This window comes from Citrobacter sp. Cu096, from assembly GCF_030332285.1.
Lineage (GTDB): Bacteria > Pseudomonadota > Gammaproteobacteria > Enterobacterales > Enterobacteriaceae > Citrobacter > Citrobacter meridianamericanus.
This window is the reverse complement of sequence record NZ_JAOWID010000023.1, coordinates 57,672-173,014: the sequence shown is the minus strand read 5'-3', so window position 1 is coordinate 173,014 and position 115,343 is coordinate 57,672. Positions and strand designations below refer to the sequence as shown.

General features: G+C 51.9%; 113 protein-coding genes, 2 tRNA genes and 1 other RNA gene (2 of these 116 cut by a window edge). 59 read left to right on the top strand and 57 right to left on the bottom strand.

The annotated features are described in order from the left end of the window. The 11 genes from OGX99_RS09775 to OGX99_RS09725 all read left to right on the top strand — a co-directional run. On the top strand, window positions 1-452 hold the end of the coding sequence (locus OGX99_RS09775) for an MFS transporter (protein WP_151217815.1). The gene continues 850 nt to the left of window position 1, outside the view; the window shows 452 of its 1,302 coding nt (coding positions 851-1,302); its start codon lies off the left edge, out of view; its stop codon occupies window positions 450-452. Window positions 453-586: 134 nt separating this feature from the next. Continuing rightward, on the top strand, window positions 587-1,363 hold the full coding sequence (gene exuR, locus OGX99_RS09770; RefSeq protein ID WP_003024817.1) for a transcriptional regulator ExuR: 777 nt from the start codon (window positions 587-589) through the stop codon (window positions 1,361-1,363). A 348-nt stretch (window positions 1,364-1,711) separates the two neighbouring features. Then, window positions 1,712-2,374 (top strand): DedA family general envelope maintenance protein YqjA, encoded by a 663-nt coding sequence (yqjA, locus tag OGX99_RS09765; protein ID WP_151217816.1) that lies wholly within the window; start codon window positions 1,712-1,714, stop codon window positions 2,372-2,374. Between the two features lie 18 nt (window positions 2,375-2,392). Further along, the gene (gene mzrA, locus OGX99_RS09760; protein WP_187253354.1) at window positions 2,393-2,761 is read left to right on the top strand and encodes an EnvZ/OmpR regulon moderator MzrA; all 369 of its coding nucleotides are present in this window, start codon (window positions 2,393-2,395) and stop codon (window positions 2,759-2,761) included. 148 nt (window positions 2,762-2,909) lie between these two features. Beyond that, window positions 2,910-3,278 (top strand): DUF1090 domain-containing protein, encoded by a 369-nt coding sequence (locus tag OGX99_RS09755; protein WP_187253301.1) that lies wholly within the window; start codon window positions 2,910-2,912, stop codon window positions 3,276-3,278. 33 nt (window positions 3,279-3,311) lie between these two features. Continuing rightward, window positions 3,312-3,617, top strand: a complete 306-nt coding sequence (locus OGX99_RS09750) for an ElaB/YgaM/YqjD family protein (protein ID WP_151217818.1) — start codon at window positions 3,312-3,314, stop codon at window positions 3,615-3,617. 2 nt (window positions 3,618-3,619) lie between these two features. Beyond that, entirely contained in the window at window positions 3,620-4,015 is a 396-nt protein-coding gene (locus tag OGX99_RS09745; RefSeq protein WP_151217819.1) for a phage holin family protein, read from the top strand. After that, window positions 4,015-4,314 carry a YqjK-like family protein gene (locus tag OGX99_RS09740; RefSeq protein WP_151217820.1) on the top strand — a complete coding sequence of 100 codons (300 nt, stop codon included), beginning with the start codon at window positions 4,015-4,017 and terminating at the stop codon, window positions 4,312-4,314. The genes OGX99_RS09745 and OGX99_RS09740 overlap by 1 nt, the downstream gene beginning before the upstream one ends. Before the next feature lie 175 nt (window positions 4,315-4,489). Continuing rightward, a complete protein-coding gene (locus OGX99_RS09735; RefSeq protein WP_005131473.1) occupies window positions 4,490-4,882 on the top strand; it encodes a DoxX family protein in 393 nt (130 codons plus the stop codon). A gap of 72 nt (window positions 4,883-4,954) precedes the next feature. After that, on the top strand, window positions 4,955-5,941 hold the full coding sequence (gene yqjG / locus OGX99_RS09730; RefSeq protein WP_187259057.1) for a glutathionyl-hydroquinone reductase YqjG: 987 nt from the start codon (window positions 4,955-4,957) through the stop codon (window positions 5,939-5,941). Window positions 5,942-6,065: 124 nt separating this feature from the next. Further along, window positions 6,066-6,431, top strand: coding sequence for a DUF805 domain-containing protein (locus OGX99_RS09725; protein ID WP_003024853.1), 366 nt, complete (start codon window positions 6,066-6,068; stop codon window positions 6,429-6,431). Between the two features lie 37 nt (window positions 6,432-6,468). Here the strand turns inward: OGX99_RS09725 and yhaJ are convergent, their stop codons facing one another. Continuing rightward, window positions 6,469-7,365: a DNA-binding transcriptional regulator YhaJ gene (yhaJ, locus tag OGX99_RS09720; protein WP_003024855.1), complete on the bottom strand. Its 897-nt coding sequence runs from the start codon at window positions 7,363-7,365 to the stop codon at window positions 6,469-6,471. Between the two features lie 104 nt (window positions 7,366-7,469). On the opposite strand from yhaJ, the gene OGX99_RS09715 reads away from it, so the two are divergent. Both OGX99_RS09715 and OGX99_RS09710 read left to right on the top strand, forming a co-directional pair. After that, window positions 7,470-8,171 (top strand): pirin family protein, encoded by a 702-nt coding sequence (locus OGX99_RS09715; protein WP_151224390.1) that lies wholly within the window; start codon window positions 7,470-7,472, stop codon window positions 8,169-8,171. 26 nt (window positions 8,172-8,197) lie between these two features. Further along, window positions 8,198-8,347, top strand: coding sequence for a protein YhaL (locus OGX99_RS09710; RefSeq protein WP_286543340.1), 150 nt, complete (start codon window positions 8,198-8,200; stop codon window positions 8,345-8,347). Window positions 8,348-8,401: 54 nt separating this feature from the next. Here the strand turns inward: OGX99_RS09710 and OGX99_RS09705 are convergent, their stop codons facing one another. The 14 genes from OGX99_RS09705 to garP all read right to left on the bottom strand — a co-directional run bounded on the left by OGX99_RS09705 (window position 8,402) and on the right by garP (window position 25,775). Next, on the bottom strand, window positions 8,402-9,712 hold the full coding sequence (locus OGX99_RS09705) for an L-cysteine desulfidase family protein (RefSeq protein ID WP_151224391.1): 1,311 nt from the start codon (window positions 9,710-9,712) through the stop codon (window positions 8,402-8,404). A gap of 24 nt (window positions 9,713-9,736) precedes the next feature. Further along, window positions 9,737-11,068 carry an SLC5/6 family protein gene (locus OGX99_RS09700; RefSeq protein ID WP_003841510.1) on the bottom strand — a complete coding sequence of 444 codons (1,332 nt, stop codon included), beginning with the start codon at window positions 11,066-11,068 and terminating at the stop codon, window positions 9,737-9,739. A gap of 283 nt (window positions 11,069-11,351) precedes the next feature. After that, the gene (tdcG, locus tag OGX99_RS09695; RefSeq protein ID WP_151217827.1) at window positions 11,352-12,716 is read right to left on the bottom strand and encodes an L-serine ammonia-lyase; all 1,365 of its coding nucleotides are present in this window, start codon (window positions 12,714-12,716) and stop codon (window positions 11,352-11,354) included. 87 nt (window positions 12,717-12,803) lie between these two features. Beyond that, a complete protein-coding gene (locus OGX99_RS09690; protein WP_003828585.1) occupies window positions 12,804-13,199 on the bottom strand; it encodes an enamine/imine deaminase in 396 nt (131 codons plus the stop codon). A 13-nt stretch (window positions 13,200-13,212) separates the two neighbouring features. Further along, a complete protein-coding gene (pflB, locus tag OGX99_RS09685; protein ID WP_286538654.1) occupies window positions 13,213-15,507 on the bottom strand; it encodes a formate C-acetyltransferase in 2,295 nt (764 codons plus the stop codon). A gap of 28 nt (window positions 15,508-15,535) precedes the next feature. Next, window positions 15,536-16,744, bottom strand: a complete 1,209-nt coding sequence (gene tdcD, locus OGX99_RS09680) for a propionate kinase (RefSeq protein WP_187253308.1) — start codon at window positions 16,742-16,744, stop codon at window positions 15,536-15,538. 31 nt (window positions 16,745-16,775) lie between these two features. Next, window positions 16,776-18,107, bottom strand: a complete 1,332-nt coding sequence (gene tdcC, locus OGX99_RS09675) for a threonine/serine transporter TdcC (protein ID WP_005131699.1) — start codon at window positions 18,105-18,107, stop codon at window positions 16,776-16,778. A gap of 22 nt (window positions 18,108-18,129) precedes the next feature. Continuing rightward, a complete protein-coding gene (gene tdcB / locus OGX99_RS09670; RefSeq protein ID WP_187253309.1) occupies window positions 18,130-19,119 on the bottom strand; it encodes a bifunctional threonine ammonia-lyase/L-serine ammonia-lyase TdcB in 990 nt (329 codons plus the stop codon). A gap of 98 nt (window positions 19,120-19,217) precedes the next feature. After that, window positions 19,218-20,156 (bottom strand): transcriptional regulator TdcA, encoded by a 939-nt coding sequence (gene tdcA, locus OGX99_RS09665; RefSeq protein WP_151224393.1) that lies wholly within the window; start codon window positions 20,154-20,156, stop codon window positions 19,218-19,220. Window positions 20,157-21,113: 957 nt separating this feature from the next. After that, an RNA gene (gene rnpB / locus OGX99_RS09660) (RNase P RNA component class A) lies at window positions 21,114-21,490 on the bottom strand. Between the two features lie 32 nt (window positions 21,491-21,522). Continuing rightward, entirely contained in the window at window positions 21,523-22,668 is a 1,146-nt protein-coding gene (gene garK / locus OGX99_RS09655) for a glycerate 2-kinase (RefSeq protein ID WP_151217828.1), read from the bottom strand. 65 nt (window positions 22,669-22,733) lie between these two features. Next, window positions 22,734-23,624 (bottom strand): 2-hydroxy-3-oxopropionate reductase, encoded by an 891-nt coding sequence (gene garR / locus OGX99_RS09650; protein WP_003024889.1) that lies wholly within the window; start codon window positions 23,622-23,624, stop codon window positions 22,734-22,736. A 30-nt stretch (window positions 23,625-23,654) separates the two neighbouring features. Next, window positions 23,655-24,425 (bottom strand): 2-dehydro-3-deoxyglucarate aldolase, encoded by a 771-nt coding sequence (gene garL, locus OGX99_RS09645; protein ID WP_151217829.1) that lies wholly within the window; start codon window positions 24,423-24,425, stop codon window positions 23,655-23,657. Between the two features lie 15 nt (window positions 24,426-24,440). Next, window positions 24,441-25,775 (bottom strand): galactarate/glucarate/glycerate transporter GarP, encoded by a 1,335-nt coding sequence (garP, locus tag OGX99_RS09640; RefSeq protein WP_003024898.1) that lies wholly within the window; start codon window positions 25,773-25,775, stop codon window positions 24,441-24,443. Between the two features lie 402 nt (window positions 25,776-26,177). On the opposite strand from garP, the gene garD reads away from it, so the two are divergent. The 7 genes from garD to OGX99_RS09605 all read left to right on the top strand — a co-directional run bounded on the left by garD (window position 26,178) and on the right by OGX99_RS09605 (window position 34,572). After that, a complete protein-coding gene (gene garD, locus OGX99_RS09635) occupies window positions 26,178-27,749 on the top strand; it encodes a galactarate dehydratase (protein WP_278238579.1) in 1,572 nt (523 codons plus the stop codon). Between the two features lie 355 nt (window positions 27,750-28,104). Next, a complete protein-coding gene (locus OGX99_RS09630; protein ID WP_286543333.1) occupies window positions 28,105-29,364 on the top strand; it encodes an ABC transporter substrate-binding protein in 1,260 nt (419 codons plus the stop codon). Between the two features lie 78 nt (window positions 29,365-29,442). Next, the gene (locus OGX99_RS09625) at window positions 29,443-30,387 is read left to right on the top strand and encodes a carbohydrate ABC transporter permease (RefSeq protein WP_187253311.1); all 945 of its coding nucleotides are present in this window, start codon (window positions 29,443-29,445) and stop codon (window positions 30,385-30,387) included. Window positions 30,388-30,397: 10 nt separating this feature from the next. Further along, window positions 30,398-31,222 carry a carbohydrate ABC transporter permease gene (locus OGX99_RS09620; protein WP_003024907.1) on the top strand — a complete coding sequence of 275 codons (825 nt, stop codon included), beginning with the start codon at window positions 30,398-30,400 and terminating at the stop codon, window positions 31,220-31,222. An 11-nt stretch (window positions 31,223-31,233) separates the two neighbouring features. Next, window positions 31,234-32,340 carry an ABC transporter ATP-binding protein gene (locus tag OGX99_RS09615; protein WP_187253312.1) on the top strand — a complete coding sequence of 369 codons (1,107 nt, stop codon included), beginning with the start codon at window positions 31,234-31,236 and terminating at the stop codon, window positions 32,338-32,340. Between the two features lie 36 nt (window positions 32,341-32,376). Next, a complete protein-coding gene (locus tag OGX99_RS09610; protein WP_286543332.1) occupies window positions 32,377-33,633 on the top strand; it encodes a Gfo/Idh/MocA family protein in 1,257 nt (418 codons plus the stop codon). An 18-nt stretch (window positions 33,634-33,651) separates the two neighbouring features. Beyond that, on the top strand, window positions 33,652-34,572 hold the full coding sequence (locus tag OGX99_RS09605) for an ROK family protein (protein WP_187253314.1): 921 nt from the start codon (window positions 33,652-33,654) through the stop codon (window positions 34,570-34,572). Window positions 34,573-34,609: 37 nt separating this feature from the next. Here the strand turns inward: OGX99_RS09605 and agaR are convergent, their stop codons facing one another. Then, entirely contained in the window at window positions 34,610-35,380 is a 771-nt protein-coding gene (gene agaR / locus OGX99_RS09600) for a transcriptional repressor AgaR (protein WP_151217835.1), read from the bottom strand. Window positions 35,381-35,703: 323 nt separating this feature from the next. Further along, complete coding sequence (locus OGX99_RS09595; RefSeq protein ID WP_187253315.1) at window positions 35,704-36,510, bottom strand: DeoR family transcriptional regulator; 807 nt, start codon at window positions 36,508-36,510, stop codon at window positions 35,704-35,706. A gap of 219 nt (window positions 36,511-36,729) precedes the next feature. Here OGX99_RS09595 and kbaZ point away from each other — a divergent pair, with 219 nt between their 5' ends. The 10 genes from kbaZ to OGX99_RS09545 all read left to right on the top strand — a co-directional run bounded on the left by kbaZ (window position 36,730) and on the right by OGX99_RS09545 (window position 47,009). Beyond that, window positions 36,730-38,055 carry a tagatose-bisphosphate aldolase subunit KbaZ gene (gene kbaZ / locus OGX99_RS09590; protein WP_151217836.1) on the top strand — a complete coding sequence of 442 codons (1,326 nt, stop codon included), beginning with the start codon at window positions 36,730-36,732 and terminating at the stop codon, window positions 38,053-38,055. A gap of 20 nt (window positions 38,056-38,075) precedes the next feature. Then, window positions 38,076-38,549, top strand: a complete 474-nt coding sequence (agaV, locus tag OGX99_RS09585) for a PTS N-acetylgalactosamine transporter subunit IIB (RefSeq protein WP_003024925.1) — start codon at window positions 38,076-38,078, stop codon at window positions 38,547-38,549. A gap of 10 nt (window positions 38,550-38,559) precedes the next feature. Then, window positions 38,560-39,339, top strand: coding sequence for a PTS N-acetylgalactosamine transporter subunit IIC (gene agaW / locus OGX99_RS09580; RefSeq protein ID WP_151217837.1), 780 nt, complete (start codon window positions 38,560-38,562; stop codon window positions 39,337-39,339). Continuing rightward, window positions 39,329-40,207, top strand: coding sequence for a PTS N-acetylgalactosamine transporter subunit IID (agaE, locus tag OGX99_RS09575; RefSeq protein WP_149692148.1), 879 nt, complete (start codon window positions 39,329-39,331; stop codon window positions 40,205-40,207). The genes agaW and agaE overlap by 11 nt, the downstream gene beginning before the upstream one ends. Before the next feature lie 16 nt (window positions 40,208-40,223). Beyond that, on the top strand, window positions 40,224-40,658 hold the full coding sequence (gene agaF / locus OGX99_RS09570; RefSeq protein WP_151217838.1) for a PTS galactosamine/N-acetylgalactosamine transporter subunit IIA: 435 nt from the start codon (window positions 40,224-40,226) through the stop codon (window positions 40,656-40,658). Continuing rightward, a complete protein-coding gene (nagA, locus tag OGX99_RS09565) occupies window positions 40,655-41,788 on the top strand; it encodes an N-acetylglucosamine-6-phosphate deacetylase (RefSeq protein ID WP_187260116.1) in 1,134 nt (377 codons plus the stop codon). Before agaF ends, nagA begins: the two co-directional genes overlap by 4 nt. Window positions 41,789-42,089: 301 nt before the next feature. Further along, a complete protein-coding gene (locus OGX99_RS09560) occupies window positions 42,090-43,244 on the top strand; it encodes an AgaS family sugar isomerase (protein WP_151217840.1) in 1,155 nt (384 codons plus the stop codon). 12 nt (window positions 43,245-43,256) lie between these two features. Next, the gene (gene kbaY / locus OGX99_RS09555) at window positions 43,257-44,129 is read left to right on the top strand and encodes a tagatose-bisphosphate aldolase subunit KbaY (protein WP_252838719.1); all 873 of its coding nucleotides are present in this window, start codon (window positions 43,257-43,259) and stop codon (window positions 44,127-44,129) included. A 122-nt stretch (window positions 44,130-44,251) separates the two neighbouring features. Next, window positions 44,252-45,823 (top strand): maltose/glucose-specific PTS transporter subunit IIBC, encoded by a 1,572-nt coding sequence (malX, locus tag OGX99_RS09550; RefSeq protein ID WP_151217841.1) that lies wholly within the window; start codon window positions 44,252-44,254, stop codon window positions 45,821-45,823. Between the two features lie 13 nt (window positions 45,824-45,836). Beyond that, window positions 45,837-47,009: a MalY/PatB family protein gene (locus OGX99_RS09545; protein ID WP_278238581.1), complete on the top strand. Its 1,173-nt coding sequence runs from the start codon at window positions 45,837-45,839 to the stop codon at window positions 47,007-47,009. 183 nt (window positions 47,010-47,192) lie between these two features. Here OGX99_RS09545 and rsmI read toward each other — a convergent pair whose 3' ends face one another. Next, entirely contained in the window at window positions 47,193-48,056 is an 864-nt protein-coding gene (rsmI, locus tag OGX99_RS09540) for a 16S rRNA (cytidine(1402)-2'-O)-methyltransferase (protein WP_151217843.1), read from the bottom strand. 63 nt (window positions 48,057-48,119) lie between these two features. Here rsmI and OGX99_RS09535 point away from each other — a divergent pair, with 63 nt between their 5' ends. The 4 genes from OGX99_RS09535 to dolP are packed head-to-tail and all read left to right on the top strand — an operon-like array spanning window position 48,120 to window position 51,734. Beyond that, a complete protein-coding gene (locus OGX99_RS09535) occupies window positions 48,120-50,171 on the top strand; it encodes a penicillin-binding protein activator (protein ID WP_286543322.1) in 2,052 nt (683 codons plus the stop codon). Then, window positions 50,129-50,524: a YraN family protein gene (locus OGX99_RS09530; protein WP_016157561.1), complete on the top strand. Its 396-nt coding sequence runs from the start codon at window positions 50,129-50,131 to the stop codon at window positions 50,522-50,524. The genes OGX99_RS09535 and OGX99_RS09530 overlap by 43 nt, the downstream gene beginning before the upstream one ends. Window positions 50,525-50,558: 34 nt before the next feature. Continuing rightward, the gene (diaA, locus tag OGX99_RS09525) at window positions 50,559-51,149 is read left to right on the top strand and encodes a DnaA initiator-associating protein DiaA (protein ID WP_003024948.1); all 591 of its coding nucleotides are present in this window, start codon (window positions 50,559-50,561) and stop codon (window positions 51,147-51,149) included. 9 nt (window positions 51,150-51,158) lie between these two features. Next, window positions 51,159-51,734, top strand: a complete 576-nt coding sequence (gene dolP, locus OGX99_RS09520) for a division/outer membrane stress-associated lipid-binding lipoprotein (RefSeq protein WP_151224405.1) — start codon at window positions 51,159-51,161, stop codon at window positions 51,732-51,734. Window positions 51,735-51,783: 49 nt separating this feature from the next. On the opposite strand, the gene OGX99_RS09515 is transcribed toward dolP, so the two are convergent. Together OGX99_RS09515 and OGX99_RS09510 are read right to left on the bottom strand one after the other, a co-directional pair. Beyond that, a complete protein-coding gene (locus tag OGX99_RS09515; RefSeq protein WP_210905437.1) occupies window positions 51,784-52,419 on the bottom strand; it encodes an NAD(P)H-binding protein in 636 nt (211 codons plus the stop codon). A 37-nt stretch (window positions 52,420-52,456) separates the two neighbouring features. Then, entirely contained in the window at window positions 52,457-52,885 is a 429-nt protein-coding gene (locus OGX99_RS09510) for a YhbP family protein (RefSeq protein ID WP_151224406.1), read from the bottom strand. Window positions 52,886-52,928: 43 nt separating this feature from the next. On the opposite strand from OGX99_RS09510, the gene OGX99_RS09505 reads away from it, so the two are divergent. Further along, window positions 52,929-53,237, top strand: coding sequence for a GIY-YIG nuclease family protein (locus OGX99_RS09505; RefSeq protein ID WP_276577183.1), 309 nt, complete (start codon window positions 52,929-52,931; stop codon window positions 53,235-53,237). On the opposite strand, the gene OGX99_RS09500 is transcribed toward OGX99_RS09505, so the two are convergent. Further along, on the bottom strand, window positions 53,224-53,727 hold the full coding sequence (locus tag OGX99_RS09500; RefSeq protein ID WP_003844854.1) for a GNAT family N-acetyltransferase: 504 nt from the start codon (window positions 53,725-53,727) through the stop codon (window positions 53,224-53,226). The genes OGX99_RS09505 and OGX99_RS09500 overlap by 14 nt on opposite strands. Then, entirely contained in the window at window positions 53,721-54,245 is a 525-nt protein-coding gene (ubiT, locus tag OGX99_RS09495) for a ubiquinone anaerobic biosynthesis accessory factor UbiT (RefSeq protein ID WP_286543316.1), read from the bottom strand. Before ubiT ends, OGX99_RS09500 begins: the two co-directional genes overlap by 7 nt. 220 nt (window positions 54,246-54,465) lie before the next feature. On the opposite strand from ubiT, the gene ubiU reads away from it, so the two are divergent. From ubiU to OGX99_RS09480, 3 genes are all read left to right on the top strand, one after another. Further along, window positions 54,466-55,461: a ubiquinone anaerobic biosynthesis protein UbiU gene (gene ubiU / locus OGX99_RS09490; protein ID WP_187260111.1), complete on the top strand. Its 996-nt coding sequence runs from the start codon at window positions 54,466-54,468 to the stop codon at window positions 55,459-55,461. 8 nt (window positions 55,462-55,469) lie between these two features. Beyond that, entirely contained in the window at window positions 55,470-56,348 is an 879-nt protein-coding gene (locus tag OGX99_RS09485; protein ID WP_414237122.1) for a U32 family peptidase, read from the top strand. 78 nt (window positions 56,349-56,426) lie between these two features. After that, entirely contained in the window at window positions 56,427-57,434 is a 1,008-nt protein-coding gene (locus OGX99_RS09480; protein ID WP_187253324.1) for a luciferase-like monooxygenase, read from the top strand. Between the two features lie 42 nt (window positions 57,435-57,476). Here the strand turns inward: OGX99_RS09480 and mtr are convergent, their stop codons facing one another. The 12 genes from mtr to OGX99_RS09420 all read right to left on the bottom strand — a co-directional run bounded on the left by mtr (window position 57,477) and on the right by OGX99_RS09420 (window position 71,342). Beyond that, window positions 57,477-58,721, bottom strand: coding sequence for a tryptophan permease (mtr, locus tag OGX99_RS09475; RefSeq protein ID WP_151217852.1), 1,245 nt, complete (start codon window positions 58,719-58,721; stop codon window positions 57,477-57,479). A 137-nt stretch (window positions 58,722-58,858) separates the two neighbouring features. Further along, on the bottom strand, window positions 58,859-60,781 hold the full coding sequence (gene deaD / locus OGX99_RS09470; protein ID WP_061068683.1) for an ATP-dependent RNA helicase DeaD: 1,923 nt from the start codon (window positions 60,779-60,781) through the stop codon (window positions 58,859-58,861). Then, entirely contained in the window at window positions 60,774-60,854 is an 81-nt protein-coding gene (gene yrbN, locus OGX99_RS09465) for a protein YrbN (RefSeq protein WP_010723222.1), read from the bottom strand. Before yrbN ends, deaD begins: the two co-directional genes overlap by 8 nt. Before the next feature lie 106 nt (window positions 60,855-60,960). Further along, window positions 60,961-61,845, bottom strand: coding sequence for a lipoprotein NlpI (gene nlpI / locus OGX99_RS09460; protein ID WP_003024982.1), 885 nt, complete (start codon window positions 61,843-61,845; stop codon window positions 60,961-60,963). Between the two features lie 109 nt (window positions 61,846-61,954). Then, window positions 61,955-64,090 carry a polyribonucleotide nucleotidyltransferase gene (pnp, locus tag OGX99_RS09455; RefSeq protein WP_005131812.1) on the bottom strand — a complete coding sequence of 712 codons (2,136 nt, stop codon included), beginning with the start codon at window positions 64,088-64,090 and terminating at the stop codon, window positions 61,955-61,957. A gap of 246 nt (window positions 64,091-64,336) precedes the next feature. Then, window positions 64,337-64,606: a 30S ribosomal protein S15 gene (gene rpsO, locus OGX99_RS09450; protein WP_000059465.1), complete on the bottom strand. Its 270-nt coding sequence runs from the start codon at window positions 64,604-64,606 to the stop codon at window positions 64,337-64,339. A 273-nt stretch (window positions 64,607-64,879) separates the two neighbouring features. Next, on the bottom strand, window positions 64,880-65,824 hold the full coding sequence (gene truB, locus OGX99_RS09445) for a tRNA pseudouridine(55) synthase TruB (RefSeq protein WP_151217853.1): 945 nt from the start codon (window positions 65,822-65,824) through the stop codon (window positions 64,880-64,882). Next, the gene (gene rbfA, locus OGX99_RS09440) at window positions 65,824-66,228 is read right to left on the bottom strand and encodes a 30S ribosome-binding factor RbfA (protein ID WP_003024988.1); all 405 of its coding nucleotides are present in this window, start codon (window positions 66,226-66,228) and stop codon (window positions 65,824-65,826) included. Before rbfA ends, truB begins: the two co-directional genes overlap by 1 nt. 146 nt (window positions 66,229-66,374) lie before the next feature. Continuing rightward, a complete protein-coding gene (gene infB, locus OGX99_RS09435) occupies window positions 66,375-69,065 on the bottom strand; it encodes a translation initiation factor IF-2 (RefSeq protein WP_151217854.1) in 2,691 nt (896 codons plus the stop codon). 24 nt (window positions 69,066-69,089) lie between these two features. After that, entirely contained in the window at window positions 69,090-70,577 is a 1,488-nt protein-coding gene (gene nusA, locus OGX99_RS09430; RefSeq protein WP_043017784.1) for a transcription termination factor NusA, read from the bottom strand. A gap of 28 nt (window positions 70,578-70,605) precedes the next feature. After that, window positions 70,606-71,058: a ribosome maturation factor RimP gene (rimP, locus tag OGX99_RS09425; RefSeq protein ID WP_061068860.1), complete on the bottom strand. Its 453-nt coding sequence runs from the start codon at window positions 71,056-71,058 to the stop codon at window positions 70,606-70,608. Window positions 71,059-71,265: 207 nt separating this feature from the next. Next, window positions 71,266-71,342, bottom strand: a tRNA-Met gene (locus OGX99_RS09420). 334 nt (window positions 71,343-71,676) lie between these two features. Between OGX99_RS09420 and argG the strand changes: the two genes are divergently transcribed. After that, window positions 71,677-73,020: an argininosuccinate synthase gene (argG, locus tag OGX99_RS09415; RefSeq protein WP_005131837.1), complete on the top strand. Its 1,344-nt coding sequence runs from the start codon at window positions 71,677-71,679 to the stop codon at window positions 73,018-73,020. A 169-nt stretch (window positions 73,021-73,189) separates the two neighbouring features. On the opposite strand, the gene OGX99_RS09410 is transcribed toward argG, so the two are convergent. The 3 genes from OGX99_RS09410 to OGX99_RS09400 form a co-directional block, all read right to left on the bottom strand. After that, window positions 73,190-73,276: transfer RNA gene (locus OGX99_RS09410), tRNA-Leu, on the bottom strand. Between the two features lie 9 nt (window positions 73,277-73,285). Continuing rightward, complete coding sequence (gene secG / locus OGX99_RS09405; protein WP_151217855.1) at window positions 73,286-73,618, bottom strand: preprotein translocase subunit SecG; 333 nt, start codon at window positions 73,616-73,618, stop codon at window positions 73,286-73,288. 167 nt (window positions 73,619-73,785) lie between these two features. Beyond that, a complete protein-coding gene (locus tag OGX99_RS09400; protein ID WP_151217856.1) occupies window positions 73,786-74,679 on the bottom strand; it encodes a LysR family transcriptional regulator in 894 nt (297 codons plus the stop codon). A 148-nt stretch (window positions 74,680-74,827) separates the two neighbouring features. On the opposite strand from OGX99_RS09400, the gene iadA reads away from it, so the two are divergent. Then, a complete protein-coding gene (gene iadA, locus OGX99_RS09395; protein ID WP_286543308.1) occupies window positions 74,828-75,961 on the top strand; it encodes a beta-aspartyl-peptidase in 1,134 nt (377 codons plus the stop codon). A 10-nt stretch (window positions 75,962-75,971) separates the two neighbouring features. Beyond that, window positions 75,972-77,438 carry a C4-dicarboxylate transporter DcuC gene (gene dcuC, locus OGX99_RS09390; RefSeq protein ID WP_151217858.1) on the top strand — a complete coding sequence of 489 codons (1,467 nt, stop codon included), beginning with the start codon at window positions 75,972-75,974 and terminating at the stop codon, window positions 77,436-77,438. Window positions 77,439-77,483: 45 nt separating this feature from the next. Here the strand turns inward: dcuC and glmM are convergent, their stop codons facing one another. The 4 genes from glmM to rlmE all read right to left on the bottom strand — a co-directional run bounded on the left by glmM (window position 77,484) and on the right by rlmE (window position 82,424). Further along, complete coding sequence (glmM, locus tag OGX99_RS09385; protein WP_151217859.1) at window positions 77,484-78,821, bottom strand: phosphoglucosamine mutase; 1,338 nt, start codon at window positions 78,819-78,821, stop codon at window positions 77,484-77,486. Further along, window positions 78,814-79,662, bottom strand: coding sequence for a dihydropteroate synthase (gene folP, locus OGX99_RS09380; RefSeq protein WP_187260107.1), 849 nt, complete (start codon window positions 79,660-79,662; stop codon window positions 78,814-78,816). The genes glmM and folP overlap by 8 nt, the downstream gene beginning before the upstream one ends. 98 nt (window positions 79,663-79,760) lie before the next feature. Continuing rightward, window positions 79,761-81,695 (bottom strand): ATP-dependent zinc metalloprotease FtsH, encoded by a 1,935-nt coding sequence (gene ftsH / locus OGX99_RS09375; RefSeq protein WP_043017790.1) that lies wholly within the window; start codon window positions 81,693-81,695, stop codon window positions 79,761-79,763. Window positions 81,696-81,794: 99 nt separating this feature from the next. Next, the gene (gene rlmE / locus OGX99_RS09370) at window positions 81,795-82,424 is read right to left on the bottom strand and encodes a 23S rRNA (uridine(2552)-2'-O)-methyltransferase RlmE (protein ID WP_003025015.1); all 630 of its coding nucleotides are present in this window, start codon (window positions 82,422-82,424) and stop codon (window positions 81,795-81,797) included. 125 nt (window positions 82,425-82,549) lie between these two features. Here rlmE and yhbY point away from each other — a divergent pair, with 125 nt between their 5' ends. Further along, complete coding sequence (gene yhbY / locus OGX99_RS09365; RefSeq protein ID WP_003025016.1) at window positions 82,550-82,843, top strand: ribosome assembly RNA-binding protein YhbY; 294 nt, start codon at window positions 82,550-82,552, stop codon at window positions 82,841-82,843. 155 nt (window positions 82,844-82,998) lie between these two features. On the opposite strand, the gene greA is transcribed toward yhbY, so the two are convergent. Continuing rightward, window positions 82,999-83,475 (bottom strand): transcription elongation factor GreA, encoded by a 477-nt coding sequence (gene greA, locus OGX99_RS09360; RefSeq protein ID WP_016154674.1) that lies wholly within the window; start codon window positions 83,473-83,475, stop codon window positions 82,999-83,001. 248 nt (window positions 83,476-83,723) lie between these two features. On the opposite strand from greA, the gene dacB reads away from it, so the two are divergent. After that, on the top strand, window positions 83,724-85,157 hold the full coding sequence (gene dacB / locus OGX99_RS09355; RefSeq protein ID WP_151217861.1) for a serine-type D-Ala-D-Ala carboxypeptidase: 1,434 nt from the start codon (window positions 83,724-83,726) through the stop codon (window positions 85,155-85,157). Window positions 85,158-85,249: 92 nt separating this feature from the next. Here dacB and cgtA read toward each other — a convergent pair whose 3' ends face one another. From cgtA to rplU, 4 genes are all read right to left on the bottom strand, one after another. After that, complete coding sequence (cgtA, locus tag OGX99_RS09350; RefSeq protein WP_151224426.1) at window positions 85,250-86,422, bottom strand: Obg family GTPase CgtA; 1,173 nt, start codon at window positions 86,420-86,422, stop codon at window positions 85,250-85,252. A gap of 15 nt (window positions 86,423-86,437) precedes the next feature. Then, window positions 86,438-87,403, bottom strand: coding sequence for a DMT family transporter (locus OGX99_RS09345; RefSeq protein ID WP_003025028.1), 966 nt, complete (start codon window positions 87,401-87,403; stop codon window positions 86,438-86,440). Window positions 87,404-87,530: 127 nt separating this feature from the next. Further along, window positions 87,531-87,788, bottom strand: a complete 258-nt coding sequence (gene rpmA, locus OGX99_RS09340; RefSeq protein ID WP_003025030.1) for a 50S ribosomal protein L27 — start codon at window positions 87,786-87,788, stop codon at window positions 87,531-87,533. Between the two features lie 19 nt (window positions 87,789-87,807). Next, window positions 87,808-88,119: a 50S ribosomal protein L21 gene (gene rplU, locus OGX99_RS09335; protein WP_003025032.1), complete on the bottom strand. Its 312-nt coding sequence runs from the start codon at window positions 88,117-88,119 to the stop codon at window positions 87,808-87,810. Between the two features lie 258 nt (window positions 88,120-88,377). Here rplU and ispB point away from each other — a divergent pair, with 258 nt between their 5' ends. Beyond that, complete coding sequence (gene ispB / locus OGX99_RS09330) at window positions 88,378-89,349, top strand: octaprenyl diphosphate synthase (RefSeq protein ID WP_003025033.1); 972 nt, start codon at window positions 88,378-88,380, stop codon at window positions 89,347-89,349. A 223-nt stretch (window positions 89,350-89,572) separates the two neighbouring features. Then, complete coding sequence (gene sfsB / locus OGX99_RS09325; RefSeq protein ID WP_151217863.1) at window positions 89,573-89,857, top strand: DNA-binding transcriptional regulator SfsB; 285 nt, start codon at window positions 89,573-89,575, stop codon at window positions 89,855-89,857. Between the two features lie 56 nt (window positions 89,858-89,913). Here the strand turns inward: sfsB and murA are convergent, their stop codons facing one another. The 7 genes from murA to mlaF all read right to left on the bottom strand — a co-directional run bounded on the left by murA (window position 89,914) and on the right by mlaF (window position 94,762). Further along, window positions 89,914-91,173 carry a UDP-N-acetylglucosamine 1-carboxyvinyltransferase gene (murA, locus tag OGX99_RS09320; protein ID WP_003839949.1) on the bottom strand — a complete coding sequence of 420 codons (1,260 nt, stop codon included), beginning with the start codon at window positions 91,171-91,173 and terminating at the stop codon, window positions 89,914-89,916. Window positions 91,174-91,226: 53 nt separating this feature from the next. Continuing rightward, entirely contained in the window at window positions 91,227-91,481 is a 255-nt protein-coding gene (gene ibaG / locus OGX99_RS09315) for a BolA family iron metabolism protein IbaG (RefSeq protein WP_151217864.1), read from the bottom strand. 169 nt (window positions 91,482-91,650) lie between these two features. Then, a complete protein-coding gene (gene mlaB / locus OGX99_RS09310; protein ID WP_210905439.1) occupies window positions 91,651-91,944 on the bottom strand; it encodes a lipid asymmetry maintenance protein MlaB in 294 nt (97 codons plus the stop codon). Further along, a complete protein-coding gene (mlaC, locus tag OGX99_RS09305; protein WP_043017796.1) occupies window positions 91,944-92,579 on the bottom strand; it encodes a phospholipid-binding protein MlaC in 636 nt (211 codons plus the stop codon). The genes mlaB and mlaC overlap by 1 nt, the downstream gene beginning before the upstream one ends. 18 nt (window positions 92,580-92,597) lie before the next feature. Continuing rightward, a complete protein-coding gene (gene mlaD, locus OGX99_RS09300) occupies window positions 92,598-93,155 on the bottom strand; it encodes an outer membrane lipid asymmetry maintenance protein MlaD (protein WP_151217865.1) in 558 nt (185 codons plus the stop codon). A gap of 4 nt (window positions 93,156-93,159) precedes the next feature. After that, entirely contained in the window at window positions 93,160-93,942 is a 783-nt protein-coding gene (mlaE, locus tag OGX99_RS09295) for a lipid asymmetry maintenance ABC transporter permease subunit MlaE (RefSeq protein ID WP_003025053.1), read from the bottom strand. Between the two features lie 19 nt (window positions 93,943-93,961). Then, on the bottom strand, window positions 93,962-94,762 hold the full coding sequence (gene mlaF, locus OGX99_RS09290; protein WP_286543302.1) for a phospholipid ABC transporter ATP-binding protein MlaF: 801 nt from the start codon (window positions 94,760-94,762) through the stop codon (window positions 93,962-93,964). A gap of 214 nt (window positions 94,763-94,976) precedes the next feature. Between mlaF and OGX99_RS09285 the strand changes: the two genes are divergently transcribed. From OGX99_RS09285 to npr, 11 genes are all read left to right on the top strand, one after another. Then, window positions 94,977-95,954, top strand: coding sequence for a calcium/sodium antiporter (locus tag OGX99_RS09285; RefSeq protein ID WP_187253328.1), 978 nt, complete (start codon window positions 94,977-94,979; stop codon window positions 95,952-95,954). 13 nt (window positions 95,955-95,967) lie between these two features. Next, window positions 95,968-96,954 (top strand): arabinose-5-phosphate isomerase KdsD, encoded by a 987-nt coding sequence (gene kdsD / locus OGX99_RS09280; protein WP_151224428.1) that lies wholly within the window; start codon window positions 95,968-95,970, stop codon window positions 96,952-96,954. Window positions 96,955-96,974: 20 nt separating this feature from the next. Further along, complete coding sequence (kdsC, locus tag OGX99_RS09275) at window positions 96,975-97,541, top strand: 3-deoxy-manno-octulosonate-8-phosphatase KdsC (protein ID WP_151217867.1); 567 nt, start codon at window positions 96,975-96,977, stop codon at window positions 97,539-97,541. After that, window positions 97,538-98,113 (top strand): LPS export ABC transporter periplasmic protein LptC, encoded by a 576-nt coding sequence (gene lptC, locus OGX99_RS09270; protein WP_151217868.1) that lies wholly within the window; start codon window positions 97,538-97,540, stop codon window positions 98,111-98,113. Before kdsC ends, lptC begins: the two co-directional genes overlap by 4 nt. Beyond that, the gene (lptA, locus tag OGX99_RS09265; protein ID WP_151217869.1) at window positions 98,082-98,636 is read left to right on the top strand and encodes a lipopolysaccharide ABC transporter substrate-binding protein LptA; all 555 of its coding nucleotides are present in this window, start codon (window positions 98,082-98,084) and stop codon (window positions 98,634-98,636) included. Before lptC ends, lptA begins: the two co-directional genes overlap by 32 nt. Before the next feature lie 6 nt (window positions 98,637-98,642). Further along, window positions 98,643-99,368, top strand: a complete 726-nt coding sequence (gene lptB / locus OGX99_RS09260; protein WP_003025073.1) for an LPS export ABC transporter ATP-binding protein — start codon at window positions 98,643-98,645, stop codon at window positions 99,366-99,368. Window positions 99,369-99,414: 46 nt separating this feature from the next. Then, entirely contained in the window at window positions 99,415-100,848 is a 1,434-nt protein-coding gene (rpoN, locus tag OGX99_RS09255) for an RNA polymerase factor sigma-54 (protein WP_286538721.1), read from the top strand. 22 nt (window positions 100,849-100,870) lie between these two features. Beyond that, a complete protein-coding gene (gene hpf / locus OGX99_RS09250; RefSeq protein WP_003025078.1) occupies window positions 100,871-101,158 on the top strand; it encodes a ribosome hibernation promoting factor in 288 nt (95 codons plus the stop codon). 83 nt (window positions 101,159-101,241) lie between these two features. Continuing rightward, a complete protein-coding gene (gene ptsN / locus OGX99_RS09245) occupies window positions 101,242-101,733 on the top strand; it encodes a PTS IIA-like nitrogen regulatory protein PtsN (RefSeq protein ID WP_151217871.1) in 492 nt (163 codons plus the stop codon). A 45-nt stretch (window positions 101,734-101,778) separates the two neighbouring features. Next, complete coding sequence (rapZ, locus tag OGX99_RS09240) at window positions 101,779-102,633, top strand: RNase adapter RapZ (RefSeq protein ID WP_003025085.1); 855 nt, start codon at window positions 101,779-101,781, stop codon at window positions 102,631-102,633. After that, window positions 102,630-102,902: a PTS phosphocarrier protein NPr gene (gene npr, locus OGX99_RS09235; RefSeq protein ID WP_003828770.1), complete on the top strand. Its 273-nt coding sequence runs from the start codon at window positions 102,630-102,632 to the stop codon at window positions 102,900-102,902. Before rapZ ends, npr begins: the two co-directional genes overlap by 4 nt. A 79-nt stretch (window positions 102,903-102,981) precedes the next feature. Here the strand turns inward: npr and mtgA are convergent, their stop codons facing one another. The 4 genes from mtgA to mnmL form a co-directional block, all read right to left on the bottom strand. After that, entirely contained in the window at window positions 102,982-103,701 is a 720-nt protein-coding gene (gene mtgA / locus OGX99_RS09230; protein ID WP_151217872.1) for a monofunctional biosynthetic peptidoglycan transglycosylase, read from the bottom strand. Then, the gene (gene elbB / locus OGX99_RS09225; protein ID WP_151217873.1) at window positions 103,698-104,351 is read right to left on the bottom strand and encodes an isoprenoid biosynthesis glyoxalase ElbB; all 654 of its coding nucleotides are present in this window, start codon (window positions 104,349-104,351) and stop codon (window positions 103,698-103,700) included. Before elbB ends, mtgA begins: the two co-directional genes overlap by 4 nt. A 229-nt stretch (window positions 104,352-104,580) precedes the next feature. Beyond that, window positions 104,581-106,917, bottom strand: coding sequence for an aerobic respiration two-component sensor histidine kinase ArcB (gene arcB, locus OGX99_RS09220; protein ID WP_187253330.1), 2,337 nt, complete (start codon window positions 106,915-106,917; stop codon window positions 104,581-104,583). Between the two features lie 94 nt (window positions 106,918-107,011). Continuing rightward, window positions 107,012-107,941, bottom strand: a complete 930-nt coding sequence (gene mnmL / locus OGX99_RS09215) for a tRNA modification radical SAM protein MnmL/YtqA (protein ID WP_286543488.1) — start codon at window positions 107,939-107,941, stop codon at window positions 107,012-107,014. Between the two features lie 684 nt (window positions 107,942-108,625). Between mnmL and gltB the strand changes: the two genes are divergently transcribed. The 3 genes from gltB to codB all read left to right on the top strand — a co-directional run. After that, entirely contained in the window at window positions 108,626-113,086 is a 4,461-nt protein-coding gene (gene gltB, locus OGX99_RS09210) for a glutamate synthase large subunit (protein WP_187253331.1), read from the top strand. Between the two features lie 12 nt (window positions 113,087-113,098). Continuing rightward, entirely contained in the window at window positions 113,099-114,517 is a 1,419-nt protein-coding gene (locus OGX99_RS09205; protein WP_003025096.1) for a glutamate synthase small subunit, read from the top strand. A 350-nt stretch (window positions 114,518-114,867) separates the two neighbouring features. Further along, window positions 114,868-115,343: the 5' portion of a cytosine permease gene (codB, locus tag OGX99_RS09200; protein WP_187253332.1), read on the top strand. It continues 775 nt past the right edge of the window; 476 of the gene's 1,251 nt are visible here — the first part of the coding sequence; it begins with the start codon at window positions 114,868-114,870; its stop codon lies off the right edge, out of view.

Genomic DNA, 115,343 nt, shown 5'->3' with positions numbered 1-115,343 from the left:
GTTACTTACCGCCGCTGTTCCAGCGCTGGTTCGGTGTTAACCTGATCGTTTCGCGTAAAATGGTCGTGACGATGGGCGCATTACTGATGATTGGCCCGGGGATGATTGGTCTGTTCACCAGCCCATACATTGCTATTGCCCTGCTGTGCGTCGGTGGTTTTGCTCACCAGGCGCTGTCCGGTGCGCTGATTACACTCTCTTCTGACGTGTTTGGCCGTAATGAAGTGGCAACTGCGAACGGCCTGACCGGTATGTCCGCCTGGCTCGCAAGTACGCTGTTTGCGCTGGTCGTCGGTGCACTGGCTGACACCATCGGCTTTAGCCCGCTGTTTGCCGTACTGGCGGTATTCGACCTGCTCGGCGCGTTAGTCATCTGGACGGTATTGCAGAACAAATCGGCCAGCGAGGTAGAGTCAGCGTCGCAAACTGGCGATCCCGCCGCGCAAAGTTAACCAGACAAGATTTAATAAGGTTATGTAATGCTAAGCCGCCAGTTATCTGGCGGCTTTTTTAACAGCGCGAGTGGAGCCGTAATCGCAAAAGTGGTATAACAAATAGAGTCTGCCGTATCATGCCTGGAGCGCATATGGAAATCACTGAACCACGACGTTTGTACCAACAACTTGCCGCTGATCTGAAAGAACGCATTGAGCAGGGCGTCTATCTGGTGGGTGAAAAGCTCCCCGCCGAGCGCTTTATCGCCGATGAAAAAAATGTCAGCCGTACCGTGGTTCGTGAAGCGATTATCATGCTCGAAGTTGAGGGCTATGTAGAAGTGCGCAAAGGTTCCGGCATTCATGTCATTTCAAATCAGGCGCGTCACCAGCAGGCCACCGACGAATCACTTGAATTCGCCAATTATGGTCCTTTCGAGCTGCTTCAGGCTCGTCAGTTGATTGAAAGCAATATCGCTGAATTTGCTGCTACACAGGTTACCAAGCAAGACATCATGAAACTGATGGACATTCAGGAACATGCACGGAATGAAAAATGCTTTCGCGATTCCGAGTGGGATCTGCAGTTTCATATTCAGGTCGCGCTAGCCACGCAGAACTCTGCGCTGGCCGCCATCGTAGAAAAAATGTGGACCCAGCGTAGCCACAACCCGTACTGGAAAAAACTGCACGAGCATATCGACGCACGTACCGTCGATAACTGGTGCGATGATCATGACCAAATTCTCAAAGCGCTGATCCGTAAAGATCCGAACGCGGCAAAACTGGCCATGTGGCAACACCTGGAGAATACCAAAATCATGTTGTTCAACGAGACCAGCGATGACTTTGAGTTCAACGCTGACCGTTATCTTTTTGCGGAAAATCCTGTCGTTCACCTTGATACTGCAGTTAACAGCGCTAAATAAGCAATCTTTTCGATCCAGGCGCAACAAAGCGCCTGTTTCTCATGCTTGGTAAGCATTAGGTATAAAGTGTCAGCCTGTGTAAATCCTCTCGCCTCCCTCCATTGCGATAAGCAAAATCACAGTTCAACAACCGTAATTTCTATAACGGACAACGTTGACCTTTGTTACAATTAGTTGTTATTTGAATTTTTGTGTTTGAGAGCTTGCTTACTTCACAACTTTACAGGGAATAGTTCAGGCCGTGAATTTGTGTCAGACCGCGATCCATGTAAAAAACACCAATAAAATTGCGGCGTTACAAACTCCAGAAAACCGGCATGACGACAACCGATTCTCCAGGAATATTGAATGGAACTACTGACTCAATTACTGAATGCTTTATGGGCTCAGGATTTTGAAACGCTGGCCAATCCTTCCATGATTGGCTTGCTCTATTTCGTACTATTTACCATTTTGTTTCTGGAAAACGGACTGCTGCCAGCGGCCTTTTTACCTGGCGACAGTCTACTGGTGCTGGTCGGCGTACTTATCGCCAAAGGCGCGATGGGTTTCCCGCAAACGATATTGCTACTTACCACCGCGGCCAGCCTGGGTTGTTGGCTCAGCTATATCCAGGGGCGATGGCTGGGGAATACCCGCACCGTACAAAACTGGCTATCTCATCTGCCTGCGCATTACCATCAGCGCGCGCATCATCTGTTCCATAAGCATGGCTTGTCTGCGCTGCTGGTCGGTCGCTTCATTGCGTTTGTCAGAACATTACTACCGACCATCGCAGGATTGTCCGGCCTGAACAATGCGCGCTTTCAGTTCTTTAACTGGATGAGCGGACTGCTTTGGGTTCTGATTCTTACAACGCTTGGCTATTTGCTGGGCAAAACACCGGTATTTCTCAAGTATGAAGATCAGCTGATGTCTTGCCTGATGCTGCTTCCCGTTGTGCTACTGGTGTTTGGTCTGGCAGGTTCACTGGTTGTTCTTTGGAAGAAGAAATACGGGAACCGAGGGTAAATTATGCTGAAATCACGCATAACGCTCCGACGACTTGCCTGGTCCACCACCTTTATGCTGTTTATCGGCGCGCTGCTCCTGACCTTGTCGGTCATCCGCCAGCAGGAGTCAACGCTTGCCATTCGTGCTGTAAACCAGGGAGCCAGCATGCCTGATGGCTTCTCTATCTGGCATCACCTGGACGCCAACGGCATTCGCTTTAAAAGTATAACTCCGCAAAATGACGCGCTGCTGATCACCTTTGATTCCAGCGCACAGAGCGCAGCAGCAAAAGTCGTGCTGGACCGAACGTTACCGCACGGTTTCGTTATTGCTCAGCAGGATGATGATAATCAGGCGGTGCAGTGGTTATCTCGCTTACGTGATACCCCACACCGCTTTGGTTAATCTCCAGGAATCTGAATTAGATCACTCACTTTGGTGATTTCATCGTTTAGCGCCTATGATTAATAAACTGGGTTAATGACTCAACGCTTTATTATTCTGGAGCACCGACCATAAGCCACAAGGTCGAATCACAATGGAAGGTTCAAGAATGAAATACCGCATCGCTTTAGCAATTAGCCTTTTCGCTCTAAGTGCCGGCAGTTACGCATCCACCCTCTGTCAGGAAAAAGAACAGGATATCCAGCGGGAGATTAGCTATGCCGAAAAGCACAATAATCAGAGCCGCATCAATGGGCTGAACAAAGCGCTGAGCGAAGTTAGGGCCAACTGTACTGACAGTAAACTGCGCGCCGACCATCAGAAAAAAATCGCAGAACAGAAAAATGAGATAACCGAGCGCCAACGTGATTTGGCCGAGGCGAAGCAAAAAGGCGATGCGGATAAAATCGCAAAGCGCGAGCATAAGCTTGCTGAAGCTCAGAAAGAGCTGAAAGAACTCGAGACCCGCGATTACTAAGTACGGTAAATAGCCACTCAACTGGAGAAAACTATGTCGAAAGATAATGCTACGGAAAACCTGCGCGCTGAGCTGAAATCTCTTGCGGATACGCTTGAAGAAGTACTTAGCTCCTCTGGCGATAAGTCGAAGGAAGAGATAAGTAAAATTCGCAGCAAAGCCGAACACGCGCTGCGCGAGAGCCGCCATCGCCTGAGCGAAACCAGCGATGTGATTGCCAAACAGACCCGTGAGGCTGCGGCAAAAGCCGATAACTATGTGCGCGAAAACCCATGGACAGGCGTCGGCATTGGCGCTGCAGTCGGTGTGGTCCTTGGTGTACTGCTGTCGCGCCGCTAACAATGGCAGACTCTCAACACGCACAAGGTCCAGGCAAAGGCGTACTGGGTATTGGACAGCGGATCCTGACGATTCTCGTTGAGATCGTAGAGACGCGGCTGCGGCTGGCCGTCGTTGAGCTGGAAGAGGAAAAAGCCAATCTCATCCAGATCCTGCTGATGCTTGGGCTGACCATGCTGTTCGCGGCGTTTGGCCTGATGAGTCTGATGGTGCTTATCATCTGGGCCATCGATCCTCAATATCGCCTGAACGCCATGATTGCCACTACCGTTGTGCTGTTGCTTTTAGCGTTTATCGGCGGGCTATGGACGTTGCGAAAAGCGCGTAAAACAACGCTGCTACGCCATACGCGTAATGAACTCGCTAACGACAGGAAGGCCCTGGAGGATGAGGCATAATGAGCAGTAAAGTCGAACGTCTACAACGTAAGGCGCAACTGCTTGGACAGATCCAGCAGCAACGGCTGGATCTGTCTGCCGCTCGTCGCGACTGGCTGGAGGCAACCGAAGTCTACGATCGCGGCTGGAAAACGCTGTTGAACCTGCGCGGATGGGTGATAGTCGGGAGCAGTATTATGGCGGTTCGCACCATCCGTAATCCTAACCTGCTGGTACGCTGGGCTAAACGCGGCTTTAGCGTCTGGAGCATCTGGCGTCTGGTGAAATCGACCATCAGACAGCAGCAGTTGCGCGGCTGACCCTCTCTTCTCCCACCTAACCTCAAATTTTTTGAAGATTTCTGACAGTTTTCCTTGCTAACAATTGTCATTAGCCGCGTTTATGATTCTCTCCATCGACAGCAACGACGCACTCTGCGGCGTCGTTGCACAAAAAAACACAATAAGCCGCCTGAGTGGTTTCCTGGAGAGTATGATGAAGAAATTAGAAGATGTTGGTGTACTGGTAGCGCGCATTCTGATGCCTATCCTGTTTATTACCGCAGGTTGGGGAAAAATCACCGGATATGCGGGTACCCAACAGTACATGGAAGCCATGGGCGTCCCAGGATTTATGCTGCCGCTGGTTATTCTGCTTGAGTTTGGCGGCGGTCTGGCAATTCTGTTCGGTTTCCTGACTCGTACTACCGCGCTGTTCACCGCAGGCTTCACGCTGCTAACGGCGTTCCTTTTCCACAGCAACTTTGCTGAAGGTATGAACTCTCTGATGTTTATGAAAAACCTGACCATCGCAGGCGGCTTCCTGCTGCTGGCTATCACCGGTCCGGGCGCATTCAGTATTGACCGTGTACTGAATAAAAAGTGGTAAGCGAGCTATACTGAACACATCAAAAAGCGAGGAGATATCTCCTCGCTTTTGCTATCTGAGGAGACGTAAATCATGGGACAACTGATTGACGGCGTCTGGCACGACACCTGGTATGACACCAAATCAACTGGGGGGAAATTTCAACGCTCTGCATCGGCTTTCCGTAACTGGCTCACCGCGGATGGCGCTCCGGGTCCAACTGGTGAAGGTGGCTTCGCCGCCGAAAAAGACCGCTATCATCTGTACGTTTCTTTGGCCTGCCCGTGGGCGCATCGCACGCTGATTTTGCGTAAACTTAAAGGGCTGGAACCGTTTATTTCCGTTTCCGTTGTGCATCCGTTAATGCTGGAAAACGGCTGGACCTTTGACGACAACTTCCCGGCGGCAACTGGCGATACCCTGTATCAGCACGAATTTCTTTATCAGCTGTATTTACACGCCGATCCACACTACAGCGGTCGGGTGACCGTTCCGGTATTGTGGGACAAAAAGAACCACACCATTGTCAGTAACGAATCCGCAGAAATCATCCGCATGTTTAACACTGCGTTTGATGCGCAGGGTGCGAAAGCCGGGGATTACTATCCACCAACTCTGCAAAGTAAAATCGACGAGCTGAACGGCTGGATCTATGACAACGTCAATAACGGTGTATATAAAGCCGGATTTGCCACCAGCCAGGAAGCCTACGATGAGGCTGTGGAAAAAGTCTTTCAATCGCTTGCACGACTGGAGCAGATCCTGGGTCAGCATCGCTACCTGACCGGCGACCAGTTAACTGAGGCCGATATTCGCCTGTGGACCACGCTGGTACGCTTTGATCCGGTCTATGTGACCCACTTCAAGTGCGACAAACACCGTATCAGTGACTACCTGAATCTGTACGGTTTTCTGCGCGATATCTACCAGATGCCGGGTATTGCAGATACCGTCAACTTTGACCACATCCGTCATCACTACTTCCGTAGCCACAAAACAATCAACCCGACCGGTATTATTTCAATCGGCCCGTGGCAGGACCTCGACGAACCTCATGGGCGTGACGAGCGTTTCGCCTGATTTACACTGGCCTCCGTTTGGGGCCAAATAATTAATACTACAAACATTTACCAGCATTCCATTCGCAGCTATTCTTAATTTGATTGCTTTAAAAACAAGTAATTGAACGCAGAACGAGGCAAAAATGGATTGGTATTTAAACGTATTAAAGAACTACTTTGGGTTTGGTGGCCGCGCGCGTCGTAAAGAATACTGGATGTTTGTGCTGGTCAACATCATCTTCACGTTCGTGCTGGGCATTCTGGACAGAATGCTTGGCTGGGAACGCGCCGGAGGAGAAGGCATATTAACAACGATTTATGGGGTTCTGGTCTTTATTCCGTGGTGGGCGGTACAGTTCCGGCGTTTACATGACACCGATCGTTCAGCCTGGTGGCTACTGGTGCTATTGATCCCGATCGTCGGCTGGTTGGTCATCATTATTTTCAACTGTCAAAACGGCACTCCGGGGAGCAACCGCTTCGGCGCTGACCCCAAACAGCTGTCCTGAATTCAAATACGCCCCTTCCGTTGAAGGGGTGTATTTCTTATTTACCCGCGAACAGTTTCGGGATTTCCCGCAGACACCAGGATTTCGCCTCGCCCATGCTGTCCCGACGCCAGGCCATAATAATATCAATTTCACTTGTCGATTCCGGGCTTACTACCCGCAGCCGACCTGCCGCAATATCCTCTTCCACCAGCGGATACGGCATTGTCGCCACGCCCAGGCCGGCCAATAACGCCTGGCGTTTATCTTCTATCGTACTCACCGTCAGACGCGGCTGTTTATCCAGCAGTTGGACCGTGAGTACCGGGCGTTCACGGGCGGTGTCCGCCACCGCGATCCCGCGGTACTTCACACGGGTGACTTCCGATAACGGTTCTGGCTCCTGATGGATGGGATGATCCGGAGCCGCCACATAGACGTTCATCAGCGAGTATAGCTTGCGCGAATTGATTTCTGAGGATGAGCGAAAATGCATATCCGGCGCAATCACGATATCCGCCCGTCCCTGCTCCAAACGCTCCCATGCTCCGGCCAAGACTTCGGTAATAACGGAAAGCTGGGTATTGGCCTTCCCGGCAAGTCGGTCAATCAGCGGGAAAAACGCCGCTGTCGGCACCAGCGCTTCGGTAACGATGGTCAGATGCGTTTCCCAACCGCGAGCCAGTGCTTCGGCATCGGTGGTCAGTTTATCCGCGGCTTCCAGCAGTACGCGTCCACGCTCCAGCAGCATACGCCCGACGTTAGTGAACTTTGTGCGATGGCCTGAACGGTCAAACAGCACCACGTCCAGCTCTTCCTCCAGTTTCTGCATGGTATAGCTGAGCGCGGAAGGCACGCGCCCTAGTTCGTCTGCCGCTGCGGCAAAGCTGCCGCGCCTGTCTATTGCGTCCATGACGCGTAACGCTTCAAGCGTTAAAGCCCTTTCTTTGGCCATCTCGTTCTCATTCAGGAAATTTGAACATACCGGGCAGAATATCTGGCTAACAATGCAGCGTCTAGCCATTTAACATAAAAGGAAGTAAAGAGAGGTCAAGAACTATGATTACTACCCGTACAGCCAAACAATGCGGGCAAGCAGACTACGGCTGGCTGCAGGCTCGTTATACCTTCTCCTTTGGACACTATTTTGATCCTAAACTGCTGGGTTATGCCTCGCTGCGTGTTCTGAACCAGGAAGTTCTGGCACCGGGGGCCTCTTTCCAGCCACGTACCTATCCGAAGGTGGATATCGTCAATCTGATTCTCGAAGGGGAAGCGGAGTATCGCGATAGCGAAGGCAACCATATCCAGGCCAAAGCGGGAGAGGTTTTACTTCTCGCTACACAGCCGGGGATCAGCTACAGCGAACACAATATCAGCAAGGATAAATCGTTAACCCGAATGCAGCTGTGGCTGGACGCCTGCCCACAGCGCGAAAATGCCTGCGTACAAAAAGCCACGCTGAGTGCCGGTAAGCATCAATTGCTGGCCTCGCCGGACGGTGAACAAGGCAGCCTGCACCTGCGCCAACAGGTATGGGTACACCACGTTGAACTGCAACAAGGTGAATCGCTGAGTTTTCAGTTACATGGGCCACGGGCTTACTTACAGTCGATCCACGGCAGATTCCATGCGGTGACCGCTGGCGCAGAAAAGGAAGCACTTACCTGCGGCGATGGCGCATTTATTCGTGACGAAACTAACATAACGTTAGTCGCCGATACCTCGCTGCGCGCTTTGCTGATAGATTTGCCCGTATAGTCAGAGAAAACAACGGAGTACGACTGTTGAGTAAGAAAACATCAAAAAAACGCCAGCCGCAGGTTGCGCCGGAAAAACGAGAAACAGTTGCCTTCGGCTATGAAGAAATGCTGACAGAGCTGGAAGCAATTGTGGCCGATGCTGAGCTACGGCTGGAAGACGAAGAAGCCGCCTGAAAAGGCGGCTTTGACTTATACCGGATGACGACTCCACGTTACCCGGCCTGGAGATTAATGTGCCTTACTGGCCATGATCTCAATGATCTGTTTGTCGGTTTCCTGCATCGAACGACATGCCAGCGCACACAAGTTAGTGATAGATTGCTCGACGTTATGCGCCACAATCCCCTCGTTGCCGGTTACTGCAGTATCATCCAACGCCATCAGCACCGCTTTCCACGCCGCAGATGCGCTGGTTGAAACTTTCATCGCGCAGCTGTTTGAAGCGCCATCGCAAATCATGCCGCTCACGTCACCAATCATGCTGCTGATCGCCATCGCGATGGTGTTGTAGCGGCCATCCACGATCCATGCCATCCCTGCCGCAGCGCCCATCGCCGCCGTGGTTGCCGCGCACAGCGCAGACAAACGCGGAAGCTGATGATGGATGTAAATAGCGCTCAGGTGAGACAGCATCAGCGCACGCGCCAGTTTCTCCTCATCCGCGCCAAAGTGTTCAGCTACCACCATCACCGGGACGGTGGCGGTAATCCCCTGATTACCGGAACCGGAGTTGCTCATGGCTGGCAGCGTCGCCCCGCCCATTCGCGCATCCGATGCCGCACTGGTGCGGATCAGAATAGAGGTAGAAAGATCGTTCGCCAACAGGCCACGCGCGCACTGCTTCTCAAGCGTGGTTCCGATGTGCAAGCCCCAGTTACCGCGCAGCCCTTCCTGAGACAGCGCACCATTCAGTTTTGCCGCATCAAGAATAAAGCGGATTGACTCAAACGGTACCGCATTTACGAACGCCAGAATCTCTTCCAGCGAGGTGTGAGAAAGTACCGCCAGCGGTGACTCCTGCTCTTCTTCCTGCGCGTTCTGTTCTGTGGTGAACACCACGCCTTTATTGGTCTCGATATGCACAATGTTGGTATGCCCACCAACAATCGTCACGCACGCCCATCCTTCAGCGCTGTAAACCTTCGCGCGGGAAAAGAGGATATCCTCGCAAGGCTCCTGCAGCATCACCGCAACCTTGCCATCGCTCAACATCGCTTTCGCATCAGCGATCGCTTGGGGCGACGCATCTTTCAGTACCTCTAAACCGGCACGGGCATTTCCCCCCAGTGCACCCAGCGCCGCCGCGACAGGTAACCCGACCATTCCGGTACCCGGCACGGTAACGCCCATGCCATTTTTCATCAGGTTCGGTGAGACCCACGCATCAATACGTTCAACCGCACCGTCCAGCTCAGAGGATGCGACCGCTGCCGCCAGCGCCAGAGAGATAGGTTCCGTACAACCCAGCGCAGGCTTAACCTCCTCCTGCACCGCGCGGATAAAACTATCCCATAATGGATTCAATGTAGTCTCAAACATAACAACAACCTTTGCTCAGATAACTCAGGAAAATGCCAGGAACGGAGAAACGCACAGCAGCAGGCCCGTGATAATAATCAGATACAGGGAAGCGCCTTTGTATTTGTGCAGTGAAGGAACTTTGTAGACCAGCCAGGCCGGGATCAGACAACCCACCATGCCGAAGATAGGACTACAAATAGAGGTGAAGCTCAGCACCGGCGCATTGAGCACAATTGCGCTCCAGGCCAGCAGGATGGCGAAAACCATAATGCCGCGCTGAACCAGGGTTTCGTTGATTTTCTCGGCTGGCATTTTGCGGCGCAGCACGTTCATTACGATCCCCTGAGTCGCTTCACGGAAACCTAAGTAGACGCCGAAGAAAGCGGTCATAACGGCAAAGATGTTCAGAACAACGCTGACGATTTTCACCCAACCAGCACCCGCACCGCTGATAAACTGCGCGGCAATCGCCAGAGCGGAAATGTTCTGCTCGTAGGCTTTAACCGCTTCGTCATGGCCCATCGCCAGCGTGAAGGAAACAGCGTAGAAAAAGACGGTAACAAACAGAATACCGAACGCGATATTCATGGCACGCAGGGCTTTATGGCGCGCCACTTCAATGGATTTGTTGCGCGAACGATACGAGATAACCATCGGGCTTAAGGTCTGAATAAACAGAATCGAGGTCAGCGTAAATGGCAACGTTATGATCGCGTTTTTGATCAGCAGCGCCATCGGCGGCAGTAAACCTACGTTATACAAATGCCACATCCCAACCATCGATACGCCAAGCGCTGCCACTACCAGCAGTTTGGTCAGCACCATGCCGGTGGAGATTTTAAACAGCAGTTTTTCCCCGCGTGACGAGATGGCCACCAGGATGCAAATCAGCACCAGGCCATAGAACGGGCTGTCGGACAGTAAACCTTCAGTAACGCCAAAAGTATGCAGGTAAGAGGCGCTATCGTTGGTGATGGCGGTGGAGTAGACGAACATCCAGATTACCAGCATCACAAAGTACAACGCACCTAACAGGATGCCCCAGTTTTTACCCAAGTAACCGCTGATCACGCTTGGGTAATCTTTACATTCCGGGGACTCAGCCAGCGTATTGATAAACAGACGCTGGAACAGATACATGGCTGGGTAGCCAATGATAGAGGACAGCAAGAACACCCACAGCCCCATTAACCCGACCTGGACAGGAAGAAAAACAATCCCTGCGCCAATCGCCATACCGATACTCATAATGACCCAGCCGGTGTCCATGCTGTCGAATTTAATGGCTTCACGCCATTCGCTTTCGGTCATCCCCGCCCGACGCGCCGGGGCAGATGCGTCGAGTATTACGCTGTTATTCGTTGCCGTTTCCATAAAAATCTCGCTCAAAATGTAGGGTAAGGTTTTATTATTTTTCCGTTCCGCATCAATGCGATACGCGGTACGAGTCGTGCAGGCGAGTTCGTTAGAATGGAGAAATCATACGCCGAGGGTCAGAGAAAAACTTCACAAACATACCCCTTTATTTCACAATGTTTAATAAAATTTTTCTTATTTATATTTATAAAATGGAACTATTTTCTCTTTTTGAGGCGGATCACAACAAAAAAAAGGGCGCACTCAAGTGCGCCCAAAGGAGAAATAAACACAAATTCAGTTAACTGCAAACCACCTTGATCGCCAGCCCACCGCGTGAAGTTTCACGGTATTTGTCATTCATATCTTTGCCCGTTTCATACATCGTCTCGATCACTTTATCGAGCGAAACGCGTGGTTCTGATGTCCGACGTAGCGCCATACGCGCGGCGTTGACGGCTTTAACCGCATTGATCGCATTACGTTCAATGCATGGGATCTGCACCTGCCCAGCCACCGGATCGCAGGTCAGCCCCAGGTTATGCTCCATAGCAATTTCCGCCGCAATACACACCTGGGACGGGCTACCGCCAAGCAACTCTGTCAGCCCGGCAGCCGCCATTGAACAAGCGACACCAATCTCACCCTGGCAACCGACTTCTGCACCCGAAATCGAGGCGTTCATCTTATACAGCGCACCTATCGCCCCCGCGGCCAGCAAGTAGCGGGCAATGGAATTTGCATTTACCGGACGGCGGAATTTGTCGTAATAGGCCAATACGGCGGGAATAATTCCACATGCACCGTTGGTCGGCGCCGTCACAACCCGGCACCCGGCGGCGTTTTCTTCGCTCACGGCCAGCGCGAACATGTTGATCCAGTCAATGACGTTCATCGGGTCGCTGGACAGGTTGTCGCTGGAAACCAGCAACCGACGTAATGCCACGGCGCGGCGCGGTACATTAAGCGGGCCCGGCAGAACGCCTTCGGTATTCATGCCGCGCTCAATCCCCGCATGCATGACGTCCCAAATGGCAGCAAAGCCAGCATCGATTTCTTCTTTGCTGCGCATCGCCAGTTCGTTTTGCATCATCAGGCCGGAAACAGACAGCCCGTTGCGCTCACACAGTTTCAGCAGTTCGCTGGCGGAATGAAAATTGTAGGGCACGTGTGCTTCAACATCATGCGCCTGACCAAATTGCTCCTCTTCAACGATAAAACCACCGCCGACGGAGTAATAGGTTTTCCTTAACAACGTCTCGGTGCCGTTCCACGCGGTGAGACGCATACCATTTTCATGGCGCGGCAGCGTTTCGGCATGAAAGAGAATATTTTCATCTGGAGAGAAATCGACAACATGCGCGCCCTCTGCCACCGGTAACCGTCCGGTACGGGCCACTTCCTGAGTAAAACCAGCGATTGAATCTATATTCACATTTTGCGGACTGTTACCGGCCAGCCCCATCATGATGGCGATATCTGTCGCATGACCTTTTCCGGTCAGAGAGAGTGATCCGTAAAGATCGACCACAATATGCGTAGCCTTAGGGAGTTCCCCGCTGCTGACCAACAGATCGATAAAACTTTTACCTGCATTCATTGGCCCCACGGTATGGGAGCTGGAAGGTCCAATGCCAATCTTGAAAATATCGAATGCGCTAATCATATCCACACCCTCGGATTGCCGTTCAGTGAAGACCAGGTTTCACACTCATTAAGGATCGGGGCGATCCTGAGATCGCCCCGCAAGGGATTACAGCGTGTCGCCACGTACAGCGATAGCTTCAATCTCCAGCTTCACATCCTTCGGTAAGCGAGCGACCTGCACGCAGCTGCGCGTGGGATAGATAGCCTTGTGCTCATCAAAGAACTGCTGGTACACCTGGTTAATGGTGGCGAAGTCATTCAGGTCGGAAACGAAAACGGTCGTCTTCACGATATCGCTCACTTTCAACCCTGCAGACTCGACGATCGCTTTCACGTTTTCCAGGCTTTGACGGGCCTGATCGGCCACGTTTTCTGCCACTTCACCGGTCTGGGGACACACCGGAATTTGACCTGACGTCAACACCATGCTGCCCAGATCCACACCCTGTACGTAAGGCCCGATGGCCCCTGGCGCACATTCGGTTGCAATAACTTTTCTCATAGTCCCTCCGGCGTCAAAGCGCCTGGGTGAAAGTACGTGAAATAACATCCTGCTGCTGTTCACGGGTCAGCGCGTTGAAGCGTACCGCATAGCCAGACACGCGGATCGTCAGGTTTGGATAGTTTTCCGGGTGCTCGATGGCATCCATCAACATTTCACGGTTCATGACGTTCACGTTCAGATGCTGTCCGCCTTCCACATGCGCTTCATGGTGGAAGTAACCGTCCAGCAGACCGACCAGGTTGGTTTTACGCACCCCGTCCTCTTTGCCCAGCGCGGCCGGCACAATCGAGAAGGTGTACGAGATACCGTCTTTGGCATAGGTAAACGGCAGTTTGGCAACAGACGTTAACGACGCAACCGCTCCTTTACGATCGCGGCCATGCATCGGGTTCGCCCCTGGCGCAAACGGCGTACCTGCGCGACGTCCGTCCGGCGTGTTACCGGTTTTCTGGCCGTACACCACGTTGGAGGTGATGGTCAGAATGGACTGCGTCGGCACCGCGTTACGGTAGGTTGGCAACACCTTAATTTTCTTCATAAAGCGCTCAACCAGGTCGCAGGCAATGCTGTCCACGCGCTCGTCGTTGTTACCGTATTGCGGATAGTCGCCTTCGATTTCAAAATCGATCGCCAGACCGTTTTCATCACGAATCGGTTTCACGCGGGCGTATTTGATAGCCGACAGCGAATCCGCCGCCACGGAAAGCCCCGCCATACCACAGGCCATCGTGCGATAGACATCACGATCGTGCAGCGCCATCAGCGATGCTTCGTAGCTGTACTTGTCGTGCATGTAGTGGATGATGTTCAGCGCACTGATGTACTGCACGGCCAGCCAGTCCATAAAGTGGTCCAGACTCTCCATCACCGTGTCGTAGTCCAGCACGTCATCCATCAGCGGTGCCGTTTTCGGCCCGACCTGGATTTTCAGTTTCTCATCCACACCGCCGTTGATTGCGTACAGCAACGTTTTAGCGAGGTTGGCACGCGCCCCGAAGAACTGCATTTGCTTGCCGATAACCATCGGGCTGACGCAGCAGGCAATGGCATAGTCATCGCTGTCAAAGTCGGCACGCATCAAATCGTCGTTTTCATACTGTAAAGACGAGGTGATGATAGACACCTGGGCGGCGTATTTTTTGAAGGCGATCGGCAGCGCTTCGGACCACAACACCGTCAGGTTCGGCTCAGGTGCCGGGCCCATGGTGTGCAGCGTATGCAGATAGCGGAACGAGTTTTTCGTCACCAGCGTACGACCATCCAGCCCCATACCGCCGATAACTTCGGTCGCCCAGATAGGGTCGCCTGAGAACAGGGTGTCGAATTCCGGCGTACGCAGGAAGCGCACCATACGGATCTTCATAATGAAGTGGTCGATCAGCTCCTGCGCCTGCTGCTCGTTTAAAATTCCCGCTTTGAAATCGCGCTCAATGTAGATGTCGAGGAACGATGCGGTACGACCCAGCGACATCGCGCCGCCGTTCTGAGATTTCACCGCAGCCAGATAAGCGAAGTACACCCACTGCACCGCTTCCTGCGCATTCCGCGCCGGGCGGGAGATATCGCAGCCATACTTCGCCGCCATTTCCTGCATTTGCAGCAGGGCGCGACGGTGTTCAGACAGCTCTTCACGCAGGCGAATCGTGGCTTCAAGATTCTGGCCCCACTCCAGGTTCGACTGAAGATCGGCAAACTGCAGTTCACGCTCGCGCACCAGGTAGCGGATACCGTACAGCGCCACGCGGCGATAGTCACCGATGATACGACCACGGCCATAGCCGTCCGGCAGACCTGTCAGCACGCCGGATTTACGACAACGCAGCATATCCGGAGAGTAGGCGTCGAATACGCCCTGATTATGGGTTTTACGCAGTTCAGTAAACTGGTATTCAAAATCAGCATCCATCTCACGGCCATAAGCATCAAAAGAGCTTTTGATCATGTTGATGCCGCCAAACGGATGCAGAGCACGCTTGAGCGGCTTATCCGTTTGCAAACCGACGATTTTTTCCAGTTCCTGTTCAATATAACCCGCATCATGTGCGGTAATCGTGGTGGCAATATTGGTATCGAAATCTACCGGCGCATGCGTCGAGTTTTCAATACGGATGCCCGCCATAACTTTTTCCCACAATGCCGTGGTTGCAGGCGTGGCTTCGGCGAGGAAAGATTCATCCCCTTCATAAGGTGTGTAGTTGTGCTGAATAAAATCACGGACATTAATTTCTTCTTTCCAGTCCGTACCTTTAAAGCCATTCCAGGCTTCGGCATACAGCATATCGCTGGTATCGATATTTACCTTCATGAAAAATAATCTCTCTGCTGAAAATTAATTATGCAAATGCTACTGAGGTATTAATTTTGCCTAACGCAATGGCATCACGTGCAATCATTTTCTCTTCATTTGTGGGAATAACCGCACAAATAACACGAGCATCTTTATTTGAGATAATTCTTTCGCCATGTGAATTTGGCAAACTATTCATTTCGCTGTCGATATTCACACCTAAAACAGCAAGGTGTTCAATAACCAAGCGACGAATTAATACCGAGTTTTCACCTATTCCACCGGTAAAAATAATCCCATCAAGACGATGCAGCGATGCGGCATGTCCGGCGATATGACGTGCGATACGATGCACAAACGTTTTAATTGCCAATTGCGCACGCTCATGTCCCTCGTGCCAGGCTTTTTCTAACGTACGTAAGTCAGAAGACAAACCAGAAATACCCAGTAAACCGGACTCTTTATTCACTACGCGCTCAAGGTCGCTCAGCGTCTGGTTGGTTTCGCTTGCAATCCACGCCATCGCGCCGAAATCGACGTCGCCGCTGCGTGTCCCCATCATCAGCCCTTCCAGCGGCGTCATGCCCATTGAGGTATCAACGCTCTGCCCATTACGCACCGCACAGATTGACGCACCGTTCCCCAGGTGAGCCACAACCAGCCCCGAGTCATCACTCTGCAGGTCGAGAAGGTCATGCGCTTGCTGAGAAACATAGCGATGCGACGTGCCGTGGAAGCCGTAACGACGAACGCCCAACTCTTCGAAATATTTCCACGGTAAACCGTACAAATAGGCCTCAGGAGCCATCGTCTGGTGGAAGCTGGTATCAAATACCGCAACCTGCTGCCGGCCAGGGAAAAGATGCTGAGCAGATTCAATCCCGCTCAGGTTCGCATAATTATGTAAAGGAGCTAAAGGCGATACCCGGCGGATATTTTCTATAACTTCATCAGTAATAATGGCTGATTCGGTAAAGATATTTCCGCCGTGGGCAATGCGGTGGCCAATTAAGGCCACGCTGTCCATTAAATTACGTTTCTCAAGTTCAACAGCAATGGCTTTTAATGCGTCTTCGTAGCTGTGGTGAGCCAGCTTAGCTGGCTCTCCTCCATTAATTGCTATGAACGCATTTTCAGAGTTAATACCGTCTGCAATTCCCGCCAGTAAAACTTCACAGTTTGCTGCATCCAGCACTGAGAATTTAATGGAGGATGAACCACAGTTAATAACCAGTACTACCGGAAACTCATTCATTTCACTACTCCGCTCATCCTGAGCTTATGGATTAAAACAGTTTGTAGACAATGTTCAGGATGGTCAGCAGACCAATCGCGGTAACAAACACGTTATCCAGACGGCCACGGTATTTCGCCAGTGACGGCGCTTTACGGATGGCATACATCGGCAGCAGGCAGAGCAGTGAGGCGATAATCGGCGCGCCCATTGCTTCAATCAGGTCCAGGATGTTCGGGTTGGCGTAAGCCACAACCCAGGTGGAGCCCATGATGAAGATCATGCTGATGGTGTTCAGTTTGCCGACGGAAACTTTCGTTTTATCGCCTTTATAACCAAACTTCAGCACCAGACCATTCAGACCTTCCAGCGTACCCAGGTAGTGCCCGAAGAACGATTTGAAGATAGCAACCAGGGCGATGATAGAAGCACCGTACTCCAGAACGGTCGCGAAGGTGGACTTCGTACCGGACAGTGACGCGAAGTGGTTCGCCAGGTAAGACAGTACCGGAATGTTCTGTGCTTTCGCATCCGCCATATTCGCCGGAGACAGCGTAAACAGGCAGCTAAAGGCGAAGAACATAACTACGGCAACCATCAGCATACTGGCGCGGGAGATGATTTTGGAACATTTCTGCTCGGTGAATTCACGACCGAAATCTTTCTCATACTCTTCACGTTTAGACACCACGAAGGAAGAAACGATAGGTGAGAAGTTGAAAGAGAACACCATGATGGAAATACCCAGCCACACGGTAACCAGAATGCCGTCGTGCCCGGTCAGTGCGATATTGCTGAGGTCAACCTGATCGATAACCGCAGAGTTCCAGTAAGGAATCAGTGACAGAGAGATAAGCACCAGGCTGGCGATAAACGGCCATACCAGGTAGCTCATCACTTTAACCATCAGATCCTTACCAAACCAGATGACGAATGCCATCAACAACAGCAGGAACAGAGCTACAAAGCCACGGTTTAACGCTGGCATCTGCAACTGGTTTTCCCAGAAGGTCATAAAGGTGTTGGTAATGGTGACGCCATAAATCCACAGCAGCGGACAAATCGCAAAGAAGTAGAGGAACGTGATAACCACCCCGCCCGTTTTACCAAAGTGCTCTTCAACCGTTTCTGTGATGTTGCCGGAAGGGTTAGAACCGGAAAGACACAGGCGCGCCAGCGCACGGTGGCAATAGAAGGCGATGGGGTATGCCAGCACCAGCATGATCAAAATGGGGATCAGTCCGCCAAAACCTGCGCGGATAGGGAAGAACAGCACCCCGGCGCCGATGGCTGTACCAAATAAACCCAGTGTCCAGGTGGTGTCCGATTTGCGCCAGGACGACTGTTTTGTCTGGCTGGATACAATGCTATCAGTAGTACTCATATCCTATCCTCAACGAAGTATATTAAGCGTCAACTAAACCAGTAATTTGAGATACACGAGAAAGGTCGATATTACCGCCAGAAATAATGCTGACTGTTTTTCTGTTCTGGATATAGCTATCTAATTTCCCGCTTAATAATGCTGCGCATGCCAGCGCGCCGGCACCTTCAGTCACAACTTTATTTCGCTGAATTAATGCCACCATGCTGTTGCGAATTTCATCTTCGCTGACCAGGACAATGTCATCCACCAACTCACGAACTATTTCATACGTTAAAGTACCCGGGCGGGAAACATCACAACCATCCGCCAGGGTGCCGGTCGTTCGGTGCGTGGTTATTTCTCCAGCGTGGAAGGAAGCCGCCATGCCGTGAACGTTTTCAGCCTGTACACCTATAATTTTAATGGTCGGGTTAATTGACTTAATTGCCACTGCAATACCCGCAATCAGTCCGCCGCCGCCAATTGGCACAATTACGTTATCGACATCGTACAAATCTTCCAGAATTTCCAGACCAATAGTGCCCTGACCGGCAATCACTTTCGGGTCATCATAGGGTGGAATAAAAATACGGCCTTCCGTTTCCACAATCTCGCTAACCTTCGCGATGGTGTCGTTGAAGTTGTCGCCATGCAGTACCACTTCTGCGGAATAATCGCAGGTTGCCGCCACTTTAGACTTCGGCGCGCCTTTTGGCATCACCACTTTGCCATCGATACCGAGCATAGCGCAGGAGAGAGAAACCCCTTGCGCATGGTTACCTGCAGAGCAAGCCACCACGCCCTTCATTCTTTCTGCTTCTGTTAATGAACTGAGCTTGTTAAAAGCGCCACGGATTTTAAATGAACCGGTACGCTGCATGTTTTCAAACTTGAGGAATATTTCCCCTTTGCAACGTTCACTAAAATAGTTAGAGCGAGGCATTCCCGTTTTATATATTTTCCCCGCCAGTCTTTTTTTCGCTTCGAGGATATCTTCAATTGCAACTGGGAGATCGTATGTAATGTGCATTAGAACCTCTTACTAGGGTATTAAAGTAAATAGATAGCCGTGACCATTGTCAGATATAGACAGATGGCGATTATTTCGTGTTAAAACAAATTCAATCTTTAATCAACTTCAATTAATTGCCTTCGTCTTCGACAATTATATGATGAATATTCTTTGGCTAATTCCACCAAAATAGATGCTGCTTTTTTAATTCGATAATTTTTCGACCACACGGCGGCATAACGCGCGACGGGTAACGTCTCTTCTACCGGGATAGTAATAAACTGGTTTGAGCCAAATGGTGTGGTCATATCACAGGGAATTACTGTTAAGAAATCAGCATTGAGAACAAGATTATAAATGGTGACGACGGAGTCGGTATTAACGATGTTTTCACTGCTGATGCCATTATTTTGTAACGTAGTTAGAAGTTCGCTGTAGTACCCCATATTCGTTTGTGGCAACACCCACTGTTCGTTTTTCAACGCGCTCAGCGAGGTGATGCCGGTGCATGTTCGGGACTTGCTGGCGACCAGGATGAAGTCTGACTCAAAGAGCGGCTCAACATGTAGATCGTGCAGTTTCATCTCATCACTTAGCGTACCGATGGCGAAGTCCAGACGCCCGTCACGAATCGCAGGTAAAAACGAGGAGAGCTGAGCTTCATACATGGAAACCTGCGCTTTCGGGAACACCTCTTTGAATTTTTTAATCATGCCGGACATGATGGTGAACGCAATCAGTGACGGAAAGCCAAACGACACATCAACGACTGCATTGCTCGTCATGCTGTTCATCTCATCAACCATGTTTTTCATTTCACGGGTAATGGATTCAGACCACGAGAGCATTACCTGACCAGCCTGAGTTAATGTCACGCCTGTATTTTTACGTACGACCAGCTCAATACCGAAATAAGCCTCTACATCATTTATGATTTTGCTAACAGCCGGTTGAGTTAAACCTAATTCTTTTGCAGCCGAGCCGATAGAACCGCTTCTGATGACTTCCTGAAAGACCACTAAGTGCTGTGTTTTAGGGAGCGTAATAGTATTCATATCGACCTGTGCTAATTACTTTGTTGACGGCAGGGAGTGTAGCAAATTAAGCATTCGAGGATATGTGCGACCACTCACAAATCCCCTTGACTTACATTTTGTAAGACTATTATAAAAAATTAAACCACTTATAAATCATATGGATATGAAATATCGATCTCACTTTATTCTGACTTTAATCAAAAAAAGATGGGGGGATAACGATTTTTTATGGCTATAACATCGCCATTTTATCCGTTATTTATAAAAACCAGGAAAGGCTATATTTCAATCAATTACAGAGTATTTATCGGGCAAAATGGCGCTTAAATTTAATAAGTAATTTATCAAATATAATTATATTTTATCGTTTGTGGTGATAAAATAACGCCATGCATCACATTTTCCAGCCTTATTTGTTTGCAAAGAAACATTGTGTTTATTAATTATTAATCAAAAACACACAATAAAACATCACATGCAACATTGTGTTAACAGTGGTTTTGTGCAATTTATTAGCAAGTAATTTTGTGATGGTGATCGATTGCGTTCGATTATTCTCGATAAAAACGTATCGCACAGCGTTTTGTGCTAACCATCACAAAAAATGAATTATCCCACGAAGCATTCCATAAAATAAAAGAATCCCGCCGAATAAATAAAGGTCAAATAAAAGATTAGATGAAGGAGAAATAAACGCCTGAACCATGGTGAACCAATCGCAACGCAAAAACCCCGCCGAAGCGGGGTTTTATAAAGAGTGAAGCTGACCGATAAGCCGCGTTCTTTTGAGCATTGCGTCGTGGACAGTCATTCATCTATTCTACCCCCAGAAAGCAAAAACCCCGCCGAAGCGGGGCTTTGGAAAGAGTGAAGCTGACCGATAAGCCGCGTTCTTTTGAGCATAGCGTCGTGGACAGTCATTCATCTATTCTACCCCCAGAAAGCAAAAACCCCGCCGAAGCGGGGTTTTATAAAGAGTGAAGCTGACCGATAAGCCGGGTTCTGTCGTGGACAGTCATTCATCTAGGCCAGCAATCGCTCACTGGCTCAAGCAGCCTACCCGGGTTCAGTACGGGCCGTACCTTGTGAACCCCTATTTGGCCTTGCTCCGGGTGGAGTTTACCGTGCCACGGACTGTTACCAGCCGCGCGGTGCGCTCTTACCGCACCCTTTCACCCTTACCTGATCCCACTTACGTGGGCCATCGGCGGTTTGCTCTCTGTTGCACTGGTCGTGGGTTTCCCCCCCAGGCGTTACCTGGCACCCTGCCCTATGGAGCCCGGACTTTCCTCCCCTCCGCCCGTCTCCCCCGAAGAGGACGACGACGAAGCGGCGACTGTCTGGTCAGCTTCGGCGCGCAGTATAGAGGGTTTGCGGGTCAATGTCACCCCGCACTGCGCATTCCTATCGCCAACGTGGCGGCGATGTTCCTTGAAGCGCGATAAATATTATCAAATGCCCCGCGGAAGGCCTCTTCCAGCGTGCTGATGCTGGTCAAGACGCTAAATACCGCATCGATACCATATTGATGCACTACCTCTACATCACGCGTCAGGCTGCCGCCAATACCAATTACCGGTTTGTGGTACTTCTTCGCGACGTTCGCCACACCTACCGGCACTTTGCCGTGAATACTCTGGCTGTCGATACGCCCCTCTCCAGTCACCACCAACGTACAGTCGTGAATATGCTCTTCCAGGTTGAGCGCCTGGGTCACAATCTCAATACCACTGCGCAGGTCCGCGCCTAAAAAAGCCATTAACGCGGCACCCATTCCACCAGCTGCACCGGCTCCGGGAACATCCTTCACATCGACCCGCAGCGATCTTTTAATGATGTCAGCATAGTGGGATAAATTACGGTCCAGTTCGAGAATGCGTTCTTCCGTCGCCCCTTTCTGCGGGCCGAAGATTCGCGAAGCGCCAGTATCACCGATGAGTGGATTGGTCACATCGCAGGCCACGCGAATGGAGCAGGTTTTTAATCGCGGATCCAGACCGGAAATGTCGATGCGGTTGAGGCTCATCAGACTGCCGCCCCCGTAGCCAATCTCTGTCCCATTGGCGTCGCAGAGCTTCGCGCCCAGCGCCTGCACCATACCCGCGCCGCCGTCGTTGGTCGCACTACCGCCAATGCCGATAATAATACTCTGCGCCCCGCTATCCAGCGCCTGCAAAATCAGTTCCCCGGTACCGCGTGACGTGGTGACTAACGGATTGCGCTTCTCAGGAGGAACCAACGCCAGACCGCTGGCAGCCGCCATTTCGATAAACGCAGTTTTCCCATCTCCGGACATACCCCAGCAGGCATTCACTTTTTCACCCAGCGGCCCCGTCACCCACGCGGAATATTCACTCCCTTGCGTGGCGGCGATCATGGCTTCGACCGTTCCTTCGCCGCCGTCGGCCACCGGAACTGAAACATATTGCGCATCGGGGAAAATTTCCCGAAATCCTTTTTCTATTGCCTGAGCTACCTCGGTGGCAGAAAGGCTTTCTTTATAAGAGTCTGGGGCAATTACGATTTTCATAGTTATGTAGCCTGACTGTGCCGCGCAAGGCAAGAAATACAGGGCGCGCATCCGCGCCCTTCTTGTTAGCGAGTGACTTCCACTTTCGCCAGTTTTTCGTAGTAGCATGCGAGCGCACTGTGATCGGCAGTGCCCAGCCCATCTGCGCGGAGCGCCTGCATCATCTCCATGACGGCAGCAGTCAGTGGCAACTGCGCACCGACCCCATGCGAGGTATCCAGCGCATTCGCCAGATCCTTAATATGCAGGTCAATACGGAAACCCGGCTTAAAGTTACGGTCCATAACCATTGGTGCTTTCGCGTCCAGTACGGTGCTTCCAGCCAGTCCGCCTCGGATCGCCTGATACACCAGATCCGGGTTCACACCCGCTTTGGTCGCCAGCGTCAGCGCTTCAGACATCGCCGCAATGTTCAGCGCCACAATCACCTGGTTCGCCAGCTTAGTAACGTTACCCGCGCCAATGTCACCGGTATGTACCACTGAACCAGCCATCGCTTTTAGCAGATCGTAATACTTGTCAAAAATCGCTTTATCACCGCCAACCATCACCGACAACGTGCCATCAATCGCTTTTGGTTCACCACCGCTGACCGGGGCATCCAGCATATCCACGCCTTTCGCTTTCAGCGCTTCGCTGATTTCGCGGCTGGCTAACGGCGCGATGGAACTCATGTCGATCAACACAGTGCCCGGCTTCGCCCCTTCAATAATACCGCCTTCCCCCAGCGCCACCTCTTTCACGTGCGGAGAGTTCGGCAGCATGGTGATGATCACATCGCACTGCTCGGCAATATCTTTCGCCGTGGCGGCGGTTTCTGCACCTGCGGCAATCACTTCCGCAATGGATTCCGGGTTACGGTCAGCAACCACCAGCGAGTAACCTGCCTTGAGGAGGTTTTTACTCATTGGTTTACCCATGATACCGAGGCCAATAAAACCAACTTTCATTGTCATGTCTTTATCTCTCTCTACTGTCGATGGTGGTTATTTCTTAAAAGAATCAGCCAGTTTCTGCGTGGCTGAACGGAACACGCCAAGGTCGCTGCCAACGGCAACAAACGTCGCGCCCCACTCCAGATAACGACGCGCATCTGCCTCTACCGGGGCCAGAATGCCGCTTGGTTTGCCATGTGCTTTCGCGCGGGCAAAAATGTGCTGAATAGCTTTCTGCACATCAGGATGTGATGCATTGCCGAGATGGCCTAACGCCGCAGCCAGATCGCTTGGACCGACAAAGACACCGTCAACGCCTTCGGTCGCCGCGATGGCGTCAACGTTATCGACGCCCTGTTGACTTTCAATCTGCACGATGATGGTGATGTTCTTATTCGACTGCGCAAAGTAGTCAGGTACGGTGCCAAACATATTGGCGCGATGGGAGACGGACACGCCGCGAATACCTTCCGGCGGATAGCGGGTCGACGCCACGGCGTTCACTGCCTCTTCTTCCGTCTCAACGAACGGGATCAGGAAGTTGTAAAACCCAATATCCAGCAAGCGCTTGATAATCACCGGCTCGTTGGTCGGTACGCGCACGACCGGCGCGCTGACGCTGCCTTTCAGCGCCATCAATTGCGGGATAAACGTCGAGATATCGTTCGGCGCGTGTTCGCCGTCCAGCACCAGCCAGTCAAAACCCGCCAGGCCTAAAACTTCGGTACTAATTGGGCTGGCTAATGCAGACCAGCAGCCAATCTGAATCTGTTGCGCCGCGAGGGCCGCTTTAAACTTATTCGGGAAAATCGTGTTATTCATCGCCTATACCTTTGTTTATTTCTGCAATTCCATACGTTTAATGTCACCGACAATAAACAGGTAGCAAACCATTGCCATCAGCGCCGAACACCCTACAAACATCAGCGCAGCATTAAATGAGTGCAGCTCGCTCACCAGATAACCAATCACCAGCGGGGTGACGATAGAGGCTACGTTGCCAAATACGTTAAATACCCCACCGCACAGACCGACGATTTCTTTCGGCGCGGTATCGGAAATCACCGGCCAACCCAGCGCGCCGAAGCCTTTGCCGAAGAACGCAAGCGCCATCAGCGCAACCACCAGAGTGGTGTTATCGGTGTAGTTACACAGAATAATGGTCGACGCGAGCAACATTCCGAGCACAATCGGCAGCTTACGTGCCAGAGTGATGCTGAAGCCACGTTTAATCAGATAATCAGAGAACACACCGCCGAGCACGCCCCCGGCAAATCCGCACAGCGCTGGAATCGACGCCACCAGCCCCACTTTCAGGATCGACATGCCTTTTTCCTGTACCAGGTAAATCGGGAACCAGGTGAGGAAAAACCAGGTAATGGTGTTAATAAAATACTGACCAAAGAACACGCCAAGCATCATACGATTTGTCAGCAACTGCTTGATATAATGCAGTTTAGGGCCACCTGATTTCACATCGCCGGGCTTTTTATGGTCCATATCCACGACCGCACCGTTTTCAGAGATAAACTTCAGCTCTTCTTGCGACATACGCGGGTGATCGGTTGGGTTATGGATAAACTTTACCCACAGGCCAGTGAGCACAAAACCGATAACGCCCATCACGGTAAAGACGTGCTCCCAGCCCCAGGCAAAGGTCAGCCAGCCCAGCAGCGGCGAAAACAGCGCCAGGGAGAAATATTGTGCGGAGTTAAAAATCGCGGATGCCGTACCGCGCTCTTTCGTCGGGAACCAGGCCGCCACAATACGGGCGTTCGCTGGGAAGGACGGCGCTTCTGAGAAGCCCAGCATAAAGCGCATGATGAACATTGAAATACCCGCCCAGGCCAGCGGGAACATGTCTACAAAACCCTGCAGAAAGGTAAACAGCGACCAGAAGAACAGACTGTAGGTGTAGACTTTCTTCGAACCGAACTTATCCAGCAGCCAACCGCCAGGGATTTGCATCAACAGGTAAGCCCAACCGAAGGCGGAGAAAATGTAACCCATTGAGATGGCACTGAGCTGCAACTCTTTCGCCACTTCCGTGCCGGCAATAGACAGCGTCGCACGGTCCGCATAGTTAACGGCGGTAACAATAAATATGATTAGTAATATTAAGTAACGGGTGTGCGTACCTTTCTTTTTCTCGACAACTGTATCCAGTATCATTCTAATTACCTCGGGTACATAAAGTTTTTATTATTATTTGGCAAATATCCCTGATGATAAATTACCGATAATAAAAACGTATAATTATTTATCAGACGCTATAAAACCGTGATTTAGTATAATCAGCAGCCCAACGTTAATCATTGTGCAAGCGCTCATTAAACACGAGTTATTAAAATAATGTTTTGGGCATATGCACACATGCATGGGCGCTAATCCACACATTTACGTATTGCTAACCCTGGTGGGTCGGCCTTGCTGAGTTTAAGTGATCATTGTCACATTCTTCGCGATAAACTCCTGGCATTCTTATTTCACGATACCGAATCTTTATTACTGACAATGAGATTCAAAATATAAATATCTACACTATTATCACCACTTGTTGGAGAATACTGGACAATGGCCGACATCGAAATTAGACAAGAATCGCCAACGGCGTTTTATATTAAAGTTCACGACACAGATAATGTGGCGATTATTGTCAATGACAATGGTCTGAAAGCCGGGACACGTTTTCCGGACGGACTGGAGCTAATTGAACATATTCCCCAGGGTCATAAAGTGGCGCTCGTGGATATTCCAGTTCACGGCGAAATCGTGCGTTATGGCGAAGTGATAGGCTATGCCGTTCGCGATATCCCCCGTGGCAGCTGGATTGATGAATCAATGGTTGAGCTGCCCAAGGCCCCGCCGCTGGAGACGCTGCCGCTGGCAACCAAAGTGCCTGAGCCTCTGCCGCCTCTCGAGGGTTATACCTTCGAAGGCTACCGCAATGCTGACGGTAGCGTTGGCACCAAGAATCTGCTCGGCATCTCCACCAGCGTGCACTGCGTAGCGGGCGTGGTGGACTATGTAGTGAAAATCATTGAGCGCGACCTGCTGCCCAAATATCCGAATGTCGACGGCGTAGTCGGGCTCAATCATCTGTACGGCTGCGGCGTGGCGATTAACGCTCCAGCCGCCATCGTGCCCATTCGAACTATTCACAATATTGCGCTAAACCCGAACTTTGGCGGTGAGGTAATGGTCATTGGCCTCGGCTGTGAAAAACTGCAGCCAGAGCGCCTGCTGGAAGGCACGCACGATGTAAAAAGCATTCCGGTCGACAGCGCCAGCATCGTCAGCCTGCAGGATGAAAAACACGTCGGCTTTCAATCGATGGTTGCCGATATTTTGCAGGTGGCCGAACGCCATCTGGCAAAGCTCAATCAGCGCCAGCGTGAAACCTGCCCGGCATCAGAACTGGTGGTCGGCATGCAGTGCGGCGGCAGCGATGCGTTTTCCGGCGTAACGGCCAACCCGGCTGTAGGCTATGCCTCCGACCTGTTAGTACGCTGTGGCGCCACCGTGATGTTCTCTGAAGTTACCGAAGTACGCGATGCCATCCACCTTCTGACTCCACGTGCGATTAACGAAGGTGTGGGTAAACGCCTGCTCGAGGAGATGGCCTGGTACGACAACTACCTGGACATGGGCAAAACGGACCGCAGCGCTAACCCTTCTCCAGGTAACAAGAAAGGTGGTCTGGCAAACGTGGTGGAAAAAGCGCTGGGTTCTATTGCGAAGTCGGGCAAGAGCGCGATTGTCGAAGTCTTGTCGCCGGGCCAGCGTCCAACCAAACGTGGCCTGATTTACGCTGCCACCCCCGCCAGCGATTTTGTCTGCGGTACGCAACAGGTTGCTTCCGGGATCACAGTACAAGTCTTTACCACCGGTCGCGGTACACCGTATGGCCTGATGGCCGTGCCGGTGATAAAAATGGCGACGCGTACCGAGTTGGCCAATCGTTGGTTTGACCTGATGGATATCAACGCAGGCACCATCGCCACCGGAGAAGAAACGATTGAAGATGTGGGTCTGAAACTGTTCGAGTTTATTCTCGACGTCGCCAGCGGACGTAAGAAAACATTCTCAGATCAGTGGGGGCTGCATAACCAGCTGGCGGTGTTTAACCCGGCGCCAGTGACCTGATTATCGAAACGAAAGCCAAAGAAAAAACGGGGATTTATCCCCGTTTTTTATGTCGATGCCTAAACAGATAAAGTGATAATGTTCGCATTTTTAGAGGTTTTTTTTAACGCCTGTTTTTTTCGTTTCAAACCTGAAAAATGAACCTAACAATATGAAATAAAAAGAAATAATATCAACCTTGTTTTACGTTATATTTTCGTTTTGATAAAAGAGAAACCCACCGAAAGACAATCTTGTTTTAATGCGATAAACCTCTCTTTTTTACTGCTTTGACTTTCTCCGATGTTAAACAGATTATTCATAGGCTCCTGTAATTTACCTCATTAGCATTCTGACCTGAATAAAGAGGGAAGTTATGTATACCCTGAATAAAAATAACGTCGCATTGGCCTGTCTTATTTCCTGTTTACTGGCAACACCTGTCGTCGCGAGTGCTGAAGGCCAGTCGGAAGCAAAGCCTGTTAAATTACGCTACACATTATGGGACCGCAATCAACTCCCTGGCGAACAACAGCTCGTTAAAGAATTTGAAAAAGATAACCCTGGTATTAAGATCGAAATTGAACTAACGCCTTATGACCAATATTTTATCAAACTCAGTTCGGCAGTCGGTGGAAATGTAGCACCGGATGTATTCTGGATGAACATGCCTAATTTCCAGCAATATGTGAAAAATGGCATGCTGGAACCACTGAGTAATTATCTGAAAGATAAATCAGTGCCGAAACTGGATGATTTTGTTAAAAGCTCAGTCGATGCCTACCAATATCAGTCGCAGCAATACGCTATCCCAAGAGATATTGATGCAATTGCCGTCTGGTACAACAAAAAAATGTTCGATCAGGCTGGTGTGAGTTATCCCGATAAAAACTGGACGTGGAACGATCTAAAACAAAAATCAGAGCAGTTACGTAAAGGGCTGGATAAACAGTCTTATCCACTGGCAATGGAATTCAGCAGCGGACAGGATAGTTACTTTAACCTGCTATTACAGGCCGGAGATAAGATTGTCCTACCGGGAGGCAAAACGGATGTTGCCAATGACAAAGCTATCGCCGTCTATCGCGATGTTCAAGGCATGCTGAACGCAGGACTGATCCAACCCCCAGGCGAGATGGAAGCCTCAGATGTCTTCCAGTCAAATCGAGTGGCCATGGTCTACGCTGGGTCATGGTGGGCACTACCTTTCTCTCAAAACGAACTGATTAAAGATCACGTCGGCGTAGTGCCAATGCCTAAAATGGCAGAGCAGGCAGGTGTATCCCATAGTCTGGCATTTGCTATGTCAGCCAAAAGTCAGCATAAAGATGCGGCGTGGAAGTTCATTGAATTCATGAGCTCTGAGCATGCGCAGCAGACGCTGGCTACGGGAAAAGTCGTGATCCCCGCCAATCAAAAAGTGGCCAAAGAGTGGGCTGAAGGCTTTAAGGATATTGATGTTTCAGCCTATATCGATTCGTTGGCTTTCTCACATAAATATCCAACCGCTGGCTCTAATACCGCCAAGTGGAATAGCATCCTGAATGATGGCTTGAAAAAAGTGTGGACGGGTACTGACCCAGAGAAAGTAATGCCTGGTGTTGCTAAACGCGTTGAACGAGAAATGCAGAAATAATCCTGAGGGAGCCATGCTCCCTCTCGCTTTCGCCCGCGCAATATATTTTGGTTGCACAGTGAGCATCCCGGAGTCTGTATGAGTTATTCAGATGAAGCCGCATCCCCACAATTACCGACCAGGGAGGCGCAAAAAAAGTCCCTGACCAAGCTGGAAAAAGAAGAACGCTTCTGGGGATGGATAATGATTCTGCCATTACTGGCGGGGTTAATTGTTTTCTACTTTACTCCGTTCTTCCAGAACGTTTTCTATAGCTTCACCGATCTTGGCGAGTTTCAGATCTGGACGACAATCAGCTTAGATAACTATATTAATTTATTCAGCGATGATGAGTTTCGTTCAGCAATATATAACACTCTGGCCTATGTATTTATTTGCGTACCAATAATCACCGTTTTGTCATTACTGCTCGCAATTGGCCTGAATCAGGCGATTCGCGGTCAGTGGTTGTTTCGCACGCTGTTATTTCTGCCCGCTGTCACTATGCCTGCGGCCATTGCTATGGTCTGGCAGTGGTTGATGAACCGAAACTTCGGCTTAATTAATCAGATCCTGGCCTTTTTCGATCTTCCGGCCATCGGGTGGTTATCCGATCCCGATGTCGTCCGGCTGAGCGCCTCACTGGTGATTATCTGGTCGGCTATCGCGCTGAAGATGATCATTCTGCTCGCCGGATTGCAGGGGATCCCCAAACAAATTTATGAAGCGATGTCGCTGGATGGCATCAGCAAATTGCGTGGATTCTGGTCTATTACCTTACCGCTAATGATCCCCACGCTGTTTTTCGTACTGGTGATCTCTTTTATCGAAACGCTGCAAATTTTCGATGTGGTTTATCTGCTGTTTGGCAGTTCATCCATGGTGGACGATCAGACGATGACTATCGCCTATCTCTTCTATAAATACGCCTTTATCTACCATGAAAAAGGGTATGCCTCAGCGATCGCGGTGGTGATTTTCGTTATCACGATGGTCCTGACGCTGCTGCAAATATGGATTGGTAAACGACTTAAAGCACAGTGAGGCAACCACGATGTTCATGACTAAACGTGAAAAATGGCTAATTTACGGCTTGATGATCCTCGCGACGCTGGTAACTGTGGTTCCCTTCATCTGGATGATCATCACCTCTTTTAAAACCCAGGCAGAAAGCATCGCCTTTCCGCCGATCCTGCTACCTGCCAACCCAGGGTTTCAGGCTTACGGTAAAATCTTGCATGAAATGCCTTTTGGCAGCTTTTACTTTAACTCGATCGTCTCCACGCTGGTCATCGTCATTTTGCAGACACTGATTGCGGCAATGGCAGCGTACGGTTTCTCCCGACTGCGTTTTAAAGGGCGAGATGTCCTGTTTATGCTGTGTATTTCAATTCTGATGGTGCCCGGTCAGATCTTTTTAATCCCACAGTTTTTAACCGTTGAAAAAATCGGTTTGCTGAACTCAATTCCTGGACTGGTGCTACCGGGTTTATTCAGCATATATAGCGCCTTTTTATTGCGTCAGTTTTTTCTGTCAGTACCTAAAGAACTGGAAGAGGCAGCCATTATGGATGGGTATAACCATCTGACTATTTTCTTCAAAATTATGCTGCCATTAATTAAACCAGGGCTGATTGCCTGCGTCATTATTAACGGATTGTGGAGCTGGAATAACTTAATGTGGCCGCTGATCGTTAATACCTCCATGGATAAAATGACATTACCGGTAGGGTTAGCCTCGCTTTCCGGACGCTCAGGCGTGGAATATCCGATGTTAATGGCGGGCGCATTGCTGGCGATTATCCCGATGTTGTTACTTTATATCTTCTTCCAGCGCTATTTTATTCGCGGCATCGCTGGTGCCGGAATTAAAGGATAAGGGGCAGTGTTATGTCAGGTATTCAATTACAGGCAGTAAGCAAAGTCTATCCCAATGGCTTTCAGGCGATCCATGGCGTTGATCTTGAAATCCACGACGGCGAATTCATGGTGTTTGTCGGGCCATCAGGCTGCGCCAAATCAACGCTGCTGCGCATGATTGCAGGTCTGGAAGATATCACTCATGGTCATATAGCAATCGGAGAGAAGTGCGTCAACGACCTGCTACCAAAGGAGCGAGGCGTTGCCATGGTCTTCCAGAATTATGCCCTCTATCCCCACATGACGATTTATAAAAATATGGCATTCAGTCTGTTAGGGAAAATGAGCAAAGAAGAGATTGATATCCGCGTACGGGAAGCTGCACACAAGCTGGAAATAGAGACATTACTCGATAAAAAGCCCGGCCAACTTTCGGGCGGTCAATGTCAGCGCGTTGCCGTTGGCAGGGCTATCGTGCGTAAGCCAGACGTTTTTTTATTTGATGAGCCGCTTTCCAACCTGGATGCAAAGCTGCGTGTTTCAATGCGCGTGCGGCTGACAGAACTGCATCGACAACTGCGTCACGAAGGCGTGAGCGCAACCATGGTGTACGTCACGCACGATCAGATTGAAGCGATGACGATGGGAGACAGAATTTGCGTTCTTAATGGCGGTCGTATTATGCAGGTGGATACCCCAGGAAATATCTACCATCATCCCAGGAATAAATTTGTTGCTGGTTTTATTGGCAATCCGGCAATGAATATCCTGCTGCTTGATATTGAACCCGGCGCTCGTGGCCTCCGCCTGGCTGATAATTTAATCCTGCCATTGAATACACGCTTGAGTAACCTACTGGAGCAATACCCGCACTCCAGCGTCTGGTTCGGCATCCGGTCAGAGGCCATTCAGTTAGCCTCGCAGCATGACGTCTCTGCGTTCGATGCGCACATTACCAACGTAGAAAGGATGGGCAACGAAGACCTTCTGCATTTTGATATTGGTGAACAACATATGATCTTACGTATTAACTCCACCCCCGACTGGAACCCTCTTCCTGGCGAATCTATCAAAGTGAAATTTAATCTGGAAGCCGCCTTTTTGTTTGATAAAAAACATGAAGAAAATTTGGCCTGACCGTTATTCAGGCTAAGTGAAAAATGAGAGGTTTATATGTGTGCGAATAAAGTAACCGTATTAGTGGTAGGGGCTGGTGCGCGCGGAGAAATATATTCTCGCTATGCGCTTGAACATCCAGACAGAATGCAGGTGGTAGGCGTTGCTGAGCCCAGAGAGGCATATCGCCAGCAGTTTGTCGCACAGCATAAGATTGCCCCAAACAACGTATTTTGCGACTGGCAAGAGGCTGCGGCCCAACCCAAAATGGCCGACGTAGTACTTATTTGCACCCAGGATAATATGCACAAAGATCCAGCCGTAGCGTTTGCCAATCTCGGCTATCACATTCTGCTGGAAAAACCGCTCGCCCCTACACCAGAAGATTGCCGGATCATTATTGATGCGGTCAAACGCAACAACGTATTACTGGCGGTCGCCCACGTTCTGCGCTACACCCGCTATACGCAAAAGCTGAAATCGCTGCTTGATGATGGCGTAATTGGCGATATTGTCAGCATGCAGCATCTCGAACCCGTAGGTTACTGGCATCAGGCACACTCGTTTGTACGTGGTAACTGGCGCAATGAAGCAGAATCGTCATTTATGTTGTTACAGAAATCCTGTCATGATTTGGACTGGATCCGCTACATCATGGGCGACAACTGCCAGGACGTGGGATCATTTGGCAGCCTGAGTCACTTTGTGAAAGAGAATCAGCCTGCTGGCGCCAACGATCGCTGCCTTGATTGTCAGGTTGAAGCAACTTGCCCCTGGTCAGCCTGCAAAATTTATCTGGGTGAAAACCACAAATGCACTCCACACTTCCGTCGGGTACTGACTGCAGACCCCAACGAAGAGAATGTTCGCCAGGCGCTGCGCGATGGGCCTTATGGTCGTTGCGTTTATCGTTGTGATAATGATGTGGTGGATCATCAGGTTGTTAACTTACGTTTTGCCCACCAACAGACAGTGACCTTTACCATGACCGCGTTTACCAAAATGGAAGATCGAAAAACACGTCTCTTTGGTACCAAAGGTTATCTGGAAGGTGACGGCGAACAGATCCGTGTGTTTGATTTCCTGACAGATAAAGAGACAGTACATCAAATAGAGGAGATCGCCGCAGGGACGCAAACCCAGATGGGGGGGCATAGCGGTGGCGATTACTACCTGATGGATCGCTTTATCCACGCAGTGATGGCTAAGGATCAAAATATGATCCTTTCCGGCCCGGATGAGTCACTGGAAAGCCACTTAATGGTCTTTGCCGCAGAGCGCGCTCGCAAGGAAAACTGTCTGGTTACGCTGTGAAGCCGGAGGAGATGAGGCATGTTTTACGGTGTTGATATTGGTGGAACCAAAACTGAAATTGTCGCTTTTGATAAGGAAATGCAGGTTTGCTGGCGCAAGCGCGTCGCCACGCCAGTCCAGGATTATGAACTCTTTCTTTCGACCTTTACTTCACTTATTGATACCGCCGACTGGGCGACAGGAACGCAAGGAAAAATTGGCATCGGCATGCCCGGCCTTATGGACAGACATACCGGAAAGTTACTGTCATCTAACGTCCCTTGCTTGACTGGACGCCAGGTGATGAACGATCTGGCCCATCGCCTCAATCGTTCGGTTGAACTGGACAATGACTGCTGCTGTTTTGCACTCTCGGAAGCCCATACCCAGCAGGCTCGCCAGTTCTCCAGAATTTTTGGTGCCATTATTGGCACCGGCATGGGTGGAGGGTTAGTCATTGACGGTCAGCTGTATCGGGGCCGCAACAGAATGGCCAGTGAGTTTGGCCATTTACCGCTTCCAGCAACATTTATGCGTCGTTATCACTTGCCGGAACTGAAGTGCGGCTGTGGCTTACAAGGGTGCCTGGAACGCTATCAATCTGGCCCCGGTTTACTCTGGCTCCACAAACACTTCAGTGGTGAACAGCTTAAAATGGAGACATTGCTGGAGCGCTATCGTCATGGCAATGCCAGCGCCGTCACCACCGTAGAAGCATGGATAGATATGTTAGGTTGTACGCTGGCGCAATTGCAGTTGATTCTGGATGTCGATGCTTTTGTTCTCGGCGGTGGGGTTTCCAACATCGAAGAAATTTATACGTTGCTGCCGCAGGCCATGTCACGTTATTTGTTCCCGGGATTAGAACCTGCCCGCGTATTCCCGGCCATCCATGGCGCATCCAGCGGGGTTCGCGGTGCCGCATTGCTGCTGGTTGAACAGGGTACGCAGACCCACTAAAAAACTGCTGGCGGGGGAATCTCGCCAGCAATTTCATTTATTCATCCGCAATCACCACATCCACCCCAAGCTGGATTAACGTCCGGTGGTAATTTTCTGGGATCCCGCTGTCGGTAATCACCCGGTCAATCCCGCTGATTTCGCTAATCATACAGAAACTTTTGCGGCCAAACTTGCTGGAGTCAGCGACCACCGTGACCTCCTGCGCAACTTCACACATTACCTGATTCAGATGCGCTTCTCCCGGATGTGGCGTGGTAATCCCCGCTTCCAGACAGAATCCGTCAACGCCTAAAAAAAGCTTATCAAACCGATATTGTCTGAGCTGGTGTTCTGCTGAAGGACCATACAATGAGTAGACGCTTTGCCTGACATTCCCTCCAAGAATCATGACATCTACGCGCTCAAAATTCGCCAGTTCCCAGGCAATGTTAAGCGCATTGGTCATCACCACCAGATCGCGGCGATTTTTTAACATGGGAGGAATAAGGGTAGTGGTCGATCCGGAATCGAGTATTAACGTGTCACCATCTTTCACAAAGCTGGCCGCTTTTTCGGCAATTCGCGATTTCACATCGCGGTTCAGCCGGTCCTTATCCTGCAGAGGCCGATCAAGGGCAAAGTGCTGATTGAGAACCGCCCCACCATAGGAGCGCATAACGCATCCCTTCTGCTCCAGATAACGTAAGTCGTTGCGGATCGTGACCGATGACACACCAAAATGGACGCTCAGTGGCTCGACACGAACGCTCCCCTGATCGCACAGCAAATCAATTATTTGCTCGCGACGTCTTAAGTTATCCAGCATTTCTATTGCTCCATCAAATATTCATGTTGTTTTGTTTTAGCGCTTTAGCACTTTCGTTTTCTTTTGAATATATTACATCAGAAGCACTAAGGGGAATTTGTGCGCACAGACTCAGTGTTTAATTTAACCAAAACCGATTATTTCCTTTCGTTTTAACAAATCGAAATAAAGAAAAACGAAAAAACGAAAAGGATAAAAATGGGGGGATGCCAGAAAGAGCCGGGAAGTCTGCAAAAAAACGAAAGCGAGCCTCTGAAAAAGCTCGCTTATGGTTTATTTTTGTTTAATTGTGTGGGATCACATTTTTGAATTTTAGAGTGGGACTACTCTACAATGATCACCTCAACACCGCTGCGGCGTAACTCCTGCAAGCTCTCCTCTGGGATGCCTTCATCAACAATGATGGTATGGATCCTTTGAGTATCAATGATCTTATGCAGACTGGAGCGGTCAAACTTCGTCGAGTCGGTAACGACGATAATGCGCTCAGCCACTTCACACATCCGACGGTTGAGACGCGCTTCATCTTCGTTATGCGTGCTAACACCACGCTCCAAATCAATCGCATCAACGCCAAGGAACAGCATGTCGAAGTGATAATTTTGTAGCGATTGCTCAGCCTGATCGCCATAAAACGATTGCGACTGACGACGCAAATGGCCACCGGTCATCAGCAGTTCAACCCCTTCAGCTTCCAATAACGCATTGGCGACATTCATACCGTTGGTCATGGCAATGACGTTGGTATGCTGGCGCATCAGGCGGGCAATTTCATAGGTCGTGGTGCCGGAGTCAAGGATGACGCGGTGCCCCGGTTGAATTAACTCTGCGGCGGCTCTGGCAATACTGCGTTTTACTGCCGTATTAAGTGAACTCTTATCTTCAACAGAAGGCTCCACAACAGGCGCATTGCTCTCGCATATTAGCGCTCCGCCATAGGCACGTACCGCAATCCCCTGCTTTTCCAGAAAGGCGAGGTCGTTGCGAATAGTGACCGTGGAGACGCCAAAAAATAAGGAAAGATCGTTAACCTGAACGCTTCCCTGCTGCCGTAACCGCTGGATGATCTGCTCACGTCTTTCGCTGGTGCCAATAACGCGCTTGTCTGCAGAGGACTCGGTGTTACTCATAAGAAATCCTTTAGTTGAACCTTTCGTTTTATTTCGTTTTGTCTATTAACGCCTTTCTTTTACGCGAATGCAAGCCCCGCAAGCAGGGAAGAGCCAGACGAACTTACGCTGAAACCTTTCATTGCGTTTCTTTTGTGAAACAGATCGGAAAACCATTATCTTTCGTTTTATTTTTATAACACCATGATGCAGTATTAAATGAAACAAAACGAAAGATTGATGTCGAAGTTATCTGACCTGGAGAGGAAAGTGAAACATCTAACTAAAATGGTCGAGCAGCATAAACGGGGGAAGGCAAACGGTATTTATGCCGTTTGTTCCGCGCATCCAATCGTACTGGAAGCAGCAATACGCTACGCCCATGCAAACCATACACCGCTGTTGATCGAAGCAACCTCTAATCAGGTTGACCAGTTTGGCGGCTATACGGGTATGACACCAGCGGATTTTCGCAGCTTTGTCTGCCATTTAGCTGACTCGCTTAATTTTTCTCAGGATATGCTTATTCTCGGTGGAGACCATCTCGGACCAAACCGTTGGCAAAATCTACCTGCAGAACAGGCAATGGCCAACGCTGACGATCTGATCAAAAGCTATGTCACTGCAGGTTTTAAAAAAATCCACCTCGATTGCAGTATGTCTTGTGCTAACGACCCGGTTCCACTGACAGATGACATCGTCGCGGAACGCGCCGCGCGTCTGGCAAAAGTAGCCGAAGAAACCTGTATGGCACATTTTGGCGAGTCGGATCTGGTCTATGTGATTGGCACAGAAGTGCCGGTTCCAGGCGGCGCCCACGAAACGTTAACCGACCTGGCGGTAACAACCCCCGATGCCGCACGCGCAACGCTGCAGGCTCACTATCACGCCTTTGAAAAGCGCGGTCTGGAAGGTATCTGGCCGCGTATCATCGCCCTGGTAGTGCAACCTGGCGTTGAATTCGATCACACGCACATTATTGATTATCAACCGCAGAAAGCCGTGGCACTCAGCAAAATGGTGGAAGACTACGACACGCTGGTTTTTGAAGCGCATTCTACCGATTACCAAACACCACAGTCTTTGCGCCAACTTGTGATAGATCACTTCGCTATCCTGAAAGTGGGACCCGCGTTGACCTTCGCTCTGCGCGAAGCGCTGTTTTCACTGGCCGCGATTGAAGAAGAGTTACTGCCTGCAAAAGCCTGTTCAGGCCTGCGACATGTGCTGGAAAGCGTAATGCTTGATCGACCAGAGTACTGGCAGAGCCACTATCACGGCGATGGTAATGCACGCCGTTTGGCTCGCGGATATAGCTACTCCGATCGGGTTCGTTACTACTGGCCAGACAGCCATATTGATGAGGCATTCGAACGGCTGGTGCGCAACCTGGCGGATGACGCTATTCCACTGCCGCTGATTAGCCAATATTTACCCTTGCAGTACGTAAAAGTGCGCGAGGGAGATCTCAGCGCCACACCGCGAGAACTCATCATTAACCATATTCAGGACATACTGCAGCAATATCACTGCGCCTGCCAGGGTGCTTCAGAGCGTAACGCATAACAAAAAAGAGAAAAAATACCATGCCAAACATTGTATTAAGTCGCATTGATGAACGTCTGATTCACGGTCAGGTTGGTGTGCAATGGGTTGGGTTTGCGGGGGCAAACCTGGTGCTGGTCGCCAATGATGAAGTGGCTGAAGACCCAGTGCAGCAAAACCTGATGGAAATGGTACTGGCAGAAGGGATCGCCGTGCGCTTCTGGTCGCTACAAAAAGTGATCGACAATATTCACCGTGCCGCCGATCGCCAGAAAATTCTGCTGGTCTGCAAATCACCTGCGGATTTCTTCCGTCTGGTCGAAGGCGGTGTTCCTGTTAACCGCATCAACGTTGGCAATATGCACTACGCCAACGGCAAGCAACAAATCGCCAAAACGGTTTCTGTAGACGCTGCCGATATTACGGCGTTCAACGGGCTAAAAGCCGCTGGGGTGGAATGCTTCGTTCAGGGCGTTCCAACAGAACCCGCCCAGGACCTCTATAAACTTCTCTGAGGGATTCACAATGGAAATCAGTCTGTTGCAGGCTTTTGCGTTGGGTATTCTCGCCTTTATTGCTGGGCTGGATATGTTCAACGGGTTAACGCATATGCACCGCCCGGTTGTTCTCGGGCCGCTGGTCGGTTTGATTCTGGGCGATCTACATACCGGTATTTTGACAGGGGGGACGCTGGAACTGGTGTGGATGGGTCTGGCTCCATTGGCTGGAGCTCAGCCGCCAAACGTGATTATCGGCACCATAGTAGGAACCACATTTGCCATAACGACCGGGGTGAAACCCGAAGTTGCCGTAGGTGTGGCGGTACCGTTCGCCGTAGCAGTTCAGATGGGGATCACCTTCCTGTTCTCTGTGATGTCAGGGGTGATGGCTCGGTGTGATCGCATGGCAGCGAATGCCGATACCGCAGGGATTGAGCGGGTCAACTATCTGGCGTTACTCGCACTGGGGACCTTCTACTTCTTATGCGCGTTCCTGCCGATTTATTTTGGAGCGGAACATGCCAAAACCGCTATAGATGTTCTGCCAGCTCGTCTGATTGATGGCCTCGGTGTGGCAGGCGGCATCATGCCCGCTATCGGCTTCGCCGTACTGCTAAAAATCATGATGAAAAACGTCTATATCCCCTACTTTATCCTGGGTTTTGTGGCAGCAGCCTGGCTCAAACTCCCGGTGCTAGCGATTGCCGCAGCTGCACTAGCCATGGCGCTGATCGATTTTCTGCGTAAATCACCTGAACCTACAGCTCCTGCAGCACAAAAAGAGGAATTCGAAGATGGCATCTAATCAAACGACTCTGCCGAACGTTTCCGAAACCGAAGAAACGCTGCTGTCTGGCACAAACGAAAACGTCTACGAAGACCAGAATATCGGTGCCGAGCTGACAAAAAAAGATATCAACCGTGTTGCCTGGCGTTCAATGTTGTTACAGGCCTCTTTTAACTACGAACGTATGCAGGCGTCAGGATGGTTGTACGGCTTGTTACCTGCACTGAAAAAGATCCATACCAATAAACGCGACCTGGCGCGTTCGATGACAGGTCATATGGGCTTCTTCAACACGCACCCTTTTCTGGTCACGTTTGTTATCGGGATTATCCTGGCGATGGAACGTTCGAAGCAGGATGTGAACAGTATTCAAAGCACTAAGATTGCCGTCGGGGCGCCGCTTGGCGGTATCGGTGATGCCATGTTCTGGTTAACGTTATTGCCTATTTGCGGCGGTATCGGGGCCAGTCTGGCGCTGCAAGGCTCTATTCTTGGCGCAGTTGTCTTTATTGTTATGTTTAACGTGGTTCATCTTGGTCTGCGCTTTGGCTTAGCACACTATGCTTATCGAATGGGCGTTGCTGCCATCCCGCTGATTAAAGCTAATACCAAAAAGGTTGGACATGCGGCATCCATCGTAGGGATGACGGTGATCGGCGCGCTGGTTGCAACCTATGTTCGCCTGAGCACTACCCTGGAAATCACGGCTGGTGATGCGGTTGTGAAACTGCAAACGGATGTTATAGACAAGCTGATGCCTGCTTTTTTGCCGCTGGTCTACACATTAACCATGTTCTGGCTGGTCCGTCGTGGCTGGAGCCCTTTGCGCCTTATCGCCATTACCGTGGTGCTCGGCGTCGTGGGCAAGTTCTGTCATTTCCTGTAAATACGAGGGGTTGTAGATGTTAGGTATTATTTTGACGGGCCATGGCGGGTTTGCCAGCGGAATGGAAAAAGCGATGAAACAGATTCTGGGTGAACAATCACAGTTCATCGCCATCGACTTTCCGGAAACCTCAACCACCGCCTTACTCACCTCGCAGCTTGAACAGGCGGTGAGTGAACTGGATGCGCAGCAAGACATCGTGTTTCTGACAGACCTGTTAGGCGGAACGCCGTTTCGCGTCGCTTCCACGCTGGCTATGCAAAGGCAAGGCACTGAGGTGATCACCGGCACCAATCTGCAACTACTGCTGGAAATGGTGCTGGAGCGCGATGGCCTGAGCAGTGAAGAATTTCGCTTGCAAGCGCTGGAGTGCGGGCATCGTGGTTTAACTAGCCTGGTGGACGAACTGGGACGCTGTCGTGAGGAAAAGCCCGTTGAGGAAGGGATATGACACAGCTACTTCGCGCCAGACGTCTACTGACCGAACGGGGCTGGTTGGACGATCATCAAATTCACATTGAAGACGGCATCATTGCAGAAATAGAGCCAATTCCCTCCGGCGTTATGGCCCGTGATGCAGAGCTGCTTTGTCCGGCTTACATTGATATCCACGTGCACGGCGGCGCGGGCGTCGATGTGATGGATGAGGCACCGGATACGCTCAACAAACTGGCGATGCATAAAGCACGTGAAGGGGTAGCCAACTGGCTACCCACCACCGTCACCGCTCCACTACCGGATATTCACAAGGCGTTGGAGCGTATCGCGCATCGCTACCATTTCGGTGGACCTGGCGCGCAGGTGCTGGGCAGTTATCTTGAAGGCCCGTACTTTACCCCGCAGAACAAAGGGGCGCACCCGCCTGAGCTTTTCAGGGAACTGGAACTCAGTGAACTGGATGAACTGATTGCGATTTCCCAGCAAACATTGCGCGTCGTTGCGCTGGCACCAGAAAAACCCGGTGCATTGCAGGCCATTGAACATCTGAAGCAGCGCAACGTACGGGTGATGCTGGGACACAGCGCAGCTACCTGGGAACAAACCCGCGCGGCCTTTGACGCCGGTGCTGACGGACTGGTGCACTGCTATAACGGTATGACCGGCTTACATCATCGGGAGCCAGGAATGGTTGGCGCAGGGTTAACCGACCCTCGCGCCTGGCTGGAACTTATCGCTGACGGACACCATGTCCACCCAGCGGCCATGAAGCTCTGCTGCTGTTGCGCCAAAGACAGGCTGGTGCTGATCACCGATGCCATGCAGGCTGCAGGAATGCCAGACGGGCGCTATACGCTCTGTGGCGAGGAAGTGGAAATGTGCAGTGGTGTTGTGCGTACCGCTTCCGGTGGCCTGGCTGGTAGCACGCTCTCGGTTGATGCTGCCGTACGTAATATGGTCGAGCTCACCGGGGTAACGGCAGAAGAGGCCATTCATATGGCCTCTCTCCACCCCGCACGTCTGTTGGGTATCGATCGCCACCTGGGATCGTTAGCAGTGGGAAAACGTGCCGACGCGATCGCGCTTAATAGCGGGCTGCATTTACAACAGATCTGGATTCAGGGTCAGGCTCTCCCCCTTTGACCTTTCATTTTGTCTCGTGTTGGCCTGCGGTCTTCGATCGCAAGGCCTTTCTTTTCCTTTCGCTTGTGGAAATACCGATCCACGTTGCAATCAATCTCTTCATTATATATCAACAAGATAACTGCAACCTTCGTTCTCACGATCACAAATTTCGTTTTATTTCATTTTGGATTATTGATCTTTCGATTTCTTTTCTATAGATTTTAATCAATCGACAAGATGAACAAGTGAAACGAAACGAAAGATAGCGACATTTTCGCCAGCGTCTTATGTGGAATTTACGAGACTAAGGACTTAAGTTATGCCAGAAACCTATACCTCTGTTACTGCGGTAACAGGCACCTGGACCGAAGAAGAGATCCGTCAACAGCCAGCCAGTTGGATCCGATCCCTCACGAATATCGACAACATTCGATCTGCCATTGACAACTTTCTCGCGCCATTGCTGCGCAAAAACGATCTGCGGATCGTACTGACCGGGGCAGGAACCTCAGCATTCATTGGCGACATCATTGCCCCCTGGCTGGCAAGCTATACCGGAAAAAACATCAGCGCTGTTCCGACCACTGACCTGGTCACCAATCCGATGGATTATCTGAATCCCTCGCATCCGCTGTTGCTAGTCTCTTTCGCTCGCTCAGGTAACAGCCCGGAAAGCGTTGCGGCAGTGGAGCTGGCTAATCAGTTTGTACCTGAGTGCTATCACCTGCCAATTACCTGCAACGAAGCAGGTAGCCTGTATCAAAACGCAGTCGCAAGCGACAACGCTTTTGCTCTGTTAATGCCTGCTGAAACACATGACCGTGGTTTCGCCATGACCAGCAGCATTACCACCATGATGGCCAGCTGTCTGGCAGTATTCGCCCCGGAGAAAATCAACAGTCAGACCTTCAGTGATGTGGCCGATCGGTGCCAGGCGATCCTGACTTCACTGGGCGATTTCAGCGACGGTGTGTTTGGCAATGAGCCCTGGAAACGGATCGTCTATCTCGGTAGCGGTGGATTACAGGGAGCTGCCCGAGAATCGGCACTGAAAGTCCTGGAACTGACAGCGGGTAAACTGGCCGCATTCTACGATTCCCCGACCGGCTTTCGTCACGGTCCAAAGTCGCTGGTTGATAACGAAACGCTGATCGTAGTCTTTGTTTCCAGTCATCCCTATACACGTCAATACGACCTCGATTTGCTAGCAGAGTTACGCCGCGATCGGCAGGCACTGCGGGTGGTCGCAATTTCCGCACAAACCCATGAAGTGATTGAAGCGGGTCCACATATTTTGCTGCCGCCAGCACGCTCTTTCATTGATATGGAATTGGCGTTCTGCTTCCTGATCTACGCCCAGGTCTTTGCTTTGACGCAATCCATCAATATCGGTAATACGCCGGATACACCTTCAGCCAGTGGCACAGTGAACCGTGTTGTACAGGGCGTTGTTATTCACCCCTGGAACGCCTAAGAGGATCGTTTTATGAGCATTATTTCCACAAAATACCTTCTGCTGGATGCGCAAAAAAAGGGCTACGCCGTCCCCGCCTTCAACATCCACAACGCCGAGACGATCCAGGCAATCCTTGAGGTGTGCCATGAAATGCGATCGCCAGTGATCCTCGCCGGAACGCCAGGCACCTTTAAGCATATTGCACTGGAAGAGATCTATGCGTTGTGCAGCGCTTATTCCACCAGCTACGACATGCCGCTGGCGTTACATCTCGATCATCATGAGTCTCTGGACGATATCCGACACAAAGTGAATGCTGGCGTTCGTAGCGCAATGATCGACGGTAGCCACTTCCCGTTTGAGGAAAACGTAAAGCTGGTGAAATCCGTCGTCGATTTTTGCCATGCCAAAGATTGCAGCGTGGAAGCAGAGTTAGGTCGCCTCGGTGGTGTTGAAGATGACATGAGCGTGGATGCCGAAAGCGCCTTCCTCACCGACCCACTAGAAGCCAAACGGTTTGTTGAGCGTACCGGCGTTGATAGCCTTGCCGTTGCCATCGGCACTGCGCACGGCCTGTACACCAAAACGCCTAAAATCGATTTCCAGCGCCTGGGTGAAATTCGTGAAGTGGTGGATATTCCGCTGGTGCTGCATGGCGCAAGCGATGTCCCTGACGAATATGTTCGCCGTACGATTGAGCTTGGCGTGTGCAAAGTTAACGTCGCCACTGAGCTGAAAATTGCCTTTGCCGACGCGGTCAAAGCATGGTTTGCAGAAAATCCGCAGGGCAACGATCCGCGCTACTACATGCGGGTCGGTATGGATGCAATGAAAGAAGTGGTGCGCAGCAAAATCAATGTGTGTGGCTCATATGAAAAGTTGCTAACTACATTAAATTGTTAATATATATTATTGGTCAAGATAAATAATAAATTAATTACTACTTACCTCTCAATTTATAAAGGTCATGATGAGATATTCATGACCTTCATGACTATACTGATAAAAATAATGGAGTACTCTACATGACACAGGAAAAGTCGTTTAAGTCACGGATATGGGAATTTTTCCAAAGTCTTGGCAAAACATTTATGTTTCCCGTATCGCTATTAGCATTTATGGGATTGTTATTGGGTGTCGGGAGTTCAATTACCAGCCCCTCTACTATAAAAAGTTTTCCATTTCTTGGAGGGGAACTAACGCAATTAACTTTTGGTTTTATTGCTATGGTAGGTGGTTTCGCATTTACCTATTTACCTGTAATGTTTGCTATAGCTATTCCATTAGGTATGGCTAAAAGAAATAAGGCTGTAGGTGCTTATTCTGGCTTTATCGGTTATATGCTGATGAACATGAGCATCAATTATTATCTGACAGTGACACATCAACTCGCGGATACAGCAACCATGAAACAGGTTGGGCAATCCGTTGTTTTGGGTATACAGACGCTAGAGATGGGGGTTTTGGGCGGCATCATTGCTGGCGTAATTACCTACTTCCTACATGAACGATTTCAGGATACGGTGTTACATGATGCCTTTGCATTTTTTAGTGGCATCCGCTTTGTGCCTATTATTACCTCCCTGACTCTGTCACTTGTCGGCCTTGCTATCCCGTTGCTCTGGACCTACGTAGCGATGGGCATCGCCGGAATCGGCCATATAATTCAAAGTACCAGCGTCTTTGGTCCCTTCCTCTACGGAGTCGGTGTACTGCTGCTCAAACCTTTCGGCCTGCACCATATATTGTTGGCGATGGTTCGCTTCACACCCGCAGGTGGTACAGAAATCGTGAATGGTCATGAAATTGCAGGCGCGTTGAATATCTTCTACGCCGAGCTAAAAGCTGGCCTACCATTTAGCCCTCACGTAACCGCATTTTTATCTCAGGGTTTTATGCCGACCTTTATTTTCGGTCTTCCGGCTGTAGCTTATGCTATTTATCGTACAGCAAAGCCTGAGAATCGCCCTATTATCAAAGGGCTATTGCTTTCTGGCGTGTTAGTTTCGGTTATTACCGGTATCTCTGAACCGATTGAATTCTTATTTCTGTTTATTGCACCTGCACTGTATGCTTTCCATATCGTTATGTCTGGTTTAGCACTCATGGTAATGGCAATCCTGGGGGTAACAATAGGTAATACTGACGGCGGGATTCTAGATCTTCTTATTTTCGGCGTGATGCAAGGCACATCAACGAAATGGTATCTATTATTCCCGGTTGGTATCGTTTGGTTTACTGTTTATTTCTTGGTTTTCCGTTGGTACATACTCAAACACGATATTAAAACACCGGGACGTGAAGATTCTACCGACGGCGCTGCGCAAGCCGTTGCTTCTAATACAAAAGCACGCGGGAAATCGAAATACGATCATGGCGTAATATTGAATGCGCTTGGCGGTAAGGAAAATATTGATTCACTTGATAACTGCATTACCCGTCTACGCCTTGTAGTCAAAGATATGAGCAAGGTCGATCAACAAACGCTGAAAAGCGCCGGAGCACTTTCGGTCGTCGTTCTCGACGCACACAGCGTGCAGGTGATCATCGGACCGCAGGTACAAAGCGTCAAGACAGGCATTGAAGCCTTAATTTAAATAGGGGTTGGACATGTTCGATTTCGATAAAATCATTGAGCGGAAAAGTGATAAATGCCGCAAGTGGGATCATCAGTTTGTATGTTCACGTTTTGGCCGGGTACAAGAGGACTTCATCCCCTTATGGATCGCCGATATGGATTTTACCTCACCGCCGGCGGTAATTGACGGATTTCAGCAGATCGTGAGCCACGGAACATTTGGCTACACCTACTGTTTCGACCAGTTTTACGACGCTGTGGTGGACTTTCAGCGTGAACGCCACCATGTCAACGTTGAACGCGACTGGATAACGCTCACCTACGGCACCGTTTCTACCTTGCATTATCTCGTGCAAGCCTTTTGCCTACCGGGCGACAGCGTCATGATGAATACGCCAGTCTATGATCCTTTCGCCATGGCAACGCAACGACAGGGAGTCACAGTACTGGCAAATCCGCTGCAGGCCACGGATAACCGCTATCAGTTGGATTTTTCGCTGGTTGAATCACAGCTGAAAACTCACAGGCCTAAGCTGTGGTTATTTTGCTCGCCGCATAATCCATCGGGAAGAATTTGGACACAGGCTGAAATACACCAGGTATCCGAGCTCTGTCAACGCTATGGCGTGATTCTGGTCGTCGATGAAGTTCACGCCGAGCACCTTCTTGAAGGGGAATTTACCAGTTGCCTGGCTCCGGGTGCAACGGCGCAGGATAACCTGATCCTACTCACCTCACCCAATAAAGCGTTTAACCTCGGCGGACTGAAAACCTCGTATTCCATCATTCCGGATAGCCGCCTGCGCCAGCGCTTTCGCCAGCAGTTGGAAAGGAACTCCATCACGTCCCCTAATATGTTTGGAGTTTGGGGGATTATTCTGGCCTACCAGCATGGGCTACCCTGGCTGGATGCGCTGAATGGCTATTTGCGGGGCAACTCCCACTACCTCGCCGACGCAATTCATACACATTTCCCAGACTGGAAGATGATGACGCCCGAGTCCTCTTATTTGGCATGGATAGACGTGAGCAGCGGTGGCAAAACGGCGACCGAGGTCGTCAACCATTTTGCCCATCGCGCTAGCGTAATTATTGAAGATGGCAGCCACTATGTTCAGGATGGTGAACGCTTTATCAGAATTAACTTTGGCACACAGCGATATTGGCTGGAACAAGCAATAGAACGGATGCAAAAAAGTTATTAATAACCCCAGCAGATAACTAACGTTATCTGCTTAATTCCACCGATCCTGATAAATAAAATTTACAGACCCGCCACATCCCTGTTTCGTCGCGCCAACGCGTTGCAGTTTGCCTTTTAGCTGCAACGCTTTCAGCGCGTTCTTCCGACATTTCTTCCAACAAACTGGCGATCAATCCAGACGCTCTTACTCTACCTGCTGTTCCAGCGCGTGCTTATACAGCGCATTCTTTTTCACGCCGTGGATTTCAGCGGCCAGCGCGGCGGCCTTTTTCAGCGGCAGTTCGGCCTGCAGCAACGCCAGAGTTCGCAGCGCATCAGCAGGTAGATCGTCTTCTTGCGCTTTATGCCCTTCAACAATTAGCACCATTTCACCTTTGCGACGGTTTTCATCTTCCTTGACCCACGCCAGCAGCTCGCCGACCGGCGCACCGTGAATGGTTTCCCAGGTTTTCGTCAGTTCGCGCGCCAGCACCACGTAGCGGGATTCGCCCCAGACGGCGACCATATCTTCCAGGCTATCCAGTAAACGGTGAGTGGATTCATAAAAAATAAGCGTACGTGGTTCAGCCTCAATGGCTTTCATCGCATCACGACGCCCTTTCGATTTGGCAGGCAGAAAACCTTCATAGCAAAAGCGGTCTGAAGGCAGACCGGCAGCGCTCAGTGCCGCAATCGCTGCGCAAGGGCCCGGCAGAGGTACTACGCGGATCCCCGCTTCGCGACAGGTGCGCACCAGATGGTAACCAGGATCGTTAATCAGCGGCGTTCCGGCATCGGAAACCAGCGCAATGTTTTGCCCTTCTTTGAGTTTCGCCACCAGCGTTTCCGCTTTTTGTTGCTCATTGTGATCGTGTAATGCAAACAAACGAGCGTTAATCGCGAAGTGTTGTAACAATAACCCTGTATGACGGGTATCTTCAGCGGCAATCAAATCAACGGCTTGTAAAACTTCGAGCGCTCGTTGGGTAATATCAGCCAAATTTCCTATAGGAGTAGGTACAATAAAGAGTTGGCCTTGAGAATTATCCGCCGATTCGTGTTGTTTCATTGTGTCGTCCGTATTGCCGATTTAATATTGAGCATTGAGTAAAAAAATATCACTGGATACAGTATGGTACCCTCAACATTTTCTCGTTTGAAAGCCGCACGCGCGCTACCAGTCATTCTGGCAGCACTGATTTTCGCAGGCTGTGGCACCCAGGCGCCAGACCAGAGTGCAGCCCATATGCAGGGCACTGCGCAGGCTGATTCCGGCTTTTATCTGCAACAAATGCAGCAAAGCTCAGATGATAGCAAGACCAACTGGCAATTACTCGCCATTCGTGCACTGCTGAAAGAAGGCAAGAGCCAGCAGGCTATCGAGCTGTTCAACCAGCTACCGCAGAAACTCAGCGATACTCAGCGTCGTGAGCAGTCTCTGCTGGCCGTCGAAATCAAGCTCGCACAGAAAGATATCGCTGGCGCTCAGGCCCTGCTGGATAAACTTACTCCTGCCGATTTCGATCAAAACCAGCAGGCCAGATACTGGCAGGCGCAAATCGACGTCAACCAGGGTCGCCCATCGTTGACGCTATTGCGCGCCCTGATCGCCCAGGAACCGCTGCTGGCCGCGAATGCTAAGCAGAAAAACATCGACGCCACCTGGCAGGCGCTGTCATCCATGACCCAGGAGCAAGCGCAGGCGCTGGTTATCAATGCGGATGAAAACGTGCTGCAAGGCTGGCTGGATCTCCAGCGCGTCTGGTTCGATAACCGTAACGATCCGGACATGATGAAAGCCGGTATTGCTGACTGGCAGAAACGCTATCCGCAAAACCCTGGCGCAAAAATGCTGCCAACGCAGTTGGTTAACGTGCAGAGCTTTAAGCCCGCCTCCACCAGCAAAATTGCACTGCTGCTGCCGCTGAACGGTCAGGCCGCTGTATTTGGCCGGACTATTCAGCAAGGCTTTGAAGCGGCGAAAAATATGGGTACTCAACCCGTAGCGATCCCTGCTGTAGCTGCGCCTGCTGAGGATACAACAGCTGCGACAACTGCGGAGCAGCCGCAAACAACTGACGGTGTTGCCAGCCCTTCTCAGGCGTCTGTCAGCGACCTGACTAATGAGACGCCAGCACAGCCAGAAACACCTGCTGCGCAGCCCACAGCACCCGCTCAGCCAACAACCGCCAGCGCGCCGGCGAATCCATCTGCAGAGCTGAAAATCTACGACACCTCATCACAGCCTCTGAACCAGATCCTGACTCAGGTTCAACAGGATGGCGCCAGCATCGTGGTTGGTCCGCTGTTGAAAAACAATGTTGAAGAGCTGATGAAAAGCAACACGCCATTAAACGTGCTGGCGCTTAATCAGCCGGAGTCGGTGAAAAACCTGCCGAACGTCTGCTACTTCGCTTTGTCGCCAGAAGATGAAGCGCGCGACGCCGCGCGTCACATCCACGACCAGGGCAAACAAACGCCGCTGCTGTTGATCCCACGCAGTTCGTTAGGCGATCGCGTTGCCAATGCCTTTGCTCAGGAATGGCAAAAACTGGGCGGCGGCGTGGTATTGCAACAGAAGTTCGGCTCCACCGCCGAGCTGAAAATGGGCGTCAACGGCGGCTCGGGGATTTCCCTGACGGGCAGCCCGGTGGCTTCCTCTGTGCCTGCGCAACCTGGCGTGACGATTGGCGGCCTGACGATTCCGGCTGCGCCCACCGATGCGCAGATCTCCGGCGGCAGCGGTCGTGTTGATGCCGTGTATATTCTGGCAACGCCAGAAGAAATTGCCTTTATTAAGCCGATGATCGCTATGCGCAACGGCAGCCAGAGCGGAGCAACGCTGTACGCCAGCTCCCGTAGCGCGCAGGGAACTGCCGGCCCGGATTTCCGCCTGGAGATGGAAGGCTTGCAGTACAGCGAAATACCGATGCTGGCAGGGGCTAACGCGCCTCTCATGCAGCAAGCGCTTGGCGCAGTGCGTAATGACTACTCATTGGCGCGTATGTACGCGATGGGCGTCGATGCCTGGTCACTTGCCAACCACTTCTCGCAAATGCGTCAGGTACAGGGTTTCGAAATTAACGGCAACACCGGGGCCTTAACCGCAACGCAGGATTGTGTGATTAACAGGAAGTTATCATGGCTCAAATACCAGCAAGGACAAGTCGTCCCCGCCAGTTAACGAGTAAACAGACCGGTGACGCGTGGGAATCCACCGCGCGTGACTGGCTGCAGAGCAAGGGACTGCATTTTATCGCCGCTAACGTGCGTGAACGTGGCGGCGAAATCGACCTGATAATGCGTGAAGGCAACACCACCGTCTTTGTTGAAGTCCGCTATCGGCGCTCGGCCCAGTTTGGCGGCGCAGCGGCGAGTGTGACCCGGAGCAAACAACACAAATTATTACAGACTGCCCGCTTGTGGCTTGCACGCCACAATGGGAGCTTTGATACTGTGGATTGCCGGTTCGATGTGTTAGCCTTCACCGGAAATGATGTTGAGTGGTTTAAGGACGCGTTCAACGACCGCTCATAGTTGAAGATTCAGAGCCTGGTTCTTAAGGATTAGCGTGTTAGATAGAATTAAAGTCTGCTTTACTGAAAGCATTCAAACTCAGATAGCTGCGGCTGAAGCACTTCCGGATGCGATCTCCCGTGCAGCCATGACGCTGGTTCAGTCCCTGCTCAATGGCAACAAAATTCTCTGTTGTGGTAATGGGACGTCCGCTGCCAACGCACAGCATTTTGCTGCCAGCATGATCAATCGTTTTGAAACAGAGCGCCCAAGTTTACCTGCGATTGCACTAAATACTGATAATGTGGTCTTAACTGCGATTGCCAACGATCGCCTGCACGATGAAGTTTATGCAAAACAAGTCCGTGCGCTGGGACATGCAGGTGATGTTCTGCTGGCAATCTCTACGCGTGGTAATAGCCGCGATATCGTAAAAGCCGTTGAAGCCGCCGTGACACGCGACATGACAATTGTCGCGCTGACCGGGTATGACGGAGGGGAGCTGGCCGGGTTACTGGGGCCGCAGGATGTTGAAATCCGTATCCCCTCACACCATAGCGCCCGCGTTCAGGAAATGCACATGCTGACGGTCAACTGCCTTTGCGATCTCATCGACAACACGCTTTTCCCTCACCAGGATGATTAAGGAGTACACATGAAGGCATTTTCGCCGCTTGCTGTGATTATCGCTGCACTGCTGCTGCAAGGCTGTGTCGCTGCTGCCGTTGTCGGAACTGCTGCTGTCGGCACCAAAGCCGCGACGGACCCTCGTAGTGTCGGCACCCAGGTAGATGATGGAACCCTGGAGTTACGCGTCAATACGGCGTTGTCGAAAGATGCCCAGATCAAGAAAGAAACGCGAATTAACGTGAGCGCGTATCAGGGTAAAGTGCTACTGGTCGGTCAGTCGCCAAATAGCGAACTGTCTGCGCGGGCAAAACAGATTGCGATGGGCGTAGAGGGTACGACAGAGGTCTTTAATGAGATCCGTCAAGGCCAGCCAATCGGCCTGGGCGATGCGTCCAACGATACCTGGATCACCACCAAAGTACGTTCACAATTGCTGACCAGCGATCAGGTGAAATCCACTAACGTGAAAGTCACGACCGAAAATGGGGAAGTCTTCCTGCTGGGTCTGGTGACCGAGCGCGAAGCGAAGGCGGCGGCGGACATCGCCAGCCGGGTAAGCGGCGTGAAACGCGTCACGACGGCCTTCACCTTTATTAAGTAAGATGATAACAGATGCCGGATGACGACGTCAGAGCACGTTATCCGGCATTTTATTTAGCCCGTTCGCGCAGCCCGGAAGAGGTCATTATCGTAACACCTTCCGGTCCTGGTGCCAGCGCCTCTGCCAGCATAGCCCGCGCCACATCACGCGCTTCAATCGACTTCCAGTTACCCGGCAGCAACCGAAATAATGGCGCTAAAAACATTTCATTCGCCCGCTGTTTATCCCGATCCCCCAGAAGCATAGAAGGCCGGGCAATCGTCAGTCGCGGCCAATTCTGCGCAATCAGCGCCTGCTCCATTTCACCTTTCACCCGGTTATAAAAAAAGGGCGAATTGGCATTAGCGCCCATCGAACTCACCACCAACATGTGCTGGGCCCCCAGCCGACGCCCCGTCAGGGCCGTATCCACTACCAGCGTATAGTCAGCGTGGATAAATGCCTCTTTGCTGCCCGCTTCACGTCGGGTCGTTCCCAGACAACAAAAGACGATATCGACCGGATCGGTAACCTGCGCCAGAGCATCGGTTAGCTGCGGATCGTGGGGATTATAGATGCCAGCCGTATCAGCCAGCGGTCGACGCGTCGGCGCCGTAATGGCATTGACCCGAGGTTCATTCAGCAACATACGCAATAAATGTCCACCCACCAGACCCGTTGCACCGGTTATTAACACCTGGCTCATCGTTTATTTTCCCCTGACGCTTCAATCACTCTTTTAACTATAGATCACGTAGCCAGTGCATCTTTTTACCGAAGCCCAGTGTGTTGTCCGTGAATTTGACTTCATCCAGTCGAATCTCCCACACGGGCGCTGGCAACATTCTGGCGACGGGGAAACGGCGGTTGTAGGCGTTACGCGCGGTGTCACTCTCCTGCCCTTCAAGACGGCGAATCTCCCCCTTAAACTGCACGCCACGAATCAGGGCGACCGTTTTGGGCTGACCATTTACCGTGCCGGCAATCGGCGCGCGCGGCCCGGACATTTGCGCATGGCGCGTTTTATCTTCGGTCAGCACATAGAATGCCATCTTCTGCGCATCAAACAGGTAAAACGCATTGGCGCACCACAATTCACCTTCATGATGAACGCACCAGGTCACGACATGCTGCTTTGCCAGCCAGCGGGTCACCGCAGTCAGTGTTTCCATTTCTGTTCTCTTTTATACTGTAGGCCTGAAAATTATCACGTCGATGGTGACAATGACACCCTGGTATCTGTACCTGATCCGTACTGCAGACAACGCCTTATACACCGGTATAACCACCGATGTGCAGCGCCGCTATAAGCAGCATCAAAGTGGGAAAGGTGCGAAGGCACTACGCGGAAAGGGGGAACTCACGTTGGCATTTGCGGCGCAGATCGGCGACCGTTCGCTGGCTCTGCGCATAGAGTATCGCGTCAAACAGCTCACCAAGCGGCAGAAAGAGCGCCTTGTAGACGGCGAAGGGCTTGAGGCGCTACTGAGCAGCCTGCAAACCCCGGAGCTTAAAAACGATTGAAGTGGTCGTGGTATTCCACAAGGCCCGTCACGCCTTCCAGCGCGTCATCCGCCAGGCGATGAACCTGGAATGCGCTTTCAGTGCCCGGCCAACGGCAATGCAGATCGTGATGCGCAGCCAGCTCAAAGCCAAAGCGGCTGTACAGCGCCGGATCGCCCAGCGTAACCACCGCGGCGTAGCCAAACTCGTTCAGGGAATCAAGCCCTTCATAGACCAGCTGACGCGCCAGACCCTGCCCACGGTAGTTTTCATCCACGGCCAGCGGCGCCATGCCGACCCATTGCAGATCTTCGCCCTGGACATCGACAGGGCTGAACGCGACGTAACCCACGACCTGACCTTCGTCATCGGTAGCAACCAGACCCAGCGTTAAAAACCCGTCTTCACGCAGGTCGTGTACTAGTTTCGCTTCCGCATCGCTCTCAAACGAACGGCGCAGCAGCGCATCAATACCAGGGGCATCAATGGGAATTTCAACTCGAATCAGCATGGCTCACCTACCGAAGTCTGTTTGGTTTCTGGCATTGTTTTCATTCCCGCCTCAACAAAATCCGCCAACTGCATCAGCATGATGCGCAGCGCCTTAGGCATCTGCTCCAGTTCGATGGCGTCCATCAGATTTTTTACATACAGCCCTAATTCTGTATCACCTTCAATCACCAGGCGACGCTGGAAGAACAGCGTATCCGGATCCTGCTTACGTGCCGCGATCATCAGAAGATCGCTGGCATCCGCGCTAAAACTGACATCCGCATCTGCATTCTGGCTGACGATCAGTTTATCGTTTTGAACAGAGGTATACCATTTAAGGCCGATGTCACGCACATGAATGCTCAGCCAGCGACCGTCGAGAAACTCCAGCTCCCCATCGGCCAGCGCCTGACTAAACTGCCAGCTCAGGACCTGTTCCAGAACCTGGCGCTTCAGCGCAAAGGGCGTCAGTTTAACCGGTACACTCATCAAAGAAGGACCAAAATGTACTAAGCGTGAACGCAGTTTATCCAACACGAGCTTTACTCCCTGTTTCAATAGTCCTGCTATTTTGCCATATCAAATAAACGACATAGCGGCATAAATCAACAATTCGCTACGAAATTGTTACCTCTTTATTGGTGTCACCAATACGACTTTAACTGCCTTAAATCAAAAATTGTCTCATCAAGGTTAACTAAAATCCCTCTTCGTTAACATTTCTGCGCCCTACATGGCGCAACGTTCAGGATAAATTATGGAGCTGCTCTGCCCTGCCGGAAACCTCCCGGCGCTTAAGGCGGCCATCGAGAACGGCGCTGATGCTGTCTACATCGGGCTGAAAGATGATACCAATGCCCGTCATTTCGCCGGCCTTAATTTTACCGAGAAAAAATTGCAGGAAGCGGTGAATTTTGTCCATCAGCACCGCCGTAAGCTGCACATCGCGATTAACACCTTTGCGCATCCGGATGGTTACGCGCGCTGGCAACGTGCCGTGGATATGGCGGCGCAACTGGGTGCAGATGCGCTGATCCTCGCCGACCTCGCTATGCTTGAGTATGCCGCAGAGCGCTACCCGCATATTGAGCGCCATGTCTCTGTTCAGGCATCTGCAACCAATGAAGAGGCGATTAATTTCTACCATCGCAACTTTGACGTTGCCCGCGTGGTGCTGCCGCGCGTGCTGTCTATTCATCAGGTGAAGCAGCTCGCTCGCGTCACACCAGTTCCCCTGGAAGTGTTCGCCTTTGGCAGCCTGTGCATTATGGCGGAAGGCCGTTGCTATCTTTCGTCCTATCTGACAGGCGAATCTCCAAACACGGTTGGTGCCTGCTCTCCTGCTCGTTTTGTTCGCTGGCAGCAGACCCAACAAGGGCTGGAATCCCGCCTCAATGAAGTGCTGATCGATCGCTATCAGGACGGAGAAAACGCCGGTTATCCGACGCTGTGTAAAGGCCGCTATCTGGTTGATGGCGAGCGCTACCATGCGCTGGAAGAACCCACCAGCCTGAATACGCTGGAACTGCTGCCGGAACTGCTGGCGGCCAATATTGCTTCGGTAAAAATCGAAGGGCGTCAGCGTAGCCCGGCCTATGTCAGTCAGGTAGCGAAAGTGTGGCGTCAGGCAATCGACCGCTGTATGGCCGACCCGCAAAACTACGCCCCGCAGGGCGCGTGGATGGAAACGCTCGGTTCAATGTCCGAAGGCACGCAAACCACGCTTGGCGCCTATCACCGTAAATGGCAGTGAGAGAAGCAATGAAATATTCCTTAGGGCCAGTGCTATGGTACTGGCCGAAAGAAACGCTGGAAGACTTTTATCAGCAGGCCGCCGTAAGCCAGGCCGACATTATCTACCTTGGCGAAGCGGTATGCAGTAAACGCCGCGCCACCAAAGTGGGCGACTGGCTGGATATGGCGAAATCACTCGCTGGCAGCGGTAAACAGGTGGTGCTGTCGACGCTGGCGCTGGTGCAAGCCTCCTCTGAGCTGGGAGAGCTGAAGCGCTATGTTGAAAACGGCGACTTCCTGCTGGAAGCCAGCGATCTCGGCGTAGTAAACATGTGCGCCGAGCGTAAGCTGCCGTTTGTCGCTGGGCATGCGCTCAACTGTTATAACGCGGTAACCCTGCGTTTGCTGCTCAATCAGGGCATGGTGCGCTGGTGTATGCCGGTAGAGTTATCCCGTGACTGGCTGGTGAACCTGCTCAGCCAGTGTGATGAGCTGGGCATTCGCAATCAATTTGAAGTCGAGGTACTGAGCTACGGGCATCTGCCACTGGCGTACTCCGCCCGCTGCTTTACCGCACGCTCTGAAGATCGTCCAAAAGACGAATGTGAAACCTGCTGCATCAAATACCCGAACGGACGCGATGTGCTGTCGCAGGAGAATCAGCAGGTCTTTGTGCTCAACGGGATCCAGACCATGAGCGGTTATGTTTACAACCTCGGCAACGAGCTGACATCAATGCAGGGTCTGGTTGATATTGTGCGTCTGTCGCCCTCAGGCAGCGAAACGTTCGCCATGCTTGATGCGTTCCGCGCCAATGAAAATGGCGCGGCCCCATTACCGCTTGCCGCCCACAGTGACTGCAACGGCTACTGGAAGCGACTGGCGGGTCTGGAGCTGCAGGCGTAAAAAAGCTCACTTTGTTAACAACGGTAATCAAATTTTAATGCAGTATTAAAAGATTAACCGGTAACAAAGTGAGCCGTTATGACTGACAAAACTATTCCGTTCTCGGTGTTGGATCTGGCGCCGATCCCTGAAGGTTCTTCGGCGAAAGAGGCCTTCACGCACTCGCTTGATCTCGCCCGATTGGCCGAAAAGCGCGGCTACCACCGCTACTGGCTGGCAGAGCATCACAACATGACCGGCATCGCCAGCGCCGCAACTTCAGTGCTGATTGGCTATCTGGCAGCCAATACCACCACGCTGCATCTTGGTTCCGGCGGTGTTATGCTGCCTAATCATTCGCCGCTGGTGATCGCCGAGCAGTTCGGTACCTTGAATACGCTGTATCCGGGACGCATCGATCTTGGGCTTGGCCGCGCGCCGGGGAGCGATCAGCCAACGATGCGCGCACTGCGCCGCCATATGAGTGGTGATATCGATAACTTCCCACGCGACGTAGCTGAACTGTTGGACTGGTTCGACGCCCGCGATCCTAACCCTCATGTGCGTCCGGTTCCCGGCTACGGCGAGCAGATCCCGGTCTGGTTATTAGGCTCCAGCCTGTACAGCGCACAGTTGGCAGCCCAGCTCGGCCTGCCGTTTGCCTTCGCCTCGCACTTTGCTCCGGATATGCTGCATCAGGCGCTGCATCTGTACCGCACCCAATTCAAACCCTCAGCGCGGCTGGCAAAACCGTACGCGATGGTGTGCATCAACATCATTGCCGCCGACAGCAATCGCGATGCCGAATTTCTTTTCACCTCAATGCAGCAAGCGTTTGTGAAACTACGTCGTGGCGAAACTGGCCAGCTACCGCCGCCGGTAGAGAATATGCATCAGCTGTGGTCCGCTTCTGAGCAATATGGCGTACAACAGGCGCTGAGCATGTCGCTCGTCGGCGATAAGGCGAAAGTCCGTCACGGCCTCGATGCCATTTTACGCGAAACCCAGGCTGATGAAATTATGGTTAACGGCCAGATTTTCGATCATCAGGCACGGCTACATTCGTTTGATTTGGCGATGCAGGTGAAAGAAGAATTGGCTGGGTAAGTTGTTGCCCTCTCCCGGTAGGGAGAGGGTGAAAAAAAGAGATTACTGATAGACCGGTAACAGATCCACGCTCGACAGAATATGGATAATCGCGTTGCCGATACCAAATACCAGGATTAGCGCAATCATCGGCTTGCCGCCCCAGACGCGGAATTTCGGGCTACCGAAACGCTCACGGGATTTACGTGCCAGCAGCGCCGGTACAATGGCGGCCCAGATGGTTGCCGCGAGTCCTGCATACCCAATGGCGTACAGGAAACCGTTCGGCCACAGCAAGCCACCCACAATTGGCGGGACAAACGTCAGCAATGCCGTTTTAAAACGCCCCATCGCCGAGTCATCAAAGCCAAACAGATCCGCCAGGTAGTCAAACAGACCGAGCGTAACGCCAAGGAATGAACTCGCCACTGCAAAGTTAGAGAACACCACTAACAGTAGATCAAGGCTGCGGCTGTTCAGTACGCCGCTCAGCGCCTGTACCAACACATCAATGTTACCGCCCTGCTGCGCAATACCGATAAACTCCGGACGTGGAATATTACCCATCGTTCCCAGCAACCATACAGTATACAGCACCAGCGCCAGCAGCGTGCCATACACCAGACATTTCACAATGGTCTTCGGATCTTTGCCGTAGTACTTCATCAGGCTAGGGACGTTACCGTGATAACCAAATGAGGCCAGGCAAAACGGCAGCGTCATCAGCAGGTACGGTGTATACGAAGCATTGCTTTGTGCCACATTAAACAGCGTAGTGGGCGTAACATGCCCCAGCAGACTACCAAAGGTCAGGAAAAAGGTAATCACCTTCGCGCCCAGCACAATCGCCGTCATGCGGCTAACCGCTTTGGTGCTTAACCACACCACAAATGCCACCAGCAGTGCAAAGCCAAGACCCGCCGCGCGCGCCGGAACATTCAGCGACATCTCGGAGAAAGTGTGATGCAGAATCGAGCCGCTCGCCGAAATATAGGCGTAGGTCAGGATATAGAGAACGAAGGCGATCGAGATGCCGTTCACCACGTTCCAACCTTTGCCCAGCAGATCTTTCGTGATGGTGTCAAAGCTGGAACCAATGCGGTAATTAAGGTTCGCTTCGAGGATCATCAGTCCGGAATGCAGCATACAGAACCAGGTGAAGATCAGCGCTGCCATTGACCAGAAAAACCACGCCCCGGACATGACCACTGGCAGAGAAAACATCCCCGCGCCAATAATGGTGCCGCCGATAATCACCACGCCGCCGAGCAGCGAAGGTGACGTTTGGGTGGTGGTTAGTGTTGCCATTTAGCCATCTCTCCAGTCATTTATATTGTGACTACATCTCAATGTGCTGCACTGTACCAGTACACGAGTACAAATGAAATAAAAAAAGCCCCGATTGTTGAGATCGGGGCTGTATATATTACTTTACGCAGTGAAACTTATGCGTCACCGCCGAAACGACGACGACCAGCGGAGTCATCACGACGCGGAGCAGAAGAATCGTCACGACGCGGACCACGGTTGCCTTCACGGCGTTCGCCGCTGAAACGACGACCATCGCCACGACCGCCTTCACGACGCTCACCGCTGAAATTACGACCTTCGCCACGACCACCTTCACGACGCTCGCCGCTGAATCGGCCACCGCCACGACGCTCACCACCGGTGTGCGGAACTGCATCGCCAACCAGCTGCATGTTCATCGGTTTGTTCAGGATGCGAGTACGGGTAAAGTGCTGCAGCACGTCGCCCGGCATACCTTTCGGCAGCTCGATGGTGGAGTGGGAAGCAAACAGCTTGATGTTACCGATGTAACGGCTGCTGATATCGCCTTCGTTAGCAATCGCGCCAACGATATGACGAACTTCAACACCGTCATCACGGCCCACTTCAATGCGGTACAGCTGCATATCGCCAACGTCACGACGTTCACGACGCGGACGATCTTCACCACCACGGTCATTACGCGGGCCACGATCGTTGCGGTCACGCGGACCACGATCGTCACGGTCGCGGAATTCGCGTTTCGGACGCATCGGTGCATCTGGCGGCAGGATCAGCGGACGTTCGCCCTGAGCCATTTTCAGCAGTGCGGCTGCCAGCGTTTCGATATCCAGCTCTTCTTCCGGCTGCATTTTCGCCAGCAGAGCACGGTACTGATCCAGATCGCTGCTTTCCAGCTGCTGCTGTACTTTAGCGGCGAATTTTTCCAGACGGCGTTTACCCAGCAGTTCTGCATTCGGCAGTTCTACTTCCGGAATCGTCAGCTTCATGGTGCGTTCGATGTTACGCAGCAGACGACGCTCACGGTTCTCAACGAACAGCAGCGCACGGCCAGCACGACCCGCACGACCAGTACGGCCGATACGGTGAACGTAAGACTCGGAATCCATCGGGATGTCGTAGTTAACAACCAGGCTGATACGCTCAACGTCCAGGCCACGGGCCGCAACGTCGGTTGCAATCAGAATGTCCAGACGGCCATCTTTCAGACGTTCCAGAGTCTGCTCACGCAGGGACTGGTTCATGTCGCCGTTCAGTGCAGCGCTGCTATAACCGCTACGCTCCAGCGCTTCTGCCACTTCCAGGGTCGCATTTTTGGTACGAACGAAGATAATCGCCGCATCAAAATCTTCTGCTTCCAGGAAACGCACCAGCGCTTCATTTTTACGCATGCCCCAGACAGTCCAGTAGCTCTGGCTGATGTCAGGACGTGTGGTAACGCTGGACTGAATGCGTACTTCCTGCGGCTCTTTCATAAAGCGGCGGGTAATACGACGAATCGCTTCCGGCATAGTCGCGGAGAACAGAGCGGTCTGATGACCTTCCGGGATCTGCGCCATGATGGTTTCAACGTCTTCGATGAAGCCCATACGCAGCATTTCGTCTGCTTCGTCCAGTACCAGACCGCTCAGTTTAGAGAGGTCCAGAGTCCCGCGCTTCAGGTGATCCAGCAGACGGCCCGGCGTACCGACGACGATCTGTGGTCCCTGACGCAGGGCACGTAATTGCACGTCATAACGCTGGCCGCCGTACAGGGCAACCACGTTCACGCCGCGCATGTGTTTAGAGAAATCCGTCATGGCTTCTGCAACCTGAACCGCCAGTTCGCGGGTCGGTGCCAGCACCAGAATCTGAGGTGCCTTCAGCTCAGGATCAAGATTGTTGAGCAGCGGTAAAGAGAACGCTGCAGTTTTGCCGCTACCCGTCTGGGCCATACCCAGAACATCGCGACCGCCCAGCAGATGCGGAATGCACTCTGCCTGGATTGGAGATGGTTTTTCGTAACCCAGATCGTTAAGGGCTTCAAGGATAGGAGCCTTCAGGCCCAGATCTGCAAAAGTGGTTTCGAATTCAGCCATGTAGTACGTGTGCCTCAAAATTAATGGCGGCCAGTCTACATAACTCATCATGAAATTGATCTGCAATTTTCATTGAAAAGTGTGAACCGGCTCAAAGTAGGTGTATTAACGAACAACAACGCCCTCACCCGTGAAGGTGATGGCAATCAAAAAAGATTACGGGCTGATGTGTACGTCAGCTATTGCTGGTCCGATTCTGCCAGGTCATCTTGGTCCTGGCCCAGGAGCGATAATTCCAACAATGCGTATCGGTGCTCAACAAAGTTATGCACGTTGTTAGCCACCGCCAGTTTGAACAATGCCGTAGCGTTGTCCAAATCCCCCAGACTTAGGTAGTACTTACCTAAATAGAAGTTGGTTTCACTGAGATGCTCAGCGAGCGAGGTGTTATCCGTTGCGTCCGCCTTCAGGCGTTCCATCAGCGTTGCTTCGCTAATGTTGCCCAGGTAGAACTCGACAATGTTCCATCCCCATTGCTCTTTATCCGATTTTTCAAAGCGTTGCTTTAACGCTTCTTTAGCCTGCTTCTCATCGAGCTTCTGCTCGGCGAGATAAAGCCACAGACTACGGAAAGGATCATTGGGATCGTCTTGATAAAACGCTAGCAGATCATCTTGCGCTAACTTGTCGCGACCGCCGTAATACAATGCGATACCGCGATTTAAGTGCGCGTAGTTGTAAGTTGGATCAAGCTCAAGTACAGAATCAAACGCTTCATAGGCAGCATCAAAATTGCCTGCCTGCGTTAAATATATACCTAAGTAATTGAATACTTCAGGCATATCTGGTCGGATTGCCAGCGCTTGTGAAAAATCATTCCGCGCTAGTGCCCTCAGACCGAGACTATCATACAACACTCCGCGCTCATATAAAAGCTGTGCGCGTTCGTCATCGGTTAAAGCCCGACTGGCAAGAATTTGTTCCATACGTGCCAGAATCACTTCCTGCTGCAAAGTCGGTTGCAATGGTACTGCGAGGACTTCACTCTTACGCCAGGCGGAATTACTGCATCCAGCCAGCGTGAGTGCTGTCGCAACGAAACACCAGCGCAAAAAAGGCTTCATTTCCCACTCCCGAAGACAACGATTGAATGAACGTCCAGGTTCCCCGGTTGCTAACAAGGCGTCCTGCCGGGTTAAAGGCCCTCCGCTTTCACGGAGGGCAATGGCAACCTTACTCGCCCTGTTGGCTTACCGGAGCTTCCGGTTCGCCTGCAGGTTGAGACTGCTCAGTTGCTTCTTTAATGCTCAGACGTACACGGCCCTGGCGATCAACTTCCAGAACTTTGACCGGTACTTCCTGGCCCATCTGCAGGTAATCGGTCACTTTCTCAACGCGCTTATCAGCGATCTGAGAGATGTGGACCAGACCTTCTTTACCGCCACCGATAGCAACGAACGCGCCAAAGTCAACGATACGGGTCACTTTACCATTGTAGATACGGCCTACTTCGATCTCTGCGGTGATCTCTTCGATACGACGGATAGCATATTTCGCTTTTTCGCCGTCGGTCGCAGCAATCTTCACGGTACCATCATCTTCGATTTCAATGGTGGTGCCGGTTTCTTCGGTCAGGGCACGGATAACAGAACCGCCTTTACCGATAACGTCTTTGATCTTGTCCGGGCTGATCTTGATGGTGTGGATACGCGGAGCAAATTCAGAGATATCGCCACGCGGTGCGTTGATCGCTTGTTCCATCACACCCAGGATGTGCAGACGCGCACCTTTAGCCTGGTTCAGAGCAACCTGCATGATCTCTTTGGTGATACCTTCAATTTTGATATCCATCTGCAGTGCAGAGATACCGTCGCGGGAACCCGCCACTTTGAAGTCCATATCGCCCAGGTGGTCTTCGTCGCCCAGGATGTCAGACAGCACAACATAGTTGTCGCCTTCTTTCACCAGACCCATCGCGATACCCGCAACGGCCGCTTTGATTGGCACGCCTGCGTCCATCAGCGCCAGGGAAGCGCCACATACGGAAGCCATGGAAGAAGAACCGTTAGATTCGGTGATTTCAGAAACCACACGCACGGTGTACGGGAATTTATCCAGTTCCGGCATTACTGCCAGCACGCCACGCTTCGCCAGACGACCGTGACCAATCTCACGACGCTTCGGAGAACCGACCATGCCGGTTTCACCTACGCAGTACGGAGGGAAGTTGTAGTGGAACAGGAAGTTGTCAGTACGCTCACCCATCAGTTCGTCGAGGTTCTGCGCATCACGGGTGGTGCCCAGGGTCGCAGTAACCAGCGCCTGAGTTTCACCACGGGTGAACAGTGCGGAACCGTGGGTACGCGGCAGAACGCCAGTACGCACGTCCAGACCACGGATCATGTCTTTTTCACGGCCGTCGATACGCGGCTCGCCTGCCAGTACGCGGCTACGAACAACGTTTTTCTCGATAGCGTGCAGGATTTCACCCAGTTCGTTAGCGTCCAGGGTTTCGTCTTCAGCCACCAGAGTCGCGATGGTTTCAGATTTGATCACGTCAACCTGAGCGTAACGCTCTTGTTTGTCGGTGATGCGGTAAGCATCGCTCAGGCGAGCTTCTGCCAGTGCGGCAACGCGCGCGTTCAGCGCTTCGTTTACGGCTTCTGGCTGCCAGTCCCAACGCGGTTTGCCAGCTTCTTTCGCCAGCTCGTTGATCGCCTGAATAACAACCTGCTGCTGTTCGTGACCGAATACCACAGCGCCCAGCATCTGGTCTTCGCTCAGCAGTTCAGCTTCAGATTCAACCATCAGTACAGCAGCTTCTGTACCAGCAACCACCAGGTCCAGCTTGCTTTCTTTCAGTTCGTCCTGGGTCGGGTTCAGTACGTACTGGTCATTGATGTAACCAACACGTGCAGCACCGATCGGGCCGTTGAATGGGATGCCAGACAGAGTCAGTGCAGCAGATGCACCAATCATCGCCACGATGTCCGGGTTAACCTGCGGGTTAACAGAAACAACAGTCGCGATAACCTGAACTTCGTTAACGAAGCCTTCCGGGAACAGTGGACGAACCGGGCGGTCAATCAGACGCGCGATCAGGGTTTCGCCTTCACTCGGACGGCCCTCACGACGGAAGAAGCTACCCGGGATACGGCCAGCAGCGTAGGTACGCTCCTGATAGTTAACGGTCAGCGGGAAGAAATCCTGGCCTGGTTTCGCTTTTTTCTGGCCAACAACGGTAACGAATACCGCAGTGTCATCCATGCTAACCATAACAGCGGCAGTCGCCTGACGCGCCATCATGCCGGTTTCCAGCGTAACGGTATGCTGACCGTACTGGAATTTACGAACGATCGGATTAAGCAAAATAATATCCTTTCTCTATTTTTTGACGGCACATTTTTGCGCCATCGTTAATACCCGATCTTCTGCGCATCCTCGCGACTAATGACAACCCTAACCCATAAGCATGAGTAAAGCCTCTCATTAGCCGCGCGAACCTCTGCAACGGAAGATCATTCATAGCAACAATACATTAGTTTCCAGCGAATTGCTGCCATCTGCTGGAAAAAAGGGGCCATGAAGGCCCCCTCTTTCTGAAACTCGAAAGAATTAGCGACGCAGACCCAGACGCTCGATCAGCGCGGTGTAACGTGCAACATCTTTACGTTTCAGGTAGTCGAGCAGTTTACGACGCTGAGAAACCATGCGCAGCAGACCACGACGGCTGTGGTGATCTTTTTTGTGCTCTGCAAAGTGGCCCTGCAGGTGGTTAATCTGTGCAGTCAACAGAGCAACCTGAACATCGGTAGAACCGGTGTCGTTTGCATCACGACCAAACTCAGAAACGATTTTAGCGGTAGCTTCAGTACTTAGAGACATTTTAAAACTCCAAAGTGTTAAGAATGAAAGGATGCCGATCTCTAATTCAGCTATCCCAGTGTATACACTTTATCCTTCAAACTGACTCTGCGTTGGCTGCGTCCGCTCACCTCAGTCACTTACCTAAGTAAGCTCCTAAGGATTCTCAGACTTGCCGCCTTGATGCAGCTCAAATGATTTTGTGTATACGCCACGCACATTGTTAAACAATTTACGCGACGTTAAGCGGCAGTATTCTACTCGCAGCGCCCTTTTATCGCAAGACAGAGAGCGTTATGCCGGATATTCAACCACCAGGCGACGGGGGGCGACGCGACCTTCATCGTCGATCTCCCCCATGCCAATAAATTTACCGTCATCGCCTTCCGTCACACGCACCAAGCCTTCCAGCGGGGCACCTGTCGTACGTACCGGGTTACCATTTTTAAAGTAAACCGACGATGTTAAAGGCAAATTAACCACCGGATAGTCCGATGCCGGACTGTCCATTGGCATCAGCAAAGGATCAAGCAACTGCGCCGCCGGAATATTTTGCTGTTCGGCCTGTTCAGCCAGTTCACGCAAATGCTCCAGCGTGACCATACGATCCACCGGATACTTGCTGACCGTCAGACGACGCAGATACGTTACGTGTGCGCCGCAGCCCAGCTTCTCACCGAGATCGTCAACGATGGTGCGAATATAGGTGCCTTTGGAGCAGTGAACTTCCAGTTCCAGCTCGTTACCTTCGTGGCGAATAAACAACAGCTCATAGACGGTAATCGGTCGCGCTTCACGCGGAACTTCAATACCCTGACGCGCATATTCGTACAGCTTCTTACCCTGATACTTCAGCGCCGAATACATTGAGGGAATCTGCTCGATATCGCCGCGGAAAGTCTCCAGCGCACTTGCAAGCTGCTCAGCGGTGAAAGTTACCGGACGTTCCTGCACGATTTGCCCATCGGCATCAGAGGTATCAGTACGCTGACCCAGACGGGCAACCACACGATAGCGTTTATCAGAATCCAGCAAGTACTGTGAAAATTTCGTCGCTTCACCGAGGCAGATAGGCAGCATGCCTGTCGCCAGCGGATCCAGCGCGCCGGTATGTCCCGCGCGGTTGGCATTATAGATGCGCTTTACTTTTTGCAGTACGTCATTGCTGGACATGCCTTGCGGTTTGTCCAGCAGCAGAACACCGTGAATGTCGCGACCACGACGACGAGGACGACTCATCAGTCCTCCTTGCTGTCGTCCGCTGGGTTCACACGACGCTCATCGTCATGTTTCACCACGCTGGTCACCAGGTTGGACATGCGCATCCCTTCTACCAGCGAGTTGTCGTAGAAGAAGGTCAACTCAGGCACGATTCGCAGACGCATGGCTTTACCCAGCAGAGAGCGGATAAAACCAGAAGCTTCCTGCAGTGCCTTAATGCCGTTTTTCACGGCCGCTTCGTCCTGGTCGTTAAGGAAGGTCACGAACACTTTGGCATAGGCCAGATCACGGGACATCTCAACACCAGACACGGTAGTCATCATGCCCACGCGTGGGTCTTTGATTTCGCGTTGCAGGATGAGTGCGATTTCTTTCTGCATCTCCTGCGCGACACGCTGTGGGCGACCAAATTCTTTCGCCATAATAAATTCTCCAGAATAAAGACAAAAAAGGGGCAATAAGCCCCTTTTTAAATTTCTTGCCGGGTGGCGCTTCGCTTACCCGGCCTACGCTTATTCATCTTCTCAGGATTTTGGGCTGCAAGTTGCGGCCCAAAAGACGACGAAGATTATGCGATGGTACGTTTGATCTCGATGATCTCGAACACTTCGATCATATCGCCAACGCGAACATCGTTGTAGTTCTTAACGCCGATACCACATTCCATGCCGTTACGGACTTCGTTGACGTCATCTTTGAAGCGGCGCAGGGATTCCAGCTCGCCTTCATAGATAACCACGTTATCGCGCAGTACGCGGATTGGGTTGTGACGTTTAATCGTACCTTCGGTAACCATACAGCCTGCGATAGCGCCGAATTTCGGTGATTTGAACACATCACGAACTTCAGCCAGACCGATGATCTGCTGTTTCAGCTCCGGAGACAGCATGCCGCTCATCGCCGCTTTCACTTCGTCGATCAGATGATAGATGACGGAGTAGTAACGCAGATCCAGGCTTTCAGATTCGATAACTTTGCGTGCAGAGGCATCAGCACGGACGTTGAAGCCAACCAGAATCGCGTTGGATGCCGCAGCCAGGGTCGCGTCGGTTTCGGTGATACCACCCACGCCGGAACCGATGATCTTCACTTTTACTTCGTCGGTAGACAGTTTCAGTAAAGAGTCGGAAATCGCTTCGACAGAACCCTGCACGTCGGCTTTCAGGACGATGTTCACTTCGTGAACTTCACCATCAGTCATGTTAGCGAACATGTTTTCAAGTTTAGATTTCTGCTGACGAGCCAGTTTAACTTCACGGAATTTGCCCTGACGATACAGTGCAACTTCACGGGCTTTCTTCTCGTCACGAACCACGGTGACTTCGTCACCGGCCGCCGGAACACCGGACAGACCGAGGATTTCCACCGGAATGGACGGACCTGCTTCCAGGACTTCCTGACCCAATTCGTTACGCATCGCACGAACGCGACCGTATTCAAAACCACAGAGTACGATGTCGCCTTTGTGCAGCGTACCTTCACGCACCAGTACGGTAGCAACCGGACCACGACCTTTATCCAGGAAGGATTCGATAACCGCACCGCTCGCCATACCTTTACGGACAGCCTTCAGTTCCAGAACTTCAGCCTGCAGCAGAATAGCATCCAGCAGCTCATCGATACCGGTACCCGCTTTCGCAGAAACATGGACGAACTGGCTCTCGCCGCCCCACTCTTCCGGCATGATGCCGTACTGGGACAGTTCGTTTTTAACGCGATCAGGATCCGCTTCTGGTTTATCGATCTTGTTGACTGCAACCACTACCGGCACACCTGCCGCTTTCGCGTGCTGGATTGCTTCGATAGTCTGCGGCATCACGCCGTCGTCTGCTGCAACAACCAGAACAACGATATCCGTTGCCTGAGCACCACGAGCACGCATGGAGGTAAACGCGGCGTGACCCGGAGTATCCAGGAAGGTGATCATACCGTTGTCAGTTTCAACGTGGTACGCACCGATGTGCTGAGTGATGCCGCCTGCTTCGCCAGAGGCCACTTTCGTAGAACGAATGTAGTCCAGCAGAGACGTTTTACCGTGGTCAACGTGACCCATGATGGTGACTACCGGTGCGCGCGGTTCAGCCGCTGCGCCGGTGTCACGGTCGCTCATTACTGCTTCTTCCAGCTCGTTTTCACGACGCAGGATAACTTTATGGCCCATCTCTTCGGCAACCAGCTGTGCGGTTTCCTGGTCGATGACCTGGTTGATGGTCGCCATTGCACCCAGTTTCATCATCGCTTTGATGACCTGAGAGCCTTTAACTGCCATCTTGTTCGCCAGATCGCCAACGGTGATGGTTTCGCCGATCACAACGTCACGGTTAACGGCCTGAGCCGGCTTCTGGAAGCCCTGCTGCAGAGCGGAACCTTTACGCTGCTTACCGCCTTTACCACCGCGAACCGCTGCACGCGCTTCTTCACGGTCAGCTTTAGATTCAGCGTGTTTGTTGCCTTTTTTCGCCGGACGCGCGGCTTTCGCGCTGCGAGTACGACCACGACCGCCTTCAACTTCACGATCGTTCTCGTCTTCAGCCTGGCGAGCATGCTGGGAAGTGGTGACGTGATAATCGCTGGTATCTTCAACAGGTTCAGCGTTATTCACACCATTTTTCTCGTTTTCTTCCGCCATACGGCGAGCTTCTTCCGCTACGCGGCGCGCTTCTTCTTCAAGCTTGCGACGTGCTTCTTCTTCCGCTTTACGCTTCAGTTCAGCGGCTTCATTTTCACGGCGGGCTTTTTCGGCCTGGGCGGTTTTAGTCATATCGTCGGTCTGTTGATTGCTCACTTTGTCTTTTTCCGCAGCTTCACGTTTCGCTTTATCAGCGGCTTCACGCTTAGCTTGTTCTGCGGCCTCACGTTCGGCTTTTTGTTGCGCCTCGCGTTTGGCAGCTTCTTCTGCCTCACGACGGGCTTGCTCTTCCGCTTCACGCTGCGCCTGCTCTTCCGCGGCCAGGCGTTCAGCCTCTTGCGGATCGCGTTTCACAAAGGTGCGTGTCTTGCGGACTTCGATTTGTACCGATTTGCTTTTCCCACCGGTACCTGGAATATTGAGAGTACTGCGCGTTTTACGCTGCAATGTCAACTTATCCGGCGCTGAGCCGTTTTCACGGTTCAGGTGCGCCAGTAAGGTTTGTTTCTCTTGTGCGGATACAGAGTCGTCAGCAGACTTCGGGATACCTGCATCAGCAAATTGCTGTACCAGGCGATCCACGGAGGTCTGTATCTCTGCAGCCAGCGTTTTTACGGTTACATCTGTCATACTGTTCCTTCCTGCTACAGTTTATTACGCTTCGTCGCCGAACCAGCAAATATTACGGGCAGCCATAATCAGCTCACCGGCTTTTTCGTCGGTCAACCCTTCGATATCAGCCAGATCATCAATGCCCTGTTCAGCGAGATCTTCCAGCGTACAAACACCACGGGCAGCCAGTTTGAAGGCCATCTCACGATCCAATCCTTCCAGATTCAGCAGATCGTCAGCCGGTTTGTTATCACCGAGGCTTTCTTCCTGGGCCAGTGCCAGAGTGGTCAGTGCGTTTTTAGCACGCTCGCGCAGCGCTTCAACGGTCTGTTCATCCAGGCCGTCAATTTCCAGCAGCTCTTTCATTGGCACGTAGGCCAGTTCTTCCAGCGTCGCAAAACCTTCTTCCACCAGAACTGTCGCGAAATCTTCATCGATATCGAGATATTTGGTGAAGGTGTCAATGGCTGCATGTGCTTCAGCCTGATGCTTCGCCTGCAGGTCATCAACGGTCATCACGTTGAGTTCCCAACCGCTCAGTTGTGAAGCCAGGCGGACGTTCTGACCATTACGTCCAATCGCCTGCGCCAGGTTACCGGCTTCAACCGCGATATCCATGGTGTGTTTGTCTTCATCCACCACGATAGAAGCGACGTCTGCTGGTGCCATTGCGTTAATCACGAACTGCGCCGGGTTATCATCCCACAGGACGATATCAATACGCTCGCCGCCCAGTTCGGTAGAAACCGCCTGAACGCGCGCACCGCGCATACCCACACACGCACCGACCGGATCAATACGCTTGTCGTTGGTCTTAACGGCGATTTTCGCACGCGATCCAGGATCGCGGGCTGCCGCTTTAATTTCGATCACTTCTTCGCCAATTTCCGGCACTTCGATGCGGAACAGTTCAACCAGCATTTCCGGTTTGGAACGGGTTACGAACAGTTGCGCACCGCGCGCTTCCGGGCGTACAGAGTACAGAACGCCACGAATACGGTCACCTGGACGGAAGTTTTCACGCGGCAGCATGTCTTCACGCAGGATCACGGCTTCAGCATTGCTGCCCAGATCCAGAGAAATGTTGTCGCGGTTTACTTTCTTCACCACGCCAGTAACGATTTCGCCTTCGTGCTCGCGGAATTGATCAACAACCATTGCACGTTCAGCTTCACGTACTTTCTGTACGATAACCTGTTTCGCGGTCTGGGTGGTGATACGGTCAAAGGTGACAGACTCAATCTGATCTTCAACATATTCGCCCACGTTCAGACTTTCGTCTTCGAAACGTGCTGCTTCCAGCGTAATTTCTTTAGTCGGCTGAGTAACTTCTTCTACGATTACCCAACGACGGAAGGTATCGAAATCACCGCTTTTACGATCGATTTCTACGCGAACGTCGATCTCTTGCTCATATTTTTTCTTTGTTGCTGTAGCCAGCGCACTTTCCAGCGCTTCAAAAATTTTCTCGCGTGGCAGCGCTTTTTCGTTGGATACGGCTTCAACAACAGCCAAAATTTCTTTGTTCATCGCGGGCTTTTCACCTCAATCCAGACTGTTAAAAGTGGGGAACCAGGTTCGCCTTCTGGATATTACTCAGCGCGAACACTTCATCTTTACCGTCGACTGTGACCGTGATCATCTCACCGTCCACCGCTTTGATAACGCCCTGCCATTTACGGCGGTTTTGTACAGCCATACGAAGAACCAGCGTGACTTCTTCACCCAGGAAACGCACGTAGTGTTCAGCGGTGAACAAAGGACGGTCGAGACCCGGAGAGGAGACTTCCAGGTTATAGGCAACGGTGATCGGGTCTTCGACATCCATCACGGCGCTTACCTGATGGCTCACATCAGCACAATCATCAACATTGATGCCATCTTCACTATCAATATAGATGCGCAGTGTGGATGTGCGACCGCGAATAAATTCGATGCCGACTAGTTCGTAGCCCAGAGCTTCAACTGGCGCTGTAATCATCTCTGTTAATTTTTGCTCTAATGTGGACAAGCCCACCCCCAAGACATAAAAAAAGGGCCTAAAGCCCAGTTATTCTGTAGTCAGATAACAAAAAACCCCGATAAATCGGGGCTTTAGATAACTGAACCCTATAACCGCACCTGCGGTTCGGAGAACCTTCCGAAAGAATTTTTTTCAAATCCAGCTACGAAGGCCTAAGTCTTCACAGTATATTTGAAAAAGAACTCTAAGGGAAAGTGGTTGCGGGGGCCGGATTTGAACCGACGACCTTCGGGTTATGAGCCCGACGAGCTACCAGGCTGCTCCACCCCGCGCCTGAAACGTGGCAAATTTTACGCGTTTTGGGTAAAAAATGCAAATACTGCTGGGATTTGGTACCGAGGACGGGACGTAAAATCTGCGCACAGTATATTGATTCACTATGCGGTATGTCAACCTTGTTACGACTATGCAAATCAATGAATGCTGGCCCGCGGATGTTCAGCAAGATAAATATGCTATCCACGCCGTTATTTAACGAAATTATCACTAAACTCTTCCTGTCACCCAGAAAAGATGATTAAATGAAAACTCATTTATTTTGCATAAAAATGCAATCAGTATAATAAGCCGACCTCTTCACCAGTCTATCAAGCAGGGTTTTATTTTATGACGACGATTCTCAAGCATCTCCCGGTAGGTCAACGTATTGGTATCGCTTTTTCCGGCGGCCTGGACACCAGTGCAGCACTGCTGTGGATGCGACAAAAAGGGGCTGTCCCATATGCATATACTGCGAATTTGGGCCAGCCAGATGAGGATGACTATGACGCCATCCCTCGCCGTGCAATGGAATATGGTGCTGAGAATGCTCGCCTGGTAGATTGCCGTAAGCAGCTGGTTGCCGAAGGGATCGCAGCCATTCAGTGCGGTGCATTCCACAATACCACCGGCGGACTAACCTATTTCAATACCACTCCGCTGGGCCGTGCAGTCACTGGCACCATGCTGGTTGCTGCCATGAAAGAAGATGGCGTAAATATCTGGGGTGACGGCAGCACCTATAAAGGGAACGATATTGAACGTTTCTATCGTTACGGTCTGCTGACCAACGCCGAACTGCAGATTTACAAACCATGGCTGGATACCGACTTCATCGACGAACTCGGCGGTCGCCATGAGATGTCTGAATTTATGATTGCCTGTGGTTTCGACTACAAAATGTCCGTTGAGAAAGCGTACTCCACAGACTCCAATATGCTCGGCGCGACCCACGAAGCTAAAGATCTCGAGTTCCTGAACTCCAGCGTCAAAATCGTCAATCCGATTATGGGCGTGAAATTCTGGGATGAGAGCGTGAAGATCCCAGCAGAAGAAGTTACCGTACGTTTTGAGCAGGGTCATCCGGTTGCACTGAACGGTAAAACCTTCAGCGACGACGTTGAGATGATGCTGGAAGCCAACCGTATCGGTGGCCGTCACGGTCTGGGTATGAGCGATCAGATTGAAAACCGTATTATTGAAGCGAAGAGCCGCGGCATTTACGAAGCCCCGGGGATGGCGTTGCTGCATATCGCCTACGAGCGTCTGCTGACCGGTATTCACAACGAAGACACCATCGAGCAGTATCACGCGCACGGTCGCCAGTTGGGTCGTCTGTTGTATCAGGGCCGCTGGTTCGACTCTCAGGCGCTGATGCTACGTGATGGTCTACAGCGTTGGGTTGCCAGCCAGATTACGGGTGAAGTTACGCTGGAACTGCGTCGCGGTAATGACTACTCAATCCTCAACACCGTGTCAGACAATCTGACTTACAAACCAGAACGTCTGACCATGGAAAAAGGCGATTCGGTATTCTCTCCGGACGATCGTATCGGTCAGTTGACCATGCGTAATCTGGATATCACCGATACCCGCGAGAAGCTGTTTGGCTACGCGCAGTCTGGCCTGCTCACCGCCTCTTCCGCAACCGGCCTGCCGCAGGTTGAGAATCTGGAAAACAAAGCGAAATAAACATTCATCATCTTAAGGCCGCAAAAGCGGCCTTTTTTATGCGCGGAATATGAGAGATATGGCTTGTAATAATGTCGGATGGCGGCGTAAACGCCTTATCAGGCCTACAGCACAGCTACAAATGACAGACGAAAAAAAAGACGCTTTTCAGCATCTTTTTTTCGGAATTTGGTACCGAGGATGGGACTCGAACCCACAAGCCCGTTAGGGCACTACCACCTCAAGGTAGCGTGTCTACCAATTCCACCACCTCGGTACAGAATACTTAGCGTGGGATGTCGCTGGTCGGCTGAGCCGGAGCAGCTGGCTGAGTTTGCTCGGTTTTCACCGGTGCGCTCAGATTTTCCCACTCACTTCCTTTATTGGTCTTGTTGCTGTTCATGTTACCCAGCACCAGACTGATAATGAAGAACAAGGTTCCTAATACAGCTGTCATACGGGTCATGAAGTTACCAGAACCACTTGAACCAAACAGAGTACCAGAAGCGCCTGCGCCAAAAGAGGCTCCCATATCAGCGCCTTTGCCTTGCTGCAGCATGATCAAGCCTACCAGGCCAATTGCCACAATAAGGAAAACTACTAAAAGAGCTTCGTGCATAATCAACCTGTTCCTTGCGGAGTTGCCGCGTACAATGCTTCGACCATTAAAGCGGGAATATTTACTGTTTCCCACTGAAGCGGGTGTGAATACTAACCAAAGCGAATAACCTTCGCAAGGGCAATTTGTTAGCATTGTATCAACTGCGGAAAAAATCGCCACATCAATCAAAAACGCAGCAACTTCTCCCAGCATCTCTGCATGACGGCACGTTGATCGTCAAGATTCGCCCATACCACAACGGGGATTTCACAAATCAGATCTGCGTTTTCCGGCCAGCAATGAATAATTTGCTGATTCACCAGCTCCTCCGCCACCATCGACTCGGGTAACCATGCCATCCCCATATGGCGTAGAACCATTTCTCGTATTGTTTCGCTTAAACCACTCTCAAACACTTTTTTCAGACGTGGGCGAACACGCTGTTCAGCTGGCTCAATAATGCGTCTGACAAAGGTGTAATCGCTGTAGCAAAGCCACGGGATCGGTGCATGCAGATCGTTAAGCACATTAGCAAGTTGCGCAGAAATAACCGGTATAAATCGCTCATATCGCCATAGCGAACGCTTTAATCCTCCGGCGATCTCCAGCCCCGGCTGCGCAGACGGCAAATCATATGTCACCAGCAGATCGATTTGCCGGTCTATCAGGGCGTTAAAGTGGTTGTCTATCCCCTGAATGCTGGCATTTACCGTGAAATTTAACTGCGGTTCACTTTGTCGCAGATAGTTGATCATATCCGGCAAGATATTCACCGACAGCGTATGCAGGCTAACCATTACCAGCGTATTGTCCGTTGCTGGCATCATCGCCGCCAGCTCGTGGCGCGCCTCTGTTAACGTGCTGAGGACGTGCCGGGCATACGGTTCAAAGCGCTCACCATAATGCGTCAGCGTAACGGGAGTCGTGGTCCGGTCAAACAATGGCACCCCCAACACCTCTTCCAGCGCCTTTATACGGCGACTGAGCGCTGGTTGAGTAATATGCCGCTGCGCTGCGGCCTGAGAGTAGTTTCCATGCTGACTCAATGCCAGAAAATCTTCCAGCCACTTACAATCCACGTTGAACTCTCCACCATGCCATAACCGCATCCTCCAATAACAAATTGGTAATAGTCATAGTTATAGTAATGGCTTTATGGTGGGCATCATAACAACAATATTCCGTTTCACCTGCCGACTCTCACCCTCGACGTTTGACAGGACCGATATGTTTACTTTATTGACCAATGCCCGTATTTTTTCTCCGGAGGATTTAGGCCTCTGCTCCCTGCTCATTCATGCCGACCGCATTGTTGCGGTGGAAAAAGATATTTCTCTGTTTGATAGTGTCGACGAGGTCATTGATTGTCGGGGGAAATGGATTATCCCTGGCATCATCGATCAGCATGTCCATCTTACCGGTGGCGGTGGCGAAGCCGGATTTGCCAGTCGCACGCCAGCCGTTAAGCTGCGAGACCTGATTCAGGCAGGTATTACCACGGTTGTCGGCGTGTTGGGTACCGATGCCATTTCTCGTTCCCCCAAAGATCTCTACGCTAAAATGCAATCGCTCAACCTTGAGGGATTACGCGCGTTTATGCATACGGGAGCCTACGCGGTACCTAGCCCAACCATTACGCGATCCATCCGCGATGATATGACGTTCATTCCGGCGATTCTTGGCGTAAAAATCGCCCTCGCCGATCACCGTGGTTCTTACCCCTCTTTCCAGGAATTACTGAGGATAGTCAGTGATATCCGCGTAGCTTCCCTGCTGGCAGGGAAAAAAGGGTTGCTGCATGTTCACCTGGGGAATCTGCCAGAAGGGATGTCACAGCTTATTGAACTGTGTGATGCAGGCATTCCGATTCACCACATTTCACCAACCCATGTAGCGAGAACAGAGCCCTTGTTTGAACAGGCAATTGCTTTCGCCCATCGCGGCGGCCATATTGACGTGACATCCGGTGGTAGTCGCTTCATGCCTCAGGAACAGGCGATCCTCCATGCTCTGGAAGCCCAGGTCCCGGCCGATCGCATCACGATCAGCTCTGATGGTAATGGTAGCGTTCCGCGGTTTAACGCTCAGGGGATCGTGGAAGGTTTAAGCGCAGCACCGGTCGCAGGTAACCTTAATCTGCTTCCTCGCCTGATTGATGTGGGGATTCCGGTGCCACAGGCGATTGCGATGTTGACGGCAAACGTGGCGCGCTCGCTGGGTATTTCCGGTGGTGTACTCTGCGCCGGGGAACGTGCCGATATTTGTGTACTCAACGATGACCTCTCGCTGGCCCATCTGTTTGCTGCGGGTAAGCCGTTGCTACGGAATGGCGAGTGCCAGGTTACCGGCAACTTCGAGTAAGGGGGCGAGAATGTCATTATTATTGGCGCTACTCGCCATCATTTTTGCCGGACGTCTGATCCTCAAAAAATATCACCCCCAGTCGGTGCTGCTCCTGACCGGGATTGTGCTGCTGCTCATCGCGCATTTTAGCGGGATGACCACGCTCAGCAGCCTGGTGAAAAAGAGCACCGGATTTGGTCCCTTTGACGCCTTTGAGTTTATCCGCGATACCCTGAGCGTGCGTCTCGGCGGCCTCGGGCTGCAAATTATGCTGATCGGTGGGTTCGCCACCTATATGTCAGCCATTGGCGCAAGCCAGGTGCTGGTTCGGGTAACGTCTCGTCCTTTGCAGCGTCTGAACTCACCGTACCTGCTGTTGGGCCTGGCGTTACTACTGGGCCAATTCCTGTCGCTGTTTATCAGCAGCGCCACCGGACTTGGCCTGCTGTTGATGGCGACGCTTTACCCGTTACTGACCCGTCTTGGCTGTAGTCGCGCCGCCGTTGCCGCCGTTATCGCCAGCACCTGTGCGGTTGAATTTGGTCCGGGTTCCGGCAACTCAGTTCTCGCCGCTAAAACCGCCGGCATTGAGGTGGTGAATTATTTCGTGCAGGATCAGTTGCCAATAGTTGTCCCCGTTATTCTGTTCATCGCCCTGCTGCATATTGTTGTACAACGCTTTTTCGACCGTCGTGAAATTGGTGACAATGTGGCTCAGCAAATGCAAACACTAACGTCTTCCGATGAAGCCGATGCACCGATCGCCTGGCTGTTTCTGCCCATGCTCCCACTGGTGTTGATGCTGGTGTGCAGCGATTTAGTATTCAGCTCGCTCAAAATTACGCTCGATACCGCCGTACTGATAAGTCTTGCCATTACCCTGATCTTTGAGTACTGCCGCCACCGTAAGGCACGCGACGTGATGGCCGGCGTACAAAAAGTTTTCGACAGCATGGGCAGCGTATTTGCCACCGTGGTGACGCTGATTATCGCCGGTGAAGTTTTTTCTGCCGGACTGAAAGCCATTGGCGCCGTCGACGCACTACTGTCGCTTTCTGGTGAATTTGGCCTCAGCGCCGCCTCGATTATCCTGCTAATGACGCTGATCACCTTTGCGATTTCCGCCCTGATGGGCTCCGGGAACGCGGCATTTTTCTCATTCGCCCCAATGGTACCGGACATCAGCCGTCATATCGGTAGCGACATCGCAGTCATGATGTTGCCTATCCAGATCTCGGCGGGCATTGGTCGTACGTTATCTCCCATTGCCGGCGTCATCATTGCTATCGCGGGAATCGCTGGCGTTTCGCCAGTCGATATTGTTAAGCGCACCGCAATTCCGATGCTGGGCGGTTGGTTACTGATGATTGCGTTGACTTTTGCCCGGTCAGGGCATTTGCTGGCAATACTGCCGTGGCTGGCAGTCCTTGTACTGCTGATGGTCGCCGGTTACTTCTGGCAGCGCAGACGTAAACAGCCGCTTGCCGTACAGTAAAAAAAAAGCCGGAGTCTCTGACTCCGGCTTTCGCTGTTTAAGTGATTACACTGCTTTCACGGCATCTGCAATACGGTGTGCGAATTCAGTCACCTGCGCTTCGTCTTCACCTTCAACCATCACGCGAATCAACGGTTCAGTACCTGATTTACGCAGCAGGACACGTCCACGATTGCCCAGCGCCGTTTCAACTTCGGTCATCACCGCTTTTACGTTTTCATGCTCCAGCGGATCGCCGCCACCTGCGGTGTAACGTACGTTAACCAGCAGTTGTGGGAACATTTTCATGCCGCTGCACAGGTCGTGCAAACTCATATGGTTGCGCACCATCGCCGCCAGGACCTGCAAACCCGCCACGATGCCGTCACCAGTGGTGGTTTTGTCCAGCAGGATCACATGGCCTGAGTTTTCGGCACCGATACGCCAGCCTTTTTCCTGCATTTTTTCCAGTACGTAGCGGTCGCCGACTTTCGCGCGGGCAAACGGAATACCCAGCTGTTTCAACGCCAGCTCGAGGCCCATGTTGCTCATCAGTGTGCCTACCGCGCCACCGCGCAACTGCCCCTGACGCAGGGCTTCACGAGCGATGATGTACATGATCTGATCGCCATCGACCTTATTACCTTCGTGGTCAACCATAATGACACGGTCGCCATCGCCGTCCAGCGCTATCCCCAGATCGGCTTTTTCCGCAATCACGCGCGCCTGCAGGGCACGGACGTCGGTGGCGCCAACTTCTTCATTGATGTTCACGCCGTTTGGCTCACAGCCAATAGCAATCACGTTCGCACCCAGCTCGCGCAGTACATTTGGCGCAATGTGGTACGTCGCACCGTTGGCGCAATCCACCACGATTTTAAGCTCACTCAGGCTTAGCTCATTCGGGAAGGTGCCTTTGCAAAACTCGATATAGCGACCAGCAGCATCAACGATACGGGTAGCTTTACCCAGCTCAGCCGAATCTACACAGGTGATCGCTTTTTCCATTTCGGCTTCGATAGCTTCTTCAACGGCATCCGGCAGTTTAGTCCCGTCGATGGAGAAGAATTTAATCCCGTTGTCATAGTACGGGTTGTGCGAAGCAGAGATAACAATCCCGGCCTCAGCACGGAAAGCGCGAGTCAGATAAGCAACAGCAGGAGTTGGCATTGGGCCCGTGAAAGAGGCAGAAAGACCGGCAGCAGCCAGACCCGCTTCCAGCGCAGACTCCAGCATATAGCCAGAGATACGCGTATCTTTACCGATAATAATTTTACGTGACCCATGACGTGCCAGCACTTTACCTGCAGCCCACCCCAGTTTAAGGACAAAGTCAGGAGTAATAGGGGCGTCGCCTACGCGTCCGCGAATTCCATCAGTGCCAAAATATTTACGATTACTCATAGCGTTTTTTTTCCTTTGCAGACAATGTGGCTTCCACCACACGCATCGCTTCTACGGTTTCTTTGACGTCATGGACACGAACAATCTGCGCCCCCTGCATTGCGGCAATGACCGCGCACGCCAGACTGCCGCTCAGGCGTTCGGATGGCCCCACATTCAGCAGTTGGCCAATCATTGATTTTCGTGACATTCCAACCAGCAGCGGCAGATTAAAATGATGAAACTCCGCCAGACGTGCCAGTAATGTGTAGTTGTGGGTGAGATTTTTACCGAATCCGAACCCGGGGTCGAGCAACAATTTATCTTTTGTGATTCCAGCCCGTTCACAACGCGCTATTTGCTCAACAAAATAACGATTTACATCAGCAAAAACATCCTCGTATTTTGGTGCTTCCTGCATGGTTTTCGGCTGCCCCTGCATATGCATCAGGCAAACTGGCAATCCGGATTCCGCTGCAGCTTCCAGCGCTCCGGGTTCCGAGAGTGAGCGAATGTCATTAATGATATGTGCGCCGGCTCTGGCGCTTTCGCGAATCACTTCCGGTTTTGAGGTATCGACAGAAATCCACACTTCAAAACGCTGAGCAATCGCCTCCACCACCGGGATCACTCGCTGCAACTCTTCTTCGACGCTCACATCGGCAGCACCTGGACGCGTGGATTCACCACCCACATCAATGATAGTCGCCCCGGCGTTAATCATCAGGTTGGCGTGTTTCACCGCCTCAACCAGAGAATTGTGCGCCCCGCCATCGGAAAAAGAATCTGGGGTGACATTCAAAATCCCCATGACATGTGGATGGCTGAGATCCAGTGAAGAACCCTGAGCAAAGAGTTTCATAGCTTTATCCCTGAAAAAATCTTGAATATGCAGATAAGAAAAACCCCGGAGCAAGCCCCAGGGTTTTCAATTAAAACACGGTCATCATCAACGATAACTTATTTGTCGCCCAGTTGCTCTGACATGGTGCCAGAGTCCGGCGCACGCGGTTCATCAACCGGACGCGGTGCGCTAGGCTTACCGGTGCTGCCAGAGTTGTTGTTAGAAGAACCCGGTTCTTCCCAACCCGCTGGCGGACGCACGTCGCGGCGAGCCATCAAATCGTCAATCTGCGGTGCATCGATGGTCTCATATTTCATGAGCGCATCTTTCATCGAGTGCAGAATATCCATGTTTTCATTCAACAGACGACGCGCACGGTCATAGTTACGTTCAATCAGCAGTTTAACTTCCTGATCGATAATGCGAGCCGTTTCATCGGACATATGTTTAGCTTTCGCCACAGAACGTCCCAGGAACACTTCGCCTTCTTCTTCAGCATACAGCAACGGTCCGAGTTTCTCGGAGAAGCCCCACTGAGTAACCATGTTACGCGCCAGATTGGTCGCGACCTTAATGTCGTTCGACGCACCGGTAGAAACGTGCTCAACACCGTAGATGATCTCTTCCGCCAGACGACCGCCGTACAGCGTGGAGATCTGGCTTTCCAGTTTCTGACGGCTGGCGCTAATTGCGTCGCCTTCAGGCAGGAAGAAGGTCACACCCAGTGCACGACCGCGCGGGATAATCGTCACTTTGTGCACCGGATCGTGTTCCGGTACCAGGCGACCGATAATCGCGTGGCCTGCTTCGTGGTACGCGGTAGATTCTTTCTGCGCTTCCGTCATCACCATGGAGCGACGTTCCGCACCCATCATGATTTTGTCTTTCGCTTTCTCGAACTCAACCATCGACACGACGCGCTTGTTGCCGCGAGCAGCAAACAGCGCCGCTTCGTTCACCAGGTTCGCGAGGTCCGCACCAGAGAAGCCTGGCGTACCACGTGCAATGATTGCCGCATCGATATCCGGAGACAGCGGTACGCGACGCATATGCACTTTCAGGATCTGTTCACGACCGCGAACGTCCGGCAGACCAACCACAACCTGACGGTCGAAACGGCCTGGACGCAACAGCGCAGGGTCAAGTACGTCCGGACGGTTAGTTGCCGCGATAACGATAATACCTTCGTTACCTTCGAAGCCGTCCATCTCAACCAGCATCTGGTTCAGCGTCTGCTCACGTTCATCGTGACCACCGCCCAGACCTGCGCCACGCTGGCGACCTACGGCGTCGATTTCATCGATAAAGATGATGCACGGTGCCGCTTTCTTGGCTTGTTCGAACATGTCACGCACACGAGATGCACCAACACCGACGAACATTTCCACGAAATCAGAACCGGAAATTGTGAAGAAAGGAACCTTCGCCTCACCTGCGATAGCTTTTGCCAGCAGAGTTTTACCTGTACCCGGAGGACCGACCATCAGGACGCCTTTCGGGATTTTACCGCCCAGCTTCTGGAAACGGCTCGGTTCGCGCAGATACTCAACCAGTTCAGCAACTTCTTCTTTTGCTTCGTCACAACCAGCAACGTCAGCAAAAGTAGTTTTGATCTGATCTTCCGTTAGCATGCGCGCTTTGCTCTTACCGAACGACATGGCACCTTTGCCACCACCGCCCTGCATTTGACGCATGAAGAAGATCCAGACACCAATCAGCAGCAGCATTGGGAACCAGGAAATGAAGATAGAAGCCAGCAGGCTCGGCTCTTCAGGCGGTTCGCCAACAACCTTGACGTTTTTGGTCAGCAGGTTATCAAGCAGCTTCGGATCGTTAACCGGAATGTAGGTCGTGTAACGGTTACTATCTTTCTTGGTAACGTTAATCTCACGTCCGTTGATCTTCGCTTCACGAACCTGGTCCTGATTGACCTCTTGCAGGAAGGTAGAGTAATCAACCTTACGGCCATTAGACTCGCTGGGCCCAAAGCTCTGGAATACTGACATCAGCACAACGGCAATGACCAGCCAGAGAATTAGGTTTTTCGCCATGTCACTCAAGGGATTAACCTCATATTACAACTGTGTTAAAAACAGCGTCAGGATACTCTATATCCAGTTTCTTTCAAACTTTCGTTTGAAATCTACCGGTTATGGTTTACGCCCGGTCGCTACAATATACACTTCACGCGAACGGGCGCGAGAAGAGTCCGGCTTACGAACTTTGACCTTCGTAAACAGGGAGCGAATCTCTCTTAGATACTCATCGAAGCCTTCGCCCTGGAACACCTTCACTACAAAACTACCACCTGGCGCTAATACATCACGAGCCATTCCAAGCGCCAGCTCTACCAGATACATGGCCCGGGGAATGTCCACCGCCGGTGTTCCACACATATTTGGCGCCATATCAGACATGACAACTTGTACTTTACTGTCACCTACGCGCTCAAGTAACGCTTTCAGGACTAATTCATCACGAAAGTCGCCCTGAAGGAAGTCCACACCAACGATTGGATCCATAGGTAAAAGATCGCAAGCGATAATGCGGCCAGTGTTGCCGATCTGCGTAACCGCATATTGCGACCAACCACCGGGTGCAGCACCGAGATCAACAATCGTCATCCCCGGTTTAAAAATTTTGTCACTTTGCTGTATTTCATCAAGTTTAAACCAGGCACGGGAACGTAACCCCTTTTTCTGCGCCTGTTGAACATATTTATCGCTAAAGTGTTCCTGAAGCCAGCGACTCGAGCTGGCAGAACGCTTTTTACCTGTCATTTCACATTCCCAAAGGGCAGTTCATCGTAACCAATGGTGTAAATTTCTACACAGCTATTTGGCGATATATGGGAGATGGCGGTAGAATGACCCGTTTTCAATCCCAACGTAAGCAAAAATATACGATGAATCTGAGTACTAAACAAAAACAGCACCTGAAAGGTCTGGCACATCCGCTCAAGCCTGTAGTTATGCTTGGCAACAATGGTTTGACCGAAGGGGTACTGGCCGAGATTGAACAAGCGTTAGAGCACCATGAACTTATCAAGGTGAAAATCGCCTCGGAAGATCGCGATACCAAAACCTTGATCGTGGAAGCTATCGTACGCGAAACCGGCGCCTGTAACGTACAGGTCATCGGCAAAACGCTGGTACTGTATCGCCCGACTAAAGAACGTAAAATCTCGCTGCCACGCTAAGAATATCCCAAAGTTGCACACGAAGTTTGTGTAAAACGCGGGATTTTCCGCTAGCAGGAGAGCAAAATGCCACGCTCTCTTCGTTGATAAAAGGCCGCTATGCGGCCTTTTTCCTTTCTTTACAATACATCAACATCTTGAGTATTGGGAAATTCTTACAGGTATTCGACCTTCGTCACTTCATATTCAACTTCACCGCCCGGCGTTTTGATAACCACCACGTCATCCTGCTCTTTGCCAATCAGGCCACGAGCGATAGGCGAGTTCACCGAAATCAGGTTCTGTTTAAAATCGGCTTCATCATCGCCGACAATACGCCAGGTCTGCTCTTCGTCGTTATCAAGATTCAGCACGGTAACCGTCGCACCGAAAACGACGCGGCCATTGTTCGGCATTTTAGTGACGTCGATAACCTGCGCGTTGGACAGTTTAGCTTCGATATCTTTGATGCGCCCTTCGCAGAACCCCTGTTGTTCACGCGCCGCGTGGTACTCCGCATTTTCTTTCAGGTCGCCATGCTCACGCGCATCTGCAATAGCGGCAATGATTTCAGGACGGCGCACAGATTTCAGAAAATCCAGCTCTTCGCGCAGTTTTTCAGCACCACGTAAGGTCATCGGGATAGCTTGCATTTGTTATACCTCTTGAACATTCCTGTAGGGGGCGGTTGCTCTCACCCCGGCTGCTAAGCACACTCTGGCATACGCCATGCCAGAGTCAGAAGCAAAAAAATACCGACCCGGGGCTCAGGGTCCCAGGTCAGCTACAATTCTCTATTTGATGATCATTTTACCCTGGAGTTCCCGATGGGTCATCGTTTACTTTTTGGGGCGTTGCGCCGTAGTATGACGGCCTGTTTCCAGGTTGTTAGCGCGAGATTATGCGATTTTCCAGATTTACCATTGGATTGACTGCCAGTATAGCGTTCAGCGTTCAGGCCGCGAACGTCGACGAGTATATCAATCAGCTCCCTGCCGGAGCCAACCTCGCCCTCATGGTACAGAAGGTTGGCGCACCTGCTCCTGCTATTGATTTTCATAGCCAGCAGATGGCACTCCCCGCCAGTACCCAGAAAGTGATCACCGCGCTGGCGGCATTGATTCAGCTCGGGCCTGACTTTCGTTTTACCACCACGCTTGAAACTAAAGGCAACGTGGAAAACGGGGTATTAAAAGGTGACTTAGTGGCGCGATTTGGTGCCGATCCGACGCTAAAACGTCAGGATATCCGCAATATGGTGGCAACCCTGAAAAAATCAGGCGTGACGCAAATTGCCGGAAATGTCCTGATCGATACCTCTATTTTCGCCAGTCATGATAAAGCTCCTGGCTGGCCCTGGAACGACATGACGCAGTGTTTTAGCGCACCGCCCGCAGCAGCCATTGTCGATCGTAACTGTTTCTCTGTTTCACTCTACAGCGCGCAAAAACCTAACGATCTCGCGTTTATCCGCGTGGCATCTTATTACCCGGTCACCATGTTCAGCCAGGTGCGAACTCTCGCTCGAGGCTCTGCCGAAGCGCAATATTGTGAACTGGACGTGGTGCCTGGCGATCTCAACCGCTTTACGTTGACCGGATGTCTGCCACAACGTGCCGATCCGCTGCCGCTGGCGTTCGCCATTCAAGACGGCGCCAGTTATGCCGGGGCGATTCTCAAAGATGAGCTAAAACAAGCAGGGATCACTTACAGCGGTACTCTGCTGCGCCAGACGCAGGTCAACACACCGGGAACCGTGGTCGCCAGTAAGCAGTCAGCGCCGCTGCATGACCTGCTTAAGATTATGCTGAAAAAATCGGACAACATGATTGCCGATACCGTTTTTCGCATGATTGGTCATGCGCGATTTAACGTGCCGGGCACCTGGCGAGCAGGTTCTGATGCCGTGCGCCAGATTTTGCGTCAGCAAGCGGGCGTTGATATCGGCAACACGATTATTGCCGATGGTTCTGGACTCTCCCGCCATAACCTGATTGCTCCTGCGACCATGATGCAGGTACTGCAATATATTGCTCAGCACGATAACGAGTTGAACTTTATCACCATGTTGCCGCTGGCGGGCCATGATGGCTCTTTGCAATATCGTGCGGGTCTGCATCAGGCTGGTGTGGATGGCAAAGTATCGGCGAAGACAGGCTCTTTGCAGGGGGTCTATAACCTTGCGGGCTTTATCACTACGGCAAGCGGTCAACGTATGGCATTTGTGCAGTATTTGTCTGGTTATGCGGTAGAGCCGGCTGACCAACGTAATCGCCGAATTCCGCTAGTACGCTTCGAGAGCCGGTTGTACAAGGACATTTATCAGAATAACTAGATTTTGAAGATGGCGGATGGCGCTTGCGCTTATCCGACCTACGCAAACTGGAAACAAAAACCCCGGCAGCATGGCCGGGGTTTTTAATGCGATTAACGCTTGTAGATGAACTCAACGCCTTCTTCGTCGTCTTCGTCCCAATCGTCATCCCAGTCATCTTCCGCTTCGTCTTCGACTTCAGCGAGCTGCTGGCGATGGTAATCATCCCACATGAACTCAACTTTCTCTGGCTGTTTCGCTTCTTCAGCCTGAACAATCGGGTTCTCGATGATAAAGGTCATCACATCCCAGCAAAGATCCTTCACGCCCAGCTGGCTGGCGGCAGAGATCAGATAATATTTACCTTCCCAGCCCAACGCTTCGGCGATAGCTTTCGCTTTCTCTTCCGCTTCAGACTTGTCCATCAAATCAATTTTGTTGAACACTAACCAGCGCGGTTTAGACGCCAGATCCTGACTGTATTTTTCCAGTTCGCCAATAATGATACGGGCGTTTTCTACCGGATCGGAACCGTCAATCGGATCGATATCGATGAGGTGCAGCAACACGCGGCAACGTTCCAGATGTTTCAGGAAGCGGATACCCAGACCAGCGCCTTCAGCCGCACCTTCAATCAGCCCCGGGATATCGGCAACCACGAAGCTCTTTTCATTGTCCATACGCACTACACCCAGGCTTGGTACCAGGGTGGTGAACGGATAATCAGCGACTTTCGGCTTCGCCGCAGATACTGCACGGATAAACGTCGATTTACCGGCGTTTGGCATACCCAGCATACCCACGTCTGCCAGCAGCATCAGCTCGAGCATCAGATCGCGCTTATCGCCCGGCGTCCCCATTGTTTTCTGACGCGGAGTACGGTTGACCGAGGATTTGAAACGGGTGTTACCCAGACCGTGCCAGCCGCCTTTAGCGACCATCAGACGCTGACCATGTTTAGTCATGTCGCCCATGGTTTCGCCCGTGCCCTGGTCGATAACACGTGTACCGACAGGCACTTTAATCGTGACATCTTTACCACGCTTACCGGTGCAATCACGACTCGCGCCATTCTGACCACGTTCCGCACGGAATGATTTTTCAAAACGGTAATCAATCAGCGTGTTCAGGTTCTCGTCGGCTTCCAGCCAAACGTCACCGCCATCACCGCCGTCACCACCGTCCGGACCGCCTTTTGGGATGTATTTTTCGCGGCGGAAGCTGACGCAACCATTACCGCCATCACCTGCAACGACCAGAATCGATGCTTCATCAACAAACTTCATTTTACTCTCCGTAAATCATTCGCCTGAGCGGGGTTGCGAAACCACCGTTTCATGCTTACGTAAACCGCCCCAAATTCGATGACCAATGGCGGAATACATCGCGCCCGCAACCACGATAAACGCACCGAGATAACCTAATAGGTTTAGCATCGGTCTGGCGAAGAAATCGGGCCAGGCCAGTGATAATAAATCTGAAAATAACAACGTAAACAGCGGTGTGAGCGTAATAATGGCACTCACCTGCGCCGCCTGCCAACGCGCCATCGCTTCCGCGAGAGCACCGTATCCTACCAGCGTATTCAGGCCGCAGAATACAAGGCATGCCAGCTGCCAGTCGCTGAGCTGCGTGATGACACCGGGTTTAGCCAGCGGCAATAACGCAATCGTACATAAAGTGTACAGCAAAAACAGGATCTGCGGTGATGCCAGCCGACGCAATAACACCTTTTGCGCGACCCCATAGCTCACCCAAACCATTGCCGCACCGACACCAAAGATAACGCCCCAGGTGTAATCGGTGAGCCGGGTAAAAATTTCGATCAGACTAGTATTAAAAAACAGGACCAGTCCGCTCAGAAGCATAATGGCGCCAATCACCTGCGTGCCGCGCATCTTTTCTTTCAGGATAAAGACGCTGGCGATCATCATACCAACCGGTGACAGTTGACCGATAACCTGCGAAGCCGTTGGGCTCAAATATTGCAAGGATGAACTAAACAGAATGAAGTTACCGAACAGCCCACCGGTAGCGATAGCCAGCAGTACCAGCCAACGCGCTTTGCGAAAAATACGCAATGGAGGGAGCTTTTTTTTAACCGCAAGAATAGCGCCAAGGCCAATACTTGCCATTAAAAAACGGTAAAACACCACGGTAGGAGGCTCCATCACCTCCAGCACTTGCTTCATTGCTATTGGCAAAGCCCCCCAACATACTGCCGTTGTGAGTGCTAACAGAATACCAATGCCTGCCTGCTGCTTCATACCGTATTCCCTGCAAGGGCTCGTTTCCGGGTTGTCACGGCGCGACGAGCGTATTTACCGGCCGTCGAATGTAAAAAGCCCCGCAACGTGTTGCGGGGCTTTTATCCGTTACCGGGACGCGAAAAACTTATTCAGCAACGATGCTGATGAATTTACGGTTTTTCGGGCCTTTCACTTCAAATTTCACTTTACCGTCTGCTTTAGCAAACAGAGTGTGGTCTTTGCCGCAACCAACGTTGGAGCCAGCGTGGAATTTAGTACCACGTTGACGAACGATGATGCTACCAGCCAGAACTGTTTCACCGCCGAAGCGTTTTACGCCCAGACGTTTAGCTTCTGAATCGCGACCGTTACGAGTCGAGCCGCCAGCCTTTTTATGTGCCATTTAATCTGCTCCCCTTAACTTAAGCGCTGATGCCAGTGATTTTCACATCAGTGAACCACTGACGATGGCCCTGCTGCTTACGGTAGTGTTTACGACGACGAAACTTAACAATTTTAACTTTCTCGCCACGACCGTGAGCAACAACTTCAGCTTTGATAACGCCGCCATCAACGAAAGGAACGCCGATTTTGACTTCTTCACCGTTTGCGATCATCAGAACTTCAGCGAATTCAACAGATTCGCCAGTTGCGATGTCCAGCTTTTCCAGGCGAACGGTCTGACCTTCGCTTACTCGGTGTTGTTTACCACCACTTTGGAAAACCGCGTACATAAAAAACTCCGCTTCCGCGCACACCTTTTTGATGATTCAGAGTGCGCTATAAATATTCACAATAGGGCGCGAATATTACGCAAAACGCGAGCCTTTGACAAGTGCTACCGTCAATACATGAAGAAAAAAAACACAACACGTACGGTAACGTTTATCTACGGCGTTTTTTCAGTACAATCAGCATATATTTATAACCCTAAACCCGACGTTACCTTTTCATACAGTAAGGTAATCGGGGCGAGAAGCCCGGCTTTTGCGATGAATTTAGAAAAAATCAATGAGTTAACCGCGCAAGATATGGCGGGGGTCAATGCGACAATCCTTGAACAGCTCAATTCCGACGTCCAGTTGATCAATCAACTGGGGTACTACATCGTTAGCGGCGGCGGAAAACGCATTCGCCCAATGATCGCCGTACTCGCCGCGCGTGCCGTTGGCTACCAGGAAAATGCACACGTCACGATTGCGGCCCTGATCGAGTTTATCCACACCGCGACCCTGTTACACGACGATGTTGTGGATGAATCTGACATGCGTCGCGGGAAAGCCACGGCGAATGCGGCCTTTGGTAATGCGGCCAGCGTGCTGGTCGGCGATTTTATCTATACCCGTGCTTTTCAGATGATGACCAGCCTCGGTTCGCTGAAAGTGCTGGAAGTCATGTCGAAAGCGGTCAACGTCATCGCCGAAGGTGAAGTCTTACAGTTGATGAACGTCAACGATCCGGACATCACCGAAGAAAACTATATGCGCGTCATCTACAGTAAGACCGCGCGTTTGTTTGAGGCAGCGGCCCAATGCTCTGGCATTCTGGCTGGTTGCAGCGAAGAACAAGAGAAAGGATTGCAGGATTACGGCCGTTATCTCGGTACAGCTTTCCAGTTAATTGACGATTTGCTGGATTACAGCGCAGATGGCGAGCAACTGGGTAAAAACGTTGGTGATGACCTCAACGAAGGCAAACCTACGCTGCCGCTGCTGCATGCCATGCGCCACGGTACGCCAGAACAAGCGCAAATGATCCGCCAGGCCATTGAGCAAGGTAATGGCCGTCACCTTCTGGAGCCGGTTCTGGAAGCGATGAACGCCTGTGGTTCTCTGGAGTGGACTCGCCAACGTGCAGAAGAAGAGGCTGATAAAGCCATCGCTGCGTTACAGGTGCTACCAGATACGCCGTGGAGAGAAGCGCTGATTGGTCTGGCGCATATCGCCGTACAGCGCGACCGTTAATTCCTTCCAGCCCCCTCCTTTATCATCCCGTGCCTTGCACGGGATGTTCTTATAAACTCCAATAACAAATATAATCTTCCTAAAAACAACAAATAACCTTGATATATTCTGAATGTACACGCTCTTTAAGTGAACATTTTAGAACATTCATTCTCCGGGCGTTATAGTGTTGCCACAACCGATCGTGGAACCGTAAGTCGTTAACCAAAGGAGAGATGAATTTATGGAAAGCAAGCTGATTGACTGGCATCCGGCCGACATCATCGCCGGACTGCGCAAGAAAGGAACCTCAATGGCCGCTGAATCACGTAAGAATGGGTTGAGCTCATCAACGCTGGCCAATGCGTTAACCAGGCCATGGCCAAAAGGTGAGTTGATTATCGCCCGGGCACTGGGAACTGATCCCTGGGTGATTTGGCCGTCACGCTATCACGATGCCAAAACGCATGAGTTCATTGACAGAACGCGGATGATGAGGAGTCGCAGAGAGAAACAGAATCCGGAATGAACATTGAGCAGTAACCCCCGGCCAACTGAACTGGGGGTTACAAGAGACGTAGACGATTACTCGCCTTTCACGCGCTCAATGTTTGCGCCCAGCGCGCGCAGCTTATCTTCGATACGCTCATAGCCGCGATCGATATGATAAATACGGTCGACTACCGTCGTCCCTTCAGCAATACATCCTGCGAGGACCAGGCTTGCGGATGCACGCAGATCGGTCGCCATAACCTGTGCGCCAGAGAGCGTTTCCACGCCGTGGCAAATCACAGTATTGCTTTCGATTTCTGCATGAGCGCCCATACGGCTCAGCTCAGGCACATGCATAAAGCGGTTCTCAAACACGGTTTCCGTGATGAAGCCCGTCCCTTCTGCCACCAGGTTCAGCAGCGTGAACTGAGCCTGCATATCGGTTGGGAACGCCGGATGCGGCGCAGTGCGCACATTGACCGCTTTCGGACGTTTACCGTGCATATCGAGGCTTATCCAGTCGTCGCCGACTTCGATATCCGCCCCCGCATCACGCAGCTTCGCCAGAACGGCATCCAGCGTGTCTGGCTGTGCATTACGGCAGATGATTTTGCCACGAGAAATTGCCGCTGCGACCAGGAAGGTACCGGTTTCGATACGGTCTGGCAGAACGCGGTAAACGCCGCCACCAAGACGTTCTACGCCTTCGATAGTAATGCGATCGGTACCCTGACCGGTGATCTTCGCACCCAGCGCAATCAGGAAATTCGCGGTATCGACAATTTCCGGCTCACGTGCGGCGTTTTCGATGATGGTCGTGCCTTCGGCAAGCGTTGCTGCGCACATGATAGTAACAGTCGCACCGACGCTTACTTTGTCCATGACGATGTGCGCGCCTTTCAGGCGGCCATCAACGGACGCTTTCACATAGCCTTCTTCGAGCTTGATTGTCGCGCCTAACTGCTCCAGACCGGTAATGTGCAGGTCAACCGGACGCGCACCAATGGTGCAGCCGCCCGGCAGTGAAACCTGGCCCTGGCCAAAGCGAGCAACCAGCGGCCCGAGCGCCCAGATGGACGCACGCATGGTTTTCACCAGATCGTACGGCGCACAGAAAACGTTCACGTCGCGCGCATCAATGTGCACCGAACCATTACGTTCAACTTTCGCACCCAGCTGGCTCAGCAGCTTCATTGAGGTGTCAACGTCCTTAAGTTTCGGGACGTTTTGGATCTCTACAGGTTCTTCAGCCAGCAGCGCCGCAAACAGGATCGGCAGTGCAGCATTTTTAGCGCCTGAAATTGTGACTTCGCCCTGGAGCTTGGTTGGCCCCTGAACACGAAATTTATCCATTATTCTGTTCTCTGTTAAGAATTTATCTTCGCTACCGGCACATCACCCGTAGCTCAAAAACCGTTAAGTTTGCGATCGCGCGCCCATTCTGCTGGGGTAAAGGCCTTAATCGACACGGCATGAATGCGGTTGTCCGCAATGTACTCCATCAACGGGCCATAGACTGTTTGCTGCTTCTTGACCCGGCTCATGCCTTCAAACATCTCACCCACGGCAATAACCTGAAAGTGACTGCCGTCGCCAGAAACGTGGACTTCCTGGAGGGAGAGTGCATTCATCAGCACGCTCTGAATTTCATTATTTTCCATGGGCTCTTCATTCGTCAGATAGTGAAAACAGCCCAACATCTTAGAGCAAAGTGGCGCTGTCATAAATAAGCAAAAAGCCTCGCTGATAAATCAGACAAGGCTTTAGAGGCAGATCCCTCGCAGAGGGGTTACCGGATGACGGCACAAGCCCTTATCCGGCCTGAAAAAATTAACGCGGAAGAACGTCGTCAGGCAAATTGTAAAGCTGCGCCAGCGTGTACACTTTATCGTTAACGCCAGCGAGCGAAACACCGTTCCCCTGCTGCTTGCCCTGATTAATCAGGTGCAGCAGTAATGCCAGACCACCGGTATCGACCCGGGAAACCTGGTTCAGGTCGATGCAGGATACTCCCTTCATCGCCTCAACTCGTGCATCCCATAATGGATTTAATACGTCCTGATCCAGCTCGCCCACCAGCACCAGCTTGTCGCCTTCACGCGTCCAGGTGAGTGATTGCGTCATTATTTTTTCTCTTCCAGAGTAATTTTCTGCTGAGAAATTGATTTCAACTGAGCAGTCAGGCCATCAATACCTTTCGTACGCAGCAGGTCGCTCCACTCATTTTGTTTGGTGGTGATCATACTTACGCCTTCAGCAATCATGTCATACGCCTGCCAGTTACCGGTCTGAGAATTTTTACGCCACTGGAAATCCAGACGCACCGGAGGACGACCGTTTGGATCGATGATAGTTACGCGGATAGGAACGATAGTCGCATCGCCCAGCGGCTGCTCTGGGGCAATCTGATAGGTCTGGCCATGGTACATCGCCAGCGCCTGACCGTAAGCCTGCTTCAGATATTCACGGAATGCGGCGAAATAGGCGTCACGCTGAGCGGGAGTGGCATCTTTGTAGTAACGGCCCAGTACCAGCGCGCCAGCATATTTAACCTGCACATAAGGCAACAGTTCCTGATCGACAACCTGACGCAGGTAATCCGGGTTGGAACGAATTTTAGGTTGTTCGTTCTTCAGACGGTCAAACGTCTTCTGCGCGGCCTCATTCATCAGTTTATACGGATTCGTCTGGTCCGCTGCGGTTGCCGCGCTAAGTGGGGCAATGACAAGCATAGCCACCATCATCAATCGTTTAAACATACGTCGATTCTCCTGAGATTATTTCGTTGCGCCCGCAGGCGTAGTGGCTTCATTATTGCCTTCAGTTGCGGCTGGCGCATCGCCAGAATTCTTATTGTCGTCACCTTTACTGTTGCTGTTGTAAAGGAACTGACCAATCATATCCTCCAGTACCATCGCAGATTTCGTGTCCTGAATCGTACTGCCATCTTTGAGGATAGACGTTCCCAACTCAGGATCTTCAAAACCCACGTTCAGTGCCAGATACTGCTCGCCCAGCAGACCGGAAGTACGGATGCTCAGAGAACTGGTGTCAGGAATATGGTTAAAACGCGATTCGATTTCCAGCGTCACGCGCGGCAGGTACGTTTTCGGATCTAACGAGATGTCCGCTACGCGTCCAACGACGACCCCGCCAATCCGCACCGGAGAACGCTCTCTCAGGCCGCCGATGTTATCAAAAGTCGCATAAATCGTATAAGTCGGCTCAGTACGCATGGAGGTAACGTTCGCCGCCTTCAGGCAGACAAACAGCGCAGCCAACAGCGCCACCAGCAGGAATAACCCGACCCAAATTTCATTTTTTTTCGTTTGCATGAACTCAATTCCCAAACATCAGTGCGGTCAGCACAAAATCCAGCCCCAGAACGGCAAGAGAGGCGTGCACAACGGTGCGTGTCGTTGCCCGGCTAATCCCGGCAGAGGTCGGGATCGCATCATAACCATTGAACAATGCAATCCATGTGACCGTAATGGCGAACACCACGCTCTTAATCAGACAGTTGACCAGGTCCAGACGCCAGTCGACGGCATTTTGCATAGCCGACCAGAAAAAGCCGGCATCAATACCTTTCCAGCTTACGCCAACCAGTGAACCACCCCAGATCCCCACGGCGACAAATATAATCGTCAGCAGCGGCAATGAAATGACACCGGCCCAAAAACGTGGAGAGATCACCCGGCGCAGTGGATCGACGGCCATCATTTCCAGACTGGAAAGCTGCTCGGTCGCTCGCATCAGACCAATCTCTGCAGTTAAGGCCGAACCGGCCCGCCCAGCGAACAACAGTGCCGCAACCACCGGCCCCAGCTCACGTAGCAATGACAGCGCCACCAGCATACCGAGGCTGGTTTCCGCGCTGTAGGTCGTCAGCACCAGGTATCCCTGCAATCCCAGCACCATACCGATGAACACGCCTGAAACAATAATGATCAGCATCGATAAGACGCCGACATTATAGAGCTGGCGTATCAGCAGCGGCGCATGTTTGCGAAACTCCGGTTTGCCGACAACCGCATTGAACAACATTAATCCGGCTCGCCCGAACGTCCTGAGGGTTTTTATTCCCCGATGTCCGAGTGATGCCAGCGCATTTAACAACATGGGTGGCTTAACTCCCTGTTTAGAGTAAATCGATATGGTAGTCACCCGCCGGGTAACGGAACGGAACCGGTCCATCGGCAATGCCGTCGAGGAACTGACGCACTCGCGGATCGGCATTTTCTTGCAGCGCCTGAGCACTACCGTAGGCCACAATTTTTTTGTCCGCCATTATATAGGCGTAATCCGCAATACTCAGCACCTCTGGCACATCATGAGAAACCACCACACAGGTGACGCCCAGTGCGCTGTTCAGTTCTGAAATCAGCTTCACCAGCACGCCCATGGTAATGGGATCCTGGCCAACGAACGGCTCATCAAACATAATGAGGTCAGGCTCCAGCGCGATAGCACGCGCTAACGCAGCGCGACGCGCCATCCCACCGGATAATTCAGAAGGCATTAGTTTTGCCGCGCCCCGCAGCCCGACGGCCTCGAGTTTCATCATTACCGTGCTTTTCAACAGCGGCGCAGGTAGCGTTGTATGTTCGCGCAACGGATATGCGACGTTGTCAAACACGTTCATGTCGGTAAACAGCGCACCAGACTGAAACAGCATGCTCATACGCTTACGCACGGTAAATAAACGCGAACGGGACATGGCTGGGACGTTTTCGCCGTCAAACAGGATCTTGCCCTTATTCGGGGAGATTTGTCCGCCAATCAGACGCAGCAGCGTCGTTTTGCCGATGCCTGATGGCCCCATGATCGCCGTCACCTTACCACGCGGCACCGTCAGGGAAATATTATCAAAGATGCAGCGGTCACCTCGGGAAAAGCTGACATCGCGCATATCGACTAGATTCGCCACAGACTGACCCATTGATTCATCCTTTACTATTGCCTCGTTGATCGAAGAGTTTGGCGCTCAATTTAGCCCTGAACCCAACATATTTACAGATTATTGCCTGTCCTGGTTAGCGAAAGCTGGCATTTGTTTTACTTTTTAGCCGCATAAAGTCAAAATTAAGACTTCGTTACGGCTTCCAGAAACCCTTCAAGTGGACCGGCGAGTATACCTGAAGAAAGGACTTTAGATGCTTTTAGCGACGGCGCTGTTAATAATTGGTTTACTTCTGGTGGTCTACGGCGCCGACCGTCTGGTGTTTGCCGCATCCATTTTATGTCGAAACTTCGGTATTCCCCCCATCATTATCGGGATGACCGTGGTCAGCATTGGTACATCGTTACCCGAGATCATCGTCTCCGTTGCCGCGTCAATGAACGGGCAACTCGATTTAGCCGTCGGTACCGCCATTGGCTCTAACATCACCAACATCTTGCTTATTCTTGGCTTGTCGGCGCTGATTCATCCTTTTACCGTGCATTCTGATGTTCTGCGTCGCGAATTACCGCTAATGTTGCTGGTAAGTATTTTAGCCGCATCAGTTCTGTATGACGGGCAGTTGAGCCGCAGTGACGGTTTCTTTCTTCTGCTTCTGGCCGTGCTATGGCTGCTATTCATTGTTAAAATCGCCCGTCTGGCCGAACGACAAGGCAATGACAGCCTGACCCGCGAGCAGGTAGCTGAGCTTCCCCGCGAAGGCGGGCTACCCGTCGCATTTTTGTGGTTGGGTATTGCGCTGATTATTATGCCAATGGCCACGCGTATGGTAGTGGATAACGCTACTGTACTGGCGAACTACTTCGCCATGAGCGAACTCACCATTGGGCTGACGGTAGTCGCCATTGGTACCAGCCTGCCGGAACTGGCAACGGCGATTGCGGGTCTGCGTAAAGGTGAAAACGATATTGCCGTCGGCAACATTATCGGCGCGAACATTTTTAATATTGTTATCGTGCTCGGGCTGCCCGCCTTGATTACACCGGGCGAGGTCAATCCGATGGCCTTCGTCCGTGACTACAGCGTTATGCTGCTGGTGAGCGTTATATTTGCATTACTCTGCTGGCGACGTTCGCGCCAGATTGGTCGCGGTGCGGGTGCGCTGCTGACCAGCGGTTTTATCATATGGCTGGCGATGCTGTATTGGTTATCGCCAATTCTCGTTGGATAACTGGAAACGCATTATGTCGCACTTAGAGTTGCAACCGGGTTTTGACTTTCAGCAAGCAGGCAAGGAAGTCCTGGCAATTGAACGTGAAGGCCTGGCGGAGCTTGATCAGTACATCAACCAAAATTTTACCCTCGCCTGTGAAAAAATATTCAGTTGCCCGGGTAAGGTTGTGGTGATGGGGATGGGGAAATCCGGTCATATCGGGCGGAAAATGGCGGCCACGTTTGCCAGCACCGGCACGCCCTCTTTTTTCGTACACCCTGGCGAAGCCGCACATGGCGATCTGGGCATGGTCTCGCCGCAGGATGTGGTCATCGCCATCTCTAATTCCGGTGAATCCAATGAGATAGCGGCGTTGATCCCTGTGTTAAAACGTCTTCACGTACCGCTTATCTGCATGACCGGTCGTCCGGAAAGCAGCATGGCGCGTGCGGCAGATGTGCATCTGTGTGTTAAAGTGCCTAAAGAAGCCTGCCCGTTAGGTCTGGCACCGACCAGCAGCACGACCGCAACGCTGGTGATGGGCGATGCGCTTGCCGTGGCATTATTAAAAGCGCGTGGCTTTACTGCAGAAGATTTTGCGTTATCTCATCCCGGCGGCGCTCTGGGCCGTAAGCTTTTGCTGCGCGTTAACGATATTATGCATACGGGTGATGAGATCCCGCATGTAAATAAAAGCGCTAGCCTGCGTGACGCTCTGGTTGAGATCACGCGTAAAAATCTCGGCATGACCGTCATTTGCGATGATGCCATGAAGATTGACGGTATTTTTACCGATGGCGATTTACGTCGCGTCTTCGATATGGGCGTTGATGTCCGCCAGTTAGGCATTGCCGATGTGATGACCCCAGGAGGCATTCGCGTGCGTCCGGGCATTCTTGCCGTCGATGCCCTGAACTTAATGCAGTCCCGCCATATCACCTCGGTAATGGTTGCTGATGGCGACCAGTTACTCGGTGTGTTACATATGCATGATCTGCTGCGTGCAGGTGTAGTGTAAGAAACTCAAGGATAAACAAAATGAGTAAAGCAGGTGCGTCGCTTGCGACCTGTTATGGACCCGTCAGCGCAGACGTTATCACCCGGGCAGAAAACATCCGTTTGCTGATCCTGGATGTGGATGGCGTGCTGTCTGATGGTCTGATTTATATGGGTAATAACGGTGAAGAGCTGAAGGCATTTAACGTCCGCGATGGTTACGGCATTCGCTGTGCGCTCACTTCCGGTATTGAGGTTGCCATTATTACCGGACGAAAGGCTAAACTTGTAGAAGATCGCTGTACCACATTGGGGATCACGCACCTGTATCAGGGACAGTCAGATAAACTGGTCGCCTTTAGCGATCTACTGAACAAACTGGCGGTCGCGCCCGAAAATGTCGCCTACGTTGGCGACGATCTGATCGACTGGCCGGTGATGGCACAAGTGGGATTAAGCGTGGCGGTGGCGGATGCTCACCCTTTGCTGATCCCGCGGGCAGATTATGTCACCCGTATTGACGGGGGACGCGGCGCTGTGCGTGAAGTCTGCGATTTATTACTGCTGGCACAGGGCAAACTGGACGAGGCCAAAGGGCAATCGATATGAGCAAAACCAGACGTTGGGTTATCATTCTACTGTCGCTGGCTGTCCTTGTGATGATTGGTATTAATCTGGCAGACAAAGACGACACCACTCAGGCTGTCGTCAATAACAATGAGCCAACCTATAAGAGCGAACATACTGATACCCTCGTGTATAGCCCGGAAGGCGCGCTGAGCTATAACTTGATCGCGCAACACGTTGAATATTATTCAGAACAAGCGGTTTCCTGGTTTACTCAACCGGTATTAACCACGTTTGATAAGGATAAAGTACCGACCTGGTCGATCAAGGCAGATAAAGCCAAATTGACCAACGATCGCATGCTGTATCTGTACGGCCATGTTGAAGTCAACGCTCTGGTGCCTGACTCTCAACTACGCAGAATTACCACCGATAACGCGCAGATTAACCTGGTGACACAAGACGTCACTTCCGATGATCTTGTCACGTTATATGGCACAACATTTAACTCCAGCGGACTGAAGATGCGCGGTAACTTACGCAGCAAGAACGCCGAGCTGATTGAAAAGGTTAGAACCTCATATGAAATTCAAAACAAACAAACTCAGCCTTAACCTTATGCTTGCCAGCACACTTCTGGCCGCCAGCATTCCGGCATTTGCCGTCACCGGCGATACCGAGCAGCCGATCCATATTGAGTCTGACACGCAGTCGCTCGATATGCAGGGCAATGTTGTCACCTTTACTGGCAACGTGGTGATGACTCAGGGCACCATCAAAATTAACGCCGATAAAGTCGTTGTGACCCGCCCTGGTGGCGAACAGGGCAAAGAGATTATTGATGGCTACGGTAATCCCGCAACCTTCTACCAGATGCAGGACAACGGTAAACCGGTTAAAGGTCGCGCCTCACACATGCACTATGAACTGGCGAAGGATCTCGTCATCCTGACCGGTAACGCCTACCTGGAACAACTCGATAGCAACATTACCGGCGATAAGATCACCTATCTGGTAAAAGAGCAGAAAATGCAGGCCTTCAGCGAGAAAGGCAAGCGCGTCACCACCGTTCTGGTTCCGTCGCAGTTGCAGGACAAAAACAAGGCCAAGGCTCCGGCAGAGAAAAAAGGTAACTGATTCGTTATGGCAACATTAACTGCAAAGAACCTTGCAAAAGCCTATAAAGGCCGCCGCGTGGTGGAAGATGTCAGTCTGACCGTCAACTCCGGGGAGATAGTCGGTCTGCTCGGTCCTAACGGCGCGGGCAAGACGACGACCTTTTACATGGTGGTCGGCATTGTCCCGCGCGATGCGGGCAACATTATCATTGATGACGAAGATATCAGCCTGCTGCCTTTGCATGCGCGCGCACGTCGCGGCATTGGCTACTTACCGCAGGAAGCGTCAATTTTTCGCCGCTTGAGCGTGTTTGATAACCTGATGGCGGTGCTGCAGATTCGTGACGATCTGACCAGCGAGCAGCGGGAAGATCGCGCCAACGAACTGATGGAAGAATTCCACATCGAACACCTGCGTGACAGCATGGGACAGTCGCTATCCGGTGGCGAACGACGCCGCGTGGAGATCGCCCGCGCGCTGGCCGCTAATCCGAAATTTATCCTGCTGGATGAACCGTTTGCCGGTGTTGACCCGATTTCGGTTATTGATATCAAACGGATCATCGAACACCTGCGCGACAGCGGGCTTGGCGTGCTGATTACCGACCATAACGTCCGCGAAACGCTGGCAGTGTGTGAGCGCGCCTACATCGTGAGTCAGGGCCACCTGATCGCGCACGGTACGCCAACAGAAATACTGCAGGATGAGCACGTGAAGCGCGTATACCTTGGGGAAGACTTCAGACTCTGATAGGGTAGAAGACTTCACGTCACCGCAGGAGAGAAAAACTCTGAACATGAAGCAAGGTTTGCAACTCAGGCTTAGCCAACAACTGGCGATGACGCCTCAGCTACAACAGGCTATCCGTCTGTTGCAGCTGTCCACGCTGGAACTTCAGCAAGAACTTCAGCAAGCGCTGGAAAGTAACCCACTGCTCGAGCAAACCGATCTTCACGACGAAATTGATACCCAGGAAAAACAGGACAGCGAATCACTCGACACTGCAGATGCTCTTGAACAAAAAGAGATGCCAGAAGAGCTGCCGCTTGACGCCAGCTGGGATGAAATTTACACCGCCGGTACGCCTTCGGGTACCAGCGGGGATTACATCGACGACGAACTGCCTGTGTATCAGGGTGAGACCACGCAATCGCTGCAGGATTACCTGATGTGGCAAGTGGAGCTGACCCCGTTCTCAGATACCGATCGCGCTATTGCGACATCCATTGTTGATGCGGTAGACGAAACCGGTTATCTCACCGTAACTCTGGACGATATTCTCGAAAGCATGGGCGATGACGACATCGGTATGGATGAAATCGAAGCCGTGCTTAAACGCGTTCAGCGTTTTGATCCCGTGGGCGTAGCGGCCAAAGATCTCCGCGACTGCTTACTGATCCAACTTTCACAGTTTGATAAAGCCACGCCGTGGCTGGAAGAAGCGTCCCTGATCATCAGCGATCACCTCGATCTGCTAGCCAACCATGACTTCCGCACGCTAATGCGCGTGACCCGACTGAAAGAAGAGGTGCTGAAAGAGGCCGTTAACCTTATTCAGTCTCTGGACCCAAGACCCGGGCAGTCTATCCAGACCGGTGAGCCAGAGTACGTCATTCCAGATGTACTGGTGCGTAAGCATAACGATCGCTGGGTGGTCGAACTCAACGGCGACAGCATTCCACGGCTGCAGATTAACCAGCACTACGCCGCCATGTGCAACAGCGCGCGCAACGATGCCGACAGCCAGTTTATTCGTAGTAATCTGCAGGATGCGAAGTGGCTGATTAAAAGCCTGGAAAGCCGCAATGATACGCTGCTGCGCGTCAGCCGCTGCATCGTTGAACAGCAGCAAGCCTTCTTTGAGCAAGGCGAAGAGTTTATGAAACCGATGGTGCTGGCGGATATCGCCCAGGCCGTCGAGATGCATGAATCGACCATTTCCCGAGTGACCACGCAAAAGTATCTGCACAGTCCGCGCGGCATTTTTGAATTGAAGTATTTCTTTTCCAGTCACGTTAACACTGAAGGCGGAGGCGAAGCCTCATCCACGGCGATCCGTGCGCTGGTGAAGAAATTAATTGCTGCGGAAAACCCCGCGAAACCGCTGAGCGACAGCAAGTTAACCTCTATATTGTCAGAACAGGGTATCATGGTGGCACGCCGCACCGTTGCGAAGTACCGAGAGTCTTTATCCATTCCGCCGTCTAACCAGCGCAAACAGCTGGTCTGACCCAACCGATAAGGAAGACACTATGCAGCTCAACATCACTGGAAACAACGTCGAAATCACGGAAGCCCTGCGCGATTTTGTTAATACAAAATTCGCCAAGCTCGAACAATATTTCGACCGGATTAATCAGGTCTATATTGTGTTGAAAGTGGAGAAGGTTACACATATCTCGGACGCAACACTGCATGTGAACGGTGGCGAAATTCATGCCAGTGCGGAAGGTCAGGATATGTACGCCGCCATTGACGGTTTAATTGATAAACTGGCTCGGCAATTAACAAAACATAAAGATAAACTGAAACAGCACTAACTTGTCCGGGCAGTTAGCGGGTGCAGGACGGCCTGTTGTGTAGCACAACAGGCCATTTGTACAGTTAGCGCTTAGGTGAAATTATGACAAATAACGATACGACTCTACAACTGAGCAATGTTCTTAACCAGGAATGTACACGCGCGGCAGTTCACTGCCAAAGCAAGAAACGCGCACTGGAAATCATCAGTGAACTGGCGGCAAAGCAGCTCAGCTTGCCTTCTCAGTTGGTATTTGAAGCTATTTTAACGCGTGAAAAAATGGGTAGTACCGGCATCGGGAATGGTATTGCTATCCCGCACGGAAAGCTGGAAGAAGACACGATGCGCGCAGTGGGCGTGTTTGTGCAACTTGAAACGCCTATCGCTTTTGACGCCATCGATAATCAACCCGTCGATCTGCTTTTCGCTCTGCTGGTACCGGCGGACCAAACCAAGACGCATTTGCATACGTTGTCACTGGTCGCCAAACGTCTGGCAGATAAAACAATCTGCCGTCGCCTGCGCGCCGCACAGAGTGACCAGGAGTTGTATCAAATCATCACGGACACCGAAGGTGGACAGGATGAAGCATAACAGCCCAATGGCATCCTTTTTTGTCGTTGTGAGGAGAAACAGTACATGGTACTGATGATCGTCAGCGGTCGTTCGGGGTCAGGCAAATCTGTCGCCTTGCGTGCGCTGGAAGATATGGGTTTTTACTGCGTGGATAACCTTCCCGTAGTGCTGTTGCCCGATCTGGCTCGTACTCTGGCCGATCGCCAGATTTCTGCAGCCGTCAGCATTGATGTGCGCAACATGCCTGAGTCCCCGGAGATTTTCGAGCAGGCAATGAACAATCTGCCTGAAGGCTTCTCACCACAGCTGCTGTTCCTTGACGCCGATCGGAACACCCTGATTCGTCGCTACAGCGACACGCGTCGCCTGCACCCACTCTCCAGCAAGAACTTATCTCTGGAAAGCGCTATCGATAAGGAAAGCGACCTGCTGGAGCCCTTGCGCTCTCGCGCTGACCTGATCGTTGATACCTCCGAAATGTCCGTGCACGAACTGGCGGAAATGTTGCGTACCCGACTGCTGGGCAAACGCGAACGCGAATTGACGATGGTATTCGAATCCTTTGGTTTCAAACACGGCATTCCCATTGACGCGGATTACGTGTTTGACGTGCGTTTCCTGCCTAACCCACACTGGGATCCGAAGCTGCGCCCGATGACCGGTCTTGACCGACCCGTCGCCGCCTTCCTCGACAGGCACACAGAAGTACACAATTTTATCTACCAGACGCGCAGCTATCTTGAGCTATGGTTACCCATGCTGGAAACCAACAACCGCAGCTACCTCACCGTAGCCATCGGCTGTACCGGCGGGAAACACCGTTCGGTGTATATTGCAGAGCAGCTGGCAGACTATTTCCGCTCACGCGGTAAAAACGTGCAGTCACGCCATCGTACGCTGGAAAAACGTAAATCATGACCGTGAAGCAAACTGTTGAAATCACGAACAAGCTGGGCATGCATGCCCGCCCAGCAATGAAACTGTTTGAACTGATGCAGGGCTTTGAAGCAGAAGTTTTGCTGCGTAATGATGAAGGAACGGAAGCCGAGGCAAACAGCGTTATCGCTCTGCTGATGCTGGATTCCGCTAAAGGGCGTCAGATTGAAGTCGAAGCCACGGGTCCACAGGAAGTTGAAGCCCTGGCAGCAGTAATTGCGCTATTTAATTCAGGGTTTGACGAAGATTAGTCGAGTGCAGAGTTACCGTTTCAGCACCTGGCCAATAGGCCGGATAAGGCGTTTAAGCCCTCTTCCGGCAATAACCCCGTTAATACAGCTTATTTTCCCGCATGAACGACTCACCGCCTAACTGGCGCATTTGGCGCATAATCCACGCCTGACGGCTACGCACATAACCAGAAGGCGCATTCGCCTTAAAACGCAAAGGATTGGGCAATACCGCCGCCAGCAAGGCCGCTTCAGACAGACTCAACCGACTGGCTGGCTTATGGAAATAGCGCTGCGCCGCCGCCTCCACGCCGAAAACCCCATCGCCAAACTCAGCAATGTTCAGGTAAACGGTCAGAATACGTTTCTTGCTCCAGACGGTTTCCATACCCAGCGTAAGCCCGGCTTCGAGGCCTTTACGCACCCAGCTACGCCCATCCCACAGAAAGAGGTTTTTTGCCGTCTGTTGCGATAAGGTCGACGCCCCGCGGATACGGTTTTCATTACGTTCGTTGTGCGCCAGCGCTTTCTCTATGGCGGAGACATCGAATCCCCAGTGCTCGGGAAACTTCTGGTCCTCTGCGGCAATGACAGCCAGTCCCATCCACACAGAGATCTCATCCATGCTCACCCAGTCCGAGTGCGCCACATAACCAAAATCACCGGACAGCCATGCGCCCAGTTGCCGTTCAACCATTACCGCAGAGAAAGGTACAGGCATCACGCTGAAAAGTGCGATGCCCCCGCCCCAGAATACGGCGAGGACAATGACCGCCCGCAGAAAGATACGTCGCAGAAAGGCGGTAACTCCTTTTTTCATTCAGCCAGTACCAGAACACGCGAGACCAGTTTCTCGATACCGCTCGCGGCTTGAGCGATGTCCTGTGCCAGCATATAGGCGGGCGTGGTGACAATTTTGTTGTCTTCATCGACGACAATGTCATCAACCGGACACGGAACATGTTCAGCGCCCATTTCTTCCAGCACCTCTGCCGTATCAATATCAGTACCGATGGTCAGACGCAGCGGGAAGTCAAAAATTTTAGGTAACATGGCGGGCGCAATACACATAAAACCCAGCGGCTTACCCGCCTGATGCATGGCCACCGCCAGCGCGGCTAAGTCGCTATCAACCCGGCAGTCGCTGCCCTGGCTGGCAAAATTGCTCAGATTTTTGGCCGCGCCAAACCCACCTGGCACTATCAACGCGTCCAGTTCCGTTGAGACTGCCTGAGCGAGAGGGCGGATATCACCACGTGTTATACGTGCGGCTTCAATCAGCACATTTCGCGTTTCCTGCATCGGCTCGCCGGTCAGATGATTAATCACATCCGCTTGTTGTTTATCCGGAGCAAAGCAGACGGCTTGTGCGCCGTTGCGGGCAATGGCCAGAAGCGTGAGAACAGTTTCATGGATCTCTGCACCGTCGTACACGCCGCATCCGCTGAGGACTACACCCACTTTTTTCATCGTGATACTCCTTTCTCAACTGGCTGAAACATATTAGTTATTATGATTTAAATGCTACGCTTCACACATTTAACTGATTCATGTAACAAATTATTTAAGATTTGCTATCTTAACTGCGTGCGGCCTGAGAATTAGGGCTGCGCCCTTGTAAACAATGATAATAATTTACGGCGCAGCCACGATTTCCCTGGTGTTGGCGCAGTATTCGCGCACCCCGGTCAAGCCGGGGTCATTTTTTTTCCACGCTCGCCACCCAGGCTTTTAATACTGCCACGTCGTGCTGCCACTCCTGCTTCATCTCTTCAATCCATTCAGCAACGTTATCTTCCCAAGCAGGGAGATCCGGCGACTGGATTTGCTGAGCTAACTGTTGCAAGTGGCGCAGTCCCACTGAACCTGCCGCACCTTTAATTTTATGGCCTTCCTCAACCACGCCTTTTTTGTCACGTGCGGTCAGATTGGATTCCAGCACGCTCAAATATCCCGGCATCATCTTCTCAAACACCGCCAGCCCGTCGGTAATTAACTTCGGTCCCACCAGCTCGAGGTATTGTTCCAACATAGGAATATCTAACAGCGCTTGCGATTTACTGCTCTCTTCAGATGTCACAGTGCTCTCCTCTTTGTTTCGGGTATCCCAGTATTTTTTGATCATGGCGGTTAACGCCGGAACCGACAGCGGCTTACTCAGCACGTCGTCCATTCCCGCGTCCAGATACTCTTTTTTATCTTTCAGGACGTTGGCGGTGAGCGCAACCAGCGGCGGCAGATCCTCACGTGGGTATTTTTGCGTCAGCTCGCGCGAGATATCCAGGCCGGTCATATCCGGTAGCTGAATATCCAGCAACACCAGGTCATATTCGCCCGGCGTGAACATTTCCAGCGCGGCTTTCCCGGTCATGGCGACATCGACACTGTTGCCCAGTTTTTCCAGCACAGAACGCGCGACAATAACGTTCAGTTCAATGTCTTCCACCAGCAGCACATTCAGGGCTGGCAGCGGCATGTCATCGTCTTCAAAGGCGTCTTCTATCTCTTCCGCTACCGCAGGCGCATGCACGGTCAGCGTAAAGATCGAGCCTTTGCCAGCCTGGCTGGAGACCGTAATATCACCGCCCATATTTTTCGCCAGACGCTTCGATACGGCCAGTCCAATCCCGGTTCCCGTTGCCGGTTTGCCACCGTTGCTGTCCTTCACCTGATAATACATGGCGAAGATTTTATCCTGCTCATCCTGCGGAATGCCGATCCCAGAATCTTCAACCTCGAAATGCAGCATATCGCCCTGGTCATAGCGCGCCCTTACGGTCACCTGCCCCTGCTGTGTAAACTTCACGGCGTTGCTTATCAGATTCCACAGAATCTGGCGCAAACGCGTGCCGTCGGTAATGACCTTATGCGGTAGCGGTAACGTTGGCTCAAGTACAAAACGCAGCCCTTTTTGCTGCGCCTGCAGGCCAGAGAGGTTTTCCAGATCCGCCATAAAACTGGTGAAGTCAACAGGTTGGTTATCGAGCTGGACTTTACGTCGCTCCATCTTGTCCATGTCAATGATATCGTTGAAAATATTCCCAAGCGTCACGGCAGAGACATGAATGGTTTTCAGGTATTTTTCCTGCTCAGCAGTCAGGTCTGTATCCAACAGGATCCGGCTTAAGCCGACAATACCGTTAAGCGGAGTGCGCAGCTCGTGGCTGATGGTGGAAATGAAGGTGGTCTTATCACGGCTGGCACGTTCAAGTGCGTCCTGATAACGCTTACGCTCGGTAATATCTCGCCCAAAGCCCATCAGGCCATGTCGCTTACCTACACGGTCATAGTACGGCACTTTACGAATTTCAAAGCAGGCTTTGCGCCCGTCCGGGTAGTCCAGCCATTGTTCGTAGGTGAGCGAGACGTTATGACGGAATACCTTCTCGTCGGTTTCAATTACCTTTTCAGCCGCCTCAGGGGAGTAAACATCAGCCGGTTTTAAATGCACCAGTTGCTTTTCGCTCTTGCCGGTCAGCAGTTCCATGGCACGGTTACAGCCGGAAAACTCTTTATCTTCATTACGATAAAAAACCAGATCCGGCGAGGCATCAAGGAAAGAGCGTAGAAAGGAAGACTGTTGCTCGAGCTGGATCTGCGCTTCTTCGCGCTCTTTGATTTCAACCTTCAGTTGCTCGAACGTATCCTGGCGCTCCGCTTCGGCTTTTTCGCGCTCAACAATTTCCTGATTGAGCTGGGCAATATTATCTTTCAACTGCACATTGAGCTTGAGATCGCGCTCGCGCATCTCTTCCAGCTTTTGGACCAGTCGTGACAAGCGTTGTCGGGACTCTTCGAGTTGCTCCACCACCACTGACAGGAAGTAGACAGCCCAAGGGGTAATTAACAGACCAAAAAAGATAGAACGGATAACATCAATACTTTCTACCTGACCATGCAGCACCATGGTGACAGCCATCTGCACCACAATTGCCAACACGACCAGAGCCAGCGCTAATAGCAGCGAAAAGCGCACCAGACCCAACTTCATCATCAGGTCGACGTAATATTGCGCCAGCATACGGATTTGCTTCATAGAGGGTTCCTTCACGACAACTTGGCACAATAATACTCAATTCTTGGCGTGACGTTTGAGAATGTGCAAGAAATGCGGGGTTTCCCTCATCACGCTACGCTGTTGGCGGGCTCCAGGGTCGTCCGAGAGCAGATCCCTGGACGCCATGTACGTTGAGATAACGATCCAGTTCAACCATCCCGGTCCAGCGATTTTCACACCACAGAGGTGCCAATAGTGTTGGGCGACGCGCGCTGGCGGAAATGCGATGATAAATCACCTCTGGCGGCGTATGGCGGATCATCTCCCCGGCGGTAACCGTATAGTCGTCCAGTTCTATGCCGCTCAGCCGCCCCGCTTCCCAGGCTTTCGCCATCGTACTGCCTTTCACGATATGCAGCGGATGCAGCTTAATACCGTCGACTCCCGTCTCCACCACACGCTCCATGGTTTGCAGACATTCTGCCAGCCCTTCTCCCGGCAGACCCACAATCAGGTGCGAGCACACCTTCAGTCCGCGCTCGCGTGCCAGCCGCGTGGTGTTCTGGTAGCAGGCAAAATCATGGCCGCGGTTAATACGGTGCAGAGTTTTATCATGCGCGGTTTGCAGACCGAGCTCCAGCCATACCTCATAGCCCAGGTCTTTATACTCACAAAGCAGATCGAGTACCGCATCCGGTACACAGTCGGGGCGCGTGCCAACACATAATCCGACGATGCTGGCCTGGCTGACGGCCTGTTGGTACATCGAACGCAGCACCTGTACTTCAGCAAAGGTGCTGGTATAGGCCTGGAAATAGGCCAGATAGCGTCTGGCGCGATTGACCAACTGCGCCTGATGCTCAAGCTGCTCGGCAATGGAATGATGCTGTTGAGCTTCATCAGCAAACGAGGCGACATTACAGAAAGTACATCCGCCACGTCCGATGGTGCCATCACGATTTGGACAGCTAAAGCCGCCGTGCAGCGTGAGTTTATGAACCTTTTGTCCATAACGGCGAGAAAGATCCCCACCAAACATATTGACTAATTTCTGTAACTGCATAATCTGGTAGACCGCGCCTTGAAAAGAGGCCAAAGCCTGCCATTTTTTGCCCCAGTCGGCGATGACCTGGATCAATCGCCCTGGCGAGCCTTTATTTATTGCATAACAAATCAAAATAATTGAAATTCCATTCACTAAAAATCTAATTACTTTTCCTTATATTCAGCGGTTTTTTTTATCTTCTTATACTCTCAGCGTAAAAACAGTATCTTTAAGACGCCGAAAGTTTATAAACCAGCATAAAATGCCAGACATCTCGATAAATAAAGGGAGGACAAGGGATATCAGGCCTTTCTGACAGTGAGACAGATCACACTTCCAAGAGTATTCCCCTCGGGTTAAATCAATGTAAAAAATCCTTTTATTTCAACATTTTCATAAAGTTAATTGCCCTACTGCACATTTTTGCATAAATAAGATTGCCATTTGACCTGTGTGTGGATTCCCGATAACTTGGAAATCCGCTGGAAGCTTTCTGGATGAGCAGCCTGCTCATCATATTTATGCAGTTATTGAGATTCCCTCTGAAGCAAGTCCTCAAACTTGTTTGACCTGTGCGAAAAGGATAAAGAGGGCGAATGCGAGGTAAGCGTATGACACGCAAACCCCGTCGCCATGCTCTTGGTGTGCCCGTGCGCAACGGTCCAGATGGGGATCCCGCAGAGCCTGGGGAGGTTCACTGATATGTTGTACGATAAATCCCTTGAGAGGGATAACTGTGGTTTCGGCCTGATCGCCCACATAGAAGGCGAACCTAGCCACAAGGTAGTGCGTACCGCCATACACGCACTGGCCCGTATGCAGCACCGTGGCGCAATTCTTGCCGATGGAAAAACCGGCGATGGTTGCGGCCTGCTGTTACAAAAACCTGACCGCTTTTTCCGCATCGTGGCGCAAGAGCGCGGCTGGCGTTTAGCCAAAAACTACGCCGTCGGCATGATCTTTTTAAATAAAGACCCTGAGCTGGCTGCGGCTTCTCGTCGCATTGTTGAAGAAGAATTACAGCAGGAAACCCTGTCGATTGTCGGCTGGCGCGACGTGCCGACCAACGAAGGTGTTCTCGGTGAAATTGCGCTCTCCTCCCTGCCTCGTATCGAGCAAATTTTTGTTAACGCCCCTGCGGGCTGGCGTCCGCGTGATATGGAGCGTCGCCTGTTCATTGCGCGTCGTCGTATCGAAAAACGCCTCCTGCAAGACAAAGACTTCTACGTCTGTAGCTTGTCGAATCTGGTCAATATCTATAAAGGTCTGTGTATGCCGGCGGATCTGCCGCGCTTCTACCTGGACCTCGCAGACCTGCGTCTGGAATCGGCCATCTGCCTGTTCCATCAGCGCTTCTCCACCAACACCGTACCGCGCTGGCCGCTGGCGCAGCCGTTCCGCTATCTGGCGCACAACGGTGAAATCAACACCATCACCGGCAACCGCCAGTGGGCTCGCGCGCGTACCTATAAGTTCCAGACCCCGTTGATCCCGGATTTGCACGACGCCGCGCCGTTTGTTAACGAAACCGGCTCAGACTCCAGTTCGATGGATAACATGCTGGAACTGCTGCTGGCAGGCGGGATGGACATCATCCGTGCCATGCGCTTACTGGTTCCACCGGCATGGCAGAACAATCCGGATATGGACCCGGAGCTGCGTGCGTTCTTTGACTTTAACTCCATGCACATGGAACCGTGGGATGGCCCGGCGGGCATCGTGATGTCCGACGGTCGCTTTGCCGCCTGTAACCTCGACCGTAACGGCCTGCGTCCGGCACGCTACGTCATCACCAAAGACAAGCTGATCACCTGTGCCTCTGAAGTCGGGATCTGGGATTATCAGCCGGATGAAGTGGTAGAGAAAGGCCGCGTCGGCCCCGGCGAACTAATGGTTATCGATACCCGCAGCGGGCGCATTCTGCACTCCGCCGAAACCGATGACGATCTGAAAAGCCGACATCCGTACAAAGAGTGGATGGAGAAAAACGTCCGCCGCCTGGTACCGTTCGAAGACCTGGCTGACGATCAGGTCGGCAGCCGTGAGCTGGACGACGATACGCTTGCCAGCTATCAGAAACAGTTTAACTACAGCGCTGAAGAGCTGGATTCCGTTATCCGCGTGCTCGGCGAAAATGGCCAGGAAGCGGTCGGTTCAATGGGTGACGATACCCCGTTTGCCGTGCTCTCCAGCCAGCCACGCATCATTTATGACTACTTCCGCCAGCAGTTCGCGCAGGTCACCAACCCGCCGATCGACCCGCTGCGTGAAGCGCACGTCATGTCGCTGGCCACCAGCATTGGTCGTGAGATGAACGTCTTCTGCGAAGCTGAAGGTCAGGCACACCGCCTGAGCTTTAAATCGCCGATCCTGCTGTACTCTGATTTCACCCAGCTCACCACCATGAAAGAGGAGCATTATCGCGCTGACCGCCTGGATATCACCTTCGACGTGACCGAAACTACGCTCGAAGAGACCGTCAAAGCATTGTGTGATAAGGCGGAACAGATGGTGCGCAACGGCACGGTACTGCTGGTACTCTCTGACCGCAACATCGCCAAAAACCGCCTGCCGGTTCCGGCGCCAATGGCCGTGGGCGCAGTGCAAACACGTCTGGTAGAACAAAACCTGCGCTGTGACGCTAACATCATCGTGGAAACCGCCAGTGCCCGTGACCCGCACCATTTTGCCGTCCTGCTCGGCTTTGGCGCGACGGCAATCTATCCGTACCTCGCGTATGAAACATTGGGACGTCTGATCGACACTCAGGCGATTGCCAAAGATTACCGGACCGTGATGCTGAACTACCGTAACGGCATCAATAAAGGTCTGTACAAAATCATGTCCAAAATGGGCATCTCGACCATTGCCTCTTATCGCTGCTCGAAGCTGTTTGAAGCCGTTGGTCTGCACGATGATGTGGTTGCGTTGTGCTTCCAGGGCGTGGTTAGCCGCATCAGCGGCGCAGGATTTACCGACTTCCAGCAGGATCTGCTGAACCTCTCCAAACATGCCTGGCTGGCGCGTAAGCCCATCAGCCAGGGAGGATTGCTGAAGTACGTCCACGGCGGCGAATACCACGCCTACAACCCGGACGTGGTGCGCACGCTACAACAGGCGGTGCAAAGCGGCGAGTACAGCGACTATCAGGAGTATGCAAAGCTGGTCAACGAGCGCCCAGCGGCCACGCTGCGCGATTTGCTGGCGATTACACCTGGCGATGAAGCCGTAAGTATTAACGACGTCGAACCTGCGACCGAACTGTTTAAGCGCTTTGATACCGCCGCCATGTCTATCGGCGCATTAAGCCCGGAAGCACACGAAGCGCTGGCCGAAGCGATGAACAGCATCGGCGGTAATTCCAACTCCGGCGAAGGCGGTGAAGACCCGGCGCGCTACGGCACCAACAAAGTGTCGCGGATTAAGCAGGTGGCTTCTGGTCGCTTTGGCGTAACCCCGGCGTACCTGGTCAACGCAGATGTCATTCAGATTAAAGTCGCTCAGGGCGCAAAGCCCGGCGAAGGCGGCCAGTTACCGGGCGACAAAGTCACTCCGTACATCGCCAAACTGCGTTATTCGGTACCGGGCGTGACGCTGATCTCCCCACCGCCGCACCACGATATCTACTCTATCGAGGACTTAGCGCAGCTGATTTTCGACCTGAAACAGGTCAACCCGAAGGCGATGATCTCGGTGAAGCTGGTTTCCGAACCGGGCGTGGGCACTATTGCCACCGGCGTAGCGAAAGCCTATGCGGATCTGATCACCATCGCCGGCTACGATGGTGGTACTGGCGCAAGCCCGCTGTCATCGGTGAAATACGCCGGTTGCCCGTGGGAACTCGGTCTGGTGGAAACCCAGCAGGCGCTGGTGGCTAACGGTCTGCGTCACAAGATTCGTCTGCAGGTCGATGGCGGTTTGAAAACCGGCGTCGATATCATTAAAGCGGCGATTCTGGGTGCAGAGAGCTTCGGTTTCGGTACCGGCCCAATGGTCGCGCTGGGCTGTAAATATCTGCGTATTTGCCATCTGAACAACTGTGCAACCGGCGTGGCAACTCAGGACGACAAACTGCGTAAGAACCACTATCACGGCCTGCCGTTCAAAGTGACCAACTACTTTGAATTCATCGCCCGTGAAGTGCGTGAGCTGATGGCTGAACTGGGCGTAACCCGTCTCGTCGACCTGATTGGCCGCACTGATCTGCTCAAAGAGCTGGATGGATTTACCGCCAAACAGCAAAAGCTGGAGCTGTCTCGTCTGCTGGAAACCGCCGAGCCGCATCCGGGTAAAGCGTTGCATTGCACCGAGAACAACCCGCCGTTTGATAACGGCGTGCTGAACGCCCAGCTGTTGCAGCAGGCGAAGCCGTTCGTCGACGAGCGCCAGAGCAAAACCTTCTGGTTCGATATCCGCAACACCGACCGTTCCGTCGGCGCATCGCTGTCGGGCTATATCGCTCAGACGCATGGCGATCAGGGGCTGGCTTCTGATCCGATCAAAGCGCACTTCAGCGGTACTGCAGGCCAGAGCTTTGGCGTGTGGAACGCGGGCGGCGTGGAGCTGTATCTGACCGGCGATGCCAACGACTATGTCGGTAAAGGCATGGCGGGCGGCCTGCTGGCGGTGCGCCCTCCGGTTGGCTCTGCTTTCCGTAGCCATGAGGCGAGTATCATCGGTAACACCTGTCTGTATGGCGCCACCGGTGGTCGCCTGTTTGCTGCGGGTCGTGCGGGTGAGCGCTTTGCAGTGCGTAACTCCGGTGCAATCACCGTGGTTGAAGGTATTGGCGACAACGGCTGTGAATACATGACCGGCGGCATCGTCTGTATTCTCGGCAAAACCGGCGTTAACTTTGGCGCGGGCATGACCGGCGGATTCGCCTACGTGCTCGACGAAGACGGTGAATTCCGCAAACGCGTAAACCCGGAACTGGTCGAAGTGCTGAGCGTGGACTCGCTGGCGATCCACGAAGAGCACCTGCGCGGCCTGATTACCGAGCACGTACAGCATACCGGCTCTTCTCACGGCGAAGAGATCCTGGCGAACTGGCCAGCATTCTCGGCGAAATTCGCGCTGGTAAAACCAAAATCCAGTGATGTGAAAGCACTGTTGGGTCACCGTAGTCGTAGCGCAGCAGAGCTGCGTGTGCAGGCGCAGTAAGGGGTAGCAGCAATGAGTCAGAACGTATACCAATTTATCGACCTGCAGCGTGTTGATCCGCCGAAGAAGCCGCTGAAGATCCGTAAGATCGAATTTATCGAGATCTACGAGCCGTTTTCCGAAGGCCAAGCCAAAGCGCAGGCAGATCGCTGCCTGTCCTGCGGTAACCCGTACTGCGAGTGGAAGTGTCCGGTGCATAACTACATCCCGAACTGGCTGAAGTTGGCGAATGAGGGACGTATTTTTGAAGCGGCAGAATTGTCGCACCAGACCAACACCTTGCCGGAAGTCTGTGGCCGTGTATGCCCGCAGGATCGACTGTGTGAAGGATCCTGTACGCTGAACGATGAGTTTGGCGCAGTAACTATCGGCAATATCGAGCGCTATATCAATGATAAAGCCTTCGAGATGGGCTGGCGTCCGGATATGACCGGCGTTCGCCAGACGGACAAGCGCGTGGCAATTATCGGTGCGGGTCCGGCGGGCCTGGCCTGTGCTGATGTGCTAACCCGCAACGGCGTGAAGGCAGTGGTATTTGACCGTCACCCGGAAATCGGCGGCCTGCTGACCTTTGGTATCCCGGCCTTCAAGCTGGAAAAAGAGGTCATGACCCGGCGCCGTGAAATCTTCACCGGTATGGGCATTGAGTTCAAACTGAACGTGGAAGTGGGCCGCGACGTTCAGCTCAACGACTTGCTGAAGGATTACGACGCCGTGTTCCTTGGTGTCGGTACCTATCAGTCGATGCGCGGCGGGCTGGAAAACGAAGACGCTGATGGCGTGTTTGATGCCCTGCCGTTCCTGATTGCCAATACCAAACAGTTGATGGGCTTTGGCGAAAGCAGCAACGAGCCATACATCAGCATGGAAGGCAAACGTGTCGTCGTGCTCGGCGGTGGCGATACCGCGATGGACTGCGTGCGCACCTCCGTACGTCAGGAAGCATCGCACGTTATCTGCGCCTATCGTCGCGACGAAGAGAACATGCCGGGTTCCAAACGCGAAGTAAAAAATGCGCGTGAAGAAGGCGTCGAGTTCCAGTTCAACGTCCAGCCTTTAGGTGTGGAAGTGAATGCCAACGGGAAAGTGTGCGGCGTGAAAATGGCGCGCACTGAAATGGGCGAACCGGATGCGAAGGGGCGCCGCCGTGCGGAGATCGTCGCTGGATCCGAGCACGTTGTTCCGGCTGATGCGGTGGTCCTGGCGTTTGGTTTCCGCCCACACAGCATGGAGTGGCTGAAAGAGCACAGCGTCGAGCTGGATTCACAGGGCCGCATTATTGCCCCGGAACGTAGCGATAACGCTTTCCAGACCAGCAACCCGAAAATCTTCGCCGGTGGCGACATCGTGCGCGGTTCGGATCTGGTAGTCACCGCGATAGCCGAAGGTCGTAAAGCGGCAGACGGGATTCTGAACTACCTGGAAGTGTAATACTTTTGGCTCCCCTGACGCTGATAGCTGGGGAGCCAATATTCCTCCACTAAATACATGCGGTATCATTTTTCGAAAACCGCTCACAAATACAGCTGTATATTCAGTACATTGAAATTCCGCAGACAGTGTCTGCAGAATCTTACCATTTGGCGTAACACTTAATCTTTTCCACTACCCTGGTCGGCGTTTGTCCGCTTCTTATTGGTTAAAAATGTCGAGCCCAAAAATCAACGCAATCATCAACCTCATGAATAAAAACCATGTAAAGATTATACGTAATCGTTTGCTTTATTCTAAGAACTGTATATTATGCGGCGGATTTTTTGGGCAAAATTCATGGAGGCGTTGTGTCGCAGGACAACAATTATAGCCAGGGCCCCGTCCCTCTGGCGGCGCGGAAAGGCGTGGTTCCACTAACATTTGTCATGTTGGGTCTCACATTTTTTTCCGCCAGTATGTGGACCGGTGGCACACTCGGTACCGGTCTTTCTTATAATGATTTCTTCCTGGCAGTTCTCTTCGGTAATCTTCTCCTCGGTATTTACACTGCATTTCTCGGTTTTATCGGCGCAAAAACAGGGCTCTCAACCCACCTTCTGGCGCGTTACTCATTTGGTGTGAAAGGTTCATGGCTTCCCTCACTGCTGTTAGGCGGTACGCAGGTAGGCTGGTTTGGCGTGGGTGTGGCCATGTTTGCTATCCCGGTGGGCAAAGCGACGGGAATTGACGTCAATATCCTGATTGCAGTTTCCGGTCTGTTGATGACTATGACCATCTTTTTTGGCATCTCGGCGCTGACCGTTTTATCTATTATCGCCGTCCC

Excerpts from the sequence above, each read along its gene's own strand:
- mlaE (WP_003025053.1), bottom strand. The coding sequence starts at position 93,942 with ATGTTGTTAAATGCGCTGGCATCACTCGGACATCGGGGAATAAAAACC.
- yqjG (WP_187259057.1), top strand. The coding sequence starts at position 4,955 with ATGGGACAACTGATTGACGGCGTCTGGCACGACACCTGGTATGACACC.
- tdcA (WP_151224393.1), bottom strand. The coding sequence starts at position 20,156 with ATGAATACTATTACGCTCCCTAAAACACAGCACTTAGTGGTCTTTCAG.
- arcB (WP_187253330.1), bottom strand. The coding sequence starts at position 106,917 with ATGAAGCAAATCCGTATGCTGGCGCAATATTACGTCGACCTGATGATG.
- kbaY (WP_252838719.1), top strand. The coding sequence starts at position 43,257 with ATGAGCATTATTTCCACAAAATACCTTCTGCTGGATGCGCAAAAAAAG.
- pflB (WP_286538654.1), bottom strand. The coding sequence starts at position 15,507 with ATGAAGGTAAATATCGATACCAGCGATATGCTGTATGCCGAAGCCTGG.
- rbfA (WP_003024988.1), bottom strand. The coding sequence starts at position 66,228 with ATGGCGAAAGAATTTGGTCGCCCACAGCGTGTCGCGCAGGAGATGCAG.
- gltB (WP_187253331.1), top strand. The coding sequence starts at position 108,626 with ATGTTGTACGATAAATCCCTTGAGAGGGATAACTGTGGTTTCGGCCTG.
- cgtA (WP_151224426.1), bottom strand. The coding sequence starts at position 86,422 with ATGAAGTTTGTTGATGAAGCATCGATTCTGGTCGTTGCAGGTGATGGC.
- agaV (WP_003024925.1), top strand. The coding sequence starts at position 38,076 with ATGCCAAACATTGTATTAAGTCGCATTGATGAACGTCTGATTCACGGT.
- folP (WP_187260107.1), bottom strand. The coding sequence starts at position 79,662 with ATGAAACTCTTTGCTCAGGGTTCTTCACTGGATCTCAGCCATCCACAT.
- mlaD (WP_151217865.1), bottom strand. The coding sequence starts at position 93,155 with ATGCAAACGAAAAAAAATGAAATTTGGGTCGGGTTATTCCTGCTGGTG.
- OGX99_RS09610 (WP_286543332.1), top strand. The coding sequence starts at position 32,377 with ATGTGTGCGAATAAAGTAACCGTATTAGTGGTAGGGGCTGGTGCGCGC.
- iadA (WP_286543308.1), top strand. The coding sequence starts at position 74,828 with ATGTTTACTTTATTGACCAATGCCCGTATTTTTTCTCCGGAGGATTTA.
- yhaJ (WP_003024855.1), bottom strand. The coding sequence starts at position 7,365 with ATGGCCAAAGAAAGGGCTTTAACGCTTGAAGCGTTACGCGTCATGGAC.
- infB (WP_151217854.1), bottom strand. The coding sequence starts at position 69,065 with ATGACAGATGTAACCGTAAAAACGCTGGCTGCAGAGATACAGACCTCC.
- OGX99_RS09500 (WP_003844854.1), bottom strand. The coding sequence starts at position 53,727 with ATGCTGATTCGAGTTGAAATTCCCATTGATGCCCCTGGTATTGATGCG.
- OGX99_RS09755 (WP_187253301.1), top strand. The coding sequence starts at position 2,910 with ATGAAATACCGCATCGCTTTAGCAATTAGCCTTTTCGCTCTAAGTGCC.
- rplU (WP_003025032.1), bottom strand. The coding sequence starts at position 88,119 with ATGTACGCGGTTTTCCAAAGTGGTGGTAAACAACACCGAGTAAGCGAA.
- OGX99_RS09605 (WP_187253314.1), top strand. The coding sequence starts at position 33,652 with ATGTTTTACGGTGTTGATATTGGTGGAACCAAAACTGAAATTGTCGCT.
- tdcD (WP_187253308.1), bottom strand. The coding sequence starts at position 16,744 with ATGAATGAGTTTCCGGTAGTACTGGTTATTAACTGTGGTTCATCCTCC.
- rsmI (WP_151217843.1), bottom strand. The coding sequence starts at position 48,056 with ATGAAACAACACGAATCGGCGGATAATTCTCAAGGCCAACTCTTTATT.
- OGX99_RS09485 (WP_414237122.1), top strand. The coding sequence starts at position 55,470 with ATGAAATATTCCTTAGGGCCAGTGCTATGGTACTGGCCGAAAGAAACG.
- OGX99_RS09620 (WP_003024907.1), top strand. The coding sequence starts at position 30,398 with ATGTTCATGACTAAACGTGAAAAATGGCTAATTTACGGCTTGATGATC.
- nagA (WP_187260116.1), top strand. The coding sequence starts at position 40,655 with ATGACACAGCTACTTCGCGCCAGACGTCTACTGACCGAACGGGGCTGG.
- OGX99_RS09545 (WP_278238581.1), top strand. The coding sequence starts at position 45,837 with ATGTTCGATTTCGATAAAATCATTGAGCGGAAAAGTGATAAATGCCGC.
- OGX99_RS09505 (WP_276577183.1), top strand. The coding sequence starts at position 52,929 with ATGGTGACAATGACACCCTGGTATCTGTACCTGATCCGTACTGCAGAC.
- ftsH (WP_043017790.1), bottom strand. The coding sequence starts at position 81,695 with ATGGCGAAAAACCTAATTCTCTGGCTGGTCATTGCCGTTGTGCTGATG.
- rpoN (WP_286538721.1), top strand. The coding sequence starts at position 99,415 with ATGAAGCAAGGTTTGCAACTCAGGCTTAGCCAACAACTGGCGATGACG.
- elbB (WP_151217873.1), bottom strand. The coding sequence starts at position 104,351 with ATGAAAAAAGTGGGTGTAGTCCTCAGCGGATGCGGCGTGTACGACGGT.
- OGX99_RS09705 (WP_151224391.1), bottom strand. The coding sequence starts at position 9,712 with ATGTTTGAGACTACATTGAATCCATTATGGGATAGTTTTATCCGCGCG.
- exuR (WP_003024817.1), top strand. The coding sequence starts at position 587 with ATGGAAATCACTGAACCACGACGTTTGTACCAACAACTTGCCGCTGAT.
- dolP (WP_151224405.1), top strand. The coding sequence starts at position 51,159 with ATGAAGGCATTTTCGCCGCTTGCTGTGATTATCGCTGCACTGCTGCTG.
- agaE (WP_149692148.1), top strand. The coding sequence starts at position 39,329 with ATGGCATCTAATCAAACGACTCTGCCGAACGTTTCCGAAACCGAAGAA.
- rpmA (WP_003025030.1), bottom strand. The coding sequence starts at position 87,788 with ATGGCACATAAAAAGGCTGGCGGCTCGACTCGTAACGGTCGCGATTCA.
- tdcC (WP_005131699.1), bottom strand. The coding sequence starts at position 18,107 with ATGAGTACTACTGATAGCATTGTATCCAGCCAGACAAAACAGTCGTCC.
- ibaG (WP_151217864.1), bottom strand. The coding sequence starts at position 91,481 with ATGGAAAATAATGAAATTCAGAGCGTGCTGATGAATGCACTCTCCCTC.
- dcuC (WP_151217858.1), top strand. The coding sequence starts at position 75,972 with ATGTCATTATTATTGGCGCTACTCGCCATCATTTTTGCCGGACGTCTG.
- OGX99_RS09535 (WP_286543322.1), top strand. The coding sequence starts at position 48,120 with ATGGTACCCTCAACATTTTCTCGTTTGAAAGCCGCACGCGCGCTACCA.
- rapZ (WP_003025085.1), top strand. The coding sequence starts at position 101,779 with ATGGTACTGATGATCGTCAGCGGTCGTTCGGGGTCAGGCAAATCTGTC.
- OGX99_RS09345 (WP_003025028.1), bottom strand. The coding sequence starts at position 87,403 with ATGAAGCAGCAGGCAGGCATTGGTATTCTGTTAGCACTCACAACGGCA.
- lptC (WP_151217868.1), top strand. The coding sequence starts at position 97,538 with ATGAGCAAAACCAGACGTTGGGTTATCATTCTACTGTCGCTGGCTGTC.
- garR (WP_003024889.1), bottom strand. The coding sequence starts at position 23,624 with ATGACAATGAAAGTTGGTTTTATTGGCCTCGGTATCATGGGTAAACCA.
- kdsD (WP_151224428.1), top strand. The coding sequence starts at position 95,968 with ATGTCGCACTTAGAGTTGCAACCGGGTTTTGACTTTCAGCAAGCAGGC.
- garD (WP_278238579.1), top strand. The coding sequence starts at position 26,178 with ATGGCCGACATCGAAATTAGACAAGAATCGCCAACGGCGTTTTATATT.
- ptsN (WP_151217871.1), top strand. The coding sequence starts at position 101,242 with ATGACAAATAACGATACGACTCTACAACTGAGCAATGTTCTTAACCAG.
- ubiU (WP_187260111.1), top strand. The coding sequence starts at position 54,466 with ATGGAGCTGCTCTGCCCTGCCGGAAACCTCCCGGCGCTTAAGGCGGCC.
- OGX99_RS09700 (WP_003841510.1), bottom strand. The coding sequence starts at position 11,068 with ATGGAAACGGCAACGAATAACAGCGTAATACTCGACGCATCTGCCCCG.
- nlpI (WP_003024982.1), bottom strand. The coding sequence starts at position 61,845 with ATGAAGCCTTTTTTGCGCTGGTGTTTCGTTGCGACAGCACTCACGCTG.
- OGX99_RS09595 (WP_187253315.1), bottom strand. The coding sequence starts at position 36,510 with ATGAGTAACACCGAGTCCTCTGCAGACAAGCGCGTTATTGGCACCAGC.
- OGX99_RS09625 (WP_187253311.1), top strand. The coding sequence starts at position 29,443 with ATGAGTTATTCAGATGAAGCCGCATCCCCACAATTACCGACCAGGGAG.
- OGX99_RS09750 (WP_151217818.1), top strand. The coding sequence starts at position 3,312 with ATGTCGAAAGATAATGCTACGGAAAACCTGCGCGCTGAGCTGAAATCT.
- yhbY (WP_003025016.1), top strand. The coding sequence starts at position 82,550 with ATGAATCTGAGTACTAAACAAAAACAGCACCTGAAAGGTCTGGCACAT.
- OGX99_RS09715 (WP_151224390.1), top strand. The coding sequence starts at position 7,470 with ATGATTACTACCCGTACAGCCAAACAATGCGGGCAAGCAGACTACGGC.
- OGX99_RS09735 (WP_005131473.1), top strand. The coding sequence starts at position 4,490 with ATGAAGAAATTAGAAGATGTTGGTGTACTGGTAGCGCGCATTCTGATG.
- agaW (WP_151217837.1), top strand. The coding sequence starts at position 38,560 with ATGGAAATCAGTCTGTTGCAGGCTTTTGCGTTGGGTATTCTCGCCTTT.
- OGX99_RS09480 (WP_187253324.1), top strand. The coding sequence starts at position 56,427 with ATGACTGACAAAACTATTCCGTTCTCGGTGTTGGATCTGGCGCCGATC.
- garP (WP_003024898.1), bottom strand. The coding sequence starts at position 25,775 with ATGATACTGGATACAGTTGTCGAGAAAAAGAAAGGTACGCACACCCGT.
- kdsC (WP_151217867.1), top strand. The coding sequence starts at position 96,975 with ATGAGTAAAGCAGGTGCGTCGCTTGCGACCTGTTATGGACCCGTCAGC.
- mtgA (WP_151217872.1), bottom strand. The coding sequence starts at position 103,701 with ATGAAAAAAGGAGTTACCGCCTTTCTGCGACGTATCTTTCTGCGGGCG.
- nusA (WP_043017784.1), bottom strand. The coding sequence starts at position 70,577 with ATGAACAAAGAAATTTTGGCTGTTGTTGAAGCCGTATCCAACGAAAAA.
- ispB (WP_003025033.1), top strand. The coding sequence starts at position 88,378 with ATGAATTTAGAAAAAATCAATGAGTTAACCGCGCAAGATATGGCGGGG.
- OGX99_RS09285 (WP_187253328.1), top strand. The coding sequence starts at position 94,977 with ATGCTTTTAGCGACGGCGCTGTTAATAATTGGTTTACTTCTGGTGGTC.
- mtr (WP_151217852.1), bottom strand. The coding sequence starts at position 58,721 with ATGGCAACACTAACCACCACCCAAACGTCACCTTCGCTGCTCGGCGGC.
- mlaB (WP_210905439.1), bottom strand. The coding sequence starts at position 91,944 with ATGACGCAATCACTCACCTGGACGCGTGAAGGCGACAAGCTGGTGCTG.
- agaR (WP_151217835.1), bottom strand. The coding sequence starts at position 35,380 with ATGCTGGATAACTTAAGACGTCGCGAGCAAATAATTGATTTGCTGTGC.
- argG (WP_005131837.1), top strand. The coding sequence starts at position 71,677 with ATGACGACGATTCTCAAGCATCTCCCGGTAGGTCAACGTATTGGTATC.
- truB (WP_151217853.1), bottom strand. The coding sequence starts at position 65,824 with ATGAGTCGTCCTCGTCGTCGTGGTCGCGACATTCACGGTGTTCTGCTG.
- yrbN (WP_010723222.1), bottom strand. The coding sequence starts at position 60,854 with ATGAAAATTGCAGATCAATTTCATGATGAGTTATGTAGACTGGCCGCC.
- rlmE (WP_003025015.1), bottom strand. The coding sequence starts at position 82,424 with ATGACAGGTAAAAAGCGTTCTGCCAGCTCGAGTCGCTGGCTTCAGGAA.
- secG (WP_151217855.1), bottom strand. The coding sequence starts at position 73,618 with ATGCACGAAGCTCTTTTAGTAGTTTTCCTTATTGTGGCAATTGGCCTG.
- malX (WP_151217841.1), top strand. The coding sequence starts at position 44,252 with ATGACACAGGAAAAGTCGTTTAAGTCACGGATATGGGAATTTTTCCAA.
- yqjA (WP_151217816.1), top strand. The coding sequence starts at position 1,712 with ATGGAACTACTGACTCAATTACTGAATGCTTTATGGGCTCAGGATTTT.
- OGX99_RS09630 (WP_286543333.1), top strand. The coding sequence starts at position 28,105 with ATGTATACCCTGAATAAAAATAACGTCGCATTGGCCTGTCTTATTTCC.
- garL (WP_151217829.1), bottom strand. The coding sequence starts at position 24,425 with ATGAATAACACGATTTTCCCGAATAAGTTTAAAGCGGCCCTCGCGGCG.
- tdcG (WP_151217827.1), bottom strand. The coding sequence starts at position 12,716 with ATGATTAGCGCATTCGATATTTTCAAGATTGGCATTGGACCTTCCAGC.
- greA (WP_016154674.1), bottom strand. The coding sequence starts at position 83,475 with ATGCAAGCTATCCCGATGACCTTACGTGGTGCTGAAAAACTGCGCGAA.
- OGX99_RS09725 (WP_003024853.1), top strand. The coding sequence starts at position 6,066 with ATGGATTGGTATTTAAACGTATTAAAGAACTACTTTGGGTTTGGTGGC.
- deaD (WP_061068683.1), bottom strand. The coding sequence starts at position 60,781 with ATGGCTGAATTCGAAACCACTTTTGCAGATCTGGGCCTGAAGGCTCCT.
- OGX99_RS09530 (WP_016157561.1), top strand. The coding sequence starts at position 50,129 with ATGGCTCAAATACCAGCAAGGACAAGTCGTCCCCGCCAGTTAACGAGT.
- murA (WP_003839949.1), bottom strand. The coding sequence starts at position 91,173 with ATGGATAAATTTCGTGTTCAGGGGCCAACCAAGCTCCAGGGCGAAGTC.
- mnmL (WP_286543488.1), bottom strand. The coding sequence starts at position 107,941 with ATGCAGTTACAGAAATTAGTCAATATGTTTGGTGGGGATCTTTCTCGC.
- hpf (WP_003025078.1), top strand. The coding sequence starts at position 100,871 with ATGCAGCTCAACATCACTGGAAACAACGTCGAAATCACGGAAGCCCTG.
- mlaF (WP_286543302.1), bottom strand. The coding sequence starts at position 94,762 with ATGGGTCAGTCTGTGGCGAATCTAGTCGATATGCGCGATGTCAGCTTT.
- OGX99_RS09690 (WP_003828585.1), bottom strand. The coding sequence starts at position 13,199 with ATGAGAAAAGTTATTGCAACCGAATGTGCGCCAGGGGCCATCGGGCCT.
- garK (WP_151217828.1), bottom strand. The coding sequence starts at position 22,668 with ATGAAAATCGTAATTGCCCCAGACTCTTATAAAGAAAGCCTTTCTGCC.
- OGX99_RS09510 (WP_151224406.1), bottom strand. The coding sequence starts at position 52,885 with ATGGAAACACTGACTGCGGTGACCCGCTGGCTGGCAAAGCAGCATGTC.
- rpsO (WP_000059465.1), bottom strand. The coding sequence starts at position 64,606 with ATGTCTCTAAGTACTGAAGCTACCGCTAAAATCGTTTCTGAGTTTGGT.
- sfsB (WP_151217863.1), top strand. The coding sequence starts at position 89,573 with ATGGAAAGCAAGCTGATTGACTGGCATCCGGCCGACATCATCGCCGGA.
- kbaZ (WP_151217836.1), top strand. The coding sequence starts at position 36,730 with ATGTCGAAGTTATCTGACCTGGAGAGGAAAGTGAAACATCTAACTAAA.
- tdcB (WP_187253309.1), bottom strand. The coding sequence starts at position 19,119 with ATGCACATTACATACGATCTCCCAGTTGCAATTGAAGATATCCTCGAA.
- npr (WP_003828770.1), top strand. The coding sequence starts at position 102,630 with ATGACCGTGAAGCAAACTGTTGAAATCACGAACAAGCTGGGCATGCAT.
- lptB (WP_003025073.1), top strand. The coding sequence starts at position 98,643 with ATGGCAACATTAACTGCAAAGAACCTTGCAAAAGCCTATAAAGGCCGC.
- OGX99_RS09740 (WP_151217820.1), top strand. The coding sequence starts at position 4,015 with ATGAGCAGTAAAGTCGAACGTCTACAACGTAAGGCGCAACTGCTTGGA.
- agaF (WP_151217838.1), top strand. The coding sequence starts at position 40,224 with ATGTTAGGTATTATTTTGACGGGCCATGGCGGGTTTGCCAGCGGAATG.
- OGX99_RS09515 (WP_210905437.1), bottom strand. The coding sequence starts at position 52,419 with ATGAGCCAGGTGTTAATAACCGGTGCAACGGGTCTGGTGGGTGGACAT.
- mlaC (WP_043017796.1), bottom strand. The coding sequence starts at position 92,579 with ATGTTTAAACGATTGATGATGGTGGCTATGCTTGTCATTGCCCCACTT.
- OGX99_RS09205 (WP_003025096.1), top strand. The coding sequence starts at position 113,099 with ATGAGTCAGAACGTATACCAATTTATCGACCTGCAGCGTGTTGATCCG.
- OGX99_RS09745 (WP_151217819.1), top strand. The coding sequence starts at position 3,620 with ATGGCAGACTCTCAACACGCACAAGGTCCAGGCAAAGGCGTACTGGGT.
- OGX99_RS09560 (WP_151217840.1), top strand. The coding sequence starts at position 42,090 with ATGCCAGAAACCTATACCTCTGTTACTGCGGTAACAGGCACCTGGACC.
- glmM (WP_151217859.1), bottom strand. The coding sequence starts at position 78,821 with ATGAGTAATCGTAAATATTTTGGCACTGATGGAATTCGCGGACGCGTA.
- OGX99_RS09615 (WP_187253312.1), top strand. The coding sequence starts at position 31,234 with ATGTCAGGTATTCAATTACAGGCAGTAAGCAAAGTCTATCCCAATGGC.
- lptA (WP_151217869.1), top strand. The coding sequence starts at position 98,082 with ATGAAATTCAAAACAAACAAACTCAGCCTTAACCTTATGCTTGCCAGC.
- dacB (WP_151217861.1), top strand. The coding sequence starts at position 83,724 with ATGCGATTTTCCAGATTTACCATTGGATTGACTGCCAGTATAGCGTTC.